The organism is Falsiroseomonas frigidaquae, assembly GCF_012163145.1.
In the GTDB taxonomy this organism is placed as follows: Bacteria; Pseudomonadota; Alphaproteobacteria; order Acetobacterales; family Acetobacteraceae; genus Falsiroseomonas; species Falsiroseomonas frigidaquae.
Genome location: NZ_JAAVTX010000002.1, coordinates 340396 through 449236, shown reverse-complemented (window position 1 = coordinate 449236; position 108841 = coordinate 340396). Strand labels below are relative to the sequence as shown.

Genomic DNA, 108841 nt, shown 5'->3' with positions numbered 1-108841 from the left:
CGTGATCAACGACTGATCACGCGGCGCGGCCGAGGACAGCATGATGGCAGGCAACCCAGGGCAGGAGATGGGGCAGGACGGGCGCATCGCGTCCGACCCGCGCCTGCTTGCCGCCCTGGCGGCCGGCCTCATCGCGTCGGTGCTCTGCCTCTGGGCCTTCCGGGGCCTGCCGGGCGGGGCCTTCGCGCTGTGGCTGGTTTCCCTGCCGCTGTTCATGGCGGGCATCGGCTTCGGCGGCTTCGCCGTGCTGGCGGCGGTCGGGCTGGCCAGCCTGGTGCTGCTGGTGCTGGGCAGCGGGGCGGGCCTCGGCCTGTTCCTGGCGCTGTTCGGCGTGCCGGCGGCCCTGCTTGTGCTGGCTGCCGGCCCTGGCCTGGGGCTGGCCTTCGTCCTGCTCGGGCTGATCCCGGCGGCCGGCGTGCTGCTGGCGGCCTTCCTGCTGGGCGACTCGCCCGGCGGGCTGGAAGGGGCGATGCGCGCGGCGGCCGAAACCGGCCTTCAGCGCATGGGCCTGCCGGCGCATGAGGGGCTGGTCGAGGAGCTGGTGCGGGTCAAGGCCGCGGCCATCGGCTTCTGGGTGGCGCTGGCGCTGCTGGTGAATGCCGCGGCCGCTGCCGCCCTGCTGGTCCGCGCCCAGGTGATCCCCACCGCGCCGGCCTGGCGGGAGGCGCGGCTGCCCGGCTGGTACCCGCTGCTGCCCGCGATCGCGGCCGGCTTCTGGCTGGCGGCGGAGGAGGGCGGCGATGCCGTGACCCTGTCGCTGCTGCTGGTGCTGCTGGTGCCGGTCTTCCTGCACGGCCTGGCCGGCCTGCATCGCGCCACGGCCGCCTTCAGCGGCCGCGCATTCCTGCTGGGCGGCGCCTATGCCGCGCTGCTGATCCTGTCCGTCCCGGTGGCGCTCGGCGTCGCGGGGTACGGGTTCTACGACATTCTCATTGGAACACGGGCCCGGCGCGTTGCGCCCCCCCGAAGCTGAACGGTGCAGCCATGATCGAAGTCATCCTGATGCAGCGGGTCGAAAAGCTCGGCCAGATGGGCGAGCTGGTGAAGGTCCGCCCAGGCTATGCGCGCAATTTCCTGCTGCCCGAGGGCAAGGCGATCCGCGCGAACAAGGACAACCTCGCGCGGTTCGAGCGTGAGCGCGCCCAGCTCGAGGCCCAGAACCTGAAGCGCCGTGGCGAGGCGGAGCGCGTGGCGGAACGGGTGCACGGCCTGACGGTCGTCATCATCCGCTCCGCCGGCGAGAGCGGTGGCCTGTACGGCTCCGTCTCCGGCCGCGACATCGCGGATGCCTGCAAGGGCAGCGGCCTGACGCTGGAGCGCAGCCAGATCCTGCTGGAGCAGCCGATCAAGCAGCTCGGCATGACGCCGGTGCGCGTGGCGCTGCACCCGGAAGTGGTGATCGAAGTCGGCGTGAACGTCGCCCGTTCGCCCGAGGAAGCCGAGAAGCAGGCTCGCGGCGAGGATCTGCGCGCCGCCGACCAGGCGGAAGAGGAAAGCCTGGAGGCCGAGCTGGCCGCCGAGCTGGCCGAGCTGGGCGCCGCCGCCGACCGCGACTGATTTCGCGACGCACCGGGCTTCGGCCCGGCTGCGCGCGAAAATGTGGCAGGGCTTCCGGCGGGCTTTGCTGGAATTCCTGTCTCCGGCTTGTCATATCGGACCCCGGTTGGGGTCCGGTGCAGGACATGCGTGACCCCGCAGGGGGTCGCACATGCTGCACGCGATGCTGTCCCGGGCCATCCGCCATGGCCGCCTGACCGTCCATTATCCTGACGGCCGCATCCGCCACTATGGCGATGGCGAGGGGCCGGAAGCCGGCTTCCGCATCCTGACCCGGCGTGCCGAATGGCGGCTGGTGACCAATCCCGGCCTGACCTTCGGCGAATCCTACATGGATGGCAGTATCCTGCCGCTGGAAGGCCGGCTGCTGGAATTGCTGGAACTGCTGATGGCCAACTGGGTGCATGGCAGCACGCATCCGGTGGAGCAGGTCCTGGCGCTGTGGCGCCGCGGGCGGCGGCGGATCGACCAGTTCAACCCGGCCCCCCGTGCCCGGCGCAACGTGGCGCACCACTACGACCTGAACGGACGGCTCTACGCCCTGTTCCTCGACCGGGACCGGCAATATTCCTGCGCCTACTACCCCACCGGCGCCGAGACGCTGGAGGAAGCCCAGGCCGCCAAGAAGCGCCATATCGCCGCCAAGCTGCGCCTGCAGCCGGGGCAGGAGGTGCTGGATATCGGCTGCGGCTGGGGCGGCCTGGCGCTGACCCTGGCGCGCGACCACGGCGCCCATGTCACCGGCATCACCCTGTCCGAGGAACAGCTGGCGGAGGCGCGGCGCCGGGCGGAGGAAGCCGGGCTGGCCGATCGCTGCCGCTTCGAGCTGATGGACTATCGCGACTGGACCCGGCCGGTGGACCGCATCGTCTCCGTCGGCATGTTCGAGCATGTCGGCATCACCAACTACCCGGCCTTCTTCCGCACCATCCATCGCGCGCTGAAGCCGGATGGCGTGGCGCTGGTGCATGCGATCGGCCGTTGCGACGGGCCGGGCAGCACCAACCCCTGGCTGGCCAAGTACATCTTCCCCGGCGGCTATTCCCCGGCGCTGTCCGAGGTGCTGCCGGCGGTGGAGCGCAGCGGGCTGTTCGCCACCGATATCGAGATCCTGCGCCTGCACTACGCCCTGACGCTGCGCGAGTGGCGCCGCCGCTTCGCCGCCAACCGGGACGCCATCCAATCCCTGTATGACGAGCGCTTCTGCCGCATGTTCGAATTCTACCTGGCCGCCAGCGAGGCCAGCTTCCGCCGGGGCGGATTGCTGAACTGGCAGTTGCAGCTGACCCGGCGGCTGGATGCCCTGCCGCTGACGCGCGACTACATGACGGAGGCGGAGCGGGCGCTGGCACCGGAGTTTTCGGATGGCCGCTGAAATCCACCCCCGTTATCCACAGTGATCCACAGGCAGGGTGGGGCGCGCGCGACTCGGGCGACGGGTTAGACTGGGGTGATGAACACCTTTGGTTCCAATTCCGCCTCCCCCCTCGCCGGCTTCGGCGGCGGCGACGGGCTGCTCGGCCTGTCCCAGCGCCTGCCTCCTGCCAATCTGGAAGCCGAGCAGGCGCTGCTCGGCGCGCTGCTGGCCAATAACAAGGCCTATGAGCGGGTCTCCGAGTTCCTGGCGGCCGACCACTTCGCCGATGTGGTGCATGGCCGCATCTTCGCCGCCATCCAGCGCCGCATCGAGGCCGGGCACCTGGCCGATGCGGTGACGCTGCGCGCGGAATTCGAACATTCCGGCCTGCTGGATGAGGTCGGCGGCTCCGCCTATCTCGGCCAGCTGCTGACCGCCATGGTTGGCGTGATCAACGCCGGCGAGTATGGCCGCGTCATCCATGACGCCTGGCTGCGCCGGCAGCTTGTGGACCTCGGCGAGGTGATGGTGAACCGCGCCTTCGGGGCGGAGCCGGAGCTGGACGGCAAGCTGCAGATGGAAAGCGCCGAACAGGCGCTGTTCGACCTGTCCCGCGCCGGCGAATCGGGCGGCGGCTTCGTGTCCTTCGAACGCGCGCTTTCCACCGCCGTGCAGCATGCCGAGAAGGCCTTCTCCAACCCCGGCGGCGTCGCCGGCCTGTCTACTGGGCTGCGCGACCTGGATGCGAAGCTGGGCGGCCTGCACCCGTCGGACCTGCTGATCATGGCGGGGCGACCCGGCATGGGTAAGACCGCGCTGGCGGTGAAGGTCGCCTTCGGCGGCGCGCGGGCGATCCTGCGCGAGGCGAAGGAGAAGGACCCGAACAGCGTGCCGCGCGGCGGCGTGGCGATCTTCTCGCTGGAAATGTCCTGCGACCAGTTGGCCACCCGCCTGCTGTCCGAGGAAAGCCGGATCTCGGGCGACCGCATCCGCCGCGGCGAAATCAGCCAGCGCGACTTCGACAAGTTCCTGGAAGTCAGCCGCGAATTGCAGCAGTTGCCGCTGTTCATCGACGACACGCCGGCCATCACCATCTCCGCGCTGCGGACCCGCTGTCGGCGGCTGCAGCGGACCAAGGGGCTGAACCTGATCATCGTCGACTACCTGCAGCTCATGCGGCCGGCGGCGGGCAGCAAGCCGGAGAACCGGGTGCAGGAAATCAGCCAGATCACCCAGGGGCTGAAGGCCATCGCCAAGGAGCTTTCGGTCCCCGTCATCGCCCTGTCGCAGCTTTCCCGCGCCGTCGAGCAGCGTGAGGACAAGCGGCCGCAGCTTTCGGACCTGCGCGAATCCGGCTCCATCGAGCAGGACGCCGACGTCGTGATGTTCATCTATCGCGACGAATATTACCTGCAGCAGCGCCAGCCGAAGGAACTGACCTTCGACAACCCGCAAAAGTTCAGCGAGGCGGTGGAGAAGTGGCAGAAGGACATGGAGGACGCCCACAACAAGGCGGAGCTCATCGTCTCCAAGCAGCGCCACGGCCCCACCGGCACCATCCGCCTGTTTTTCGAGGCCGAGTTCACCCGCTTCGGCGACCTCGATACCCAGCATGATGGCGGCTATGGGGATTGATACGGGGCAGGGGGTGCTGACCGTCGATCTCGGGGCGGTCGTCGCCAATTGGCGCGACCTTTCCGCGCGGCACGACGCGAGTTGCGCCGGGGTGGTGAAGGCGGATGGCTATGGGCTGGGTGCCGCACCGGTCGCCCGCGCCCTGCATGCGGCCGGCTGCCAGACCTTCTTCGTGGCGCATCTGACGGAGGGCGTGGCGCTGCGGGCCGCGCTCGGCGCCGGGCCGGCCATCATCGTGCTGAACGGCTTCGCACCGGGGGCGGATGAGGATGCCGGGCTCTGGCCCGTGCTCAACGGCCTGGGCGATGTCGAGGCGCATGCGGCGGCGGGCCGGGCGGCCGGCGTGCCGCAGCCGGCGCTGCTGCACCTGGATACCGGCATGTCCCGCCTCGGGCTGGATGCCGGGGAACAGGCGCGGCTGGGACAGGACCGGGCCCGGCTGGCCGGGCTCGACCTGCGCTTCGTGATGACCCACCTGGCCTGCGCCGATGAGCCGGCGCATCCGCTGAATGCGGCGCAGGCCGGGCGTTTCGCCGCGGCGGCTGCCATCATCGCCCCGGCCGTGCCGCGCAGCTTCGCCAATTCCTCCGGCCTGTTCCTGGGCGCGGCGTTCCGGTCCGATCTCGCCCGGCCGGGCTGCGCGCTATACGGCATCAACCCGACCCCCGCCGCGCCCAACCCGATGCGCCAGGTGGTTGAGCTGCAAGTCCCGGTGCTGCAGGTCCGCGACATCGCGGCCGGCGACACGGTGGGCTACGGGGCCGGTTACACGGCGCCACGGAACGTGCGGGTGGCTACCGTTGCGGCGGGCTATGCCGATGGCTACCTTCGCAGCCTGTCCGGCCGGTCCCTGGCGCTGTTCCAGGGCCGTGCCGTGCCGCTGATAGGCCGGGTCTCGATGGATTTGACAACGTTCGACGCGACGGATTTCCCTGAACTGCGCCCTGGCGACAGGATGATGCTGGTTGGCGGCGCGGGCAATACGCCGGACGACATCGCCGCCCGCTGCGGCACCATCGGCTATGAGGTGCTGACCTCGCTCGGCCACCGCTACCAGCGCCGATACATTGGCGGCGCCTGAGATCTTGGATCGCACCCTGGTGGATCGCATCCTGGACCCGGTCGCAGCGCTCGGCCGCCTCGTCATCGGCCTGCTGCGCGGCACCGGCGCCATCGCCCTGTTCGCGGCAGAGGCAATCAGCCATCTGGTGCGGCCACCCTTCTATGGAAGGCTGTTCCTCAAGGCCTTCATCGAGATCGCCTGGTTCAGCCTGCCGGTGGTGGCGCTGACGGCGGTGTTCACCGGCATGGTGCTCGCCCTGCAATCCTATACCGGCTTCGCCCGCTTCAACGCGGAAGGGGCGGTGGCGAATGTGGTGGTGCTGTCCATCACCCGCGAACTGGGCCCGGTGCTGGCCGGGTTGATGGTGGCCGGCCGAATCGGTGCCGCCTTCGCCGCCGAGATCGGTACCATGCGGGTGACCGACCAGATCGATGCGCTGTCCACGCTTTCCACCAACCCGATGAAATACCTGGTCGCACCACGGCTGCTGGCCGGCACGCTGGCGCTGCCGCTGCTGGTGATCGTCGCCGATACGCTGGGCGTGATGGGTGGCTGGCTGATCGGCACGCAGCAGTTGGGCTTCGGATCGGGCGCCTATCTCAAGGCGACCTTCGATTTCCTGCAGGTGGCGGATGTGGTTTCCGGCCTGATCAAGGCGGCGGTGTTCGGCTTCATCATCACGCTGATGGGCTGCTGGTCCGGCTACCGGTCCGGCGGCGGCGCGCAGGGCGTGGGCCGGGCGACGACCTCCGCCGTGGTGGCCTCCTCCATCCTGATCCTGGCAGTGGACTACGTGCTGACCGCAGTGCTGTTCAGCCGATGATATCCACGCGCCAGGGCACGATGAGCACACCGAAGATCAGGCTGGCCGGGCTGCGCAAGTCCTTCGGGTCGAAGGTGGTGCTCGACGGCGTCGACCTCGAGATCCGCCCGGGGCATTCCATGGTGATCCTGGGTGGCTCGGGCTCCGGCAAATCGGTCACGCTGAAATGCATCCTCGGCCTGATCCCGCCGGATGAGGGGCTGATCGAGATCGACGGCCGCGACGTGGCGACGCTGTCGCGGCGGGAGCGGGAAGAGGTGAACGACCGCATCGGCATGCTGTTCCAGAACGGCGCGCTGTTCGACAGCCTGCCGGTCTGGGAGAATGTGTGCTTCAAGCTGCTCGCCCAGGGCCGCATCAGCCGCCGCGCCGCCCGCGACAAGGCGGCGGAGGTGCTGGCCCAGGTGGGTCTTGCCGCCAGCGTCGGCGACCTTTCGCCCAGCGAGCTTTCGGGCGGCATGCAGAAGCGCGTCGGCCTGGCCCGGGCGATCGCGGCGGAGCCCGACATCATCTTCTTCGACGAACCGACCACGGGCCTCGACCCGATCATGGGCGCCGTGATCGACGGGCTGATCGTCGATGTGGTGAAGCGCCTGGGCGCCACGGCGGTGTCCATCACCCACGACATGGCGAGCGCCCGGCGCATCGGCGACGACGCGGCGATGATCCACAAGGGACGGATCATCTGGCGCGGCGAGGCGCGCAGCCTTGGCGATACGGGGAACGCCATGGTGGACCAGTTCGCGCGCGGCGAGCGCGAGGGGCCGATCCAGATGGAGCTGCGCAAGTAGCCTCTGCGAACAAAACTTGAACCGAACCCCATCTGGTGCCATCTTGTGCATCAGATGGAGATTGCGATGCAGGTCCAGACCCTTGTCCAGCCCGTGGCGCCGCCGCCCAGCTTTTCCAGCGAGGCCGAGCGGGGACGCTTCACCCCGGTCGCGCTGAAGGCGCTGCTGCGGTTGGCGGAAGCCTGGCAATTGACGGGGCAGGAGGCTGCTTCCCTGCTCGGCGTCTCCACCACCACCTGGGACCGCATGCGCGCCGGGCGCTGGGCCGGCACGCTGTCGCAGGACCAGTTGACCCGCGCCTCCGCCCTTATCGGCGTGTTCAAGGCGCTGCACCTGCTGTTCGCGGATGGCATGGCGGATCGCTGGCCGCGCCTGCCCAACCGCAACCCGCTATTCGGCGGCCTGTCGCCGGTGACGGCGATGATCGAGGGTGGCATCCCCCGCCTGATCGAGGCGCGGCGCCATGTGGATGCCATGCGCGGCGGCTTGTGAACGGTTTTCCGGTTCGCACGGAGGCGCTGCCGCGCACCATCCGCCTGGTCAGCACTGCCCGCCTGCGGGAGTCGGTGCTGCGCGCGCTGATCGACACGGATGAGGAGTTCGCCCTGCTGGCCGCGCTGGAGGGCGCCACGAGCGCGCGGCTGAACGCCGCCACGGGCCTGCTTCCCGGCCTGCCGCCGGAGGATCTGGTGGCGCGCGTGCCGCATGCCGCCTTCGTCAACGCAGCCTTCGCCTATGCCCGGCCGCGCGGCCTGAACCGCTTCAACGGCCCGGAGCGGGGTGCCTGGTACGCCGCGCTGGCGGTGCGTACCGCCATGGCGGAGGTCGCCTTCCACCTGACCGGGCACCTGGCCGATACGGGCGTCTATGAGGCGGAGGTGGATTATGTGGAGATGCATGCGGCCTTCGCCGGCGCCTTCCTCGACCTGCGCGAGGCGCAGCCGACGCCCGACTGCCTGCATCCGGATGCCGCGATCGGCTACCCGGCCGGCAATGCGCTGGCGGCGCAGGTGATGCAGGCCGGCCATAACGGCATCCTGTATCCCTCGGTCCGCGATCCGGGCGGCACCTGCCTGGTGGCGCTGTGGCCCCATGCGGTGCAATCCCCGGCGCAGGGGGCCATCTGGCGCCTGCGATGGTCGGGGCGTCCCGCCCCTCATATTGAACAGGTCAGCGCCTGAACCATGGCCAAGCCCACGACACGCTACGTCTGCCAGGCCTGCGGCGCCCCCCATACCAAGTGGCAGGGCCGCTGCGATGCCTGCGGCGAGTGGAACACGCTGTCCGAGGAGGTCGCCGAACAGCGCGGCCCCGGCCCTGCGGCCAAGGCGGCCGGTGGGCGGCGGGTGGAATTCGTCGGGCTGAAGGGGAAATCCGCACCGCCGGCCCGGATTCTCACCGGCATCGCGGAGCTGGACCGGGTGCTCGGCGGCGGCATGGTGCCGGCCTCTGCCGTGCTGGTGGGCGGCGATCCGGGCATCGGCAAATCCACCATCCTGCTGCAGGCGGCGGCGCGCATCGCGAGTTCCGGCCGCCGCAGCCTGTACATCTCGGGCGAGGAGGCGGTGGAGCAGGTGCGGCTGCGCGCCGCCCGGCTCGGCCTGACCGACAGCCCGATGGGCCTGGCCGCCGCCACCAGCCTGCGCGACATCGTCGCCAGCCTGGAAGGGGAGGGCGATGTGGCGCTGGTCATCATCGACTCCATCCAGACCGTCTGGCTCGACGCGCTGGATTCCGCGCCCGGCACCGTCAGCCAGGTGCGCGCCTGTGCGGCGGAGCTGATCCGGCTGGCCAAGGCGCGCGGCTTCGCCATCGTGCTGGTGGGCCACGTCACCAAGGAAGGCACGCTGGCCGGGCCGCGGGTGCTGGAGCACATGGTGGACGCCACGCTGTATTTCGAAGGCGACCGCGGCCACCAGTTCCGCATCCTGCGGGCTGTGAAGAATCGCTACGGCGCCACCGACGAGATCGGCGTCTTCGAGATGACCGAGCGCGGCCTGGTGGAAGTGGCGAATCCTTCCGCCCTGTTCCTGGCGGAGCGCCGCGGCAATGTCTCCGGCAGTGCGGTCTTCGCGGGCATCGAGGGCACGCGGCCGGTGCTGGTGGAGGTGCAGTGCCTGCTTTCCCCTTCCGCCGGCGGCAGCCCGCGGCGGCAGGTGGTGGGCTGGGATTCCGGGCGGCTGGCGATGCTGCTGGCGGTGCTGGAGACGCGCTGCGGCCTCGGCGTCGGCCAGAACGACGTCTACCTGAACGTCGCAGGCGGGCTGCGGATCGCGGAGCCGGCGGCGGACCTCGCCGTGGCGGCGGCGCTGATCTCGGCGGCGACCGACCGGCCGACCGATCCGGGCGCCGTCTATTTCGGCGAGGTCGGGCTGTCCGGCGAGGTGCGTCAGGTCAGCCAGGCGGAAACCCGGCTGCGGGAGGCGCAGAAGCTGGGCTTCACCGCCGCCACCCTGCCGCGCCGCGTGGCGCGCGGCAGCTCCACGCCGCCCGCCTTGCCGGGCCTGAAGCTGTCGGAGACCGGGCATCTGGCCGATCTCGTGGCCGTCTTCGCGGCCCAGACGGTCAAGCGGCGAGCGAATCTTGAACAGCCCGCGGCCGGCAAGGCTTGACGCGAAGGCCCTGGTGACGGCGGTACTGCGCTGCACCAGAGCCCGGCATCGCATTTCGCGATCCGGACAGCTTTTTTGACCTGACGTTCAGCTGGGTTTGAGGGAATGAGGACCGGATGGCGATTCTCGTCACGGGCGTTGCCGGGTTCGTCGGCTCGCATGTCGCCGCCGCGTTGCTGGCGCGTGGCGAACGCGTCGTCGGGCTCGACAACGTCAACAGCTACTATGACGTCTCCCTGAAGGAGGCCCGGCTGGCCCGGCTGAAGCCGCAGCCCGGCTTCACCTTCCTGCGCCTGGACCTGGCGGACCGCGACGCCGTCTTCGCCGGCCTGGCGCCGGAGATGGAGGAGATCACGGAGGTCATCCACCTCGCCGCCCAGGCTGGGGTTCGCTACTCGATGATCGACCCCTACGCCTATGTGGCGTCGAACGTCATGGGCCATGTGGTGATGCTGGAGGCGGCGCGACGCATGCCGAAGCTGCGGCACCTGGTCTACGCCTCCTCCTCCTCGGTCTATGGCGGCAATACCCGGCTGCCGTTCCGGGAGACGGATCCGGTGGAACTGCCCGTCTCGCTCTATGCCGCGACCAAGCGGGCGGATGAGCTGATCGGCCAGGCCTACAGCCACATCTACGGCCTGCCGCAGACCGGCCTGCGCTTCTTCACCGTCTATGGCCCCTGGGGCCGGCCCGACATGGCCTATTACAGCTTCGCCAAGGCGATCGCGGCCGGCGAGCCGATCACGCTGTATGAGGGCGGCGAGCTGAAGCGCGACTTCACCTATATCGACGACATCGTGCAGGGCGTGATCGGCTGCATGGCCCACCCGCCGGGCCCCGGAGAGCGCGCGCGGCTGCTGAACATCGGCAACAACCGGGCGGAGCGGGTGCTGACCCTGGTGCGGCTGCTGGAGGAAGGTCTCGGCCGCCGCGCGATCATCCAGGACGCGCCGAGGCCGGTGGCGGATGTGGAGGAGACCTTTGCCGACATCTCCGCCATCCAGAAGCTGGCCGGCTTCGCGCCGACCACCGCGCTGTCCGAGGGCATTCCGAAGTTCGTCGCCTGGTTCCGCGACTGGCATGGCGTGTGACCCGCGAGCGCGGGTGGCATGACACCCGCACCCCCGCCCGCTATAGGCTGCCGCAATGACCTGGGTTGATGCCGTCATCCTCGCGGTGTGCCTGCTTTCGGCAGGGCTCGCCTATTTCCGTGGCCTGGTGCGCGAGGTTCTGGGCGTCGGCGCCTGGGCGGGCGCCATCGTCGCGGCCATCCTGGCGGAGCCGGCGGTGACGCCGCTGGCCGGGCAATATGTGGAACCTCCCTGGCTGGCGACCGGCGTCGCGGTGGGCGTGGTATTCCTGCTGGTGCTGGTGGTGCTCAAGCTGCTGATCGCCTGGCTGGCGGGCCATGTGCAGCGCTCGGCCCTGGGTGGCGTGGATCGCGTGCTCGGGCTGCTCTTCGGACTGGCGCGGGGTGCTTTCATTGTCGTGATCGCCTATATCGTGGCCGGGCTGGTGCTGCCGGACAGCGATCGCTGGCCTGAACCGGTTCGCCAGGCGCGTTCCCTGCCATTCGCGGCACAGGGCGCGGCCTGGGTGGTGGAAAAGCTGCCGGATGATTTCCGCCCGCGCCTGCCGGATGGCACGGGCCGCCAGGAACCGAGCATGGACCAGCTGCTTCGCCCCCCCGCGCGCAGCCGGATCTGAAGGATTCGCATGACCCAGGCCAGCCAGTGGGATATCGGTGACGACGACCATCCGCATGAGGAATGCGGCGTGGTCGGCGTGTGGGGCAGCCCGGATGCGGCGGCCCTGACGGCGCTCGGCCTGCACGCGCTGCAGCACCGGGGGCAGGAGGCGGCGGGCATCGTCTCCCTGGCCGGCCAGGGGCAGTTCCACGCCCATAAGGGCCGCGGCCTGGTGGGCGACAATTTCAGCAACGCCGCCGTCATCGCCGGCCTGCCGGGCCATGCGGCACTCGGCCACAACCGCTACGCCACCACCGGCGAGACGGCGCTGCGCAACGTGCAGCCGCTGTATGCCGATTTCGAATTCGGCGGCTTCGCGGTGGCGCATAACGGCAACCTGACCAACGCGCATGTGCTGAAGCGCGCCTTGGTCCGCCGCGGCTGCCTGTTCCAGTCCACCACGGACAGCGAGGTGTTCATCCACCTCATCGCCATCTCGCTCTACTCGACGGTGATGGACCGGCTGATCGATGCGCTGAAGCAGGTACAGGGCGCCTACAGCTTGGTCGCGCTGCACAATGGCGCGCTGCTGGGTGCGCGGGATCCGCTGGGTGTGCGGCCGCTGGTGCTCGGCAAGCTGCCGGCCGGCGGCTTCGTGCTGTCGAGCGAGACCTGCGGCCTGGACATCGTCGGCGCCGATTTCGTGCGGGACGTGGAACCGGGCGAGATCGTGCTGATCGACGATTCCGGCGTGCGCTCCATCCGCCCCTTCGCGCGGCCGTCCAGCCCGCGCTTCTGCATCTTCGAATACATCTACTTCGCGCGCCCCGATTCCATCGTCGAGGGCACGCCGGTCTATGACACGCGCAAGCGCATCGGCGCCGAGTTGGCGCGTGAATCCGGCGTCAAGGCGGATGTCATCGTCCCTGTGCCGGATAGCGGCGTGCCGGCGGCGATGGGCTATGCGGCGGAAGCCGGCATACCCTTCGAACTCGGCATCATCCGCAACCACTATGTCGGCCGCACCTTCATCGAGCCGACCGACCAGATCCGCAACCTCGGCGTGAAGCTGAAGCACAGCGCCAACCGCAGCATGATCGAGGGCAAGCGCGTCGTTCTCGTGGACGATTCCATCGTCCGCGGCACCACCAGCCGCAAGATCGTGGAGATGGTGCGCCAGGCGGGCGCGACCGAGGTGCATATGCGCATCTCCTCCCCGCCCACCACGCATTCCTGCTTCTACGGCATCGACACGCCGGAACGCGCCAAGCTGCTGGCGGCGAACCACGACGTGGCGGAGATGGCGAACATCATCGGCGCCGACAGCCTGGCCTTCATCTCGCTGGACGGGCTGTACCGCGCGCTCGGCCGGGATGGGCGGGACCCGGCGGCGCCGGCCTATTGCGATGCCTGCTTCACCGGCGACTACGCCATTCCGCTGCTCGACCAGCAGGACAATTCCGAGCGCCCGCTGCCGCTGCTGCAGGTCGCCAACCGCTGACGCCTGCTCAGGATACGCAAGTGAGCCTTCCCCTCGAGAACCGTCCCCTTGAAGATCGGGTCGCGCTGGTCACCGGCGCCTCCCGCGGCATCGGCGCCGCGCTGGCGGTGGAGCTGGCGCGGATGGGCGCGCAGCTTGTCCTCATCGCCCGCACCCAGGGCGGTCTGGAGGAGACGGATGACGCGATCCGCGCCGTCTCCGGCCGTGGCGCCACGCTGCTGCCGCTCGACCTGCACAAGGATGCCGAGAAGCAGCTCGACCTGATCGGGCCGTCGATCATGGAGCGCTTCGGGCGGCTGGATATCCTGGTCCACAACGCCGCCGTGCTGAACAAGCTGACGCCGGTGGCGCATATCGACCCGAAGGATTGGGCGCAGACGGTGGGGGTGAACCTGACCGCGGCCTGGCGCCTGATCCGCACCTGCGACCCGCCGCTGCGTGCGGCGGAGGCCGGGCGCGCCGTCTTCGTCACCACCGGGCGGGTGCTGCGGCCCAAGGCCTATTGGGGCATGTACGGCGCGACCAAGGCGGGCATGGAGCATCTGGTGCAGAGCTGGGCGGAGGAAGTCGCCGGAACGAAGCTGCGGGTGAACCTGTTCGACCCGGATGTCGTCGCCACGCGGCTGCGCGCGCAGGCGATGCCGGGCGAGGACCCCGCCACGCTGACCCAGCCCGAGGAGGTGGCGCCGGCCATCGCCGCGCTGTGCCTGCCGGAGGAAACCCGGCACGGGCAGCGGGTGCTCTTTCGACAGGGGTGAGGTGTTGGTCAGGAGAATGACAAAATCTGTCTATTGTCATTCGTCATAAGCGGGCGTATCTCCTCGTCACACCAGTGACGGAGTGACGCATCATGCTGTTCCGCAATCTCGGCCCGCAGGGCCCCCGCATTTCCGCAATCGGCCTCGGCTGCATGGGCATGTCCGATTTCTACGGCCCGGCCGATGAGGCCACCTCCATCGCCACCATCCATGCCGCGCAGGATGCCGGGATCACCTGGCTCGACACCGGCGATTTCTACGGCATGGGCCACAATGAGATGCTGCTGCGGGAGGCGCTGCGGGGCGGCCGGCGAGACCGCGCCTTCCTCGCCGTGAAGTTCGGCGCGCAGCGCGACCCCTCCGGCGCCTTCATCGGTTTCGACACGCGCCCCGCCGCGGTGAAGACCGCGCTGGCTTATACGCTGAAGCGCCTCGGCACCGACCATATCGACCTGTACCAGCCCGCCCGCCTCGACCCCGCCGTGCCGATCGAGGAGACGGTGGGCGCGATCGCGGAGCTGGTGGCAGCCGGCCATGTGCGCCACATCGGCCTGTCCGAGATGGGCCCGGCCACCATCCGCCGCGCCCATGCCACCCACCCGATCGCGGCCTTGCAGATCGAATATTCGCTGATGTCGCGCGGGCCGGAGGCGGCGATCATGCCGCTGCTGGAGGAGCTGGGCATCGCCCTGAACCCCTATGGCGTGCTGTCCCGCGGCCTGCTGGGCGGCAGCCTGCCGGGCGGGCGCGGCGACTTCCGCGCCCATTCGCCCCGCTTCCAGGGCGCGAACCTGGCCCGCAACCAGGCCCTGGCCGCGGCGGTGGCCGCGCTGGCCGAGGAACGCGGCGCGACGCCGGCGCAGATGGCCATCGCCTGGGTGCTGGCGAAGGGGCCGCACATCATCCCCCTGGTCGGCGCCCGCCGCCCGGAACGCCTGGCCGAGGCGCTGGGCGCGCTGGAGCTGCGCCTGACCCCGGCGGAGGTCGCGGCGCTGGAGGCGGCGGTGCCGGCGGAGGCCGTGGCCGGCACCCGCTACGACGCGCATCAGATGGCCATGCTGGACAGCGAGCGCCCGGCCGCCTGACAAGGGCGCATGACCGACGACCCGAGTCCCGACCCCGCCGCCACCCGCATGCTGGACGCCGCGGAGGCGCTGATCCGCCGCCACGGCCCGGCCAAGGCGACGGTGGTTGATGTCGCCCGGGCGCTCGGCATGAGCCATGGCAATGTCTATCGCCACTTCCCCAGCAAGGCGGCGCTGCGGGAAGCGGTGGTGGCGCGCTGGCTGCATGCGGTGGTGGAACCGCTGGAGCCGATCGTCACCGGCGCGGCGCCGGCGCCGGAGCGGATTGCCCAGTACATCCGCACCCTGGCCGGGCTGAAGCGCCAGAAGGTGCTCGGCGACCCGGAGCTTTTCGCCGCCTATCACCTGCTGGCGGAGGAGCACCGGGACGCGGTGGCCGCCCATGTCGCGACCCTGCGCCGCCACCTGGCGACCATCCTGCGCCAGGGGCAGGCGCAGGGGGCCTGGAGTCTGGCCGACCCCGAGGCCACCGCGACGCTGCTGCTGGAGGCGACGCTGCGCTTCCACCACCCGCACCATGTCCGCGAACAGGCCGGTGATACGGGTGCCGAGGCGCGGCTGGATGCGCTGCTGGCGGTGCTGGTGCGCGGCCTGGGTTAAGCCAGCGCCGCCTGCAGCCAGGCGCCGAAGGCCAGCACGGTGGAGCGGCGAGAGGCCATCTCCGTCATCACCAGATGGTAGCCGGTGCCATCATCCAGCGTTTCGGGAAAAGGCCGCACCAGCCGCCCGGCGGCCAGCGCATCCGCCACCAATATGCCCCAGCCAACCGCCAGGCCCTGGCCGGCCTCGGCGGCGGCCAGCGCCAGGGCGGTCTCGTCGAAGCGCGGGCCGGGGGCAGCCAGCGCCGGGTCCAGCCCGGCGGCCAGCAGCCAGTCGCGCCAATGCGGGCGTTCGGCGTAGTGCAGCAGGGTGGCCTGGGCGATGGCCTCGGCCGGCGCCAGGTTCTGGGGCAGGTAGCCGGGGGCGCAGACGGGGAACAGCACCTCCCGCGTCAGCGGGCGCACCACATGGCCGGGCCAGTCGCCGGCACCGGCGCGGATCGCCACATCCACATCGGCGCCATGCAGCTGCGCGAAGTAGCGATGCGTCTCCAGCCGCAGCTCGATCCAGGGATGCTGCCGCGTGAAATCCGCGATGCGCGGCGCCAGGACACGCATGGCGAAGGTGCGGGCGGCGTTCACCACCAGGGTGGTGCGGGAGCGCGGTTGGCCGATGCGGAACAGCCCCGCCTCGAGTTGTTCCAAGCCGCGCCGGACGTAATCGGCCAGCAGGTCGCCGGCCTCGGTCAGCTTCAGGCCGCGCGGGCCGCGCAGGAACAGCGGCTCGGCGAGCTGGTCCTCCAGCGACTTCACCTGGCGGCTGATCGCGCCCTGCGTCACGCCCAGCTCCTCCGCCGCGCGGGCCATGTTCAGGTGGCGCGCGGCTGCGTCGAAGACGCGGAGCGCCTGGAGGGGAAGGCCGGAGACGCCTTGAGGTAGGCTCATGCCTCGGCACCTTAATGGGTTGCTACCGGGGGCGCCAAGCGGGGGGCAGACTGCGAGCGGACCGGCCGGAGCCTTTGGCAAAGATGCATTTCGACCCCGTCACGCTGCAGATCCTGTGGAGCCGGCTGATCTCGATCGCCGATGAGGCCGCGGCGGCGCTGCTGCGGACCTCCTTCTCCACCATCGTCCGCGAGTCGAACGACTTCGCCACGGTGCTGATGGATGCGGAGGGCAACAGCCTGGCGGAGAATTCCATCGGCATCCCGAGCTTCGTCGGCCTGCTGCCGCGCACCCTGCGCCACATGCTGGCCGAATATCCGCTGGAGGAGCTGCGGCCGGGGGATGTGCTGATGACCAACGATCCCTGGATGGGGACGGGGCATCTGCTGGACATCACCACGGCGATGCCGGTGTTCCATGGCGGCAAGCTGGTGGCCTTCGCCGGCGCCACCTCGCACATGCCGGATATCGGCGGCACGCTGTGGTCGGCCGATTGCACGGAGGTCTTCGAGGAAGGGCTGCGGATTCCGCCGACGAAGTTTCTCGTGGAAGGCCGCGAGAACCGGGAGGTGGTGCGCTTCATCCGCGGCAATGTGCGCGTGCCGGACCAGGTGATGGGCGACATCCAGGCGCAGATCACGGCGATTTCCGTCTGCGCCCGGCGGGTGGTGGAGTTCCTGGCGGATACCGGCCTGGCGGACCTCACCGCGCTCTCCGCCACGCTGCAGGCGCGTGCGGATGGCGCGATGCGCCAGGCCATCGCGGCGCTGCCGGATGGCACCTGGCACGGCACGGTCTTCGCGGATGGCTATGAGGAGGCGGAGACGCGCATCCAATGCGCGGTGACCATCGCGGGCGACAGCCTCAGCGTGGATTATGCCGGCACCTCGCCGCAGATCGCGCGCGGGCTGAACAGCGTGATGAACTACACCTACGCCTACACGGTCTATCCGCTGAAATGCGCGCTGGACCCGATGACCCCGCGCAACGAGGGCAGCTACCGCGCCATCGGCGTGACGGCGCCCGAGGGGTCCATCCTCAATCCGCGCTGGCCGGCGGCGGTGAATGCGCGGCATCTGACGGGGCTGTTCCTGTCGGGTGCGCTGTACAAGTGCCTGGCGCAGATCGCGCCGGGGCTGGTGGTGGCGGACAGCGCCTCCCCGGCGCCGCGGCCGGTCTATACGGGGCAGGATGACCGTGGCGACCGCTTCAGCCAGGTGCTGTTCGGCAGCGGCGGCATGGGGGCGACGCAGGGCAGGGACGGGCTGAACACCACGGCCTTCCCGACCAATTCCGGCTCCGGCTCCATCGAGGCCTTCGAGGCTTCCGCGCCGATCCTCGTCTGGGGCAAGGACCTGCTGCCGGACAGCGGCGGGCCGGGGCAGTTCCGTGGCGGGCTGGGCCAAAAGATCGAGCTGGAGGTGATGACCGACCAGCCGGTGCGCCTGTCGCTGATCTCGGACCGCATGAAGCATCCGGCCGGCGGGCTGGATGGCGCGCGGGCAGGTGCGCCGGCGCTGGTGCAGTTGCAGGACGGGCGCAAGCCGCATCCGAAATCCCGCACCATGCTGGCGCCGGGGGATCGGCTGACCATGCATCTCGGCGGGGGCGGCGGCTATGGCGACCCGGCGGCGCGCGACCCGGCGGCGGTGCAGCGCGACATCGCGGATGGCTACGTCACGCCCGAAGGGGCGCAACGCGACTATGGGAGGAAACAACAATGACAATAAAGCTCACCCGTCGTGCCCTGGCTGCCGCTTTTTCCGCAGTGCCCTTCGCGGCGCGGGCGCAGGCCAACTGGCCAACGCGGCCGCTTCGGATGATCGTGCCCTTCGCGCCCGGTGGCGGGTCCGACACGCTCGGCCGGCTGCTGGCCACGCCGCTGGCAGCGGAATTGGGCCAGCCCGTGGTGGTGGAGAACCGCGCCGGCGCCGGCAGTCAGATCGGCGCCGAGGCGGTGATGCGGAGCCCGCCCGATGGGCTGACCCTGCTGCTGGGCGACACGCCGCTGGCAACCATCCCGGCCGTGCAGGCGGCAACCGGCCAACCGGTGGCCTTCGACACCGGGCGCGACTTCACGCCGATCGCGACGCTCGGCGTGGCGCCGGCGCTGCTGGTGGTGGCGAGCAATTCCCCCTTCCGCACCACGCGCGACCTGCTGGAGGCAGCGCGGGCGCGGCCGGAGGCGGTGAACGTGGCCTCGGGCGGCACCGCCACCAGCACGCATCTGATGATCGAGCTGTTGCAGATGCGCAGCGGCGTGAAGGTGACGCATGTGCCCTATCGCGGCACCGGCGCGGCGCTGCCGGATGTGCTGAACGGCACGGTGCAGGCGATGATCCAGGCCATGGCCACCGCCGCGCCGCTGGTTGCTGCCGGGCAGATGCGCGTGATCGGCGTGGCGGCGGAACAGCGCCTGGCCTCGATGCCGGATGTGCCGACGCTGCGCGAGCAGGGCGTGGATCTGGTGGCCGGCTTCTGGTGGGGCGTGCTCGGCCCGGCCGGCATCCCGGCGCCCATCGTAGAGCGGCTGCAGCAGGCGATCGACAAGTCGATGGCGACGGAAGCGGTGCAGGCGCGGCTGCCGGCGCTGGGGCTGCAACGGCTGCAACTCGGCCCGGACGCCTTCCGGACGATGCTGGTGAATGAGACGGCGCGCTGGCGCGAGGTCGTGACGACGGCGGGGATCAAGCCTGAATGAGTGATGCTGCGCGCCCCTACCGCATCGGAGTCGATGTCGGCGGGACCTTCACCGATTTCGTGCTGGTGGATGACGCCACCGGCCGCGTGCTGACCGGCAAGCGGCTGACCACGCCGGATGATCCCGGCCGCGCCATCCTGGAGGGCATCACCCGCATCCTGTCCGAAGCGGGCGGTGCCATCGGCGATGTGCGCCAGGTGGTGCATGGCACGACGCTGGTGACCAACACCGTGATCGAGCGCAAGGGCGCGCGCATCGGCCTGATCACCACGCGCGGCTTCCGCGACAGCCTCGAGATGGGGCGGGAGATGCGCTACGACCTCTATGACCTGTTCCTCGACAAGCCGGAGCCCTTGGTGCCGCGGCCGCGCCGCCATGCGGTGACGCAGCGGCACGATGCGCGCGGGCGAGAACTGGTGGCGCTGGTGGAATCCGAGGTGCGCGACGCGGCACGCGCGCTGCGCGCCGATGCGGTGGAGGCGGTGGCGGTCTGCCTGCTGCACGCTTATCTCGACCCCGCGCATGAACGCCGCATCGGCGCGATCCTGGCGGAGGAATTGCCGGGCGTGCCCGTCACGCTCTCCTCCGACGTGGCGCCGGAGATTCGCGAATACGAACGTGCGAATACCGCCTGCGTGAATGCCTATGTGCTGCCGCTGATGGATCGCTACCTGGCGAGCCTGGAGGCGGAGCTGCGGCGGCGCGGCCTCGGCGGGAAGCTGCATCTGATGCTTTCCGCCGGCGGCATCGCCTCCGTGGGTTACGCGCGCGCCAACCCCGTGCAGTTGATCGAGAGCGGCCCGGCCGCAGGTGCCACCGCCGCGATGCATTACGGGCGCATCGCCGGTGTGTCGGACATGATCTCCTTCGACATGGGCGGCACGACCGCGAAGATGTGCCTGATCGAGAAGGGGGAGGCGGAGCATGCCTCGACCTTCGAGGCCGCCCGGGTGCGGCGCTTCCGCAAGGGGTCGGGGCTGCCGCTGAAGGTGCCGGTGATCGACCTGATCGAGATCGGCGCCGGCGGCGGGTCCATCGCGCATGTGAATGCGATGGGGCTGCTGAATGTCGGGCCGGAATCGGCGGGCTCCGTGCCCGGGCCGGTCTGCTACAAGCGCGGCGGCACGCGGCCCACGGTGACGGATGCCGACCTGCTGCTGGGCTATCTCTCGCCCGAGTATTTCCTCGGCGGCGAGATGGCGCTGGACCTGGCGGCGGTGGAAGGCGCGATGCAGGCGCATCTGGGCCAAAAACTGGGCATGACGGCGCTGCAGGTCGCCGCCGGCATCCACAGCATCGTCAATGAGAACATGGCCGCCGCGACGCGCATGTATGTGGCGGAGAAGGGCCGCGACCCACGCCGCTACGCCATGCTCGCTTTCGGCGGCGCCGGGCCGGTGCATGCCTATGGCCTCGCGAAGCTGCTGAAACTTTCCCGCATCATCGTGCCGCAGGGGGCGGGCGTCGCCTCGGCCCTGGGGTTCCTCGTCGCGGCCCCGGCCATCGACCTGGTGCGCTCCGGCGTGCAGCGGCTGACGGCGGTGGATTGGGACGAGGTCGCGCAGAAATTCGCGGCGATGGAGGCGGAGGCGCGGGCGATGCTGCTGGATGCCGGCGCGGCACCCGGCGACGTGCAGTTCCGCCGCAGCGCGGATATGCGCTACGCCGGCCAGGGTTTCGACATCAGCGTGCCGATCCCCGGCAGCGCCGATGCGGAGACCGTCGAGCACGCCTTCCGCGAAACCTATTTCGGCCTCTTCGACCGCCGCATCAGCGGCGTGCCGATGGAGGTGCTCTCCTGGCGCCTGCATGCCAGCGCCAGCCGGCCGGAGGTGCCGCACAGCTTTACCCCGCCGCCCGGCGAGGGTGCGGCGCTGAAGGGCCACCGCCAGGTGTGGTTCGCGGAGACGGGCCTCGCCCCCTGCGCCGTCTATGACCGCTACCGCCTGCCCGTGGGCCAGCGCATCGCCGGGCCCGCCGTGGTGGAGGAACGCGAATCCACCGTCGTCATCGGCCCCGACGCGCACATCACCCGCGACATCCACGGCAATCTGCTGATCGACATAACGGAGGAGACAACCCCATGAGCAAAGCGGCAGATTACGCCTGGCTCGACGGCAAGCTGGTGCCCTGGGCCAATGCCACCATGCATATCTCCACCGAATGCGTGTTGCGCGGGGAGAATGTGTTCGAGGGCATCCGTGCCTATTGGAACGAGGACCAGCAGGAGCTTTTCACCTTTCGCCACGCCGACCACATCGCCCGGCTGCGCCAGGGCGCGCGCATCATGCGCATGACGATCCCGTACTCCGATGCGGAGATCGAGGCGGCGAGCCTGGAGCTGATCCGCGCCTGCAACTACCGGGAGACGATCCACTACCGCCCCGTGGTCTATTTCGCCGAAGGCGAGCTGACGCATTACCTGCCGAGTGAAATCCGCACCGGCTTCTTCATCCTGGCCTTCTCCATGCCGTCGAAGAAGGTGCAGGAGACGGGCGTGAAAAGCGCCATCAGCACCTGGCGCCGCAACAGCGACCTGGCCTCCCCGTCGCGCATCAAATCCGGCGCGAATTATCATAACTCGCGGCTTGCCTATATCGAGGCGCGGATGAACGGCATGGGTCCGCCGGTGATGCTGAACGCGGCCGGCAAGGTCGCGGAAGGCCCCGGCGCCTGCGTGATGATCGTGCGCCATGGCAAGCTGATCACACCGCCGGTCACCGCCGACATCCTCGAATCCATCACGCGGGAAACGCTGATGGAACTGGCGCGCGAGGAACTCGGCATGGAGGTGGTGGAGCGCGATGTGGACCGCTCCGAACTCTACGTTACCGACGAAGCCTTCTTCTGCGGCAGCGGCGCGGAGGTGCTGCCGATGGTCTCGATCGACCACTACGACATCGGCGATGGCACGCCCGGCGAGGTCACCCGCAAGCTGCAGGGCCTTTACAACGATGCGGTGCGCGGGCGGCTGGAGAAGTACCGCCACTGGCTGACGCCGGTCTGGCGCGGCAACGCCACGAAGGCGGCCGCGGAATGACGCGCAGCGTTGGAAGGCTGGTCGCCGAAAGCCTCGCCGCACACGGTGTGGACCTGCTGTTCTGCGTGCCGGGCGAGAGTTTTCTCGGCCTGACGGATGCGCTGGTCGATGTGCCGGCGTTGAAGCTGGTGGTGTGCCGTCACGAAGGCGGCGCCGCCTATATGGCCGCCGCCGATGGCCGCATGCGGGCCGGGCGGGCAGGGGTGTGCATGGTCTCCCGCGGCCCGGGCGTCTCCAACGCCATGATCGGGCTGCACACGGCTTTTCATGACGCCATCCCGATGGTGCTGCTGATCGGCCAGGTGGAACGGCGTGACCGTGGCAGGGGTGCCCTGCAGGAGCAGAACTACGAAAAGTACCTGGCGGATACGGTGAAGGCCGTGATTCCGGTGGACCTGCCGATTCAGGCCAGCGAGGCGATCGCGCGCGCCTTCCACCTGGCCGAATCCGGCACCCCCGGCCCGGTGGCGGTGGTGCTGCCGGAGGATGTGCTGGACGAGCCGGCCAATGACATCCCGCTCGCAAAGCCGCGCATCCGCGCCACCCCCGGCCCGGCGCCGGCGCAGGTGGAGGAACTCGCGAAACGCCTGGCCACCGCGCAGCGCCCGGTGGTGCTGGTCGGCGGCGCGATGGATGGCCCGCCCGCGGCGCTGGCCGCGCTGAAGCGCCTGGCGGAGGAATGGTCGCTGCCCGTGGCGCCCACCCATCGCCGCCCGCATCTCTTCGACAGCCACCACCCCAACTACGCCGGCTATATCGGCAACCGCGTGCAGCCGCCGCTGATGGCCGCGTTGCGGGAGGCCGATCTGCTGGTGGCCCTCGGCGAACGGATGACCGATGTGGTCAGCCAGTCCTACACCTGGCCCACCGCGCCGGACCCGCAGATCCCGCTGGTGCATGTCTGGCCCGACCCCTCCGAGCTCAACCGCGTCTTCCGCGCCGATTTGCCCATGGCCTGCGATCCGGCCCTGCTGGTGGAGGCGCTGCTCGCCCGCAAAACCCCGCCGACGCCGCCCGGCCGCGCCGCCTGGATCGCCCGCCTGCACGGGCTGCATCGGGACCTGACGGCGCCGCGCTGGGACAAGGCGCCGGATGGCGTGAATTTCTCCGCCGTCTGCGTCGCGGTGGCGGAGCGCATGACGGCGGATGCGGTGCTCACCACCGATGCCGGCAATTTTACCAGTTTCGTGCATCGCCACATCCCGTTCCGGCCCGGCCAGATGTTTTTGGGGTCTGCCGTGGGTGGCATGGGGGCGGGGATGCCGATGGCTGTGGCCGCCAGCATCCGTCATCCCGGCCGGCAGGTCATCGCCGTGACCGGAGATGGCGGCGCGCTGATGACGGGCAACGAGATCGCCACCGCCATGCGCCACGGCGCGGCCCCGGTGCTGCTGGTGTCGGATAACGGCACCTATGGCTCGATCGGCATGCACCACGCCAACCGCTACCCCGGCCGCAACTACGCCGACGCGGCCGACCTGGTGAACCCGGATTTCGCCGCCTGGGGCCGCGCCTTCGGGGCGGAGGGCTTCACCATCGCCTCCGAGGCCGATATCGCCCCGGTGCTCGACGCCGCCCTGGCGCCGCGCACGAAGCCCGCGGTGGTGCATGTGCGGGCCTCGGCCCTGCAGGTCACGGCGTGGAAGCGGTTGAAGGGCTAGCCTCCTCCAGCGCGGGCTGGGCGGGCCGACGGGCCGCCCAGTCCAGCAGCGCATCCAGCACCGGGCACAGCGCCTCCCCCCACGGCGTCAGCCCGTACTCCACCCGCGGCGGCACCTGCGGGTGGAGCGTGCGGGTGACAATTCCGTCGCGCTCCAGCTCCCGCAGATGCTGGGCCAGCATCTTCTGGGAGACAGCGGGGATCGCCCGCTCCAGCTCCGAGAAGCGCAGCACGCCGCCGCCGAAAAGCTGGAACAGGATCTCCATCTTCCAGCGGCCATCCAGCAGGCGCAGCGCGTCCTGCACCCCGGCGGCGGCCATCCCGGGCGTCACATCCGCCAGCTTACCCGTGGGTGAGTAGCTGACCTTCCGGTCGGTTCTGGCCATGCGCCAGCCTACCGCGCATCTCTGGGGCCAGCCAATCACCGGATCGGACCGCCAGATGACCGCCATCCTGCCTGCCTCGCTCGCCACCTATTTTGCCGCGAAGAACCGCCACGACACGGCGGCGATGCTGGCCTGCTTCAGCGCCCATGCCACGGTGCGCGACGAGCGGCAGGAGATGACGGGCCTGCCCGCGCTCCGCGCCTGGATCGAATCGACCACCGCCCGCTACGCCGTGCAGTCCGAGCCGCTGGAATGTCATGAGGAAGCGGGACGCAGCATCGTCCGCGCCCGCGTCTCCGGCAGCTTCCCCGGCAGCCCGGCCGTGTTGACCTACCGCTTCGGCCTCGCCGCGGACGGGCGGATCGACGCGCTGGAGATCGGCTGAACCGTCTCCGTGCTGCCGGCGTCACGCCCACCCCCTCCCCGTCCGCGCCATTTTGCCATACCCATGGCCCAACAGGCCGGGGGAACAGCATGGACCAGGTGGATTGCGTGGTGGTGGGGGCAGGGGTCGTCGGCCTCGCCGTGGCCCGCGCCCTCGCCCAGGCGGGGCGGGAGGTGCTGGTGCTGGATGCGGCGGAAGGCATCGGCACCGAGACATCCTCCCGCAATTCGGAGGTGATCCACGCCGGCATCTACTACCGCGCCGGCAGCCTGATGGCGCAGACCTGCGTCGCCGGGAAATGGAAGCTGTACGACTACTGCGAAAGCCACGGCGTGCCCTACCGCCGCTGCGGCAAGCTGATCGTCGCCACCAGCGAGCAGGAGGCCGAGCAGCTGGAAGGCATCCGCCAGCGCGCCGCCGCCAATGGGGTGGATGACCTCCGCTTCATCTCGGGCGAGGAAGCGCGTGGGATCGAGCCTTCGCTGGCCTGCACCGCGGCGCTGGTCTCGCCCTCTACCGGCATCATCGACAGCCACGCCTACATGCTCGCTTTGCAGGGCGATGCGGAGGATGCGGGGGCCATGTTCGCCTTCCACGCGCCGGTGCTGCAGGGCCGCGTCGCCGGCGCGCAGATCGAGTTGGAGGTGGGCGGGGCGGAGCCGATGGCGCTGGCCTGCAACCTGCTGGTGAACTCCGCCGGGCTGCATGCGCCGGGCCTGGCGCGACGGATCGACGGGGTGCCGGAGGCGCATATCCCCGGCGCCTTCTACGCCAAGGGCAACTACTTCAGCCTGACCACGAAATCCCCCTTCAGCCGGCTGATCTACCCGGTGCCGGTGCCCGGCGGGCTGGGCACGCACCTGACCATCGACCTCGGCGGACAGGCGCGATTTGGCCCGGATGTCGAGTGGATCGACCACATCGACTACAATGTGGACCCGCGCCGCGGCGACCTGTTCTACGAATCGATCCGCCGCTGGTGGCCGAGCCTGCCGGATGGCGCGCTGGCGCCCGGCTATTCCGGCATTCGCCCGAAGACGGTGCCGAAGGGCGCGCCGGGCCAGGATTTCGTCATCCAGGGGCCGGCGGTGCATGGCGTGGCCGGGCTGGTGAACCTGTTCGGGATCGAAAGCCCGGGGCTGACAGCCTCCCTGGCGCTGGCGGAGGAGGTGATGGGGGTGGTCAGGGCCTGAACAGCGCCCACCAGCGCGCCTCCTGCTGCAACAGCTTCACCCGCTCCGCCTCCAGCGCCTTCAGCGTGGCCGCGACCTCCCTGTCGAAGGCCGCGGGAAACGGCAGGGCGGGGCAGAAATCGGAGCGGCTGCGCCCGGTCCGCTCATCGATGCCGCCGGCCTTCCAGTTCGCCACCGTGGCGCGGAAGGCCTGGGCATGCGCCAGGAAGGCGGCGAAGCTGGGCGGGATTTCCGACTGCACCGAAAGGTGGTGCAGCCGCAGGATGATGTCCTGCCGGCGCTCGTTCAGCGGCAGGAAGATCTCCTGCGTCCAGAGCATCCAGGCCTTTAGCTGCGCCTGATCCGGCAGCTTCGACGCATCGGCGAAGAAATCGGCCTGTGCAATGACCTTGCGGTCACTCTCCCGGTCGTCGAACAGGAAGCGGTTCTTGAAGGAGAGGAAGGCTTCCTCCCCCGCCGCGTTCAGCGCGTGCAGCGGGCCGTAATAGTCGCGGATCTGCGCCTCGATCCGCTCGCGGCTGTATTTGCGCGCGGCGTCCTTGCGCTGCCGCGCCAGGTTCCAGTTGACGCCGATACCGGCCAGCAGGGCTGCCACCCCGGTCCGGATGAAGAAGTCCAGGAACGCGTCCATGGCCGGAGGCTAATCCGCCCGGCGACGGCCCCGCAACGGCATCCCGCATCCTGCGCAGGATGCCGCGCGGCTCCCGGTGCCCTGGCCGGGCCGCTACAGCGTGAAGGCCACGCCCTTCTCCGGCACCAGCACGCGGGCCTTGGCGCCCGCCATCTCCCGCTCGAACAGGGATGCATCCGGCGCGATCATCGGGAAGGTGCCGAAATGGCAGGGGATGGCGGTGGTGACCGTCGGCAGGAAGCGCTTCACCGCGAGGGCGCCACGCTTGCCGTCCATGGTGAAGCGGTCGCCGACCGGCACCATGGCGACGGTCGGGCTGTGCAGCTCGCCGATCAGCGCCATGTCGCCGAACACCTCGGTGTCGCCCATGTGGTAGACCACCGGCTCGCCCTTCGCTTTCGGCGTGATCACCAGCCCGCCCGGCAGGCCGAGATCCTGGGTGATGCCGTTCTCGTCCATGACGGAGGAGGAGTGGAAGGCGATGGTCAGCGTCACCGAAAAATCGTCCTGCTGCGTGGTGCCGCCGGTGTTCATCGGGTCCATGGCCTTCAGCCCCTGGCGGGCCAGCCACATGCAGATCTCGAAATTCGCCACCACCTTGGCGCCCGTGCGCTGGTGAATCGCCATGGTGTCGCCGACATGGTCGCTATGGCCATGCGTCAGCAGGATGTGGGTGGCGCCGGCACTCGCCGCCTCGGCATCGCCCTGGAACACCGGGTTGCCGGTCAGGAAGGGGTCGATCATCACGACCGAGTTGGCGAATTCCAGGCGATAGGCCGAATGCCCGAACCAGGTGATTTTCATCGATCGTCTCCGTCTGTCGCGGGCGCCTTCTAACCCGGCGGCGCCTCCAGCGTCACCTTGGCGGGGCAAGCAGCTTCCAGATGCCGGTGGCGGCGATCACCGCCGTATCGCCGGCCCGCAGCGTGCCGCGCACGAAGACCACGCTGCGGGTCTGCCGGGTGATCTCGCCGGAGCCCACCAGGAACTGGCCGGGCATGGCCGCGGCCAGATAGTGCAGATCGAGCTGGATGGTCGCCAGGTTCATCCCGCCGCCGATCGCCTGGCGCACCGTCAGCCCAAGCGTATGGTCCATGAAGGTGGCGAGAATCCCGCCATGGATCACGCCGCGGCCATTGGCGTGCTCCGCCCGCGCCTGAAAACCGTATTCGGCGCCGCGCTGCCAGAGCTCATTGGCGGTCTCCGGCAGGCCGGAGGGCGTGACGATGTTCCAGCCTTCGGCGGCCGGGTCGAAATCAGGGTTCTGCATCGCCTCAGTCTTCCGCGGATTCGCGCCGCGCGCCATCCAGCAGCGCGTCCCGCCGCGCCTCCGCCTGCCGGTCGGCAAGCTTCTCGGCCTTGGTGCGGCCGTGCTTCACGCGATTGGCGGCGGCCTCCGCCTCCGCCTGCCGCTTCGCCTGCGCCTTGCGGTGATGGTTGAGGTTGACGAGCTTGCCCATCCGGGAACACTACAGCCCGGAACCTGCGCGGGAAAAGTCATGCAGATCGAGCTGAATGCGGCCGACGGCCATCGCCTCTCCGCCTATCGCGCCGGCCCTGCCGATGCGAAGCGCGCCCTGGTGGTGGTGCAGGAAATCTTCGGCGTGAACCGCCACATGCGCCATGTCTGCGACGCCTTCGCGGCGGAGGGCTACGCCGTGGTCTGCCCGGCGCTGTTCGACCGCGTCGAGCGCAATGTCGAGCTCGGCTACGCGGCGGAAGACGTGGCCCGTGGCCGCGACCTGCGCGCCAAGGTGGATGAGAAGGGCACGATGCTGGACATCGAGGCCGCCGCCGCCGCGCTGCCCGGCACCGCCTCGCATGGCATCGTCGGCTATTGCTGGGGCGGCACCATCGCCTGGTGGGGCGCGACCCGCAGCACCAGCTTCAAGGCGGCCTGCGGCTGGTATGGCGGCGGCATCGCCGGCACCCGGACGGAAGTGCCGAACTGCCCGGTGCAGCTGCATTTCGGCGAGGTCGATGCCTCCATCCCGATGTCCGACGTGGAACTGATCCGCCAGGCGCAGCCGGGCGTCGAGATCTTCGTCTACCAGGGCGCCGGCCACGGCTTCGGCTGCGAGGAACGCGGGTCCTACAAGCCGGCCGACGCCGATGTGGCGCAGGCCCGGACCCTCGCCTTCTTCGCCAAGCATCTGGGGAGCTGACGCCATGCTCGGCTACTACATCACGTCCGGCATCTGCCTGGCGCTGCTGGTGATGATCCCGATCTGGAGCCCGAACGGCGCGCAGCCGAGCTATCCGTTCTGGGTGATCCTGCTGCTGGCGCTGGTCGTCCTCATCGTGCCGATGGTGCTGAAGCGCCGCAAGCGCGAGGGTGCGGCGCAGGCCGGCGAGCTGGCGGTGCGGCTGGAGGAAGTGAAGGACTGATACCAGATCCCGGTGATCGTGACCGATCACCGCCTCGATCGCCGGTGCCGGCATCCGCCGGCCTGGCTACGCGCCACGTGACGCAGGCGGGCGCAGGTTTCCATCAATGGGATCTGGCATGAGCCCGCCGCGGCGCCGGATCAGCGCCGCCGCAACACCGCCGCGGCACCGATTCAGCGCCGCCGCAACACCGCCGCGGCGGCGGCCGGCGCCGTGCCGAGCAGGCCCAGCAGCAGCGCCAGCGGCAGCGCGGCAGCGGCGCCGATCTGGCTGAAGCCGAGCGCGCCGGCCACGCCGCCGCCGATGAAGGCGCCCAGCATCGTCGCCAGCAGCCGCAGCTTGGGGCGATCGGCCATCACCGGCGGCGCGTCGCGCCGGTTTTCCTCGGCCCGGTTGTTCTCGGCCCGGTTGCTCTCGGCCCGGTTCCAATAGGCCAGCTTGCCCAGCTCGATCCCGATATCCGTGACGATGCCGGTCACATGCGTGGTCCGCAGCCGCGCGCCCGAAACCTTGGTGATGGTGGCGTTTTGCAGCCCCATGATGAAGCACAGTAGCGGCACCGCCGCGGCCACCGCCACCGGGCCGCTCGCCAGCACCATCCCCGCCGCCCCCAGCCCGGCCAGCAGCACCCCCTCCAGCAGCAGCGGCAGCGCGTATTGCCGGCGGCTGTCGTTCCGCCGCCCCCAATTGATCAGCCAGGCGGAGGTCGCGGCACCGGCCATGAAGCAGCCCAGCGCCGCCAGCCCGGCCCCTGCCAGCGCCCAGGCGCCGAGCGCGGCATTGTCCGCGATGGAGGAGACGATGCCCGACATGTGGGAGGTGTAGTGCCCGACGGCGAAGAATCCGCCCGCATTGATGGCGCCCGCGATGAAGGCCAGCGCCAGTGCCAGATGGCGGTCGCCATCCTCGCTCCGCTGATGTGCCACCAGGCGATGCGCGAACAGGATGGCGGGCGCGATCGGGCTTAGCAGGCGGGTCCGCATCAGGCCTGCGCCGGCCTCATGCGGATCGGACGGGAGGCGGGGGACATGGGCGCTACGCCGTGCGGTTGAGGTGACGGGAAGGTAGCGCCGGCCGGGCCGGTGCCGCAACGGCACGTGCGCGCTCCGCAGAATGATCGCACGGGTCGGCGCGGGGTCCGCATGGAACCTTTGGCGCAACGGTGCGTCCTTCTGACCAGGGTTTCAGTCAGGAAGTGGTCAAGCCGGCATGCACAGGATCATTCCCCCCATTCTCGCCCTCGCCGTCGTGTCGCTCGGTGCCTTCGCCGCCACCTCGATCGATTGGAACGCCGGGTCGGCGGAGGCGCCGGAAGCGGCGCAGCGCCAGAATGCGGAGGACGCGGCGCGGAGCGGGGCCGTGGCGGCCGTGCGCGCGCATCTGCTGCGCCAGGGCACGGACAACCTGACGGCGATCGAGACCCACCCGCTGGATGAGGCCGGCGGCTATGCCGTCTGCGGCAAGCTGGGCGGGCGGGGCGGGCCGGATGTCGTGGCGCGGGTGATCCCGGCCTCGGGCTTCCTGGTCGGGCCGGAAGGGCGGCAGTCGGAACCGGATCTGGCCCGCGCCTCGCGCAGCATGGTTGTTATGGAGGATGGCCCTGGCCTCTGGCGCGGCGGCGCGCCTGGCATGCCGTGGCAGCGCTATTGCGGCACCAGCAACCGCGCGGCGCCGGACCTGACCGTCGCATCGGGCCAGGCCGGCCCGGCAGGCGGCCCGACGGCTGGCGCGCTGATCCGGGCCAGCCTGGAAGGCGCGCCGGCCCGGGAGGACCAGCAGCCGGAGATCGGCAGCACCGAGGTCGGCAGCACCGAGATCGGCGGGGGCGGTGGCGGCAGCGTGACGGTGCTCAGCCCGGTGCGGGTGCGGTCAGGCCCGAGCGGCCAGTCCGACATCCTGTGGGTGGCTGAACGCGGCCGCGCCTTCACCGTGCATGGCCATGCGCCCGGCGGCTGGGTCCAGATCGGCGACGCGACGGCGCCGGCCGGCTGGGCGCATTCCAGCCTGCTGGCGAGCACGATGTAGCGCCTCAGCCGCGCAGCACGCGGCCGGCCACCACATCCAGCTTCGCCAGCAGCGCCGGGTCGCGCATCTCCGGCGCGGTGATCAAGGCATGGTCCAGCGCCCGGTCGCAGCCGGCCGGGCAAAGGCCGCGCGGGGCGCCGAGGCCCGGCACCACATCGGCCACCAGGGCGCGGGCCTTGTCGGCATTGCCGAACAGCACTTTCACCACCTGGTCCACCGTCACATGGTCATGGTCCGGGTGCCAGCAGTCGAAATCCGTCACCATGGCGACGGTCGCGTAGCAAAGCTCCGCCTCCCGCGCCAATTTCGCCTCCGGCATGTTGGTCATGCCGATCACGGAGCAGCCCCAGCTCCGGTACAGCAAGCTTTCCGCCTTGGTGGAGAATTGCGGGCCTTCCATCACCAGGTAGGTGCCGCCGCGCGTCACCGGCAGGCCGAGCTTTTCCGCCGAGGCCTGCAGGGCATCGCCCAGCCGCGGGCAGACCGGATGGGCGACCGAGACATGGCCGACGCAGCCGGTCTCGAAGAAGGACTTCTGGCGCGCGAAGGTGCGGTCGATGAACTGGTCGACGATGACGAAATGGCCCGGCGGCAGTTCCTCCTTCAGCGACCCCACGGCCGAGAGGGAGATGATCTCGGTGCAGCCGGCGCGCTTCATCGCGTCGATATTGGCGCGGTAGTTCAGCGCGGAGGGCGGCGTCGGGTGGCCGCGGCCGTGGCGCGGCAGGAAGCGCACCGGCACGCCGGCCAGGGTGCCGTGCAGGATCTCGTCCGAGGGCTCGCCCCAGGGGCTGTCGACGCGCTTCCATTCGCGCCCTTCCAGGCCCGGAATGTCGTACAGGCCGGAGCCGCCGATCAGGCCGATGACGGGGGTGACGGTTTCGGACATGGCAAGGCTCCTGACTGCGCGGGGCTTCTACAATGGGAGAGGCGCGGCTTGAAGCGCCGCCCGGGACAAAGGCGCCGCCTGAAGCCGCAGGCCTGAAAGCAGAAAGGGCCGCCCCCCTGCGGGGACGGCCCTTCCGGAAACCGGCCGGGAGGCTGGCTTCAGTGCTTCACGTCAGCCCAGACCTTGCGCTTCACGGCGTAGGTCAGGCCGCCGAGGACGATCAGGAACAGGATCATCTTCACGCCCATGGCGCGGCGCTGCTCGGTCTCCGGCTCCGCCGCCCAGGCCAGGAAGGTGGCCACGTCGCGGGCCATCTGGTCCACGGTGGCCGCGGTGCCATCGGCGTAGGTCACCTGGTCGGGGTTCAGGATCGGCGGCATGGCGATCTGATGGCCCGGGTAGTAGGCATTGTAGTGCATGCCTTCCGCCACGGTGAAGCCGGCCGGCGGATCGACATAGCCGGTCAGCAGGGCGTGCAGGTAGTTCGCACCATTCGGCCGCGCCTTGGCGATCACCGACAGGTCCGGCGGATAGGCGCCGTTATTGGCCGCACGTGCCGCCAGTTCATTGGCGAAGGGCCGGCGGAAGCGGTCGGACAGGCGGGCCGGGCGGTCGAACATCTCGCCCATGTCGTTCGGGCCGTCACGCACCTCGACGCCGGCGGCGATCGCACGCGCCTGGTCCTCGCTCAGCCCGATCTCCACCAGGTTGCGGTAGGACAGGTGGTAAAGGCCGTGGCAGGCAGCGCAGACCTCGTTGTAGACCTGCAGGCCGCGCTGCGCGGAACCGCGGTCGAAGGTGCCGAAGAAGCCCGCGAAGCCGAAGCCGGCGTCGGGCAGGACGATCGCCTCGCCGGCCGCACGGGCCGGGGTCGGCGCCACGGCGCCGAGGCTGGCGGCGCCCAGTGCCAGGGCGCCGATCAGGTTGCGGAAGCCCCGCTTGAGGTCACGCATCAGGCCTTCTCCATCGGCTTCGCCGCGGCGCCCGCCATCACCGGTCCGCCACCGCGGAGGACAGGCATGGCGATGCTCTCGGGCAGCGACAACGGCCGTTCGAGGCGGCCAAGCAGGGGCAGGATCACCAGGAAGTAGCCGAAGTAATAGGCGGTCGCGATGCGGGAGACCGTCACATACGGCTCCTCCGCCGGCTTGCCGCCTGCCCACATCAGCACGAAGAAGGCGATCAGCCACAGGAACAGCGCCCACTTCGCGATCGGCCGGAAGCGCATGGACCGCACCGGGGAGGTATCGAGCCAGGGCAGGATGAACAGCACCGCGATGGAGCCGAACATCAGCAGCACGCCGCCCAGCTTGTCCGGCACCGCGCGCAGGATGGCGTAGAACGGCAGGAAGTACCATTCCGGCACGATATGCGCGGGCGTCACCAGCGGGTTCGCCGGGATGTAGTTGTCCGGGTGGCCGAGGTAGTTCGGCATGAAGAACACCAGGAAGGCGAAGACGATGAAGTAGACGATCAGGCCGACGCTGTCCTTCGCCGTGTAGTACGGGTGGAAGGGCAGGGTGTCCTGCGGGCCCTTCGGGTCGATGCCGAGCGGGTTGTTGGAGCCCGTGATGTGCAGCGCGGCGACATGCAGGAAGACCACGCCGGCGATCACGAAGGGCAGCAGGTAGTGCAGGCTGAAGAAGCGGTTCAGCGTCGGGTTGTCGACCGAGAAGCCGCCCCACAGCCAGGTCACGATGCTCTCGCCGACGATCGGGAAGGCGGAGAACAGGTTGGTGATGACCGTGGCGCCCCAGAAGGACATCTGGCCCCAGGGCAGCACGTAGCCCATGAAGGCCGTGGCCATCATCAGCAGGAAGATGACGACGCCGAGGATCCACAGCAGTTCGCGCGGCGCCTTGTAGGAGCCGTAGTACATGCCGCGCCAGATGTGGACGAAGACCACGATGAAGAACATCGAGGCGCCGTTCATGTGCACGTAGCGGATCAGCCAGCCATAGTTCACGTCGCGCATGATGCGCTCGACGCTGTCGAAGGCGTAGGCGGTGTGCGGCGTGTAGTTCATCGCCAGGAAGATGCCGGTCGCGATCATGATCATCAGCGTGACCATGGCGAGGGCGCCGAAATTCCAGAAGTAGTTGAAATTCCGGGGCGTCGGGAACGTCCCGTATTCCTTCTGCATCATGGTGAACACCGGCAGCCGCTGGTCTACCCAGCGGATGACGGGGTTCTGGATGGTGCTGTCGTGAAGGCCGATGGCCATCTTGCCTGGCTCCTCAGTGGAGGCCGAAGGGCGGGCGCGGAGGATACCGCGCCCAGGCGCCTTCAGCCGATCCGGATTTGCGTGTCGGAGGTGAAGCTGTAGCCGGGAACCGCAAGGTTCAGCGGCGCCGGACCCTGGCGAATGCGGCCCGACGTGTCGTAGTGGCTGCCATGGCAGGGGCAGAACCAGCCATTGTAGTCACCCTTCACATCCGTCGGCTTCTGGCCGAGCGGCACGCAACCGAGGTGGGTGCAGACGCCGACCACCACCAGCCATTCGGCCTTCTCGACGCGCGAGGCATCGGTCGCCGGATCCTTGAGCGCCGTGAGCGGCGTGTCGCGCGCGACCTGGATTTCCTCCGGCGTGCGGTGGCGCACGAAGACCGGCTTGCCGCGCCACACCACGGTGATCGCCTGGCCGACCGCGATCGGCGACAGGTCCACATCGGTGGAGGCCAGCGCCAGCACGTCGCGCGCCGGGTTCATCGAGCTGATGAAGGGCCACACCACGGCGCCGACACCGACAGCCGCGAAGGCCGCCGTGGTGAGGGTCAGGAAATCGCGCCGCGTCTCACCTGCCGGCGTCCCATGGGGCGCACCATGTGGCGCCCCGGCGGCGCCCCCGGGGGACGCCATTGTCTCGGCCATCTCGTCGTCCTTCTCCGCCTGCCGCTATCGGGGCCGACCGCCCGGCTGGACCCCGACCGGCCTGACCCGCTATCCGGGATCCCCTGCCGGCCCGTCACCGGACCCGCCAGGCGACCCGCATCGCCGCGAAACATCGGCACCAAACCGGGTTATGGATCAGCTCGACGCCTGCGCGATGTGCGCAAGGGAGCCTCCACTGCCGGAAATGGCGCTGCGGCGCATATAAAGGGTGGGTTGTGGCGGTGTCCATCCGCTGTTGCGCCTGAATTCTTGGCCGCAACCCCTCCGCGGGCATCCTATGCCGCGAAGGGTCGCCATCCGGTTAAGCCCCTGCCAATCTTGCGCCATGCGTGGCCTTCCAGGGCTGCCATCGAAGGAAGGTCCCGCCATGCCTGAATCGCCGCTGCCGCTCGCACATCCGATGGTCGAACCCGCCCGCACCTGGTTCGAGAGCCTGCGCGACCGGATCTGCGCGAGCTTCGAGGCGATCGAGGACGAACTCACCAGTGGCCCGCATGCCGGCCTGCCCGCGGGCCGCTTCCAGCGCACCCCCTGGGTGCGGCCGGAAGGCGGCGGCGGCGTCATGGCGGTGATGAAGGGCCGGGTGTTCGAGAAGGTGGGCGTCAATGTCTCCACCGTCTTCGGCGAATTCTCGCCGGAATTCCGCAAGCAGATCCCGGGGGCGGAGGAGGATCCGCGCTTCCTCGCCACCGGCATCAGCCTGGTGGCGCACCAGCGCAGCCCGCGCGTGCCGGCGGTGCACATGAACACGCGCTTCATCCTGACCACCAAGGCCTGGTTCGGCGGCGGCGGCGACATCACGCCGATGGACCACGCGGCGCCGCACAGCATCGAGGACGCGGCCCGTTTCCACGCCGCCTACAAGGCCGCCTGCGACCGCCACGACCCGACCTACTACCCGCGCTTCAAGCAATGGTGCGACGAGTACTTCTTCCTGCCGCACCGCAATGAACCGCGTGGCCTGGGCGGCATCTTCTACGACTGGCTGGGCGACCGCACGCCGGGCCATGGGGCGGAGGCCGATTTCGCCTTCACGAAGGATGTCGGCCTGGCCTTCCTCGAGGCCTATCCCGGCATCGTCCGCCACCGGATGCACGAGCCCTGGACCGAAGCCGAGCGCGCGCACCAGCTGATGCGCCGTGGCCGCTACGTGGAATTCAACCTGCTGTACGACCGCGGCACCATCTTCGGCCTGAAGACCGGCGGCAATGTCGAGGCCATCCTGATGTCGCTGCCGCCGGAAACTGGCTGGCCCTGATCCGGCCCGCCCTGATCCAGCCGGCAGCCGGCCCTGATCCAGCCGGCAGCGGGCCCTGATCCAGCGTGCGGCGCGGTTGCAAACCGTCGCTCGACTCCGGGCCCGGGGCGGCGGCAATCTGCCCGCCCGAAGGGTCATTCTGGGCCCCCATCCAGGAGGCGAAGATGGTCGAAATCACCGTGAATGGCGCGACCCGCCAGGTGGATGTCGAAGGTGACACGCCGCTGCTGTGGGTGCTGCGGGACACGCTGGGCCTGACCGGCACCAAATACGGCTGCGGCGTGGCCCAATGCGGCGCCTGCACCGTGCTGGTCGATGGCGCCGCCATGCGGTCCTGCCAGGTGCCGGTGGACAGTGTGGCGGGCCAGAAGATCACCACCATCGAGGCGGTGGAGGCCGATCCGGTCGGCGCCCGCCTGGTCGCCGCCTGGGTGGCGCTGGACGTGCCGCAATGCGGCTACTGCCAGTCCGGCCAGCTGATGGCGGCCACCGCCCTGCTGAAGGACACGCCGAAGCCGAGCGAGGCCGACATCGTGGCCGCGATGACCAATCTCTGCCGCTGCGGCACCTACAACATGATCGCCGCCGGCATCCGCCAGGCGGCGGATGCGGCGTGAGGGAGCGTGCGCCATGACCCGTCTCGACGATGCGCTCGCCGCACTCCAGGGCAATGAGCCGCTCAACCTCTCGCGCCGCGCCACGCTGCTGGCCGGATTCGGTGGCGGGCTGCTGCTCGCCCTCGGCATTCCGCAGCGCCCGGCGCGCGCCCAGGCCATGGGCGGGCTGGCGCATGCCCGCAAGGTGCCGTCCTACCTGACCATCAGGCCCGATGGCCGCATCCTGCTGCAGAACCCCTTCGCCGAGGGCGGGCAGGGCATCCACACCGCCGTCGCGCAGATCGTGGCGGAGGAGCTGGACGCCGACCTCGCGGCCTTCGAGGTACAGACCGCGGCGGCCGGCCCGGACTACCAGGTGCTGTTCAACGGCACCCGCCGCGTCACCGGCGGCAGCTTCTCCATCCGCAACAGCTTCGCGCATTTCCGCGTGCTCGGCGCCACCGCGCGGGCGATGCTGCTGGCGGCGGGCGCGCGGCGCCTCGGCGTGCCGGCGGCGGAACTCGGCACGGAGCCGGGCTTCGTTGTCCATGCCGCCAGCGGCCGCCGCATCCCCTATGGCGAATTGGCGGAGGAAGCGGCCGCGCTGCCGGTGCCGGGCGACGCGCAGCCCAAGGCGGGCGCCTGGCGCCTGATCGGCACGCCCGCCAGCCGGCTCGATACCCGCGCCAAAAGCACCGGCCAGGCGCAGTACGGCATCGACATGCGCGTCGACGGCATGCTGCAGGCCGCCGTGGTGCATGCCCCGCGCGCCGGCGCCGAGCCGGGCGAGGTGCTGAACGAGGCGGCGCTGAGGGAGATGCCGGGCGTGCATTCGGTGCACCGCCTGCCCGGCGCCGTGGCCGTGCTGGCCGACAGCTTCTGGCGCGCCCGCAAGGCCGTGGAGGCGGCGGAGGTGGCCTGGACCGCGCTGTCCGGTGAGCCGGTGGTGCCGGAGGATTTCTCCTCGGCCGGGATGCGGGATGCGCTGCGGACGCAGGCCGATGCGCCGGGCAATCCGGCCAGCGACATGCAGGGCGATGCCGCCACCGCGCTGCGCGACGCCGCCAAGGTGGTCACCGCGGATTACGATGCGCCCTACCTGGCGCATGCCCAGCTCGAACCGCCCTCCGCCACCGTGCGCTTCAACGCGGATGGCACGCTGGATGTCTGGACCCCGAACCAGGCGCCGGAAGCCTTCCAGGGCATCGCCGCACGGGAATCCGGGCTGGCGGCGGAGCAGGTCCGTATCCACACCCCGCTGCTCGGCGGCTTCTTCGGCCGGCACTTCACCTATGGCAGCATCCACCCGATGAACCAGGCGATCCGCCTGGCCCGCGCGGTGGGCAAGCCGGTGAAGGTGATCTGGACGCGGGAGGAGGAATTTTCCCGGGATGCCTACCGCCCGATGGGGTTCGCGCGGCTGCGTGCCGGGCTGGATGCGGCCGGCAGGATCATCGCCCTGCACGCCACGGTGCCGGGCGAGGGACCGGTGGCGAAGCACTTCGGCGCGGCGCGGATGGGCAACCCGCCGGTCGACAGTTCCGCGGTGGAGGGCGTCGCCTTCAAGCCCTACGCGATTCCGAACCGGCGGGTCGAGTGGGTGCATGTGGCGCACCCGGTGAATGTCGGCTTCTGGCGCTCCGTCGGCCATTCGATGAACGACTTCTTCTACGAAGCCTTCCTGGATGAGGTGGCCGACGCCGCCGGGGCCGACCCGCTGGCGTTCCGCCGCGCCCATCTGGCCGGGCAGCCGCGCCACCTGGCGCTGCTCGATGCCGTGGTGGACCTGTCCGGCGGCTGGCGGCGCGGGCCGTTCGAGGCGGCGGACGGCACCAGGCGCGCCCGCGGCCTGGCCATGGCCTCCCCCTTCGGGTCGGAGGTGGCGACGGTGGCGGAGGTTTCGCTGCGGGACGGGGAGGCGGTGGTGCACGACCTGTTCGTCGCCATCGACCCAGGCAGCATCGTGAACCCCGCCATCATCAAGGCGCAGGTGGAAAGCGCCGCCTGCATCGGCCTGTCCTCCGCCGCCTTCGAGGAGGTGGTCTTCGAGGGTGGCCGCCCGCAACAGCGCAACTTCGACACCTACCGCATCCTGATGCGCGGCGAGATGCCGAAGGTGCATGTGCGGATCGTCGAGAGCGGTGCACCGATGGGCGGGGTGGGGGAGCCGGGTACACCGGGGGTGCCGCCAGCGGTGGCCAATGCCATCGCGGTGCTCACCGGCCGGCGCATCCGCAGCCTGCCCTTCGCCCGGCACCGGCTCGGCCAGGCCTGACCGACCCGGGCTGCCGGATTACAGCCCGGCAGACTTGATCGGCCACCACAAGTTACCAATCTTCCATCTAACTGGAGGATTCACCCGCATGGCCATCACCCGCAAGGAAGAGCGGCGCCTTCTGTCGCATGACGAGGCGACCATGCTGGCGCCGACCCACCATCCGGAGCTTGCGCAGCTTTCGCCCGAGGACCTGCGCAACCTGGTGGAGCGCCTGCGCGCCCAGCAACGCCGCGCCCGCGACCTGGTGCGCGAAGCGACGCGCGCCCGCCGCGGCAAGGCGGAGGCGCGGGGTGCCAGCACCTCCGCCGAGCGGCTGTCCGAGAAGAAGCAGGTCTTCGCCGCGGCGCTGCGGCGGGTGAATGCCCAGTTCGCCCGGGCCGAGGATGCGCGCCGCCATGCGCGGGCGGCCGAGGGCCTGCGCCGGGCGCTGGAACGCCGTCGCGCCGCGCGGCCGCATCATCCGCAGCCGGGCCGGCATGCCGGCACGGGCATGCGGGATACCAGCAAGGATCGCGCTCATCCGGGTCCGGACCCGCGCGCCATCGGCAGCATTTCGCAGGCCACCCGGGACAACCAGGCACGTCGCGACGGGTGAGCGGTAGCGGCGGCGGCGTGCCGCCGGTATCCTGCGCATTGGCTACCACGTCCAGGAGACACAAAGAATGATCATCAGCCGCCGCGCCCTGCTGGGCACGACGCTCGGCGCGCCTTTCGCCGCCACCCTGCCGCCGCTGGCGAGCCCCGCCCTGGCGCAGGGGCAATGGCCCGCCCGGCCGGTCCGCGTGATCGTGCCCTGGCCGCCCGGCGGGTCCACCGATGTGCTGGCGCGCCTGGTGGCGGAACAGCTTTCGCAGACGCTCGGCCAGCCCTTCGTGGTGGAGAACCGCCCCGGCGCCGGCGGCAACATCGGCGCCGACGCGATCGCGAAGAGCACGCCGGATGGCTACACGATGGGGCCGGTGACGGTGGGTGGCTGGTCGATCAACCAGTACCTGTATGCCCGCCTGCCCTATGACCCGGAGAAGGACATCGCGCCGATCTCCATGCATTGGGAACTGCCGAATGTGCTGGCGGTCCCGGCGGCGCATGTGCCGGCGACCAACATGCGGGATTTCGTGGCCTGGGCCAAGGCGAAGCGGGGCGGGGTGAACTACGGCTCGCCGGGTGTCGGCACCACGCCGCATCTCTCCGGTTCCATGTTCACCAACCGGCTGGGGATCGAGGGCGTGCATGTGCCGTTCCGCGGCGCGGCGCAGACCATCCCGGCGCTGCTGGCGGGCGATGTGGATTTCGCGCTGGACAACCTGGCGTCCTACGTCCCGATCATCGCCAGCGGCCAGATGCGGGCGCTGGCGGTGACCAGCGCGGAACGCTGGCCGACCCTGCCGGACGTGCCGACCATGGCGGAAGCCGGCGTGCCGGATTTCGTGGTGACGTCCTGGTGCGCGATGGCCTTCCCGGCCGGCGTGCCGGCGGAAATCATGCGGCGCGCGGCGGCCGGCATCAAGGCGGTGTCGGAGACCCCGGCGATGCAGGACCGCTTCCTGCGCACCGGTGCCCGCGCGATCTGGAGCACGCCGGAGGAAGCTGCGGCACGCGCGGGGCGTGAGCGGCCGATGTGGCGCGAGGTGGTGCGCATTTCCGGCGCCCGCCTGGAATAGCAGCCGGGCCGGCTTCGGTCGCGCCGCCGGCAGGTGGCGCGCCTGAAGCCAGACGCCCTGAAGCCAGACGCCCTGAAGTTGGGCGCCCTGAAGTTGGGCGCCCCGACGCTGGGCACCCTGCGGCGCCACCCCGCGCGCAGGTGAACCGGAAGCCGGCCGGCCGGCGATGTTTTGCCTTTGCCCGGCCCTGTCCCTGTGTCACGCACCCCTCCTCCATTCCGTGCGGAAGCTGGCAGACATGGATGCGTTGACGGTGGCTGTGGTGGGGTGGGCGGAGGCGCATGCGGGCTGGGCGCCGCTGATCGCCTTTGCCGTCGCCTTCATCGAATCCGTGCCGCTGATCGGCATCTTCCTGCCGGGGTCGGCGCTGCTGCTGGGCCTCGGCCTGCTGATCGGCAGCGGGGTGCTACCCGCCTGGCCGGTGGTGCTCGCCACCATCATGGGCGCCGTGATCGGGGATGCACTGGGCTTCTGGCTGTCCCGCTGGCTCGGGCCGGGCTTCGTGCGGACCCATCTGCCGCGGCGGCACCGGCGGCTTTATGGCCGCGGTGTCCTGGCGTTTCGCAGATGGGGCGTCTGGACCGTGTTCATCGCCCGCTTCATCAGCCCGCTGCGCGCGGTGGCACCGGTGATTGCCGGGGTTTCCCGCATGCGGGAATGGCGGTTCCAGCTGGCGAACGTCACCTCCGCCCTTGTCTGGGCGCCGCTGCTGCTGCTGCCCGGCACCGTCGCCGGGCATCTGGCGACGGTGCTGGAGGATCGGGGCGACGCGCTGCTGCTCGGCGGGCTTGGCCTGGCCGGGCTGGCGGTCTGGTGGCTGCTGCGCGCCGCCTGGGCCCGGGCGACGCTGCCGCAATAGTTCAGCCACCGCCCTTGCGGGTGGTGTCGTGGGTATGGTGGCGGTCCCGTTCGCCGCCGCCACCGGAGACCCGGCTCTGCGTGGTATTGGTCGCCTCGCCCGGCTCAGGCCCGTGATCGTCGCGGTCGCGGGTGGTGTGGCCGTGGCTGCCGCCCTGGTGGGCGCTGCCGGGACCACCACCGGTGCGGTCGGTCTGCGGCTTATGGTCGGTGCTGCGCGGTCCGGCCATGCTCAGCGATCCTGCTGGTAGCCGACGTTGTGGGTGTTCTGCCAGGTATTGCCCTGGCGACCCTGCTGCTTGGTCTTGCGGTTCTGTGATTCGATGTTGGCCTTGGCCACATCCTCCTCGATCGGGCTGCCGCCCGGGCTCGACTGGCCTGCGGGGCTCTGGTTCTCGGGCGGCACGGGCGGGATCTTGGCGTTGGTCATGGTGCTGGGTTCCTCCTGCTACCGGGGATTCAACGCAGCCGCGCGGCGACCGTTCGTTGCCGAGGCTGGCCTTGCGCCCGTGCAGCCGCCATATCGGGGCGGTGAACCTTTCCTCCTCCGCCGGGCGCCGCGCCGCCTGGATCAACAGCCTGCTGGTGGACCACGCCGCGCTGCGCATTTCCTGGCGCAACTGGGGGGTGGTGGAGCCTGGGCGGCTGTACCGGTCCAACCACCCGCTGCCCTGGCAGCTCGATGCCGCCAAGCGGCGCTTCGGGCTGCGCTCCGTCATCAACCTGCGCGGCCACCGGCAGGATTGCGGCAGCGATGCGCTGGGCCGGGCGCGGGCCGGGGAGCTGGGGCTGGTGCATGCCGATGCGCCCTTCGAAAGCCGCGGCGCGCCGCACAAGGACCGCATCCTGCGCCTGGTCGACCTGCTGGCGGAGATGCCGGAGCCGGTGCTGATCCACTGCAAATCCGGCGCCGACCGCACCGGGCTGATCGCCGGCATCTGGCTGCTGCTGCAGGGCCGCCCGGTGGAGGCGGCGCTGGACCAGCTGCATTGGCGCTTCGGCCATGTTTCCGCGAGCCGCACGGGCATCCTCGATGCGTTTTTTCGCGACTACGCCGCCTTCCAGGCGGCGCATGGGCCGAAGCCGTTCCTCGACTGGCTGCGCCAGGATTATGACGAGGTGGCGCTCCGCGCCGCCTTCCAGAGCCGGGCCTGGGCGGACCGGCTGGTGGATGGGGTGCTGCGCCGGGAGTGAGGCGTAGGTCCGGCCCGGACCGCCCGTGGCATCCCGCTCGCCATGCCGTGACGTCGACCGCCTTCTTGCAGGCAACTCACCCGACTCGTCGCCGTTTCCCGCCTCGATCCCGCGGAAGGAAAAGACGATGCGGATATTCGGCGCCATGCTGCTCGGGGCTGGTTTGCTGGCGGGGTGTTCGACACCCCAGCAACGTATGGCGGATTGCGAGGCTCAGGGTATCAGCCGCGATACCTGCTATCTCTCCGAACAGAACCGGCGGAATGCGCTGCTCGGTGCGGCGGAACGGCAGGCGCTGGAGAATGCGCAGCGCCAAAGTCACCATCGCCGGTGAGGGAGGGCATGCCGATGCGTCGAGCCATTGTGGCCGGCCTCGCCCTGTGCCTGCTGGCAACCGTGCCGGATGCCGGGGCCCAGCAGCACACGAAGCAGGTCCAGTTCGCGCACGGGACGAGCGGGACGACCCTGCAGGACCGCGTGACCGGCGATGACGGGCTGGATTACCGGCTGTCCCTGCGCAGCGGCCAACCCCTGTCGGTGGTCCTGCACTCGCACAACAGCAGCCTCTACTTCAATGTCATCGCGCCCGCGGCGCAGGAGGCGATGTTCGTCGGCTCCCTCAGCGGGAACCGGTTCAGCGGCACCGTTCCGGCCAGTGGCGACTACACGATCCGCGTCTATCTGATGCGCAATGCCGCCCGGCGCGGCGAAACGGCGGCCTTCACCCTGGATGTCCGTGCCGATCCTGTGCATGGCGCCGCGGGTGCGACGCCTGCGCCGGACAGGCTGGCCCAGGGAATCGTGCCGGGCGACCTGGCCGATCTGGTCGGCGCGCGGGGTTCCTCCGGCGAAACCCAGCTTTCGGCACGCGGATACGCCTCGGCGCGGACGCAGGGGCTGACGCATTACTGGTGGCACGGCGCATCGCAAAGCTGCGTGCGGGTGGTCACCGCCGATGGCCGCTATGCCTCGATCCTCGCCGCACCGAATGCGGCCTGTGGCCACTAGGGCGTCGGACGGAGGACCAGGGGCGGACGCGGATTTTCCTTTCCGCGATGGAAGGCCGGTGGCGATCGGGGGAAGCGGCTGGGCGCTTCTCATGGCCAGCGTGGCCGTGGCCTTCGCCGCGCTGGCCCTGATTCCCCTGCGCAGCTTTCCGGGCAACCTGCTGCCGCCGCTGGTCTTCGCGGGCCTGCCGCTGCTGGTGCTGGGGGTGCTGGTCGGCCGGCACTGGACCGCGCTGTTCCGGCGCGTCGGGTGGCGCGAGGTCGGGGTGATGGCGCTTTTCGCCATCGCGACCATGGCGGCTTCCCTGCTGGCCGCGCTGGTGGTCCGCGCGCTGGACGGCGTCGCGCCAAATCCGGTGACGGCCGCGATGATGGAGATGTCGGCCGGGGCCTTCGTGCTCAGGCTGCTTCCCACGCTGCCGCAACTGCTGGGTGAGGAGATCCTCACCATCCTGCCCTTCCTGGCGCTACTCTGGTTCGCGACGCAGGTGCTGCGGCTCAGCCGGCGGGCCGGGATCCTGGTCGGGCTCATCGGCTCGTCGCTGATCTTCGCCGCGGTGCATCTGCCCACCTATGACTGGCACTGGGCGCAGTGCCTCGGTGTCATCGGCACGGCGCGCGTCATCCTGACCCTGGCCTATATCTGGACGCGCAACCTGTGGGTCAGCACGGGGGCCCATGTCCTGAACGACTGGACGGAGTTCAGCCTGGCCTTCGGCATGAGCCATGTGCCGATCGGGACGGACTGACCGCACCTCGCCTTCCGGGTCCGCAAGATCCTATGCTGGATCGCGGGGCTGCCTGGCGCGGCGGGGAACCCGCGCCGCGCCTGCGGCATTGTTGCAAGCCAGGGAGATCGCCGATGGACCGCATCCACTACCGCGTTGTCGAACATGATGGCGGCTGGGCCTACAAGCTGGGCGACGTCTTCTCCGAATCCTTCCCCACCCATGATGCGGCGCTGGCGCGTGCGCGGCAGGTGGCGCGGCAGCAGCATGTGCCGGGCAATGCGGGGGCGGTGATCGAGTACCAGGACGCCAAGGGCGAATGGCACACGGAATTCTCCGCCGCGGATGACCGGCCGGAGGCTGATGTGACCGGCTGAGCTACCGCTCCGACGCGGCGAAATCCTCCAGCGCCGCCACGCCGCCCTTGGCGAGGATCGGGATGGCGCGGGCCACCCGCGCCGCCGGCCAGTCCCACCAGGCCAGCGCCACCAGCCTTGCCGCGTCTTCCTCCGTCTGCCGGCGGCGCACCATGCGCGCCGGGTTGCCTGCGACCACGGCGTAATCCGGCACGTCCCGCGTCACCACCGCCCGCGCGCCGATCACGGCACCATGGCCGATGCGCACGCCGGGCATCACCAGCGCCTCCATCCCCACCCAGATGTCGTGGCCGAGGATAGTGTCGCCCGATTGCCGCCAGGGATACTCCGCCAGCGGCAGCGCACTCGCAAAAGCGCCGCCCAGGATGCCGAAGGGGTAGGTGCTGGGGCCGGCCATGGCGTGCATCGCATCCGGCATCATGAAGCGCACGCCAGTGGCCAGGGCGCAGTATCTGCCGATCTCCAGCCGGGCGCCGCTGGCCTGGAAATTGTAGATCACGTTGCGGCGGAAGAAGTCCTTCGCGTGCAGCGGGTCGTCGTAATAGGTGAAGTCGCCGACCGCACAGTTGGTGATGCCGGGCAGGGTGGCCAGCAGCGGTTTCAGGAACACGATGCGCGGCTTGTTCGGCACCGGATGCAGTGCATCCGGGTCCGGCAGCGCGGCGGCTTCGGCCTTGGATCTCATGCGACAAAAGATCCTTTGCAGGTTCTCAAGCGGCGAAGGCCTGGGTGCGGACCAGCCGGGCGTATAGCCCATCGGCCGCCATCAGTTCCGCATGCGTGCCCTGTTCCACCGCGCGCCCGGCCTCCATCACCACGATCAGATCGGCATCCCGCACGGTGGACAGGCGATGCGCGATCACCAGCGTGGTGCGGCCTTCCCGCAGCCGGGCGAGGGCCTGCTGCACCAGCGCCTCGTTCTCCGCATCCAGCGCGCTGGTCGCCTCATCCAGCAGCAGCACGCGGGGGTTCCGCAGCAGGGCGCGGGCGAGCGACACGCGCTGGCGCTGGCCGCCGGAAAGCCGCGAACCCTGCGTGCCGAGCGGCGTCGCATAGCCCTGCGGCAGCGCCGCCAGGAAATCATGCGCCGCCGCCGCTCGCGCCGCCTGCTCCACCTGTTCCGGCGTCGCGCCCGGGCGGCCGCAGGCGATGTTGGCGAAGGCCGTGTCGTCGAACAGCGTCGCGTCCTGGCCGACATAGGCGATGGCGTCGCGCAGGCTGGCCAGGGTCACGTCCCGGATATCGGCGCCATCGATGACGATGCGCCCCGCCGTCACCTCATACAGCCGAGGCACCAGCGCGAGCGCGGTGGATTTGCCGGCACCGGAGGGGCCGACCAGGGCCACGGTGCGGCCGGGCTGGGCGGCGAAGGAAAGCCCCGACAGCGCCGCATCCGGCACGCCGTCATAGGCGAAGCCCACATCCTCGAAGGCCACGCTGCCCTCGCCCGGCGGCAGCGGCGCGGCGCCGGGGCGGTCGGTGATGCGGGGCGCCTCGTCGATACTCGCAAAACTGCGGGACAGGCCGGCCAGGCCTTCCTGCAACGCCGCGTTCAGGCTGCCCAGCGCGCGCGCCGGCTGCGCCGCGATCAGCAGCGCCGCGACGAATCCCGTAAAATCGCCGATGGTGCCTAGGCCGGTGGAAACCCGCCAGCCAACGAAGCCGAGCACGGCGGCCACCGCGATGCCGCCCATCGCCTCCAGCACCGGGTCCAGCCGGGCACGGGACCGGGCGATGGAAAGCTGGCTGTCGCGCAGCCGCTCGAAAGCCTGGGCGGCGCGGGCTTCCTCCGAATCCTCCAGCCGATAGGCACGGACCACGCGGGCGGCGGCGAAGCTTTCCACCAGCAGGGCGGAGGTTTCGCCGACCCGATCCTGCATGCCCGAGGAGGCGCGGCGGATGCGCTTGCCAATCCGGAGAATCGGCACCGCGGCAATGGGGTAGAGAAGGGAGGCCAGCAGCGCCATCTGCCAGTCGATCCACAGCATCGACCCGACCAGCCCGACCACCGTCAGCACATCCGCGATGCCGCTGAGCGATTTCGACAGCGCCTCCCGGATCAGGGCTGCGTCGGTGGTGAAGCGGGCGGCGTGGCGGGCCGGGGCATCGCGGGCGACGGCCGCCAGGTCCGCCCGGGTCAGCGCGCCGAACAACTGGCGCTGCAGCCCGGCGATCACGCCCAGCACCACGGATTGGGTGGCCAGCGCCTTGCCATACATGGTCAGCGCCCGGGCCAGGGTGACCGCGATGATCAGCGGCGGCAGCGCCCAGACCACGCCGCCTTCGCCGGCCGCGAACAGGTCGAAGGCGCGCTGGATCACCAGCGGATACAGCGCCGTGGTGGCGGCGACCCCCACCGTGCAGCAGGCAGCCAGCGCCAGGGCGCGCGGATGGTGGCGCACATGCTCGCGCCACAGGCGGCGGATCAGCGGCAGGGAGGCAGCATCGAAGGCGGGGCGGGCCATCCGCGCCGTGTAGAGCAGCATCGGGTGCGAGGCGAGGGGCTTCCCGAATCGCCGAACGGATGATAGTTCTATTTTTGTTCCGGTCGCTTAGGGGAGTCAGGACCCCTCGGCATGCCTTGGGGCACCCCCTGGGGCGGCGGGCCCGTCCGCCGTCCCGGGTTTTCCGAGCAGCCGCCCCGCTTCCGCCAGCAGCGCGTCGCGGTCCGCGGTGCAGTCGCCCGCCAGCCACCAGGCCCGCAGCTTGCCGAGCAGGCTGCCCAGCGCCGGCCCGGGCGGCAGACCCAGCGCCATCAGGTCGCGGCCGAGCAGCGGGAAATCCGGCTCGGCATCGCCCGGTTCCACAAGCTGCCGCAGCATGTCCCAGCCCGACCCGCCCAGCCGCGCCTCGGCCACCCAGAGCGGCTCCGCCGGCCTTACATGGCGGCAGGCGGCGTGCAGCCGCGCGCGCCAGGCACGCAGCGGAAAGCCGGCGGCGGTGGCGGGGTTGGGCGGCTCCGGCGGGCGATGCAGCACGGCCAGGCGGGTACGTTCCTCACCGGACAGGCGCAGGCGGGTGGCAAGCGCGCCGGCATCCGCATCCTCCGCCAGCAGCACCGCCAGGCGCAGCAGCGGGTCCGCAGGCAGGCCAAGCCGGATCATCCGCCCCAGCCGGTCCGGCACGGCGCCCTCCGGCAGCACCGCCTGCAGCAGCCCAACCTCCGCCATCAGGGCCAGCGCATCGGAAGGATCGGGCGCCGGCAGCAGGCGCTTCAGCTCCATCCAGACCCGTTCCGGCGCGATGCGGGCGCGAAACCCGGGTACCGCATCCCGGATCGCCACCAGCGCCGCCGCATCCGGCGCGCCCTGGCCGTAGCGCGCCCAGAAGCGGAAGAAGCGCAGCGCGCGGAGGTAATCCTCCGCCAGCCGCGTTGCCGCATCGCCGACGAAGCGAACCCGGCCTGCCGCCAGGTCCTCCCGGCCGCCGAAATAGTCCCAGATGCGACCCTCGGCATCCATCGACATGGCATTGAACGAGAAATCGCGCCGGGCGGCATCCTCCCGCCAATCGGTGGTCCAGGCGACCTCCGCATGGCGGCCATCGGTCACCAGGTCGCGGCGCAGCGCGGTGACCTCCACCGGCACGCGGCGCAGCACGGCGGTGACGGTGCCATGCGCCAGCCCGGTCTCGAACACCTTCAGCCCGGCGGCGCGCAGGCGCTCGGCGATCGCCTCCGACGGCAGGGGGGCGGCCACGTCCACGTCATGCACCGGCCGGCCGGCCAGCGCATCCCGCACGCAGCCGCCCACCGCCCGCGCCCCGGGCAGCGCCGCCAGCACGGCGGCGGGTGCCGCCTCGCCCAGGAAGGCGGGCGGCGGGATGCGGTGCTGCGGCGGGTCGTTCACGGCACCGGCTCAAGCCGGCTCGGCAGCACGCGGCCATCCGGGCCGAGGCTGGGCGGCACATAGACGCCACGGGTGACGTTCTCCTCGCTCAGCCGCACCCATAGCGCGACGCCGGCGCCGAGCAGGACGGCCACGCCGATCGCCACCAGCACCGCCCGCGGCGGCTGGCGCCCGGTGGGTCCGAGCCAGAGCCAGAGCAGCCAGGCGACCAGCGGCAGCAACAGGAGAAGAATGGCCATGCATCCCCATACCCCGCGCGCGCGGCGCTGGGCAGGGTTTCAGCGCGCGGGTTCAGACTGGCGCAGCACCCGCGCCAGGTTCATCAGGATGGTGGCCGTCGCGCCCCAGATGAGGTGTTCCGCATGCGGCCACACCCAGTAATCCCGCATCCGGCCGCGCCACTGGGTACTGCGGCGGGTGGGGGCGGCCGGGTCGAACAGCAGCGCCAGCGGCAATTCGAAGACCAGTTGCACCTCGGACGGATCCGGCGTGAGGATCACCGGCGGGTCCAGGAAGGCGACCACGGGGGTGACGCGATAGCCGGTGCCGGTCATGTGATCGGGCAGGGTGGCGGCGATCACCGGCTGGCGCGGGTCGAGGCCGACTTCCTCCGCCGCCTCCCGCAGCGCGGCTTCCTCCGCCGTCTCGCCGGGCTCGATCCGGCCGCCGGGGAAGGCGACCTGGCCGGCATGCGCGGATAACCGGGCGGAGCGCAGCGTCAGCAGCACGCCGGGACCCGTCTCATGCCAGATGATCGGCACCAGCACGGCTGCCGGCACCGGGCCGCCGGGGCGCTGTGACCAATCCTCGGCATCGTCATGCGCGGTGGCACCGACGCGCGCAAGGTATTCGGGGTCGGACAGCCGCGCGGCGATGTCCTGACGTGATGGCAGCAGCAACGTCACTCGGCCGCCGGCATCCCTGCGTTGCGGGCCGCATTGCGCGGCGTACCGCGCGGGGGGGCACCGCGGCCACGGCGGGCGGGCGGCGGCTCCGCGCCGAGCACCGGCACGTCGTCGATCGGGAAGAAAACGCCCTGCGACCAGACGCCAAGCTTGGCGCGGCCATCCACCTCCTCCTGCTCCGCCAGCGCCACCAGTTCATAGAACACGGCGCGGTTGATGCGGGCCTCCAGGCCCGGGCGGACGGTGATGTAGGGGCGTGGCTCCCGCGTGCGCGGGTCGATGGCGACGCGGATGGGGTGGTCCGAATCGGCGGTGACCATCTCATCCAGGTTGGTGCGGAAGGTCAGGCACTGGCGTGGTTCGGCGGCGGGTACGCCGGCGGGCACGAAGGGGTCGGCGCAGTTGCGCCACCACATTTCCACCGCGACGAAGGGCGCGTCCTCCACCTCGATCCGGCCGCGTTCGACCGGGGTTTCCAGCCAGAAGCTGCCATCCTCCTCCCGCTTCAGGACGGAGGCGAACAGGCAGACCAGCTCCTTCCGGCCGATCGGACTGCCCTTGTAGAACCAGCTGCCGTCGCGGGCGATCCGCATGGAGAAATCGCCACATTCCGTCCGCAGCGGGGGCATCCGACCAGCTCCCGGCTTGGCCGTTCGGACGAGACGCGCGGGGGCCTGCCCCTGTGCCGTTCCCATCCCTTCGGATCGTGCTTCGCTCATAGTTAAATTCCGCACCTGTGACCGTGGGCAGTGGCCGCGGCCCCTGGGCCGACGAACGATCCGCCCCGGTTCCCCTCTCCGCCGCTCGCGTTTCACCGATCTCGCGATTGATGCACTGCGATGTGGCATCCGGCATGGGTGGAGTGGATACTCGCCCCATATCGGATGTGACGCATATAGGGAGCCTGACCCGCATGGTGGAAGTGGCGGACAGCGCCGAGGCGGAATCTCTGCTGAAGGAAGCCGATTCGCTGGCAGGGCGGCTGGCTCGGGTACGCGAAGGTGTCGGCCGTGTCATCTTCGGGCAGGAACAGGTGGTGGAGCGCACGCTCATCACCCTGCTCTCGGGCGGCCATCTGCTGCTGGTCGGCGTGCCGGGCCTCGGCAAGACCAAGCTGGTGGAGACGCTGGGCACCGTGCTCGGCCTGGATGCGCGGCGGGTGCAGTTCACGCCGGACCTCATGCCGTCGGACATCCTGGGCAGCGAGGTGCTGGAGGAGGATGCGCATGGCCGGCGGTCCTTCCGCTTCATCAAGGGGCCGGTCTTCTGCCAGTTGCTGATGGCGGACGAGATCAACCGCGCCAGCCCGCGCACGCAATCGGCGCTGCTGCAGGCGATGCAGGAACAGAAGGTCGCGATCGCCGGGGAGGTGCATTCGCTGCCGGCGCCCTTCCACGTGCTGGCGACGCAGAACCCGATCGAGCAGGAAGGCACCTACCCGCTGCCCGAGGCGCAGCTCGACCGCTTCCTGCTGGAGATCGACGTCACCTACCCCGACCTCGCCGCCGAACGCGCCATGCTGCTGGCGACCACCGGGGCGAAGGAGGCGAAGGCGGTGCCGGCGATGACCGGGGCCGAGCTTTCCGCGGCGCAATTGCTGATCCGCCGCCTGCCGGTCGGCGAGCAGGTGCTGGAAGCGATCCTGCGCCTGGTCCGCAGCGCCCGGCCGGAATCCACCGAGATCGAGGCGGTGCGCCGCCACCTCGCCTACGGCCCCGGTCCCCGCGCGGCACAGGCGCTGATGCTGGCCACCCGCGCGCGCGCGGTGCTGGAGGGAAGGCTCTCGCCGAGCATCGAGGATGTGCACGCGCTGGTGGAGCCGGTGCTGCGCCATCGCATGGCGCTGAATTTTGCCGCCCGCGCGGATGGGGTGCATCTGAATGAGGTGCTGGACGTGTTGAAGGCGCAGCTTGGTTAGCCCCGCCCGCCCCGCAACGGCGCGCCTGGTCGTTCCCTGGGCCGAACAGCTCGGCGCCCGACTGCCGCCGCTGCTGGTGCAGGCGGAACGCGTCGCCGCCACCGTGATGCCGGGCGTGCATGGCCGGCGGCGCTCCGGCCCCGGGGAGGCCTTCTGGCAGTTCCGGCCCTATGTCGCCGGCGACCAGGCCAGCCGCATCGACTGGCGGCAATCCGGCAAGTCGGACCGGCTGTTCATCCGCGAGACGGAATGGGAATCGGCGCAGACCGTGGCGCTGTGGCGCGCGGCGGATGCCGGCATGGCCTGGCGCAGCGGCCGCGAATTGCCGACCAAGGCGGATCGTGCGGAGTTGCTGCTGCTGGCGCTGGCCGCCCTGCTGCTGCGCGGCGGCGAAAGGGTTCGGCTGTTCGGCCAGCCGCGCCCCTATGCCGGCCGCGGCGCGCTGCCGCAGATCGCCGATGGCCTGGCCGGCATGGCGCCGAAGCCGGAGGATCCGCGCCTCGCCCGCCATGCGCGCGCCGTGCTGCTGGGCGATTTCTGGGATCCGCTGGAGGAAACCCGCCGCCTTATCGCGCGTCTGGCCGGCCAGGGCGTGCGCGGCCACCTGCTGCAGGTGATCGACCCTGCGGAGGAGACGCTGCCTTATGCCGGGCGGGTGCGGTTCGAACCGGTGGTGGCCGGCGCGCCCGGCACGCTGGTGCCGCGCGTGGAATCGGTGCGGGCCGTCTATGCCGAGCGCGTCGCCCGGCATCGCCAGGGTCTGGCCGCACTGGCTGCAGCGGCAGGCTGGACCATCGCCACCCACCGCACCGACCACCCGCCGGAAGCCGCGCTGCTGGCCCTGCATCAGCGTCTGGCCCCGGGATGAGGGCAACCTGATGCCGAGCGTCGGACCATGCTGAGCCTCGGACCCCTGACTTTCGCCGCCCCCTGGCTGCTGCTCGCCCTGCCGGCGCTGCCGGTGCTGTGGTGGCTGCTGCGCGTCACGCCCCCGGCGCCGAAGCGCCAGGATTTTCCCGCTCTGCGCCTGTTGCAGGAGATGCCGGCGCCGGAGGAGACCCCCGCCCGCACCCCCTGGTGGCTGCTGGCGCTGCGGCTGGCGGCGGCGGCGCTGATGATCCTGGGCCTGGCGCGACCGATCTGGGGGCCGGCGGCCGGCGCGGCCGGGCAGGGGCCGCTGCTGGTGGTGGTGGATGATGGCTGGGCGGCTGCCGCCGATTGGCCGGACCGCATGGCCGCCGCGGAGGCTGAGCTGGACGGCGCCGCCCGCGAGGGCCGCCGCACCGCCCTGCTGCTGACCGCGCCGCCCGCCCTGCCGGATGCGCCCCGCATCACCGGCCTGATGCCGGCGGAGGAGCTGCGCGGCCGGCTGGTGGCGCTGCGGCCGAAGCCCTGGGCGCCGGACCGCGCCGGGGCGCTGGCGGCGCTCAGCGGCTGGCGGACGCAGCATGGCGAGCGCTTCGCCGCGCTGTATGTCGCGGATGGCATCGAGCATGCGGCGGAGGGCGATGCCTTCACCCCGCTCGCCACCGCGCTGGCGGAGGGTGGAGCGTTGGTGCTGGCACGTAGCGAGGGCCGCCCGACCCGCCTGCTGCCGCCGCCCCGTGCCGAGGCCGACCAGCTTGCGCTGACCCTGCTGACCACGCCGCTGCCGGTGCCGAGCCAGGCTGCCGTGCTGGCCCGCACCGGCGACGGCCGTACTCTGGCCCGCACCGAAATCACCGTGCCGGCCGGCGCGACCCAGGCCGAGGCGGCGCTGCCGCTGCCGCTGGAAATCCGCAACCAGGTGGTGCGGCTGGACCTGGATGAGGTGGCCGGCGCCAATGCCACGGTGCTGCTGGATGAACGCTTCCGGCGCCGCCCGGTGGGCCTGATCGCGGGCGGCGAGGCCACCGCCGCCGATGTGCCGCTGATCGGGGAGCTGTTCTACCTCGATCGCGCCCTGGCCCCGCATGCCGAGCTGCGCCGTGGCAGCGTGCCGGAATTGCTGGCGCGGCGGCTTTCCGTGCTGGTGCTGGCTGACCGCCCGGTGGAGGCAGGCCGCGAACGCGATGAGCTGACCGCCTGGATCGAGGCCGGCGGCACGCTGGTGCGCTTCGCCGGGCCACGGCTGGCCGAGAATCCGGACGGGTTGCTGCCGGTGCCGCTGCGCGCCGGGGAACGGCAGCTGGGCGGCGCCCTGTCCTGGGAACGGCCACAGACCCTGGCACCCTTCCCGGAAGGCTCGCCCTTCCAGGGGCTGGAGCCGACGCCGGAAGTGACGGTGGAGCGCCAGGTGCTGGCCGAACCCTCCGCCCGGCTGTCCGGCCATACCTGGGCGCGGCTGGCCGATGGCACGCCGCTGGTCACCTGGGACAATCGCGGCGCCGGGCGGATCGTGATGTTCCACGTCACCGCCAATGCCGAATGGTCATCCCTGCCGCTGTCCGGCCTGTTCGTCGACATGCTGCGCCGGCTGGTGGCGCTGTCCGCCGGTGTCGGCGGCGCTGATGGGGAGGCGCCACTGGCACCGATGGAGACGCTGGACGGCTTCGGCCAGCTTGGCCCGCCCTCGCCGGGTGCACAGCCGATTTCCGGCGCGCGGGTGGAGAATGAGGCGCCCTCGCCGCGGCATCCGCCAGGCTGGTACGGCACCGGCACCAGTGGCGACGGCGCGCATCGCCGGGCGCTGAACCTTGGTGCCGGCGTGCCGGCCCCGCGGCTGGCGGCGGCGCCACCCACGGGCACGGTGCTGCGGGCGATCGGCGGGGTGCCGGCGGAACGGGATCTCGGCCCCTGGCTGCTGGCGGCGGCGATGCTGCTGCTGGTGGTGGATCTGCTGGTCTCGCTCGGCCTGCGTGGCGTGCTGGCGCGGCCGGGCCGGCGCGCGGTGGTGGCGGCGCTGCTGGCGCTCGGGATGATGGCAGGCCCGGCGCGGGCGCAGGATGGCGCGGCGGCGCTGGCGACGCGGCTGGCCTATGTGGTCACGGGCGACCCGCAGGTCGATGAGATCAGCCGCGCCGGCCTGGTCGGCCTTTCCGACTTCGTCAATCGCCGCACGGCGGCGGCGCTGGCGGAACCGGTGGCGGTGGAGCCTGGGCGGGACGACCTGTCCTTCTTCCCGCTGCTCTACTGGCCGGTCACCGCCGATTCGGCGCAGCCGGATGTGGCGGGCGTGGCGGCGCTGAACGGCTTCATGCGCAATGGCGGCATCATCCTGTTCGACACGCGGGACGAAGGCTCCGGCGCCGGCTACGCCCCCGGCGCCAGCACCGCACTGCGCCGACTGACGCGGGACCTGACGGTGCCGCCGCTGGCGCCGGTGCCGCAGGATCATGTGCTGAAGCGTGCTTTCTACCTGCTTCAGGACCTGCCTGGCCGCTTCGCCGGGGGCACGGTGTGGGTGGCGCGCGACCAGGACCGGGCGAATGACAGTGTCAGCCCCGTCATCATCGGCGGGCATGACTGGGCCTCCGCCTGGGCGATCGATGGGCGGGGCAACAACCCCTATGCCGCGATTCCGGGCGGCGCCCGGCAGCGCACCCTGGCCTATCGCTTCGGCACCAACCTCGTGATGTACGCGCTGACCGGCAACTACAAGGGCGACCAGGTGCATGTGCCGGCCATCCTCGAGCGGCTCGGGAACTGACCGATGAACCAGGCTCTCGCAGGGATCGATTTCGCCCCCGTCATCCCGCCCTGGCTGCTGGCGGGGCTGGCCGTGCTGGCGCTGCTGGCGCTGCTGCCGGCGCTGCTGCGGCTGCCGCGCGATGTCGACGGCACGCGCCGCTGGCAGCCGGCGCGCGGCGCCTGGCTGCGCGCGCTGGCCTTCGCCGCGCTGCTGCTGGCACTCGCCAATCCGCGACTGGTGGAGGAGACGCGGCAGACCCGCCCCGACATCGCGCTGCTGATGGTGGACCGCAGCGCCAGCACCGGCCTGAATGCCCGCCCCGAACAGATCACCGCCGCCCGCGACGAGATCGAGGCCCGCGCCCGCCGCCTGCCGGACCTGGAACTGCGCACGGTGGAGGTACCGGAGGGCGGCAACCAGGGCACGCGGCTGTTCACCGCCATGGAACGCGCTTTGGCCGACATCCCCCGCGCCCGGCTGGCCGGGGTGATGGCGCTGACCGACGGCCAGGTGCATGACGTTCCGGCCGCCCCGGCGCTGGATGCGCCCTTCCACCAGATCCTGCCCGGCCGGCCCGGCGAGGTGGATCGCCGCATCCGGGTGATCGAGGCGCCGGGCTTCGGCATCGTCGGCCGCCCGGTGGAACTGCGCGTGGTGGTGGAGGATCTCGGCGCGCGGCCGGATGCGGGCGGCGCCGCGCGGCTGACCATCCGCCGCGACGGCCAGCCGCCGCGCGTGGAATCCGTGCCGGTGGGGCGCGAGCACCGCATCGCCGTGCCGATCGAGCGTGGCGGCCAGACGGTGGTGGAACTGACGGCGGAAACCCGCGCCGGGCCAGAGGGGGGCGAGGTCTCCGACCTCAACAACCGCACCGTGGTCGCCATCAACGGCGTGCGCGACCGGCTGCGGGTGCTGCTGGTCTCGGGCGAGCCGCATGCCGGGCAGCGCACCTGGCGGCGGCTGCTGAAGGCGGATCCGAATGTGGACCTGGTCCACTTCACCATCCTGCGCCCGCCGGAGAAGGACGACCTGACCCCGCTGCATGAGCTGGCGCTGATCGCCTTCCCGGTGCGCGAGCTGTTCCAGGTGAAGCTGCGCGAATTCGACCTGATCGTCTTCGACCGCTTCGGCAATCGCGGATTGTTGCCGCCCGTGTATCTGCGCAACATCGCCGACTACGTGCGCGGCGGCGGCGCGTTGCTGCTGTCCGTCGGGCCGGAATTCGCCGGGCCTACCAGCCTCGCGGCCACGCCGCTAGGCCAGATCCTGCCGGCGCGGCCCCAGACCGGGATGGGCGCTGCGCAGGCGGCGCTGCTGGAACAGCCGTTCCGGCCTTTCGTGACGGAGCTCGGCGCGCGGCATCCGGTGACGGAGAACCTGCCGGGCGCCAACAGCTTCACGCCGGAAGGCGCCAATCTGGCCGAGGCGACCTGGGGCCGCTGGTATCGCGCGCTGCGCGCCGATGCGCGGGCCGGCAGCACCGTGATGCAGGGGCCGGGCGATGCGCCGCTGATGGTGCTGGACCGGGTCGGGGAAGGCCGCGTGGCACTGGTGCTGTCGGACCACATCTGGCTGTGGTCGCGCGGCCATGATGGCGGCGGCCCGCAGCAGGAATTGCTGCGCCGCATCGCGCACTGGACGATGAAGGAGCCGGAGCTGGAGGAGGAGGATCTGACGGCGCGGATCGATCACGGCAGGCTGACCGTGACGCGCCGCAGCCTGGAGCCCGCCGCCGCGCCCGAGATCACCGTCACCGCCCCCGATGGCACGATCAGCCGCCACATGCCGGAGACGCGCGGCGCCGGCCGGGCGGTGGTGGAGCGGCCGGCGATGCAGGCCGGCGTCTGGCAGGCCGGCGACGGCCGCCGCACCGCCTTCGCCGCCGCCGAGGCGCCGAACCCGATGGAGGTGGCCGATCTGCGCGCCGATGCCACGCCGCTTTCAGCCTTGGCCACCGCCACCGGCGGCGCCACGCGCTGGCTCGGCACCGGCGACTCGCCGCTGGTGCCGGAACTGCGCCGGGTGGCGATCGGGCGCGATGCCCAAGGGGGCGCAACGGGTGGCGGGCTGGAGGCGGGCTGGATCGGGCTGCGGCGCAATGGCGACCACAGCGTCACCGGCATCACCGCCCTGCCGCTGCTGCCGCCCTGGCTGGCGCTGCCGATGGTGCTGGGCTTGGCCTTGCTCGCCTGGCGGCGCGAAGGGCGCTGAGGCTCGCATGCTGCTGATTTGGTGGCACCACGCGGCGTCCCATATGCGCGGGATGAAACGTCTCGCCGCCCTGATGATGGTTCCCGCCCTGCTAGCCGGCTGTGCCCAGGGCCCGACGCTGGACCAGCGCCTTTCGACCTTCGTCGGACTCGGGGAGGCGGAGCTGGTCTCGGCGCTCGGCGTGCCGGTGCGGGTGCATGAGGCGGAGGGCCGCCGCTTCCTGCAGTTCGAGCAACGCCGCAACGTGGCGGTGGCACCCGCGCCGGGCTTCTACGGGCCGGCCTACGGCCCCTGGGGGCCGCGCTACGGCTACTGGCCCGCGCCGCCCGGCATCGCGGAACTGCGCTGCGAGCTGACCTTCACCCTGCGGGAGGGGCGGGTGGAGACATTCACCTATCGCGGCCAGGGCTGCGGCTGAGCCAAAAGCGGGTGAGATGGGCCGCATGCCCTTCCTCGCGGGGCTGAAACTGCCTAGTTTCCCCGTCATGCGCGCATCCCTCCGCCTTTCCCTGCTGGCCACGCTGCTGGCCTTCCCGACCCTGGCGCCCGTTGTGCAGGCGCAGGGCATCATCCGGCCGGCCGAGACGCAGCGCGCGCCAAGCGTCGCCGCGCCGGCGCTGCCCGGCCTGGCGGCGCGCCGCGCCCCGGCGCCGATCCCGGCGGATGCCGCGGCGGCAGGGCTTTCGCCGAATGCCGCATTGTTCGACGCCATCGCCCGCGGCGACCTGCCGGCGGCGCGGGATGCGGTTTCGCGCGGCGCGAATATCGAGTCGCGCAACGCGCTCGGCCTGTCGCCGCTGGATGCAGCGGTGGACCAGGGCCGCAACGAGATCGCCTTCTACCTGCTCTCGGCCCGCGACCGCACCCGCGGCTCCGCCCCGCCGCCGCCTTCCGTGCCGGGCCAGCCTTCCCCGGCCGCCGCGATCGCCGCCAGCCTGGCCGCGGCGCCGCCGCCCGCCGCCGCACGGAGCCGGGCGCCCATGAACACGCCGCCGACCCTGGCGGCGGAGCCGGTGGGGGCGCAGCTCTGGGCCGGCAATGGCGGCGCGGCGCGGCCGGAGCTGGGCTTCCTGGGCTTCGATGCCGGCCGCCCCGCCGGCGCATCGCCGCCGGAGACGGCGCCCCGGACCACCCGCCGCTCGCGGCCCTGATCGGTGCGGCGGGCCGCTCCGTTAGTCCTGCTCGCGTCACTGTTGGCGCATCCGGCCCTGGCGCAGCGCAATGCGCCGCCGCCCCTGCCGCCGCCGCCTGCCCCGCCGGTCCAATCCGGCGAAGCGCCCGCCGAGGCGCCGGTGCCGAGCTGGCGCATGGCCTGTGCCGCGGCGACGCCGGAGGCACCCCGCACCTGCCGCGTTTCCACCACCGTGGTGCTGCGGCCGCAGAACACGCCGCTGGCGCAGATCCTGCTGACCCGGCAGCGCGAGTCGCGGTCCCTGGCGCTGATCTTCCAATTGCCGCACGGCACTTGGCTGCAGGGCGGCATCGCCTGGCAGATGGATGCGGCGCCGCCGCAGCGCCTGCCATTCCAGAGCAGCGACACCGCCGGCATCTATGCCGCCACGGTGGTGACCGATGAAGTGCTGGTGACGCTGCGGGCGGCCACGACCCTGCGGCTGAGCTTCGTCGCCGCGGCCCAGCGGCAGACGGTGGCGGTGCCGATCCCGATGGAAGGCTTTGGCGAGGCGGTGGCGGAGATGTTCACCGCGGAGGCGGCGCCGGCCCCCTGAGCCTAAAGCGGTTTCCCTGAGACTTCAGCGCCCGCGCGTCATGTGGGTGCCGAGATTTTCGATCCATTCCACCGGCAGCCCGTCCCAGCTCGCCAGCTGCTTGCCCGGCCATTTGCGGCGCAGGAAGACCTGGAAGCCATCGGCGGTGGCCTCGACATAGCCGGTCTTGCCGTCCGTCAGCCGCAGATGCTGCGCCAGCGCCTCGGCCTGTTCGCGCATGTAGCTGTCGCCCATTGCCGCCCCCTCCAGTTGCCCTACCCACCCGCACGGCGCGCGCCGCGCAGGGCCATCAGGCACGCCACCCCGGTCGCCGCCATGGTGAGGGAGGTGCCGATGCCGCTGCCGAACTCCACCAAGCCGACGATGAAGGTCATCAGCGCACCGAAGCCCATCTGCAAGGCGCCGACCAGGGCGGAGGCGGTGCCGGCCAGTTGCGGGCGGGCGCTGAGCGCACCGGCGATGGCATTCGGCTGGGTCATGCCGTTGCCCACCGCCACCGCGGCCATCGGCACGAAGAACACCAGGATATGCGGCGGGAACACCACCATGGCGATCGCCGCGCCCACCGCGCCGAGCGTGGTGATGACGGTGCCCATGCCGAGCATCCGCAGCACGCCCATCCGCCTTGAAAGCCGCCCGGCCAGCCAATTGCCGGCGGCGAAAAAGACGGAAATGGCGGCGAAGGCCAGCGCGAACTGCACCGGCGAATAGCCCATGCCCTGCACCACCACATAGGGGGCGCCGCCCAGGAAGGCGAAGAAGATGCCGGTGGCGCAGGCCGTCAGCGCCGCATAGGCACGGAAGGCCGGAATGGCCCATAGGCTGCGATAGGCGCGCAGGATGGCACCCAGCCCGGGCAGCGGCTGCGGCGCCGGCAGCGTTTCCTCCAGCCGCAGCCAGGCGACCAGCGCCAGCGGCAGGCCGAAGCCGAGGCAGGCCACCATGCTGGCGCGCCAGCCGAAGCTCTGTTCCAGCAGGCTGCCGAGGATCGGCGCGACCATCGGCGCGATGGTCATGCCCATGGTGACGTAGCCGAGCACGCTCGCGGCCTCGTCCCGCGCCCAGACGTCGCGGATCACGGCGCGCACCAGCACCACCCCGGCACAGGCGCCGACCGCCTGGGCCACCCGCGCGACCAGCAGCTCCCCGATACCCGGTGCCAGCGCGGCCGCCAGGCTGGCCACCGCATACAGCGCCAGCCCGCCCATCAGCAGCGGCCGCCGGCCGAAGCGGTCCGACAGCGGCCCATAGATCAACTGCCCGGCGCCAACGCCCAGCAGGTATAGCGTGACGGTGAGCTGGACGGTGGAGGTGCTGGCGCCAAGGTCCCGCCCCATCGCGGGCAGGGAGGGCACCAGCACCTGCATGGTGAAGGGCCCGATGCCAATGATCGCGACCAGCAGCCAGATCGGCGGGCGGGGGAGGGCGGCAGCCTGGGGAGGGTTCACAGTGCGGGAGTGTAGGCCCGCCCGCCGCGCCGGCCCACACCCGCCCGGCGCAACCCACCCCTGCGGTCCGGCAGGCCTACCAGCGCAGCCCCAGCAGGGCGGCGACGGGGCGAACGCCCTCGGTCGCCGCGACCTGCGCCAGCACCTCCGGGTCCGGCTTCGCGCCATGCGCATGGGCGGCGAGGCCGGTCAGCGCCCAGACGGCATCGATGCCGGCGGATTGCGCGCCGGCGAGATCCGTATGCGGGCTGTCGCCGATGGCGACCACGCGGGCGCGGTCCGTGATGCCGAGCAGGTCCAGCACCGGCGGGTAGCAGGCCGGGTCCGGCTTGCCGATCTCGATCGCCGGCGGCCCGCCGAGTTCGCTGTACAGATCGGCCAGCGCCCCGGCGCAGATCACCCGTTCATCGCCCACCATCACATGCCGGTCCGGGTTCACGCAGACCATCGGCAGCCGGCGGGCGGCGCAGGCGGCCAGCGCGGCGCGATAGGGTTCGATGTCGTGGTTGCCGAGGGCCGGCTCCGGGCCGGTGTTCAGCACGAAATCGGCTTCCTCGGCCGATCCCACCAGCTCCACTCCGGTATCGGCCGGCACCGACAGGTCCCGCTCCGGCCCGATATGCAGCGCCTTCACGCCCAGCGCCGCGAAATCCGCGCGGTCGCGGTGCTTCAGATGCCGCCAGGCCAGCTCGCCGGAGGTCATGGTGCCGTCCCACAGCGCGCGGTCCAGGCCCATGCCGGTGAGCAGCGCATCCACCACGAAGGACCGGCGCGGCGCGTTGGACAGGAAGGCGATGCGCTTGCCGCGGGCCTTCAGCCTGCCGAGCGCCTCGGCCACGCCCGGATAGGGCTTTCGGCCGTCATGCACCACGCCCCAGAGGTCCAGGATGAAGCCATCATAGCGGTCCGCCAAAGCGGCGACCCCGTCCAGCATGATCATCGTGCATCCACCCCGATGGCCTCGGCCACGTTCTTGAATCCGTCCCGCCGCAACGCCGCCGCGAGTTCCCGCTTCAGGCGCGGGATCAGCGCCGGGCCGTCATAGGCGAAGGCGGCATAGAGCTGCACCAGCGCGGCGCCGGCCCGGATCTTCTCCAACGCTTCCGCGCCGTTGGAAACCCCGCCGCAGCCGATCAGCGTGAGGCCCCGCCCGGCGGACAGCTTCGCCACGCGGCGCAGCATCTCCGTCGCCGCGGCGCGCAGCGGCGGGCCGGACAGGCCGCCGGCCTGGGATTTCAGCGCGGAACGGAGCGGCGCCGGGCGGGCGATGGTGGTGTTGGAGACGATGAGGCCGGCGATGCCCTGCGCCACCGCCGCCTCGACAATCGGCTCCACCGCCGCCGGGGCCAGGTCGGGCGCGATCTTCACCAGGATGGGCGGGCGCGGGCCGGCCAGCGCGTCCCGCGCCGCGACCACCGCAGCCAGGATGTCCCGCAGCATCGCCTCCCCCTGCAGATCGCGCAGGCCGGGCGTGTTGGGGGAGGAGACGTTGATGGCGACGTAGCCGGCATGCGGCGCGACGGCGGAATACAGCGCCGGATAATCCCGCAGCGGCGCGGCGCCATCCTTGTTGATGGCGATGTTCACGCCGAGCACCGCTGGCCGATTGCCGGTACCAGCGGGGGGCAGATGCGCCAGCCGGGCCAGGAAGGCGGGCAGGCCGGCATTGTTCATGCCCATGCGGTTGATCACGGCCCGGTCCTCCGTCAGGCGGAACAGGCGCGGCTTCGGGTTGCCGATCTGCGGCTTCGGGGTGACCGACCCGGCCTCCACGAAGCCGAAGCCCAGCCGCATCAGCGGCGCGATGGCGATGGCGGATTTGTCGAAGCCGGCGGCGAGGCCGATCGGGTTGCGGAAATCCAGCCCCAGCGCGTGCGTCGCCAGCACCGGGTCATCCGCGCTGCGATCCGCCCCGGCGAGGCCAAAGCGCAGGGCCCGCAGGGCCAGGTCATGCGCGCGTTCAGGGTCCATGCCACGCATCAGCGGCATCAGGACGGAGGCGAGTTGGGGGGTCATGGCGCCGCGGCTTGTGCCCTGTCTCGGCGGCGGTGGGAAGGTGGCATGCGCCGGCGCGGTGCAGCCCTGCCATGCGCGGGGCCTGCCATGGACTTGCGGCCCGCGCCGCGGGCATACCCGCGCATCATCCTGGGGGAGAAGGCGGTGCGCGGTCCGGTGCTGATGCTGGCAGGCATCGGGCTGTTCGGGTTGCTCGATGCCAATAGCAAGCTGCTGTCCTCGGCCGGGCATGAGGTTTGGCAGGTGCTGCTGGTGCGCTTCGCCGCGCTGCTGCTGGTGGTGCTGTGCGCCCGCGCGCTGATCCCCGGCTGGGGCGGTGCGCTGGGCACGCGCTTTCCGCGCCTGCATGCGGCGCGGTCCCTGGTGATGCTGGGCAGCGCCATCTGCTTCTTCCAGGCCTTCAGCCTGCTGCCGCTGGCGGAGGGCTACCTGGTGTTCTTCACCTCCCCCTTCCTGGTGCTGGCGCTATCCGCCTGGTTTCTGCGGGAAAGGCCGCCGGCGGTGGCCTGGGCCTGGTGCGCGGTGGGGTTCGCGGGCGTTGCGATCGGGCTGGCGCCGGGGCTGGTGGGGGATGCGGGGCCGGCCGGCGGAACCGCGTCTCCGCCGCTTCTGGGCTACCTGTATGCGCTGGGCGGCACCTGCTGCTATTCGGCGGTGTTCGTGCTGAACCGGCAATTGCGGACGGAGCCGGGGATCGGCCGGGTGCTGTTCTGGCCATCGCTGCTCGGCTTCGCGGTGATGCTGCCGCTGGGGCTGAGCCAATGGTCCACCCCCACCGCGCTGAGCCTGGCGCAGATGGTGGGCAACGGGCTGATCGTCGGCGCCGCCACGGTGTGCCTGGCGGAGGCCTTCCGCCACGCCACGGCCAGCCGCCTGGCGCCCTTCGGCTATTCCGGCCTGGTCTGGAGCCTGACCTGGGATTTCGCCTTCTGGGGCCGCATTCCCCTGCCGGCGATGCTGGCCGGCGCGGCCGTGGTGGTATTCGCCTGCATCATGAGCGAACGCGCCGCCGCCCGTCGGTAACTGGCTAAGCCCTCCCCTGCTCTTCGCGGGGGGTTGCGGCACTGCCGCAACGCCGAAGGCTGGTTGGGTGGGGGCCTTAGCTGCGCCCCTCTACCGCGGCAAAAACGGATTGGTCCGCCGTTCATCGCCGAAGGTGGAGCCCGGCCCATGCCCACACAGGAACCGCATCTCATCCCCCAGCGGCAGCAGCTTGGTGACGATGGCGTGGATCAGCGCCTCATGGTCGCCATAGGGGAAATCCGTGCGGCCGATGGAGCCGCGGAACAGCACATCCCCCACCACCGCGAGGCCGAGCGCCTGGTTGACGAAGACCACATGCCCCGGCGCATGGCCCGGGCAATGCAGCACGCCGAATTCCTGGCCGGCGATGCGGATGGTCTCGCCTTCCTCCAGGAACCGGTCCGGCGTGGCGTTCTGCAGGCCGGGGATGCCGTATTGTTGGGATTGGGCGGCGATGCCCGAGAGCAGGAAGGCATCATCCCGGTGCGGCCCCTCCACCGGCACCGGGGCGCCCTGGCTTTCCGTGAGAGCCGTCCGCAGCGCATCCGCGCCGCCGGCATGGTCCAGATGGCCATGGGTGAGCAGGATATTGTCGATGGTCACGCCCGCCTTGGCGATGGCGGCCAGGATGCGCGGCACATCGCCGCCCGGGTCGATGACCGTGCCGCGCTGGGTCTCGGCATCCCAGATCAGGGCGCAGTTCTGCTGGAAGGGGGTGACGGGGATCTGGGCGGCTTGGAGCTTGGGCATGGGGGAAGTGGTGGAGGGGGAGGGGTGGGAAGTCAATCGGGCCGAGTGGGGGGCCAACAGCACACTCCGTCGCTGACTTTACTCATCTGTTGCCTTTTTGAGGACAGCCAGACAGAATTATTGCCGAGTAGCCGCGTGTAGGATGGGCGATAGAATCGCGCCTCGTCTTGAATGCGGGCATTTTTTTGTGCGACATTTCAAAGGTCCATAGAGCCATGAGTAAGCCGTCAGCTACAGCCTTAAAGTCGGCGGCAAACGCGCTACACATCAGGAATTTCGCGCATCTTCAGGACGTAAAGCTAAATTTCGGAGATCTGACGGTAGTGGTTGGCCCGCAAGGCGCAGGCAAAAGTCTGGCGCTACAGTGGCTAAAGATTGCCTTGGACGGACGTCAAGTTGCGGATGCGCTACGAGCAGCTGGTCATCCCGCCGATCGCCCAGACGCCATCATCGATCTGATATTTGGTAGCGGCATGTCCGCTGCGTGGAGGCCGGGTTCAACATCGGTCGCATTTGGTCGGTCAGAAATATCACTTAAAGGGGTCGCGCGGCGAGGTTCGGGAAGTGAGAATTTGTTTTTCGTTCCGGCCCACAGATCTATTTTGATCCATGATGGATGGGCGTCGCCATTTCAAAAATTGACATCTGAAACGCCCGCGGTTGCGCGGCTCTTCAGTCAAAATTTATTTAACCGATTTAGCGGTAATGAAGCAAAGACACTGTTTCCGGTAGAGAAAAGATTAAAGAAGGAAATTCGAGAAAAGATTAATGATGCTGTCTTTCATGGCGGTACAGTCGGGATCGAGGAGGATCAGCAGCATGCGCAGAGGTTAAAGCTTGTTCACGGCAACATGCATCTACCATTTATGACTTGGACGGCAGGACAGCGAGAATTCACCCCCTTGCTGCTGGGATTGTATCATTTGCTTCCGCCCACACAGCTGAGGAAACGCAAAGATATAGACTGGGTCGTTATTGAAGAGCCTGAAATGGGCCTTCATCCCCAGGCAATTACCGCAGTAATGTTGCTGGTTCTTGATCTTCTTTGGCGAGGGTACCGAGTGGTTCTCTCGACCCATTCGCCTCATGTGCTAGCTATGATGTGGATGATGCAGATCTTAAAGAAAAATCGTGCAAGGTGGCAGTTGATATGTCAAGCATTTGACGTTCAAGCGCGCCCTATGCAAGCTGTTGCCGAAGCAGCGCTAACTAAAGATTACCGTTCCTTTCTTCTAGAGTTTGATGATCTGGGTCAAGTCAAATCGGTTGATATTTCAGATCTTGACCCATCATCTGACGATGATCGTGTGGCGGGTTGGGGAGGACTAACAGGATATTCATCTAAGTTTGCGGATACAGTCCGTACCGCAGTAAATGAGTCCAACAAGTGAAAAATCGCCGCACACCAAGCGCTGCGTCCAAGCCCAGCACGCCGGTCAAATTAGCGTTGCAACCCAATTCGCCGCTGCTATCTCAAGTTAAAGATGGGCTCGGCGCCATCCAATCGACACATCGCCGGCACATTGATCAAGAACTGCGGGAGCATTTCGTTGACAGTATTGACACAGACCGCGCTCTCCAAAAGGGCAGGGAACAGGAGCATCGCTGGGACTACCTAATTGGTCATGGACCCACAAAAAAGGTTTTCGGCCTTGAACCGCACTCAGCCGAAAATAGTGAAATAAGCACGGTAATCAGCAAGCTTGCGGCAGCTCGCATCCAGCTTCGAGAGCATCTCCGTGATGGAGTAAACGTGGCTGAATGGTTTTGGGTGGCGTCAGGGGAAGTGCAATTTGCGCCACTGGAAAAAGCCACCTTGAGATTGAATCAGAGCGGGATAAAATTCGTTGGTCGGAAGGTCATGGCAAAACACATTAAATAAAGCCCGCTCCTAACCCACCTCCTCCGCCACCCGATCAAACACCGCCCGCGCCTCCGCCGCCGAGGCCCGCACCATCGCCCCCGCCCGCACATCCTCCCGGCTCCACATCCAGCTCCGCGCCGGGTCGTCCAGCATGTCCCATTCCCCGAACAGCCGTGCCGGCGCGTCGCCGGACCACACCAGGGACACTTCCAGGTGCCGGTCATCCCGCAGGATGCGGCCGAAGGTGGCGGTCACCTTGTCGCGCGGGCCTTCCAGCATCTGCAGGAACAGGTCGGCGCGGCAGATCAGCGCGCCGGTCAGCCCGTCCCGCTTATTGTTGCGGCGCGCCGCCATCAGGATGTCGTCCAGTATCTCGCCCGAGAAGCCGAAGGGGCGGGAGGCATAGATCAGCTGCATCAGCGGTGCGGCCTGGCTCCCAGCAGCGGTCCCAGAGGATGGCCCAGAGGATGGCCCAGCGGATGGCATCGGCGCGTCTCCCGTATTCGTTGCGCCGATCATGCAGGGTTCAGCGGCGGCCGAACAGCTTCTCCAGCTCCGCCTTGCCGAAGCGCAGCACGGTGGGGCGGCCGTGCGAACAGGTGGCGGCGCGCGGCGTCGCCTCCATCTGGCGCAGCAGCGCCGCCATCTCCGCGCCCCCCAGCCGCCGCCCGGCGCGGATGGATCCGTGGCAGGCCAGCCGCGCCACCGCCGCATCCAGCCGCGCCTCCAGCGCCAGCGCCTCATCCATCTCGGCCAGTTCCTCGGCCAGGTCGCGCAGCAGCGGCGCCGGGTCGGGCGCGCCGAGCAGCGCCGGCATGGCGCGCACCAGCAGCGCGCCGGGGCCGCCGAAACCCTCGATCTCCAGGCCGAGCCGCGCCAACTCGCCCGCCCGGTCCAGCAGCCGCGCGGCGTCCGCGGCGGGCAGTTCCACCACCGCGGGCAGCAGCAGCGGCTGGGCGCGCACGCCGCCTTCCACCAGCTGCGCGCGCAGCGCCTCATGCGTCAGCCGTTCATGCGCCGCGTGCTGGTCCACCAGCACCAGGGACCCGTCCGGCGCCTCGGCCAGCACATAGGTCTCCATGATCTGCGCCAGCGGCCGGCCGAGCGGGCCTTCCGCACCGAAATCCCCGCCGGAAGCGGCGACGGCGGGCGGCGGCTGGGCGGCGGCGAAGCCGAGCGGCAGGCTGGCCGTGCGCGGGCGCTGCGGCTGGGGGAGCCGCGATTGCGGGCCCTGCCATGAGGAACCGGCGGGGGGCTGCCAGCCGGGGAAGCGGCCGAGGCCGGGCGGCGCGGCCTCCGCGAAGCCGGGCGCGGCGCCGGCATCGCGGGGCGGCGCATCCCCGGCTTGCCGGTCCCCGGTCCGTGCCTCTCCGGTCCGTGCCTCTCCGGTCTGGGCATGCCGCATCCGCGCATCCGGGCCGCTGGCGTCCCAGCTTCCTGCGTCCCAGGCCGGCACCGCCACATCCTCCGGCGCCGCGCCGGCCGCGCCCACCGCCAGCGCCCGGCCGAGCGCCGAGATCAGCAGGCCGCGCACCGCCGCCGGGTCGCGGAAGCGCAGCTCCGTCTTCATCGGGTGGACGTTCACATCCACCGATTCCGGCGGCACCTCCAGGAACAGCGCGGCGACCGGAAACCGCTTGGCCGGCACCATGTCCCGGTAGGCCACGCGCAGCGCGGTGCGCAGCAGCGGGTCGCGCACCGGGCGGCGGTTCACCACCAGATGCTGCGCGGCGCCCGTCGCGGTGTGGTGCGTCGGCAGGCCGGCGAGGCCGGACAGGTGCAGGCCCTGGCGGTCCGCCTCCACCGGCACGGCGGCGGCGGCGAAATCCGCGCCGAGCAGCGCGGCGATGCGGCCGGTGCGGTCCGCCGGTGGCAGGGTCAAAGCGAGCCGCCCCTCCACCTCCACCCGGAAGGCCACCTCCGGCCAGGCCATCGCCAGGCGGCGCACCGCCTCCACCGCCTGTTCGGCCTCATGCCGCGGGGTGCGGAGGAAGGCGCGGCGGGCCGGGGTGGCGAAGAACAGGTCGCGCACCTCCACCCGTGTGCCCGGCGGCCCGGCGGCCGGCCCGACGGCGGATTTGCGGCCGCCCTCGACGCTGATGGCATGCGCCGCGCCGTCGATCAGGCGGGAGGTGAGGGTGAGGCGGGAGACGGCGCCGATCGAGGGCAAAGCCTCCCCCCTGAAGCCCAGCGTGGCGATGCGGAACAGCATCGCCTCCTCCGCCAGTTTCGAGGTGGCGTGGCGTTCGAGGGCCATGGCGAGGTCGTCCGCGCCCATGCCGTGGCCGTCATCCTCCACCAGGATGCGGCCGATGCCGCCTTCCTCCAGCGAGACCAGGATGCGGCGGGCGCCGGCGTCGAGGGCGTTCTCGACCAGTTCCTTCACCGCGGCAGCCGGGCGTTCGACCACCTCGCCGGCCGCGATGCGGTTGGCGGTGGTCTCGGGCAGCAGGCGAATCCGGGGCGCGGGAGCCATGCCGCAGGTGTGCGTCGGGATGCGGGGCGGTGCAAGCGCGGAGGCACGGCCAAGGTTGCGGAGATGAGGCGAAACCTGGGCGGAATAAGGCGAAATTCGGGCGAACTTGCCGGGACAAGCCCCGTTGCTTCGCCAGCGCCGCCCCGGTGGCGCCCAGACAAACGGAGGAATTTGCTCATGAAGGCCAATTGGATCAGCACCACCGCCGCCGCCGCCCTCATCGCGGTTTCCGGCGCCGCCCTCGCCCAGTCGGGCGGGTCCAACCAGTCCAGCCAGAACCGCCAGGGGCAGAACGCGACGTCCCAGCAGTCGGGCAGCCAGTCTGGCAGCCAGTCGGGTGCCCAGTCGGGTGCCCAGTCGGGCGCGAACTACAACCGGGCGGATTCCCGCGGCAACCCGGCGGTGCCGGGCGGTGATGCGGAATACGGCCAGGCGATGCAGCGCCTGTTCCAGGCGGCGCAGCGGCTGCGGGAATCGGTGCAGGCCATGGCCAATATGCCGGCCGGCGAGCAGCGCAACCGCGCCATGGAGGTGGCGAACCAGGCGCTGCGGGAGACCCAGCAGGCGATGGTCAGCGCCAATGCCGCCAACATGGCACAGTCCGGCAGCAGCAGCTCCGGCCGCCAGGCCAGCCAGGGTTCGGGGAACCAGGGCTCGGGTTCGGGTAGCCAGGCCAGCGGCAGCAAGGCCAGTGGCAGCGAGTCCGGCGGCGATCAGGCTACCGGCAGCTCCGGCAGCCAGTCGGGCAGCCAGGGCGGTGGCCAGGGTGGCAGCCAGTCGGGCGGCTCCTCCAGCGGCAACCGTTCCAGCAACTGATCACGCGGCATAAAGGCCGGGCGGGCGCGTTGCCCGTCCGGCCTACGCACGTAACCGGAGCTAGGCGTGGCCGGCGCTGCCCGACAGGGCGGAGGGGTCGATGCCGAGCCGGCTCATCGCCACGCGCCACAGCTGGTCCGGCTGTTCGGCGAATAGCAGCGCCTCGTCCGCCGGCACGTTCAGCCAGGCATTGCCCTGGATCTCGTCATCCAGCTGCCCCGGGCCCCAGCCGGCATAGCCGAGCGCCAGCACGCCCTGGCGCGGCCCGCCGCCTTCGGCGATCGCCTTCAGGATCTCGATGCTGGCGGTCAGCGCGAGGCCGGTCGTCACCTTCAGGCTGCCCTCGGTTTCCCAATCCGCCGTGTGCAGCACGAAGCCGCGGCCGCCCTCCACCGGGCCGCCCTGGGTCAGGCGGATGCGCCGCGCCGGCGGCACCGGGTCCAGCTTGAGCTGGGCCAGCAGGTCATCGAAGGTCAGGCTGGGCAAGGGCTGGTTCAGCACGATGCCCATCGCACCCTCCGCCGAATGGGCGCAGAGGCAGATGACGCTGCGGGCGAAGCGAGGGTCGGACATGCCGGGCATGGCGACCAGCAGCTGGCCGGTGAGGTAGCCCTCCTCGGCCGCATCCGCTGCGCCCTCCGCGCTGGCGGGGGAATCTTTCGGGGGGGATGGATCGCGACGTGCCATGATGCCGTTCAACATGGCGGTGCCCCCGTGCCCCCGCAAGCAGTGTAGTTCCCGCAGGGCACGCTGTTGCATGGACGGATCGGGCCGATCTGCACTAAGCAGCCAGTATTGGCTGAGGAGAAATTCGGTATGACGATCCAGGTTGGCGATGCGATCCCCTCCGTGAAGGTCACCCAGGCCGGCGCCGAGGGACCGAAGGAGGTCGGCACGGAGGAGCTGTTCAAGGGCAAGACCGTGGTGCTGTTCGGCGTCCCCGGCGCCTTCACCCCCACCTGCTCCGCCAAGCATCTGCCTGGCTTCGTCACCAATGCGGATGCGCTGCGCGCCAAGGGCGTGGACACCATCGCCTGCATGTCGGTGAACGATGCCTTCGTCATGGGCGCCTGGGCCAAGGACCAGGGCATCACCGACCAGGTGGTGATGCTGGCCGATGGCTCCGCCGTGCTGACCAGGGCGCTGGGGCTGGAGCTGGACCTGACGGCGCGCGGCCTCGGCGTGCGCTGCCAGCGCTTCGTGCTGGTGGCGAAGGACGGCAAGGTGACGCATGTGGCCGTCGAGGCGCCGGGCGCCTTCGAGGTCTCCAAGGCCGAAGCGGTCCTGGCCGCCCTGTGACAAACCCCGCCGCCTATGCGCTGTTCGCCTGGCAGTCCGGCTGGGTGTTCGCGCTGCGCAGCATGCAGCTGACCACCGACCCCGTCGGCGCCAGCGCGGCGCTGGCGGAGATGGTGGCGGAAAAGCAGAAGGCGTTCACCGATGGCGCCTTCGCCGCCGGCCGCGCCGTGATGCAGGGCGCCCGGCTGGATGTGGTGGCAGAGGCCGCGCTGCGCCCGTCGCGGCGCCGCGTCTCCGCGAATATGCGGGCCCTGCACCGCAAGGGGTAGGAACTTGCAAGGTCGGGCGCCCTGGCTGGCGCCCGACCCCTCTCCGGGCCATGACGCTGTCGGAACCCATTGACGGAATGCTGCGTTGACCGATATTTCAGAAATTCCTGAAATGTCGGATCGCCATGAAACTCCCACCCCTCGTCCAGGCCTTCGTGCTGCACTTCGGTGAGATGGGCAGCCGCTGGGGCATCAACCGCACCGTCGGGCAGATCTACGCGCTGCTGTATGTCTCGCCGGACCCGCTGAACGCCGAGCAGATCGTCGAGGCGCTCGGCGTCTCCCGCTCCAACGTCTCGATGGGGCTGAAGGAGCTGCAGGCCTGGAACCTGGCGATCCCGAAGCACATCCCGGACGACCGGCGGGACCATTTCACCACGCCCGACGACGTCTGGCAGATCCTGCGCACCCTGGCGGAGGAGCGGAAGAAGCGGGAGGTGGACCCTACGTTGTCGGTGCTACGGGAACTGCTGATGCAGACCCCCGGCAGCGTCGAGGAACGCCACGCGCAGCAGCGCATGGCCGAGATGCACGGCCTGATCGAGCAACTCACCACCTGGTACGACGACGTGAAGAAGCTGGAGACGGAGCGCCTGGCCTCCCTCCTCGCGCTCGGCGCGCGCGTGACGCGGCTGCTGGAGGCGAAGGACAAGGTGGTGGGCCTGGTGCGCGGCCGGCCGGGCAAGGAGGGTTGAGGCGATGGACCCCGTCCTGCTGGCGCGGATCCAGTTCGCCGCCAATATCTCCTTCCACATCCTGTTTCCCACGATCACCATCGCGCTCGGCTGGGTGCTCCTGTTCTTCAAGCTGCGCTTCGTGGCGACGAAGAACGAAGCCTGGATGGATGCCTACCGCTTCTGGGTGAAGGTTTTCGCCCTGTCCTTCGCGCTCGGCGTCGTCTCCGGCATCACCATGTCCTTCCAGTTCGGCACCAACTGGCCGGGCTTCATGGAGCGCGTGGGCAATATCGCCGGCCCGCTGCTGGCCTATGAGGTGCTGACCGCCTTCTTCCTGGAGGCGACCTTCCTCGGCATCATGCTGTTCGGCTTCCGCCGTGTGCCCGGCTGGGTGCATACCGGCGCCACCTTCCTGGTCGCCTTCGGCACCACGATGTCCGCCTTCTGGATCATCGCGTTGAATTCCTGGATGCACACCCCGGTGGGCTTCGAGATGCGCGACGGCGTGGCGCATGCGACGGACTGGTTCGCCATCGTCTTCAACCCCTCCATGCCCTACCGGCTGAGCCATATGCTGACGGCCAGCGGCCTGACCGTGGCCTTCCTGCTGGCCGGGCTGTCCGCCTGGCGCTGGCTGCGCGGCGACCGGGCGGAGGGCGTGCGCCTGGCGCTGCGCACCGGCATCTTCACCGCGGCGCTGCTGGCGCCGCTGCAGATCGTGCTGGGCGACATGCACGGGCTGAACACGCTGGAACACCAGCCCGCCAAGGTCGCCGCCATGGAGGCGAATTGGGAAACCGGCGGCAACGTGCCCCTGGTGCTCTTCGCCATCCCCGACCAGCAGGCGCGGGAGAACCGCTTCGAGATCGCCATCCCCGACGGCGCCAGCTGGATCCTGCGGCATGAGGCGGCGGGCGTGGTGCCCGGGCTGAACCAGTTCGAGGGCAACCACCCGCCCGTCGCCCCGGTGTTCTTCGCCTTCCGCATCATGGTCGGCATCGGCGTGGCGATGCTGGCCATGGGTTGGGCCGGCGCCTGGTACCTGTGGCGCCGCGGCCAATTGCCGAAGCTGCTGCTGCGCGGCTTCGTGGCGATGAGCTTCGCGGGTTGGCTGGCGACGCTCGCCGGCTGGTACGTGACGGAGATCGGCCGCCAGCCCTGGCTTGTCACCGGGGTGCTGAACACGGCGCAGGCCGCCGGCCCGCTGCCGGCGTCTTCCATCGGCACCACGCTGGCGATGTACCTGGTGCTCTATGGGCTGCTGCTGCTGGCCTACATCGCCACCGTGTTCCGCCTGGCCGCCGCCGGCCGTGCGGCGGAGAAGGTGGACGGCGCCATGATGAAGCCGGGCAGCGTGCCCGGCGACGCGACACGCGACAAGATGGCCGAGGAGCTGACCGCATGACCCCCTTCCTGCCCGGCGAATGGCTGCCGCTGATCTTTGCCGGCCTGATGGCGGTGGCGATCCTCGCCTATGTGGTGCTGGATGGCTTCGACCTCGGCGTCGGCATCCTGCTGGAGACGGTGGCGGAGGAGCATGAGCGGGACCGCATGATCGCCGCCATCGGCCCCTTCTGGGACGCCAACGAGACCTGGCTGGTGCTCGGCGTCGGCCTGCTGCTGGTGGCCTTCCCGGTGGCGCATGGCGTGATCCTGACGGCGCTGTACATGCCCGTCGCCATCATGCTGGTCGCGCTGACCCTGCGCGGCGTGGCCTTCGAATTCCGCGCCAAGGCCCGCGACACCGCGCAGAAGCGGCGCTGGGACCGCTGGTTCTTCGCCGGCTCCCTGGTCTCCGCGCTGGCGCAGGGCTGGATGCTGGGGCGCTACGTGCTCGGCTTCGCGGAGGGCTGGGCCGCGACGGGCTTCGCGCTGATGGCGGCCATCGGGCTCGCCATCGCCTATGCCTTCATCGGCGCCTGCTGGCTGATCTGGCGCACGGAAGGCGCGCTGCAGGCGCATGCCATCACCTGGGCACGGCATGCGCTGTGGCCGGTGGCGATCGGCATCCTGCTGGTCTCCGCCGTCACGCCGCTGGTCTCGGCCCGCATCGCCGCGCGCTGGTTCGACTGGCCGGGGATGCTGATGCTGGCACCGCTGCCGATCCTGACGGCCTTGCTGCTGTTCGGCCTGGCGCGGCTGCTGGCCCGCATGCCGCTGGCCGACGACGCCTGGCACAACATTCCCTTCTGGGGCGCGACGGGCCTGTTCGTGCTGTTCTTCGCCGGCCTCGCCTGGTCGTTCTTCCCCTATGTGGTGCCGGAACGCCTGACCATCTGGGAAAGCGCCAGCGCGCCGGAGAGTCTTTCGATCATCCTCGCCGGCGCCTTGTTCGTGCTGCCGGTGATCGTGCTCTACACGGTCTTCGCGTGGCGGGTGTTCGGCGGAAAGGCGCGCGACTTGAATTATTACTGACCCTCAGGCGCCGGGCGGGCGCTCCGCGCCCTTGGCTCGCCGCATGGGCGGCGGGCCGCGTTCGCGGCCTCGGACCGGCGTGGAGCCGGTCCGCCTTCGGGGGCGCTGGTCTGCCGGCTCAGCGTGGCGCCAGCGTGTCCCGCCCGCCGATCAGCTTGCGGCGGATGCGCGAGGAGACCTGGTCGATGATCGCGACCGTGATCAGCATCAGGATGATGATGAAGGCCACCTCGTCCCAGGCGCGGATCTTGATGCGCTCGGCGATCGCCAGCCCGATGCCGCCGGCGCCGACGATGCCGAGCACGCTGGCCGACCGCGTGTTGCTCTCCAGGAAATACAGCGCCTGGGCGATCATCACCGGCAGCACCTGCGGCAGCAGGCCGAAGCGGGTGCGCAGCAGCTTGTTGCCGCCGACCGCATCGATGCCCTCCGCCTGCCGCCGCTCCGCCGTCTCGATCGCCTCGGCATAGAGCTTCGCCAGCACGGCGATATCGGCGGTGGCGATCGCCAGCACGCCGGCCAGCGGCCCGAGCCCGACGGCCCGCACATAGGCCAGCGCCCAGATCAGCTGGTCGACGCCCCGGAACCCGTCGAAGACGCGGCGGATGGAGAAATGCGCCAGCGTGTTCACCACCACATTGCCGGCGCCAAGAAAGCCCAGCGGCACCGCGATCAGCGCGGCGATGAAGGTGCCGAGGAAGGCCATCGCGACGCTCTCGGCGATACCCTTGAGGATATCCAGCCACAGCGCGCCGGGGGAGGGCGGGATCATCAGCACGACGATGGTACCGAGGCCGGATAGCCCGTTCCACAGCCGCAGCGGCGTGATCTGGAACCACCACAGCAGGAAGATGAGCCAGCCGAGCGCCGCCAGCCCCGCCGCCCAGCGCAGCGCGCGTGTCCTCGGGCTGACACCGAAGGCGGCCGGCATGCGTGTGCGCCACTGCTTGATCTGCCCCGGCGTGGGCTGTGCGAGGGCCATGCGCGTCAGCCCTGCGCCATGCCGGCGGAAAGCCCGCGGCGCAGCCTCTCGGAGATCATGTCGATGCTCGCCACGCTGAGGATGATCAGCACGATGATGGCGCTGATCTCCTCGTAATAGTTGAAGGAGATCACGTGGTAGAGTTCCTCCCCGATGCCGCCGGCGCCGACGAAGCCCAGCACGCTGGCGCCGCGCACATTGATCTCGAAGCGCAGCAGCGCGTAGCTGAGAAAGTTGGGCGCGACCTGCGGCAGCACGCCGAAGCGCACGCGGTGGAACCAGTTGCCGCCGGCGGCGCGCACGCCCTCCATCGCGGAAGTATCGGCATTCTCCACCACCTCGGCGAACAGCTTCCCGTTCGCGCCGGCGGTGTGGATGATGATGGCCAGAATGCCGGCCATCGGCCCGATGCCGAAGGCCCAGACGAAGATCAGCGCGAAGACGATCTCCGGCACCGTGCGGCAGAATTCCAGGAAGCGCCGCGCCAGCTGGAAGGCCCAGGGCGTGGGCGCCAGGTTGCGCGATGCGACGAAGCACAGCGCGAAGCCGATCAGCGTGCCGAAGAAGGTGCCCAGCAGCGCCATCTGGCTGGTCTCGAAGATCAGCCAGGCCCATTTGTCGAGGCGGTAGAACCAGCCGGCCAGGCTGCCCTCCGTCTCCCAGTCCGCAAACAGCGTCTCCCACCGCAGGGTAGGCAGGATGCGCCAGAAATACTCGCCGATGCGCGGCAGGCCATCGGCCAGCGCCTGCGGCGTCATCTCCGACAGCCGCGCGGCGACCAGCAGGCAGACCAGCAACAGCGCGCCATAGGCGAGGGTGGCGCGCCGCCGCTGCCGCCGCGCCGCCTGGAAAGCCGCCTCCCCCCGTGAAATGGCCGTATGGGCGGAGGCGGTCAGCGGCAGCGCGGCGTCCATGGAAGTGGCTTAGGACCGGCGGCGGCGTTCGGCCGCTTCCTCGCGGCGCAGGCGCACGATCGGCTCGAACATCTCATGCGTCACCGGGGCATAGCCCTGGCCGCCGCCGCGCTCGACCTGGGCGTAGATCTGCGGATGGGCGGTGGCGAGCGCCAGGTGGAAATCGGTGAAGTCCTTCTTGAAGGCCGCCGGCAGGTCCTTCCGGACCGTCATCGGGCCGTTCAGGATCGGCGCCGAGGTCCAGATGATGCGCAGGTCGGCCATGTTCAGCATGCCCTTTTCCACCATGGCGCGCAGGTTGCCGCGGGTGAAGCCCTGGCTGACCTCGCCCTGGCCCGAGGCCCAGGTGACCGCCGCATCGTACTGGCGCTGCAGCACCGCGACCACCGCCTGCTCATGCCCGCCGCCGAAGCCGGTGCGGGAGAAGTACTGGCCGGATTCGGTGCCGATGCCGGCCGCGCGCAGCTCGGAGCGCGGCACCAGGTAGCCGGAGGTGGAGTTGGCGTCCGCCCAGGCGAGCGACTTGCCGCGCAGCTGTTCCAGGCTCGTGACGCCGCTATCGGCGCGCACAACCATGACGGAGACGTAGGAGATGCCGCCATCGGCCTCCCGCGCCACCCACAGCGGCTCCACGCCGCCGTTGGTGTCGAGCCAGGCGCCGGCATAGGCGGAGGCGCCCATCGCTGCGCCCTCGATCTGCCGGGCGCTGAAGGCCTGCATCACGCCGGCATAGTCGGCGGCCGGGAACAGGCGCACGGGGATGCCGAAGGTGGTCTCCAGCAGGGCGCGATAGGCCTCGTAGCGGCCCAGGCGGTCCTGCTCATTCTCCCCGCCCAGCAGGCCGAGGCGCAGCTGCGGCACCTGCTGCGCCCAGGCGCGGCGGCCGGAGGCCGGCATGGCGGGAGCGGCGGCCGGGGCGCTGCCCTGGGCGCGCGCGGCGAAGGGCGCCAGCGTGGCGCCGGCAACCAGAAGGCGACGGGTGATCATGCGGGTTTCTCCAGGGGAGGCTTGCCAGGGGAGGCTGGGTTGATTCCGCCGACCACGCCGCCCCGTCAGGCGACGGCGAGGCCGGGCTGCGTGCGGAGGCCCGGGCGCGCGGCGGGGCTCACCGCCTCCTGCGCCTGGTCCTCGAACTCGTCCTCGGTGACGCCGTAGATCTCCTGCACCCGCGCGGCGGTCAGCTCCGCCGGGGTGCCGTCGAACATCACGCGGCCGGCCTGCATGGCGACGATGCGGTCACAATACTGCCGCGCGGTGGTCAGGTGGTGCAGGTTGGTCAGCACGGTGATGCCGTCTTCCCGGTTCACCTGGCGCAGCGCATCCATCACGGTCTTGGCGTTGCGCGGGTCCAGGCTGGCGATCGGCTCATCCGCCAGCATCAGGCGGGGTTCCTGCAACAGGGCACGGCAGATGGCGACGCGCTGCTGCTGGCCGCCGGAGAGTGTGTCCGCGCGCTGCAGCGCGACTTCCGCCAGGTCGAAGCGGTCCAGCGCGGCCAGCGCCATGGCGCGCTCCCGCGCGGTGAACATCTTCAGCAGGCTGGTCACGGTGCCCATCAGGCCGGGGCGGTGGTTCAGCCTTCCGACCAGGACATTGGTCAGCACGTCCAGCCGTTGCACCAGGTTGAACTGCTGGAAGATCATGGCGCAGTCGGTGCGCCAGCGGCGCAGCTCCGCACCGCGCAGCGCGGTGATGTCCCGCCCGCCATAGATCACCTGGCCGGCGGAAGGCTCCGTCAGGCGGTTGATCATGCGGAGCAGGGTCGACTTGCCGGCGCCGGAGCGGCCGATCACGCCGACCATCTGGCCGTCCGGTATGAAAAGCTTCACATCGTTGACGGCCGTGACGGCGCCGAAGCGCCGCGTAAGGCCCCGCAGTTCCAGCATGGAATGCCCCTTCTCAAGCCGGGCTATACAAGCACCGCATGACGTCGCCGTGACAGCAGCATGATGAACGGATTGCAGCGGATTTGCCGCGCCGGGCCGCCCGCCCCGGCTGGGCGCGGCCGCCGCGGCGCGCCATGCTGGCGGCGGAAAGACCGCGCCATGCCGGCGCCAGAAGGAGGGGACCAGGGATGATCGTCGACCTGCGGATCTACACCACGCTGCCGAACAAGCTGCCGGAGTTCGTCGCGCTGTATGAGGCAAAGGCCTGGCCGTTGCAGCTGAAGTACCTGGAGAATTGCCTCGGCTGGTACACCACGGTGGAGGGCGCGCTGAACACCGTGGTGCATATGTGGGGCTATGCCGACCAGGGCGACCGCGAGCGCCGCCGCACCGCGATGGCGGCCGACCCGGCCTGGGGCGAATACCTGACCGAGGCCGGCGCGCGCGGCCTGCTGGTGAAGATGGAAAACCGCATCATCAAGCCGACCGGCTTCTTCAGCGCCTTCCAGGCCAAGAAGTAGATAGGGCAGGGCGGGGCGCGCGCCGCCCCGCCCGCCCGGACCTTCCGCGTCAGACCCGCAGCGTGCCGGCCTTGGCCGCGGCGTAGCGCGAGCCGATCTTCTGCCAGTCCAGCACGTTCCACCAATTGCCGGTGTATTCGGCGCGGCGGTTCTGGTAGCGCAGGTAATAGGCGTGTTCCCAGACGTCGTTGCCCATCAGCACCCGCTGGCCATCCATCAGCGGCGTGTCCTGGCCACCCTTGGTGACCAGGGCCAGGCGACCCTCGCGGTTCACCGTGACGAAGGCCCAGCCGCTGCCGAACACGCCGTTGGCGGCGCCGTTGAAGCGATTGCGGAAGCTGGCGAAGTCGGTGAAGTCGCGGGTGATCGCCTCGGCGAGCTCGCCCTGCGGTTCGCCCCCCTGGCCGCCCATGATCTCCCAGAACATGGTATGGTTGGCGTGGCCGCCGCCATTGTTGCGGACCGCGCTGCGGACCGCCTCCGGCACCTCGTTCAGCTTGCCCAGCAATTCATCCAGCGGCAGGGCCGAAAGCTGGCCGTGCTCGCGCAGCGCCCGGTTCAGCCCGGCGACCTGGCCGCCATGGTGGAAGCGGTAATGCAGCTCCATGGTCCGCGCATCGATCGCCGCCTCATTGGCGCCGAAGGCGTATGGCATGGCGGCCTGGGTATAGGGGCCGGAGGGCGCCTCCCCCGCCGCGGCCTGGGCCCAGGCGTGGCCGGGCAGGAGGGTGGCCAGGGCAACCGGAAGTGTGGCTTGCAGCAGGCGGCGGCGCGGCATGAATATCATCTGGGGCTTCCTCCTGGCCGGGTGCGGCCGATGGGTCTCGGGCAGGTTGGAGCGGGGCGGCCGTGCGCCAAGGGCCGCTCACACGGCCGACTTGCCCAGGCCCGCCGCCACCCTTAGGCTCACGTGATGGTGAGCGGGCGGCAGATCCGCCCGCCAGTAATCGTGGATGGGCAGGCGCCTCGCCAGAAGGGCGCCCAGCCGCGAAGGACAGGGTGGAACTTTCATGCCGCGCCGCCAATGCCTTCGCTGACTGCTCCCGAGGCCTCGCCGGCCATGGCGCTGCCCGCCCCCACCTCCGCATCCGCCAGCCTGGTGCTGCGGCGGGTGATGGCGCTGGTGGCGGTATGCGGCGGAGCGCTGGCGGCGCTGGCGACGCTCGGGCCGCGCATCCTGGACATCAACGACCTTGGCTGGCTGCTGCACGGCACGCTGGGGCCCGATCCCGTCGCCTATCTCTCGGCCTGGACCTACTACGCCCGCTCGCCCTGGTCCTGGCCGCCGACGCTGAACCCGGATTACGGGCTGGAGCTGTCCAGCGCCATCTTCTACGTCGATGCGGTACCGCTGGGGGCGATGCTGGCTAAGGCGCTGCGGCCCTGGGTGGAGATCGCGCAATACTGGGGCCCCTGGATGGTGCTGAGCGCGGCGCTGCAGGCCGGGCTGGCCTGGCGCCTGCTGGGGCTGGCGGTGCCCGACCCGGTGGCGCGGGCGTTGGGGGCGCTGCTGTTCGCCTGGCAGCCGCTGCTGCTGAACCGGATGGGCGGCCATTTCGCGCTGGTCTCGCAATGGGCGCTGCTCTGGGCGCTGTGGCTGTGCCTGCGGCCGGACCCGCGCCGCCAGGCGCTGCAATGGGCCGCCTGCCTCGGCATCGTGGCGATGCTCAACCCCTATGTCATGGCGATGTGCGGCGGGCTGTGGGCGGCGGATGCGCTAGGCCGGGCGCTGCGGGCGGCCTCGCCGCGGCCGCTGCTGGCGCAATGGCCGGTGCCGCCGGTGGTGGCGGGCGCGCTGTGGCTGGCGGGCTACTTCACCCTGGGCGGGGATGTGCTGCCGATGGGCGTGCATTACGGCCATTCCCAGTTCGACCTGACGGCGCCCTTCGATGCGGTGGAATGGGGCTGGCTGCTGCCCGCCCTGCCCGGCCTGCGGCATTGGGAGGCCGGCGGGTCCTATCTCGGCGCCGGCACGCTGCTGCTGCTGGTCCTGGCGCTGGTGCTGGCGCCGCGCGGCACGCTGCGGCCGCTGTTGCGGCGGCATGCGGTGCTGGTGCTGGCGCTGGCCGGGATGCTCGCCTTCGCCATCTCGAACCATGTCGCGATCGGTGGCCGCATCGTCCTGGAGTTCGACCTGCCGGCGCCGATCCTGCGGCTGGCGGACATGCTGCGCGCCTCCGAGCGGTTCTTCTGGCCGCTGGCCTATGCCGCGATCTTCGCCGCCATTGCCGGGCTGTCGCACCGGATGGGCAGCCACCGGCCGGGCATCATCAGGCTACGCTGGGTGATGGCGGGGCTGCTGGCCTTGCAGGTGGTGGATATCCAGGCCGGCATGGGCCGCTTCCGTGCCCTGGTGGCCGCCGCGCCCGCGGTGGCGGCGGAACGGCTGCCGGACCCGTTCTGGGCCGAGGCCGGGCGCCGCTACCGGCGCATCCGCGCCGTGCCGGCGGAGAATTTCGGCACCTATTGGGAACCGATCGCCCGCTTTGCCGCGCCGCGCGGCCTGCCGACCGATGCCGCCTACCACTCCCGCGTCGATCCCGCGGCCATCGCCGCCCTGCGCCGCCGCACTTTGGCCGATTTCACCACGGGGCGGTGGGAGCCGGGCACGCTGTATGTGTTGCGGGACGCGGTGACGCGGCGGCTGGCCGAAGCCCGCATCGATCCGGCGCGGGACCTGCTCGGCCAGCGCGACGGGCTTTGGGTGCTCGCGCCAGGCTGGTACGGCCGGTAGGCCGACGGCCCGGCCCGATTCAGCTGTCGCCGCGCTCGGCCTGGGATTGCGCCGCCAGGGCGCGGGCCATCTGGCTCAACGCTTCCTGGTGCTTCTCATTGTCGATCAGCGCGAAGTTGCGGGCCAGCTCCAGGCACATGCGCTGGCGCGGGGTGACATCCGGCTCCGGGCTGTCGCGGGTCAGTCCCTCGAAGAACCAGGAAACCGGAACGCCCAGCACCTGGCCGATCTCGAACAACCGCCCGGCCGAGATGCGGTTCAAGCCGCGCTCATACTTATGCGCCTGCTGGTAGGTCACGCCGATCAGCTTGGCCAGTTGCTGCTGCGACAGGCCCATCATCACGCGCCGTTCGCGGATACGCGCACCCACATGCCGGTCCGCCGCGCTGGCGCGCTGGCCGGGCCGTTCCCCGGCCAGTTCCTGGCCGGCCTCATCCTCAGTTTCCATCATCGACCTGACCCCTGGTGCCGGTGGCGTGGTGCACCGCCACATCTGGTGGGACAATGCTCACGCGTTCGCCTCTCGCGCGCATGACAAGGCCGTGATTGTCGCCTCGGGGCGCGCGGGCGCAACCGGGAAGCACGGTTCAACGCCAGGATATCGGGTAATTTTTCGTCAGCGCTTGTCGTCGTGCACGGCGGCCGCCGCTGCCTTGAAATGCTCGATCTGCTGGCGCAGCACTTCGAGTTCCTGTTGCAGGGCGGCGAGCCTGGCGGCTTCCGGGGTCTGCTCGGGCTGCTCGGCGGTGGGGCGGAACGGGGCGAACAGGCTCATCGCCCGCTCCATCATCGCCAAGTTCTGCTTGCCGATCTCGTCCAGGTTCGGGAACGGCATGAAGCCGCCCATGGTCGTCTCCACCGTCTTGCGCACCTGGTCATGCTGGCGGGAGAAGGCGCCCATCATGGATTCCAGGTAGCGCGGCACCAGCGACTGCATGCTGTCGCCGTAGAAGCCGATGATCTGCCGCAGGAAGGACGTCGGCAGCAGGTTGCGGCCCTTCGACTCCTCCTCGACGATGATCTGGGTCAGCACGCCGCGGGTGATGTCCTCCCCGGATTTCGCGTCATAGACCACGAAATGCCGGCCGTGGCGGACCATCACGGCAAGATCCTCCAGCGTGACGTAGGAGGAGGATTCTGTGTTGTAGAGGCGTCGGTTGGCGTATTTCTTCACCACAACCGGCGGCTGGGCCGGGGCGTCGTGACCGTCGGCCGGTCCCGCCTGGGGCCCTGCTTGGCCCGCACCTGCCTGGATCGTATCCTGCGCCATGCGTCTTGTTTCCCCTGGCGGCCCTGCCGCTGCCATAATCCTATCACGCGCTGCATTGCGGTGCGAAACACCTGTTTCTGAAAATCGTACTGCGCTGCAACCAGGCGGCCTGCCTGCCGCGTTTCACCTGCGCGGCCCATTGGCCGCGTTGTATCCGCGCGGCCCTTCGGCCGCGGGGCAGCGGAGATGGGCTTCTGCCCTTGAGGATGGATGATGCAAGGCGACGACCCGCGCGACCGCGAAGCGGGCAAGAAGGGCCGGGACGATCCGGCCGCGGAACTGGAGGCCCTGGCCGAGGATTGGATCGCGTTGTGGCAGAGCGAGATCGCCGGCCTGGCGGCGGACCGGGAGGCGGCGGAAGGCTGGGCGGCGATGACGGCGACCTGGTCGGCGCTCGGCGCCGCCTGGCTGCGCGCCGCCACCGCGCCCCCCTTCGGACGCCCGCCGCCGGGCGCCGGGCCGAACCCCTTCGGCACGCCCGACGCCTTCGGCTATCCCTTCTCTGGCGGCCATCCCTTCTCCGGCGGCCCGCCCGGCTGGTCGCCCGGCTGGTCGCCCGGCTGGTCGCCCGACTGGTTCAACCCGGCGCATGACCGCCCCGCTGCGCCGCCGCGGCCCGCGCCCACTGCCGCTGCACCTGATCCTGGCGGCGAGCCGCGGGATGGCGGCGATCGCGAGCGCGGGGATGCTGCCCTCGTCGCCCGGCTCGCCGAACTCGAACGCCGGCTGGCCCGGCTGGAGCCTGCCGGCGGGCATGTCCCGGGCGGGGATGGCACGAATGTCCCTGGCGGGGCAGGCGGAGATGCAAAGGATCGCCGGCGCCGTCGCCGCCGCAAACCAGCCGGCTGAGGCCTTCCAGGCCGCGGTGATCCGCCGGCTGCTGCGCGCCGACCGGGCGCTGCTGGCCGGCCTCGCCGCCTATCGCCGCCACCCCTACAGCCGGACACTGCCCGATCCGCCGGTCATCTGGGCGGAAGGCGGGTCCCGGTTGCTGGACTATGCGACAAGCGAGGCGGGGCCCCTGGTGCTGTTCGTGCCGTCCCTGGTCAACCGCGCGCAGGTGCTGGACCTGATGCCGGGGCGGTCCCTGCTGCGCTTCCTGGCCGGGCAGGGGGTGCGGCCGCTGCTGCTCGACTGGGGCTGGCCGGGGGAGGCGGAGCGCCGCTTCAGCCTGACGGACTACATCGCCGGCCGGCTGGAACGCGCGCTGGCGGCACTGCCTGGGCCGGTGGTGCTGGTGGGCTATTGCATGGGCGGGCTGCTGGCCCTGGCCGCGGCGCTGCGGCGGCCGGACCGCGTCTCGGCCCTGGGCCTGCTGGCGACACCCTGGGACTTCCACGCCGATGCCGCGGAGGCCACCCGCGCCCGCGCCGCCGCCGCCCTGTTGCCGGGGCTGGAGCCGATGCTGAATGCCACGGGAACCCTGCCGGTGGATGCCATCCAGACCCTGTTCGCCGGGCTCGACCCCTTCGGCATCCCGCAGAAATTCCGCGCCTTCGCCCGGCTCGACCCGGCTTCCGAGCGCGCCGCGCAATTCGTCGCGCTGGAGGATTGGCTGAATGACGGCGTGCCGCTCGCCGCGCCCGTGGCGCGGGAGGCGCTGGGCGGCTGGTACGGCGCCAATACGCCGCACCGCCTGGCCTGGCGGGTGGCCGGCGCGGCGGTGGACCCGGCTGCATTGGCGATGCCGGCCTTCGTCGCGGTGCCGGCGCGGGACCGCATCGTGCCGCCGGCCTCCGCCCAGGCGCTGGCCGCCCGCCTGCCGCGCGCCGCCATCCACCCCGCGGCGGCCGGGCATATCGGCATGGCGGCCGGCAGCAACGCCGAGGCCGCGTTGTGGCGGCCGATGCTGGCATGGCTGCGCGGCCTGTAGCTGCCGCTTCGCGAGGGCGGCGCTTGTTCATCATGCCGCGCCGCACCACACTCGCGTTCAACCAGTCCCCGAGCCAAGGAGCCCCAGGGCCCATGTCCGCCAGCGCATCCGATATCGTCATCGCCTCCGCCGCCCGCACGCCCGTGGGCTCCTTCAACGGCGTCTTCTCCAGCCTGCCGGCGCATGTGCTGGGCACGGTTGCCATCCGGGCCGCGCTGGAACGCGCCGGCGTGGCGCCGGAGGAGGTGGATGAGGTCATCCTCGGCCAGATCCTGACCGCGGGCGCCGGCCAGAACCCGGCCCGCCAGGCGGCGATCGCCGCCGGCATCCCGGTCGAGCGCACCGCCTTCGGCATCAACCAGCTCTGCGGCTCCGGCCTGCGGGCGGTGGCGCTGGCGGCGCAGCAGATTTCCTGTGGCGACGCCAGCATCGTGGTGGCCGGCGGGCAGGAGAGCATGACCCAGGCGCCGCACTGCGCGAATCTCCGCGCCGGGCAGAAGATGGGCGACCTCGCCATGGTCGACACCATGATCAAGGACGGGCTGTGGGATGCCTTCCACGGCTACCACATGGGCAGCACGGCCGAGAACGTGGCGCAGAAGTTCCAGCTGACGCGCCAGGAACAGGATGAATTCGCCGCCGCCAGCCAGCGCAAGGCCGGCGAGGCGATGAAGGCGGGCCGCTTCAAGGACGAGATCACCCCGGTCACCGTGAAGGGCCGCAAGGGCGACACCGTGGTGACGGAGGACGAGTATCCGCGCCCGGAGACCACCATCGACGTGCTGGCCAAGCTGCGCCCGGCCTTCAGCAAGGAGGGCACGGTGACCGCCGGCAATGCGTCGGGCATCAATGACGGTGCGGCCGCCGTGGTGGTGATGTCCGCCGCCGAGGCGCAGAAGCGCGGCGTGACGCCGATGGCGCGCATCGTGTCCTGGGCGACGGCGGGCGTCGACCCCTCCATCATGGGCACCGGGCCGATCCCGGCCAGCCGCAAGGCGCTGAAGAAGGCCGGGTGGGACATCGCCTCCCTCGACCTGATCGAGGCGAATGAGGCCTTCGCGGCGCAGGCCTGCGCGGTGAACAAGGACCTCGGCTGGGATCCGGCGAAGGTCAATGTGAATGGCGGCGCGATTGCGCTGGGCCATCCGATCGGCGCGTCCGGCGCGCGGGTGCTGAACACGCTGCTGTTCGAGATGGCGCGGCGGGATGCGAAGCGCGGCCTGGTGACGCTGTGCATCGGCGGCGGCATGGGCGTCGCGATGTGCGTCGAGCGCGACTAGCGTCGCGATGTGCGTCGAGCGCGACTGGCGTCGCGATGTGCGTCGAGCGCGACTGGCGTCGCGATGTGTGTCGAACGCGACTGGCGTCGCGATGTGCGTCGAACGCGACTGAGCATTTCAGGCCGCGTCGACGCCCCCGCGTTGCGGGTGACGCCAATGGCCCGAGGTAACAGCCGCGACATCGTGTTTCGCGGCCGCAACTAGTCGCTTTACCGGCCTTACGGCGCGGTTAATCTTCCCCGCTCCGGCGCAATGGCGGCCGTGGCGGGGGAAACACATCATGGCGCTGTTCCGGATCAACCCGCTGACGGGCGGGCCGCTGCTGCTGGATGGCAGCGAGGCGGCGGACATCTTCGTCACCTTCGGCACCGATGGGCTGCTGGCGCCCGGGCTGGCGGTGCAGGCGGGTGCCGGCACCGATACGCTGCGCATCCTGGCCCCCGGCCTGCTGGCGGTGGCCGATGCCGCCTTCGCCGCGCTGCGCGGCTTCGAGACGGTGGTGCTGCGCGCCTCCGACAGCGCCAGCCTGACGCTGGGCGCCATGGCCGAGGCCGCGCTGGGCCCCACCGCCACCGTCACCCTGGCGCGCATCGCCACCGCGGACCTGACGGTGCAGGCGGGCGGCATCACCACCGCGCTGCGGCTGGTGGGGCGCGGCGGCGACGACCTGCTGGCCGGCGGCCTGGGCAGTGACACCATCGTCGGCGGGGCGGGCGCCGATACCCTGTCCGGCGGCGGCGGCTTCGACCGGCTGACCGGCGGCAGCGGCGCGGATTTGTTCCGCTTCGATCCTCGCCTCTCCGGCCAGGAGGCAGGCGAGGTGGTGGTGGTGGATTTCACCGCCGGCGAGGACCTGCTGGACTTCACCGCCTTCGAGGGCCTGACCGCCGCCGGGCTGCTGGACGCCGCGCGGCAGATCGGCCGCGTGCTGCGGATCGACCTCGATGGCCTGCGCCTGACGCTGCGCGAGACGACGCTGTCCGATCTGGCGGGCGGCGCCCTGCTGTTCGGCCCGGCCGGTCAGCCGCTGCTGGTGGAGGAGGAGCGGGTGCGCCTCGGCGTGGAGGGCGCCGCCGGCGCCGCGGGCGAATCGATCGACGCCCTGCTGTTCGGCGCCGCGGACCTGCTGACCGGCAGCCTGGGCAGCGACCGCCTGGAGCGTAGCGGCGTGGTGGAAGCCGGCGCGGGTGGCGCGGGGGCGGATGGCACGGCCGGCCTGGATGCCGAGCCCACCCTGCTGTTCCGGGAGCCGCAGAACGTCCGCACCACCCCACGCGGCGGGGATGGCGCGGCTGGCGAGGCGGGGGGCGCCGGTGGCGACGCCGCGGCGCGGTCCGAGGCGGCCGGCGCGCGGCTGCTCGGCGCGGTGGTGGGGCTGGATGATTCGCTGCTCGAACTCGATGCGACCGGCGGCGATGGCGGCCAGGGCGGGGCGGGCGGCAGCGGCGGCGATTCCGCGGCGCAGGCCAGCAGCGTGGTGCTGGATCTGGAGGGCCAGCCGGTTTCCGGCCTGATCGACACGGCCAGTCCGGGTGGCTCCGGCGGTGCTGGCGGGGCCGGCGGCGATGCTGGCGATGCGCTGGCCAGCCTCCTCGATTTCGTCGCCGATCGCGCGCCGGGGGCGGTGATGTGGCTGGGCACCTTCGCCCTGGGCGGTGCGGGTGGCAGCGGCGGCGCGGGCGGTGCCGGTGGCGATGGCATCTTCGATCCGGATCTGGCGGATGGGCCGGATGGCGGCGAAGGCGGCGCGGGCGGCGTGGGCGGTGCCGGCGGCGACGCGGCCGCGCGGATCAGATTCCTTGTCGCAACCTCCGAGATCGCCGAGCTCGACCTGGCGGCCGAGGCGATCGGCGGCGATGGCGGGGTGGGCGGCGATGGCGGCGCAGCCGGCTTCGGCAGCACCGGCAACGCCGAGGAATTCGACGGCATGCTGAGCGGCTTTCGTGATGAGCGCTGGGATATCGGGGGTGCTGGCGGGGCCGGTGGCGCCGGTGGCGACGCGGTGGCGGAGCTCAGCGGCAACCGGGTCGAAGCGGCGGGGCTGGCGGTGACCACCGTGCGGCTGGAGGCATCGGCCTTTGCCGGAGCGGGCGGCCGCGGCGGCGCCGGTGGCCCGGCCGGGGTGGATGTGGAGACCGGCCAGTTCGAGGAGACCGGCATCCTCCTCACCGTGCATCCCGGCCAGGATGGCGCGGCGGGGGCGGATGGCGCGGGCGGCACTGCGCGGATCATCCTGCGCGACAATCTGATCGCCCTGGGCGGGGGTGACGACCTGCTGGAGCTTTCGCTCGAGATGGAAGGGGCCGCGACCGAGCTGGATTTCGCCGGCAACCGCTTCGATGGCGAGGCGGGGCAGGACACGCTGGACCTGGCCGGCGTGGCGCTGTCAGGGGTGCCGATGTCCGGCGCGGTGGTGGATGTGGCGGCCGGGCTGCTGAGCCTGGCCGGCCAGGCGGGCGCCACCATCGCGCGCTTCGAGAGCTTCGTCGGCACCAGCCAGGGCGACATGTTCATCGATGGGGCGGCGGAGCAGGTCTATGCCGGCGCGGGCGGCGGGGACATCTTCGTCTTCGCCCCCGGCCACGGCCAGGACAGCATCCAGGATTTCCAGCAGGGCGAGGACCTGATCGACCTCAGCGCCTTCGGCTATGCCGATTTCGCCGCACTCGACATCGCCAGCAGCCCGCCGGGCTACGAATACCCCTATGTGGTGGTCACCACCTCCGGCGGCACCGGCATCAGCCTGAACTTCGCCGCGCCGACAGTGCTGACGGCGGACGACTTCATCCTGTAGCGCGGCTCAGAAATCGTCGAGCAGGGCGTCGATCGCGGCTTGGCCAAGGTCGCCGCCGGTGGGGGTTTCGACGGTGCGGATGGCGGTCTTCACCTCCACCTGCTGGCGCGGCACTTCCGGGCGGGTGCCGTCCGGGATCATCGTCTCCAGCATGTTCTCCACCTGTTGCAGGTGCTGGATGGCCCGGCGGATGCGCTGGCCGGTCACGTCCTGAAAGCTGCAGGCCTCGAAGATGGAATTCACCCGGGCGGCGATGGCGGCCACCGCATCCTTGTCCTGGGCCCCGCCGGCCACCCAGACCTGGATCGCCTCCGCCGCTTCCATGATGGTGTTGGCGGCGGCTTCCGTGGCCTGCACCACCGCCTCCAGCTCCAGCCCGCTGTTGCGGGTGGCTGCGGCCGGCATGGCGACGAGCTGGCCGATCTGGTCGTGGATCCGCGCCAGCTCCGTCTTCATCTGCTCCTCGCCCATGTCGGCGATCTCGACGCTGGCATGCAGCTCGGCGCTGAGTTCGGCGATGCGGCGATCCATGAAGCGCTGCAGGTCGGCCAGCGCCGGGTGCAGTTCGGCCCGCACCGCGTCGCGAAACTGCTCAGTCGATTCGGTCGTCACTGACATGTGCTGGCATCTCCGTGGCGGCCCGTGGCCGGGGCTACCGCGTGCAATCTGGTCGCCGCGCGGGGAGGTGCAGTGTGGCAGTGGTGGGTGAAGAATGCGTTTCCGCGGGCGCGGCGGGCCGATCCCGGTCAGGCCGGCGAGGCCTGGGCCGGCATCACCACGCGCCGCCGCTTGGCCGGGGCGCCGGCCGGCATCGCCGCCAGCAGGTCCTTCTCCGCCTCCAGCAGCACCACGCCGGCCAGCCGCGGCAGGATGGCGCGGCCGAAGACCTCGCAGGGGGTGGCGATGGGGGACAGGATGCGCAGGCCGATCGGCGGCAGGAACAGCGCCGCCTCCCGCTGCCGTTCCCGGAACAGGTGCCGGGCCAGCAGGCGGGACAGCTGGCCGGCCGAATAGGGTTGGCCATGGCCGAAGGGAGTGCGTTCCAGCTGCGCCCAGATGCCGAGGCGGTTGGGCACCACCACGATCAGCCGGCCGTCGTCACGCAATACGCGCCAGACCTCCCGCAGCATGCGCCGGGCGTGCTCCGCGGCTTCCAGCCCGTGCACCAGCAGCACGCGGTCGAAGCTGGAATCGGCGAAGGGCAATGCCTCCTCCTCCGCCAGCAGGCTGGCGCTGCGGGCCTGTCCCTCAGCCGTGGCGGGCGGCCATGGGGCGAGGGTGCCATGCGCGGGGGTCAGGGCGATGCAGCGCTCCGCCTCCCGCTGCCACAAATCCAGGTAGGGGGCGGCATGGCCGATGCCGAGCAGCGCCTGGCCCGGCAGCATCGGCCACAGCGCCGCCAGCCGGTCCCGCACCAGCCTGGCCGCCACCGCGCCGCCCGGGGATCGGTAGAACCCCAGCAAACCATGGACCTCGGTCGTCATGCCGGGGATATAGGAGGGAATGGTCCCTGTTTGGACCGGGGCAGCATGGGAAGGTGAGCGCGATGGCGGTAAAGGTGGAGGCGGTTCCCTGCCTCGAGGACAATTACCTGTGGCTGCTGCGGGACGGACCCACCGGCGCGGTGGCGATCTGCGACCCCGGCGAGGCGGCGCCTGCCATCGCGGCGGTTGAGGCCGCCGGCGGCAAGCTGGATGCCATCCTGCTGACGCACCACCATGGCGACCACATCGATGGCGTGGCGGAGCTGAAGGCGCGCTTCCCGGAGGCCCGCATCATTGGCGGCAAGCCGGACGCGCACCGGCTGCCGAAGCTGGACCTGGCGGTGGATGAGGGCGACACGGTGCATTTCGGCGCCGCGGAGGCCAAGGTGATGCACCTGCCCGGCCACACCACCGGCCACATCGCCTTCCACTTCGCCGCCGACCACTTCCTGCTGTGCGGCGACGTGGTCTTCGCGCTGGGCTGCGGCCGGCCGCTGGAGCCGGGCGGCATGGAGGCGCTGTTCAAATCCTTCCAGCGCCTGGCCAAGCTGCCGCCGGATACGCGCTTCTGCTGCGGCCATGAATACACCGAGGCGAATGCCCGCTTCGCCCTGACCATCGAGCCCGGCAACAAGGCGCTGCGCGCGGAAGCCGAGGCGGCCAGCGCGCTGCGTGCCGCGGGCCGCCCGACGGTGCCGACCACGCTGGCGCAGGAATTGGTGGCCAACCCCTATTTCCGCGCCCGCGACCTGGCCGAGTTCACCGCGCGGCGGGAGGCGAAGAACCACTTCCGGGGCTGATTCCGCGGGCCTATTCCGGGGGGCTGGGCCGCCGCGAAGCTTTCATTCCGCTGGGCGCCGATCCTTGGCATGCTGCACCGCAAGCAGCGGGCCAAGGATCGGTCCGGTGCGCCGTCACCAGGGATTGCCCGATGAAACTGCATCACGCCCATGCCAGCCCCTTCGCCCGAAAGGTCATGGCCTGCGCCATCCTGCGCGGGATCGAGGGGCGCATCGAGATCATGGTCACCGACCCGCACGCCTCCCCGGACAGCCTGCTGCAGGACAATCCGCTGTCGAAGGTGCCGGCGCTGGTGACGGATGACGGCCGCGCGGTCTTCGACAGCCGGGTGATCTGCGAATACCTCGACAATCTGGGCGAGGCCCCGCCGCTGTTCCCGCCGACCGGCAGCGAGGCGCGGATCGGCGCGCAGGTACGGCACGCGCTGGCGGATGGCATCATGGATGCGGCGGTGGCGCGGCGGATGCGCTTCGGCAAGCCGATGGACGACACCCGACTGGCCTTCATCGCCCGCCAGAAGGCGGCGGTGCAACGCGGCCTGGCGGTGCTGGAGCAGGACCCGCCGACCGGTTTCGCCGAGAAAGGGGGGCTCGCCGATATCGGCGAGGTCGCGGCGGCCTGCGCCCTCGGCTACCTGGATTTCCGCTTCGCCGACGAGCCCTGGCGCGCCCAGCATCCGCGGCTGGCCGACTGGTTCGCCGAGGTTTCCCGCCTGCCGGCGCTGGCGCGCACGGCGCCGCCAGGCTGAAGGGCGCCCGCTGATGCGACTTGATGATCCGGAACTGGGCGCGGCGGAGGTGGTGGCCGCGCTGCGCCTGGCGCCGCATCCGGAGGGCGGCCATTACCGCGAGGTCTGGCGCGACCAGCCCGAAGGCGACGGGCGTGGCGCCGGTACGGCGATCCATTTCCTGCTGGAGGCCGGCGCGCGCAGCCATTGGCACCGTGTGGACGCCGCCGAATGCTGGCTCTGGCAGGGCGGCGGGCCGTTGCTGCTGGCGCTGTCGCGGGACGGCACGGCGGTGGACCGGGAGATTCTGCTCGGACCGGGGTTGGGGGCGGGGCACGAACTGATGGGCGTGGTGCCACCGGGCTGGTGGCAGGCCGCCTGGCCGGTCGCGGATCGCTGGAGCCTGGTCTCCTGCACCGTCTCCCCGGCCTTCCACTTCGCCGGCTTCGAGCTGGCGCCGCCAGGTTGGGAACCGGGTTCATGAGCACCTCCCTCGCCTGGGATGAACGCTACCAGGGCGGCGGCTTCCAGTTCGGGGAGGCGCCGAACCGCTACCTGGAGAGCCTGCGCCCCTGGCTGCGGCCGGGGATGCGGGCGCTGGCGCTGGGCGATGGGGAAGGGCGCAACGGCGTCTGGCTGGCGGGACAGGGGCTGGCGACGACCTCGCTGGACTGGTCGCCGGTCGGCTCCACCAAGGCGGCCGCGCTGGCCGTGTCGCGGGGCGTGGCGCTGGCGACGGTGACGGCGGATGCCGCCGCCTGGGATTATCCCGAAGCCGGCTTCGATCTGGTGGCCTGGATCTACCTGCACCTGCCGCCGGCGGACCGCGCGGCGGCGGCGGCGGGGGCCTTGCGCGCCCTGGCGCCGGGCGGGCTGCTGGCGCTGGAGTGCTTCACCCCGGCGCAGCAGGGCCGCCGCAGCGGCGGGCCGAAGATGCCGGAGCTGCTCTGGTCCCGCGCCATCGTCGAGGAACTGTTCGGCGGGCTGGAGGTGCTGGAGCTGCTGGAAGGTACCGTGGCGCTGGATGAAGGCCCACGCCACCAGGGCCACGCCGAGGTGGTGCGGGCGCTGCTGCGGAAGCCGGGCTGAACCGGCACGCCTTAGCCAGGACTAGCGCGCCTTCGCCGCGACGGTGATTAGCGCGCCTTCGCCGCGACGAAGCCCCCGCCCGTGACCATCAGCGTCGCCAGCACCACCTTGGCACTGAACTCGCCGTGCCCGGCCAGGATCAGCAGCAGCGTGGAGGCGACAGGCACCGCATAGGCCAGCGTGCCGAGCAGCCGCGGGTCGCCGCGCTTCATGCCGATGTCCCACAGGAAGAAGGACGCCCCGACCGGGCCGAGGCCGAGCCCCAGTACTGCCAGCGCCTCCCCGGCATTCGGCAGCACCGTCGTCTCGAAGGCCAGATGCGCCGCCGTGGCCAGCACCGCCGTACCGAGGCAGAAGCCGGCGACCGCCTCGGTTGGCACCCGCACCAGGCGCGGCGTGCCGGCGGTGACAGAATAGACCGACCACACGACCGCCGCGCCCACGGCCGCGAGCAGGCCCGGCGCCGCGCCGGGCGGGAAGGACGCCCCGGTACCGACCAGCAGGGCGCAGCCCGCGAAGCCCAGTGCCACCCCGGACAGCCGGGCCGGGCCGAGCCGCAGCCCGCGAAGCGGTGCCGAGAGCAGCACGATCAGCAGCGGCCAGAGGTAGTTGAGCAGGTTCGCCTCGACCGCCGGCGCCAGCGCCAGGGCCAGGAAGTACAGGGCGTGGTAGCCGAACAGCCCGCCAACGCCGTGCAGCCAAGCGAGCGGCGGCTGGCGCAGCAGGCCAAGCCGCCCGGTGGCGGCCACCACCGCAAGCCCCACCGTCCCGCCCACCGCGAAACCCATCGCGGTGAGCTGCAGCGGCGGGATGCCGGCGGCGAGCCTGCTGAACAGGGCGAGGAAGGCCCAAAGCGCCAGCGCGCCGCAGCCGGCCATGGTGGCAGGGGACATGGGGCGCTTCTACAGCATCCCCCGCCACAGCCTAGATGTGCCTCAGCGGTTGGTGCGGCCCTGCCGGCTGGGCGGGACGGCGCCGGTGCTGCTGGTGTCGTTCATCACGTCACCCTCGAAGGTGGTCTCGCCGCGGATCGCCTCCGGGTTGGTGCCGCGGCCGTAGATGCCCTTGGACTGGCCGATGCCCGGATTGTCGGAGAGGTCGGAGGGCGGCCGCGGCACGTCCTTGCCGGGGCCCTTGGCCCATTCCGCGTCGTTCTTCGGATGCTTGCTGCTGGTCATGCGCTGGTCTCCCTTCTGCCAGGACAGACTCAACGATTGGCGGCGCGCCCTGTTCCCCGGCGGCCTGCGACCGCACGTCAGCGTGGCAGGGGCGGGTAGGGCAGGGCGCGGAAGGCGGTGGCGTAGAGGCTGATGTCGCGCCAGACATCACCGGTCGAATAGGGGTCTTCCGCCAGCCAGGCGCGCGCCGCGGCGTGGCTGGTGTGGCAGGTCGCGGCCAGCGACCCGGTCATGCGCCCGGCCTCGTCCAGCAGCGCGCCGCCGAACAGCAGCGTGCCATCCTCGGCCATCGGCCGGACCCGGGCGAAATGCGCCGGACGGGCGGCCATCCGGCGATCCGCCGCCCCGGCATCGGTACCGTCCCAGCCGACCAGCACCGTGTGGGTGCGGCCGGTGGGGGGTGGCTGGTCCGGCGCCGGCCAGGGCTGGTAGGGCAGGGCGGCAATGCGGAAGGGGTGCGGCTCGACGCGCTGCCAGACGCCGTTGGTGGCGAAGGGCTCGGCCGCCAGATAGGCGTCGCGCTCCGCCGCCTCGCCCGCCACCAGCATCAGCGAACCCAGGCTGCGCCCGGATTCGTCATGCAGCGGCAGGCCGAGCAGCAGGCGGCCGGCGGCCGCCTCCGCCGAGATGAAGGCGACATGCGCGTCCCGCGCCGCCGCCCGGCGCGCCGGGGCGTCCGGGTCGGTGCCGTCGAAGGCGATGATCGCGGTGGTCATGTCGCCCGTTCCTCCTGCTTCCGATCCCGTCAGTACATATGCTGGCCGCCATTGATGGACAGCGTCGAGCCGGTGACGAAATCCGCATCATCGGCGGTGAGGAAGGCGACGCCGCGGGCGATGTCCTGTGCGGTGCCGAGGCGGCCGCGCGGAATGCGGGCGATGATCTTCTCCAGCACGTCCGGCGGCACGGCGCGCACCATCTCCGTGTCCACATAGCCGGGCGCTACCGCATTCACCGTGATCTGGTTGCGGGCGCCTTCCAGCGCCAGGGCCTTGGTGAAGCCGTGGATGCCGGATTTGGCGGCGGCGTAATTCACCTGGCCAAGCTGCCCAGCCTGGCCGTTGATCGAGCCGATATTGACGATGCGGCCGAACTTCCGGGCCGACATGCCGTCCCAGACCGCCTTGCACATGTTGTAGCAGGAGCCGAGGTTGGTATCGATCACCTCGTCCCACATCTGCCGCGTCAGCTTCCGCATCATGGCGTCGCGGGTGATGCCGGCATTGTTCACCAGGATCTCGATCGGGCCGACATCCGCCTCGATCTTCGCGATCGAGGCGACGCAGGCCTCGAAATCGCCGACGTCGAATTTGTAGCAGGCGATGCCGGTCCGTTCCGTGAAGGCCTGCGCCGCGGCGTCGTTGCCTGCGTAGGAGGCGACGACCTTCCGGCCCGCCGCCTGCAAGGCCTCGCTGATCGCCGCGCCGATGCCGCGCTGCCCACCCGTCACCAAAGCCACCCGTGCCATGCCGGACTCCTTCCTGTTCGCCGCGCCGGAATCATGCGCCCGGCCGCTTGCCGCACCGGCTGAATCCGGACCGAACGGGGAGACCGCGCGGGCCGCGCACAGCCCGGCGCGGACCTCATCCTCGCCCGCCGGGCGAGGCTGTGCAATTCCCGTCGCTGGCCGGTGCGCGGGGTGGCCGGCCATTACCTTGGGTTGAACTACAAGGTGCTTTTTTCAGACTTCACGCACCCGTGATCCTAAGGCATACCCGCCACTGGATGCCTGGCCAGAAGATCTGCCCGCCGGAGGACCCATGTTCACCCCAATGCCCGACACGACGCAAAAGCCTGCCGATGCCGAAGCAACGGACCGCAGCGCCCTGGTACTGATCCTGGAATATGTCGAGGCCGAATGTCGCCGCCTGGGTGCGGATGCGGCGGCCCGCCATGCCGCGCTGGCCGCGGCGATGATGCCGGGTAGCTGCGCGCCCGCGGGCACGCGCCTGAACTGACGCGTGGGCCGCGCGCCGGAATACTGCGCAAACGCCGCCGGGTAAGGCGGCCTCAGCGCCGGCGAAGCAGGAACAGCGCCTGTTCGCCGAACAGATTGGCCAGCCAGGGCGAGCGCTTCCAGGGCGAGCGCAGCCCCTTCTCATCCACCGCAAGCCACCGTTCCACCACATACCCCTCCATCCGGCACAACTCGAAGAAGTCCCGGATGGTGCAGGGGTGGATGTTCGGTGTCTCGTACCAGGGGCGGTCCCAGGTCTCGTTGTCCGGCATCCGGCCGGACAGCAGCAGGCGCATGCGCAGCTGCCAATGGCCGAAATTGGGGAAGGAGACGATGGCGCGTCCGCCGATCCGCAGCATCTGGCGCAGCACTTCGCGCGGCCGCTCCACGGCCTGCAGGGTGCGCGACAGCACCACGTAGTCGAAGGCGCCGTCCGGGTAGAATTCCAGGTCGCTGTCGGCGTCGCCATGAATCACGGGCAGGCCGGCGGCCACCGCCTCCGTCGCCTCGGCCATGTCGATCTCGATGCCGCGCGCATCGGCGCGCTTCTCGCGCGTCAGGTAATCGATCAGCAGGCCGTCGCCGCAGCCGATATCGAGCACCCGGGCGCCCGGCTGCACCATCTCCGCGATCAGGCGGAGGTCGAGCCGCATGTTCTTGGCGACGAAGCGCACTTCCACCGCGTCCGGCACGCGCACCCCCATCGGTTGGCTGGCGGCGGCGGTCTAGCCGCCGGGCGCCGCCACGTCCAGCATGTGCTGCCCCGGGGTCTCCGCGACATCACGCAATGCTGCGCCGCAGCAGGGTTTGATCAAGGGGGGAGCACCGGGTAAACGACACTTCCCCAACGCAACGGAGTGGCGCGTGCGGATTGCGATGATCGGGGCCGGCTATGTCGGCCTGGTGTCTGGCGCCTGCTTCGCCGAATTCGGCATGCAGGTTCATGTGGTCGATGCCGAGCCGAGCAAGATCACGGCATTGAAGGAAGGCCGGATCCCGATCTACGAGCCGGGGCTGGATGCGCTGGTGGCGGATAATGTCCGCGACGGCCGCCTGGAATTCGGCACCAGCCTGGATGCCGCGATGGAGGGCGCCGATGCGGTGTTCCTCGCCGTTGGCACCCCCTCCCGCCGCGGCGACGGGCATGCGGACCTGTCCTACGTCTTTGCCGCCGCGGAGCAGGTGGCGCGTGCGGCCAAGGCGCCGATCGTGCTGGTGACCAAATCCACCGTGCCGGTCGGCACCGGCCGCAAGATCAAGGAGATCGTCTCCCGCATCCGTCCGGACCTGGAGATCTCGGTCGCCTCGAACCCGGAATTCCTGCGCGAGGGCAATGCCATCGGCGACTTCATGCGGCCGGACCGCGTCGTCGTCGGCACCGAGGACGGCCCGGTGGGGGAACGCGCGCGGGAGCTGCTGCGCCGGATCTACCGCCCGCTGTTCCTGATGGAGACGCCGATCGTCAACACCTCGCTGGAGACGGCGGAGCTGACGAAGTATGCGGCGAACGCCTTCCTGGCGATGAAGATCTCCTTCATCAACGAGATCGCGGATCTCTGTGAGCGGGTCGGCGCCGATGTGCATGACGTGGCCCGCGGCGTCGGGCTGGATGGCCGCATCGGCCGCAAGTTCCTGCACCCCGGCCCAGGCTATGGCGGGTCCTGCTTCCCGAAGGACACCCTGGCGGTGGCCCGCACGGCGCGCGACTACGACAGCCCGCTGACGCTGATCGAGACGACCATCGCCATCAACGATGCCCGCAAGGGCCAGATGGCGGACCGCATCATCGCGGCCTGTGGCGGCAGCATCGCCGGCAAGACCATCGCCGTGCTCGGCCTGGCCTTCAAGCCGGAGACCGACGACATGCGCGATGCGCCGTCGCTGGTGGTGGTGCCGCGGCTGGTGGAGGCCGGCGCCACGGTGCGCGCCTATGACCCGGTGGCGATGGACCACGCCAAGGCCATGCTGCCGGAGGGCGTGATCTATGCCACCGGCGCGCTGGATGCGGCCGCCGGCGCCGATGCGCTGGTGGTGCTGACGGAGTGGAACGAGTTCCGCGCCCTGTCGCCGCAGACCCTGAAGAAGGCGATGCGCGGCACGGTGCTGGAGGATCTCCGCAACGTCTATGAGCCGCAGACGATGCGCGAGGCCGGGTTCAGCTACCGGTCCATCGGCCGGCCATAGTCGAGGCCGGCCGCGGGCTATCCATCAGGCGGCGCGCCGGTCCAGCGCGCCGCTCACCAGCGTCAGCCCCAGCGCGCCGGCGACGAAGATGGAGCCGACCCAGGGCGTGGCGCCCAGGCCGAGCGCGGAGGCCACCACCTGCCCGCCGGCCCAGGCGCCGATGGCGATCCCCAGGTTGAAGGCCGCGATGTTGAGCGCGGAGGCGACATCCACCGCCCCCGGCGCATGGCGCTGCGCCAGCTGCACCACGTAGAGCTGCAGCCCCGGCACATTGGCGAAGGCCAGCGCGCCCATGCCGGCCAGCGTCACCAGCGCCGGCACCTGGAACGGCGCGGTGAAGGCGAAGGCCAGCAGCACCAGCGCCTGCAGCCCGAACAGCCAGGCCAGCGTGACGATCGGGTTGCGGTTCGCCATGCGCCCGCCGACCACATTGCCCACCGCGATGGCCAGCCCGTACAGCACCAGGATCAGGCTGACCGCGCCTTCCCCGAAGCCGGTGATGTCCTGCAGGATCGGCGACAGGAAGGTGAAGGCGACGAAGGTGCCGCCATAGCCCAGCGCGGTGATGGCGAAGGCCAGCAGCAGCCGCGGCTGCGCCAGCACCTTGGCCTGGTCCCAGAGCCCCGCCGCCGGCTTCGTCGCGATGTTGCGCGGCAGCAGCAGCGCGATGCCCGCCGCGCCGACCACGCCGAGTAGCGCCACCGCCAGGAAGGTCGCCCGCCAGCCGAAATGCTGGCCGATCCAGGTGCCCAGCGGCACGCCGGTGACCAGCGCGATGGTCAGCCCCGAGAACATCATGGCGATTGCCGAGGCCCGCCGGTCCGGCGCCACCAGATCCGCCGCGATGATCGCGCCGACCGAGAAGAACACGCCATGCGCGAAGGCGGACAGCACGCGGGCGACCAGCAGGGCCTCGTAGGTCGGGCTCAGCCCGGCGGCCAGGTTGCCGGCGACGAACAGCCCCATCAGCCCGAGCAGCAGCGCCTTGCGCGGCAGCCGCCCGGCCAGCGCGGTCAGTACCGGCGCGCCGAAGGTGACGCCCAGCGCATAGACGCTGACGATCAGACCGGCCGCCGGCAGGCTCACGGCGAGGTCCGCGGCCACGGTGGGAAGCAGCCCGACGATGACGAATTCGGTGGTGCCGATGGCATAAGCGCTGATCGCCAGCGCCCAGAGCGCCAAGGGCATGGCTTGCCACGCCGGCAACACGGAAGAGGAGGACGACATGGGTGGAAGCTCCGCGAAAAAAGGTTGCGCGGCAGATGCGCCCCTCGTCGGACTTCCGGAATACGCCGGCCGGTCGCATCATCCTGTCCCTGAATGACAAGGTACGGCGGATGAGCGACAACCGGGCCTGGGAAATGCGGGTCTTCCTGCGCGTCGCCGCCACCGGCAGCTTCAGCGCTGCGGGGCGCGAGCTGAGCCTCACCGCCTCCTCCACCGCCAAGCTGATCACCCGCATCGAGCAGCGGCTCGGCATCCGCCTGGTCGAACGCTCAACCCGCCGGTTGCGGCTGACGCCGGAGGGCGAATTATACCGGGAGCGGGCGGAAGCGCTGGTGGGGGAGCTGGAGGCGCTGGATGCGGAACTCGCCGGCGGTGCGGCGGCGCCGAGCGGCAGCATCCGCATCAATGTCTCGGTTCCCTTCGGCCGGCACCTGCTGTTGCCGCTGCTGCCGGATTTCACCCGGGCCTTCCCGCGCATCCGGCTCGACCTGACGCTGACGGATGAGGTCGTGGACCTTTATGCCGCGCAGGCCGACATCGCTTTCCGCGCCGGGGCGCTGGGGGATTCGAGCCTGCTGGCGGTGAAGCTGGGCGATGTCCGCCGTCGCATCGTCGCCTCCCCCGCCTACCTGGCGGCGCGCGGCGTGCCGCTGGCGGCGGGCGACCTGGCGCGGCATGACTGCCTCGGCTTCAACTTCCGCCGCGCTGCCGCCGTCTGGCCGCTGCGCTCCGGTGGCCGGTTGACGGACCGGGAGGTGCAGGGACCGATCCTCGCCAATAATGGCGAGACGGTCCGGCACCTCGCCTTGCTGGGCCTCGGCCTGGCAAGGCTTGCCGAGTATCACGTGCGGGCCGATGTCCGTGCCGGGCGGCTGGTTACCGTGCTGGACGAGGCGGTGGTGGACAGCGAGGCCTTCCACGCCCTTTATCTCGGCCGTCAGCGCACGCCGCGCCGCATCGCCGCCTTCCTGGATTTCTGCACGCCGCGGCTGCGGGCGCTGCTGGCAGAGGGGCTGTGAGCCACTCGTCCCGCCGAGCTCAGCTCGAGATTGCGGTCGGGCGCTTCCGTGTCATCCTCAGCGATAGAGGATGGCTCATGGTCCAGCCAGCCAGCAAGCCATGTGCCGGCACCGGGGGAGATCCCGGGCCGGCGGCATGGCCCTCAGCGTTTCGGCCGCGCGAGGGGGTCGCCCCCGCCGCGCGGCCGATGCCTCAGCCTTCGGACTCGTCCGGCTCGGCGGCCGTGCAGACCATGGCTTCGGTCGTCATCAGCAGGCCCGCGACGGAAGCCGCGTGCTGCAGGGCGGCGCGTACCACCTTGGTCGGGTCGATGATGCCGGCTGCGACCAGGTCCTTGTGCTCGCCGGCCTGGGCGTCGTAGCCCCAGTTCGGGTCCGGGTTGCGCAGCACGTCACCGGCCACCACGGCACCATCCTCGCCGGCATTGGTGGCGATCTGCCGCAGGGGTGCGGACACCGCGCGGCGGACGATCTCGATACCGAACTTCTGGTCGGCATCCTCGGCGTTCAGGCTCGCCAGGATCAGGCTGGCGCGCAGCAGCGCGACGCCGCCACCGGGGACGATGCCTTCCTCGACCGCGGCGCGGGTCGCATGCAGCGCGTCCTCGACGCGGTCCTTGCGTTCCTTCACCTCGACCTCGGTGTTGCCGCCGACCTTGATGACAGCGACGCCGCCGGCCAGCTTCGCCAGCCGTTCCTGCAGCTTCTCCTTGTCGTAGTCCGAGGTGGTATCATCGATCTGCGCCTTGATCTGGGCGATGCGCGCCTGGATCGCATCCTTCTCGCCGGCACCATCGACGATGGTGGTGGTTTCCTTCTCGATCCGCACGCGCTTGGCGGTGCCGAGCATCTCGAGCGTCACGTTCTCCAGCTTCATGCCGAGATCCTCGGAGATCACCTGCGCGCCGGTCAGCGCCGCGATGTCCTCGAGCATCGCCTTGCGACGGTCACCGAAGCCCGGCGCCTTCACGGCGGCGACCTTCAGCCCGCCACGCAGCTTGTTCACCACCAGCGTCGCCAGCGTCTCGCCCTCGATATCCTCGGCGATGATCAGCAGCGGGCGGGAGGATTGCGCGACGGCTTCCAGCAGCGGCAGGAAGGTCTGCAGCGCGGAGAGCTTCTTCTCGCAGATCAGGATGTAGGGGGCTTCCAGCTCGACCGCCATCTTCTCCGCATTGGTGACGAAGTAGGGCGAGAGATAGCCGCGGTCGAACTGCATGCCATCGACGATCTCCAGCTCGGTGGCGGCGATCTTGCCTTCCTCGATGCTGATGACGCCTTCCTTGCCGACCTTGGTCATCGCTTCCGCGATCATCCGGCCGATCTCGGCCTCGCCATTGGCGGAGACGGTGCCGACCTGGGCGATCTCGGCCTCGCTGGAAATCGGGCGGCTGCGCGCGGCAAGCTCCGCCACCAGCGCGACCACGGCGGCATCGACGCCGCGCTTGAGGCCCATCGGGCTCATGCCGGCGGCAACCGCCTGCATGCCTTCGCGGGCGATGGCCTGCGCCAGGACGATGGCGGTGGTGGTGCCGTCACCGGCGATGTCCTTGGTCTTGGACGCCACTTCCCGCACCAGCTGCGCGCCCATGTTCTCCATGCGGTCGGGCAGCTCGATCTCCATGGCGACGGAGACGCCGTCCTTGGTGATGCGCGGCGCGCCCCAGCTCTTGGCCAGCAGCACGTTGCGGCCCTTGGGGCCGAGCGTGACCTTCACGGCCTGGGCGAGGGTATCCACGCCGCGCAGCATCCGCTTGCGGGCATCGGCGCCGAAGCGCACGTCTTTGGCTGGCATTTTTCGAATTCCTTGTCGGGCGCATGGCCCAGGCATGAGAGGCACGGCTTGGCGGCCCTGCGGCCGCCGCGGGCATCCAGGCGGCCCTGCGGCCGCTCGTATCCAGGCGGCCCTGCGGCCGCGGGCATCCAGGCGGCCCTGCGGCCGCGGGCATCACGCCTTCAGGACGCCCAGCAGGTCTGATTCCTTCAGGATCAACAGGTCTTCCCCGTCGATCTTGACCTCGGTGCCGGACCATTTGCCGAACAGCACGCGGTCGCCGGCCTTCACGTCGAGCGGCACCAGGTGGCCATTGGCGTGGATCGCGCCCGGGCCGGCGGCGACGATCTCGCCTTCCTGCGGCTTCTCCTGGGCGGTGTCGGGAATGATGATCCCGCCGGCGGTCTTTTCCTCGGCCGCGACGCGGCGCAGCAGGACGCGGTCCTGCAGGAGGCGGAAGCTCATGATGGGGCTCTTTCGGGGGATGTCGCGCCCCGTATCGGGGCAGCCGCGCGGGCTGGCACTCGGCCCCGAGGAGTGCCAGTGATATCGGCCCGCCGGAGGTTTGGTGCAAGGCCAAACCGTCCGGGCGGACGGTTTCAGCCGATCGCGGCGTCCAGGATGGGCGCCAGGCGCCGCGCCCAGGCCTCGATCCCGGCCGGATCGGCCAGCAGGTCCTGCCGTACCTCAAGCAATGCGGCCGGGATGCCGCGGGCATCGCCATGCACCGGCACGGTGTAGTCCTCGGCCAGCTCGATCCTGTAGGGCTCGTTGTCGCCCACCGTCAGCGCCGGGTCCTGGCGCAGGCCCGCGATCAGCGCGGCGCCGAAGCCGGTGGCCTCGCCATACAGCACGCCGGCCTGCCAGGGGCGCGGCACGCCGCGGAAGACCGGGGTGAAGCTGTGCACGCCGAGCAGGAAGCGTGTCGGGCGCGCATCCAGGAAACGCGCGATGCGATGCTGGAAGGGCCAGAAATAGTCATCCTGGCGCTGCGCCACCTCTGCCGCGGTCAGGCCGTGGTTGCCCGGGATGTCCGTCGCCTCGCTGCGGAGCGGGATGCTGCTGGGCACGCCGGGCGGGCGGTTGCAGTCGATCAGAAGTCGCGAATAGCCGGACAGGAACAGCGGCGCATCCAGCAGCGCCGCAAGACGCCCGGCCAGCGCCGCCGCGCCGATGTCCCAGGCGATGTGGCGACGCAATTCCTCGGGTGGCAGGCCCAGCGCGTTGTACCGCGCCGGGATGTGGTTGCTGGCGTGCTCGCACACCAGCACCAGGGGGGACGTGCCGCCGTCGTTCACGACGCTGACGGCGGGCGGGTCACTCAAGCCGGCACCTCATCCGTGAAGACCTGGAAGTCGGTCATGGTGCATTGGCCGAAGGTGGTGGTGATGGCGACATCCGTCGCATCCCGGCCGCGCGCCATCAGGATGCGGCCGATGCGCGGGGTGTTGTTGCGCGCATCGAAGGTGTGCCACGCGCCGTCCAGATACACCTCGAACCAGGCGGCGAAATCCATCGGGCCATAGGGCGGCGGCATGCCGATGTCGCCGAGATAGCCGGTGCAGTAGCGCGCCGGAATATTGACGCAGCGGCACAGCGTGACGGCCAGATGCGCGAAGTCCCGGCAGACGCCGACCTGTTCGCGATGTGCGTCATGCGCGCTGCGGGTGGCGCTGGCCTTCATGTAGTCGAATTTGATGTGGTTGTGCGCGTAGTCGCAGATGGCCTGCACCCGCGCCCAGCCTTCCGGTCCCTGGCCGAACTGCGCCCAGGCGAAATCGCCCAGCTTGTCCGTGTCGCAGTAGCGGCTGCCCAGCAGGTAGACCAGCGCGTCATCCGGCAGGTCCTCCACCTTGTGCTGGCGCGCATAGGGCAGCAGCGGGTCCGGCCGCCCGGTGTCCTGCACCAGCAGCTTGGTCGAGATCACCAGCCGCCCGGTGGGGGCGACGATGCGCGTGCAGGTGTTCCCGAAGCCGTCCCGGTAATGCCGGGCCGGGATCGCCGGCTCGAAGTTGACCTGATGCGGCCCGATCAGGTCCGGGGTGCGGGAGGGATGGGGGCTGATCATCAGCAGCATCGGGGTCGGCTGTGGGCATTCGTAGGTGATCTGGCAGCCGGCGCTGATGCGCATGGCGAACTCCTTATCTGAAAGGCTGGATCTGAAAGGCTGGATCTGAAAGGCTGGATCTGAAAGGCCGGGTCTGGAAGGCGGGTGGCTTCAAGGGCGGGGACTCGAAGCCGCGAGGGTCGAGACGCAATGACGTGAACGGAATGAATTCGTGCGGGTTCCCGGGTTTCGGGCGCAGCCGTTGGTGGACACGGAAAGGGCGGGCCGCCACCATGGCGTGTCCCGATGACAAGCACGCCAACCAGCCGCTTCCCCACCTCCGGACCGCCAGACCCACGCGGGCCGGTGGCGCGTGACGGTCTGGGATTGCGGCCCGCCGCGGCACCGCTGCGGATCGGCTTCGTCCTGATAGCCGGATTTCCGATGCTGACCTATGCCTGTTCGGTTGAGCCCTTCCGGGCCGCCAACGACCTGGCCGGGGTGACGCTTTACCGCTGGGTGCACATCTCGCCCGATGGCCTGCCGGTGCGGGCTTCCAACGGCGTGTCGATCGTGGCGGAACAGGGCACGGACCGGCCCGGCGAGGTGGACGCCCTGTTCATCTGCGCCGGCGGCAACCCGGCTGCCTTCGAGGATCCCGCCACCCTCGCCTGGCTGCGCGCCGAGGCGGCGCGCGGCATCCGCGTCGGCGGTGTCTCCGGCGGTCCCTACATCCTGGCTCGCGCCGGGCTGCTGGCCGGGTATCGCTGCACCGCGCACTGGGAATACATTCCGGCGATGGCGGAACGCTTCCCCAGCCTGACCCTGACCCGGTCGCTGTATGAGGTGGACCGGGACCGCTGCACCTCCTCCGGCGGCACCGCGGCGCTCGATATGATGGTGGCGCTGATCGAGGCCGCGCATGGCCGTGCCCTGGCCCGCGCGGTCGCCGACTGGTTCCTGCACACCAGGCCGCGCGCGGGGGATGAGCCGCAGCGGATGAGCCTGCGGGAGCGCTACGACACCGGCCACCCCAGCCTGCTGGCGGTGCTGGAGCAGATGGAGCGCGCCATCGAGGACCCGCTGCCGCGCGACGCGCTGGCGGAACGCGCCGGGCTTTCGGTGCGGCAGCTGGAACGGCTGTTCCGCAGCCATCTCGGTCGAACCATCGGGGCGCATTACCTCGGCCTGCGGCTGGACCATGCCAGGCGGCTGCTGCAACAGACTGCGCTTTCGGTGCTGGAGGTGGCGATGGCCAGCGGCTTCGTCAGCGCGGCGCATTTCTCCCGCGCCTATGCCGCGCGCTTCGGCCGCCCGCCACGCCTGGACCGGGGCGGGGCGGGACGCGCGGCGCGGGCGGGGAAAGGCCCCTGAACCGGGCATCGCGCCTATAGCGGCTTCAGCCCGCGCTCGATCTCGGCGCGGCGCGGCTCCAGGAAGGGCGGCAGGGCCAGGCGCTCGCCCAGGCTCTCCATCGGCTCATCGGTCGCGAAGCCGGGGCCATCGGTGGCGATCTCGTAGAGGATGCCGTTCGGCTCCCGCGTGTAGAGGCTGCGGAAGTAGAAGCGATCGACCGGGCCGGAGGAGGGGATGCGCAGGCGCTGCAGCCGCTCCACCCAGCCCTCATACTCCTCATCCCGCACCCGGAAGGCGACATGGTGCACGCCGCCGGCGCCCGGCTGGGCCTGCGGCAGGTGGGGTTCGACCCGCACATGCAGCTCCGCCGCCGGGCCGCCCTCGCCCATCTCGAAGATGTGGATGCGGCTGCGTGCATCATCCGGCGCGGCGTGCTCGCCGGCCGGGCGCATCGCCATCACATGCGTCAGGAACAGTGCGGTGGGGCCGAGGTCCGGCACGCTGATGGTGATGGGGCCGAGGCCGCGGATCTGCCGCTCGGCCGGCACCGTGCTGCGGTCCCAGGGGTGGAAGGGGCCGGTGCCGCCATCATCCAGCAGGGTCAGGCGCTGGCCCTCCGGATCCTCGAAATCCAGCACCTGGCGGCCCGCCAGTTCATGCACCTGGCCGTGCTTCACGCCATGTTCCGCGAAGCGCGCCGCCCACCAGGCGAGCGTCCCGTCCCCCGCGACGCGCAGCGCCGTGCCGGTGATGGCATGCGTGCCGCGCTGTTCCGGCCCCACCGGCCAGTCGAAGAAGGTGAGGTCGGTGCCCGGGCTGGCGGCGCCATCGGCGTAGAACAGGTGATAGGCGCTGACGTCGTCCTGATTCACCGTCTTCTTCACCAGCCGCATGCCGAGGATGCGGGTGTAGAAATCATGGTTGCCCGGCGCATCGGCCGAGACCGCGGTCAGGTGGTGGATTCCGTGGAGTTGCATCGTCAATTCCTTCGCCTGGACCCTGCTGATCCACATTCTGCCACGAATGACGCGGCATGCGGGGGCGGGTTGCCTCTCAGCGCTGCCCGTCCCAGGCGCTGATCGCATCCTGCACCAGCCCGCCGACGCGGGCATGCGGGCGGCCGCCGGTGGTCATCGCCAGCGCGAACAGGATTTCGTCCGGCCGCGGCGCGTCCGGCACGGTTGCGGTGATGCCGTCGAAATGGCTGCGGACATAGGCGGCGTTGCGGTGGTGGATCGGCAGGTCCAGCACGGCGCCCATCGGCCCGACCTTGGTCATCGACGGCACGATGGACAGCGCCTGGCCCAGCAGCCCCCGCATCGCATAGCCGCCGGCGACATGCCACAGCGCGCCATGCTCCAACTCCCCGGCCGCACCGACCAGGCCGCCCTTGCCGTAGGCCTCGATCCTGGCGGAGTCGCCGCCGAGGCCGGCGAGCAGCTTCTCCGCCACCATCAGGCCGATCGGCTTCATCGCCTCCATCATCCACATCAGCTCCGGCTCGTGGCGCCCGGCGAAGGGGTTGCGGAGGATCACGGCGCACCAGCCCTTGAGCAGAGGGGTGGCGAGGCGTGGGCCGCCATCGTGGTTGATCTCCTCCACGCAGAGCACGGTCTTCCGGATGTCGAGCGTCTGGGTCATGGGCTTGGGGCCTTCAGCAGAAGGGAGGAGGCGCCGGCGAGGCGGATGCCGCCGCCGAGGCGCAGCGCGGCGGCACGGATCAGCCCGGCCTGGCAGCAGGTGTTCGCGAAGGCCGTGCCGGAGTCCAGCGCGGTCTCGACCTCCGCCTGGGTCAGCGGGCCGACCGCCACCGTCACCAGGCGCTCGCCCAGGTCGCTGTCGGGATCGAGCGCGGAGGCGGGGCGACGGGTGATGGCGGGGCTCGCCACATCCACCGCATTGGCGATCAGCGTCGCCGCCACATCCGCCGCGGCCGCCGTGCCGGCCAGCACGGTGACGGCATCGGCGATGCCGAGGGAGAAGGACCGGCCATGCCGGCCGGAGGTGGCGATGCCTCCGATGCCATCCGCCGCGCGCAGATGCAGCGCGCCATCGAAGCCGCCGCGCGGGTCCACCGCCAGGCCGATATCCAGCCCGTCGCCGGGCAGCACGGCGATATCCCCGCCATCATTGACGAAGGCGCGCGCCAGGTCCGGCGCGGCGGCGCGCATGGCCGCCAGCAGCGCATCCGCCACCGCGCCGGCGACGGCCGCCATCGGCGTGACGAAAAACCCGCGCGCGGCATAGGGCAGGCAGGCGGCATGCATCGCCCGCGCGATCTCGCCCTGCGGTGGCGCGGCGGGATCGGCCGCGCGGCGCAGCAGCGGCAATTCGGCGACGAGGTCGGGCAGCACGCGATCGAACCGCGCGACCGCCGCCGCCTCCGCCGCGGCGACGGAGGCGGGCGGCCCCCAGGCGCGCAGCACCACATCGATGGGGCCGTGCTGCAGATGCAGCCGGTCCTGCGTCAGGCGCTGCACCTGCGGCATCTCAGCCGGCGAAGGGCCAGGGATTGCCCGCCTGCCAGTCTTCGATGCGCAAGGCGGGGCCGAGATCGCGCAGCAGATCCTGCACCGGCACGATTTCCGAAACATGCCCGCCGAGGCGCTCATACAGCGCACGCGGCAGGGTGAATTCGATGGGCGCGACCAGGGCCGGCGTCGGCACATAGCCGAACGCGTTCTTCGGCAAGCGCAGCACATCCGCCATCACCGTGATGCCGCCGCCGGGCCAGAGATAGACGGGCGCGCCGCCCATCGTCACGCGCGTCTCGCCGGAGGCCACGCTGCGCGTCAGCAGCACGGGATTCTCCGTGACGCCCGCGCGCAGCGACCCACCGGCGCCCGCCATGAAGATGACGCTGCAGAGCGAGGGTTCGCAATTCTCCCCGATCCGCTCCACCACCTTGGCGACGCCGGGCGGCATCTCTGCCGGCACCGGGCGCAGCGCATCATCCAGCACGCACCACAGCGCATCCTCGCCGGTGGTGGAGGTCAGCAGCAGGCGCAGGCCGGGCCAGGCGGTCTTGGGGTCGATGCTCTCGATGATGGAAAGCGGGTCGCTGATATCCGTCCCGCCCCAGCCGAGGCCCGGATTCGCCACCTGGAAATAGCGCCCGGGCGTGGAGCGCCGCCCGCGCAGGCGGATGCCGGTGGGCTGCATGCCCAGCACCTTGCCCGCCTGGTGTTCGGAGAGCAGGCCGGTGATGTGGTCATCCACCACGATCACCTCATCCACCTGCCCAAGCCATTGCTGCGCGAAGATGCCGATGGTGGCGCTGCCGCAGCCGACGCGCATGCGCGCCTCCGCCTTGCCATCCACCAACGGCGCCTGGCCGGCCTGCACGCGCACGGCGTGGCCGCCATCGATGGTGAGCTCCACCGCCTCGCCGGCACACAGCTTCAGCAGCGTGTCGCAGGTGGTGGTGCCTTCCTTCTTGCTGCCGCCGGTAAGATGCCGCACGCCCCCGAGGGAGAGCATCTGGCTGCCATATTCGGCCGTGGTCACATGGCCCACCTGCTCGCCATTCGCGCGCACGGCGGCGGCTTCGGCGCCCAGGTGCCGGTCCGTGTCGATCTTCACCTTCACGCCGCAATAGCTGAAGATTCCCTCCGTCACGATGGTGACGGTATCCACCCCCGCATGCTGCGCGCCGACGATGAAGGGGGCGGGCTTGTAGTCCGGATAGGTGGTGCCGGCGCCGATGCCGGTGACGAAGGCGCGCGACGGATCGAGCAGCTGCCCGTCCCATCCACCCTCGGCGAAAGCGACGACAGGCCCACCCGCTTCGACGGCGCGCGCCAGCGTCACCGCCGGATCGGTGCGGACAAGCTGCCCATTGTCATTGGCATAGCGCGAACAGGCGCCGCTGCGGCCGGGGCGGATGCGGCAGAGCACGGGGCAGGCATCGCAGCGCACGATGCCCTGGTCGCCCTCCGCCGCGCCGAATTTCTGGGAACGTGCGGCGAGGC

At 70.7% G+C, this 108841-nt stretch carries 118 protein-coding genes (2 of these 118 running past the window's edge); 68 read left to right on the top strand and 50 right to left on the bottom strand.

What is annotated here, in order from left to right; genetic code table 11:
* From rpsR to HB662_RS06465, 17 genes are all read left to right on the top strand, one after another.
* A protein-coding gene (gene rpsR / locus HB662_RS06545) for a 30S ribosomal protein S18 (protein ID WP_168048423.1) crosses the window boundary here: on the top strand, positions 1 to 16 show its 3' end. 272 nt of this gene lie to the left of the window's left edge; only the last 16 of its 288 coding nucleotides appear in the window; the start codon falls outside the window, past its left edge; it ends in the stop codon at positions 14 to 16.
* Positions 17 to 43: 27 nt separating this feature from the next.
* On the top strand, positions 44 to 973 hold the full coding sequence (locus tag HB662_RS06540; protein WP_168048421.1) for a hypothetical protein: 930 nt from the start codon (positions 44 to 46) through the stop codon (positions 971 to 973).
* 11 nt (positions 974 to 984) lie between these two features.
* The gene (rplI, locus tag HB662_RS06535; RefSeq protein WP_168048419.1) at positions 985 to 1557 is read left to right on the top strand and encodes a 50S ribosomal protein L9; all 573 of its coding nucleotides are present in this window, start codon (positions 985 to 987) and stop codon (positions 1555 to 1557) included.
* 151 nt (positions 1558 to 1708) lie between these two features.
* Positions 1709 to 2932, top strand: coding sequence for an SAM-dependent methyltransferase (locus HB662_RS06530; protein WP_168048417.1), 1224 nt, complete (start codon positions 1709 to 1711; stop codon positions 2930 to 2932).
* A gap of 78 nt (positions 2933 to 3010) precedes the next feature.
* Complete coding sequence (locus HB662_RS06525; RefSeq protein WP_168048415.1) at positions 3011 to 4549, top strand: replicative DNA helicase; 1539 nt, start codon at positions 3011 to 3013, stop codon at positions 4547 to 4549.
* The gene (gene alr, locus HB662_RS06520) at positions 4539 to 5630 is read left to right on the top strand and encodes an alanine racemase (RefSeq protein ID WP_245185477.1); all 1092 of its coding nucleotides are present in this window, start codon (positions 4539 to 4541) and stop codon (positions 5628 to 5630) included. Before HB662_RS06525 ends, alr begins: the two co-directional genes overlap by 11 nt.
* Before the next feature lie 19 nt (positions 5631 to 5649).
* Positions 5650 to 6435 carry an MlaE family lipid ABC transporter permease subunit gene (locus HB662_RS06515; RefSeq protein WP_168049380.1) on the top strand — a complete coding sequence of 262 codons (786 nt, stop codon included), beginning with the start codon at positions 5650 to 5652 and terminating at the stop codon, positions 6433 to 6435.
* Positions 6432 to 7226, top strand: coding sequence for an ABC transporter ATP-binding protein (locus HB662_RS06510; RefSeq protein WP_168048409.1), 795 nt, complete (start codon positions 6432 to 6434; stop codon positions 7224 to 7226). Before HB662_RS06515 ends, HB662_RS06510 begins: the two co-directional genes overlap by 4 nt.
* Positions 7227 to 7292: 66 nt before the next feature.
* On the top strand, positions 7293 to 7718 hold the full coding sequence (locus tag HB662_RS06505) for an antitoxin Xre-like helix-turn-helix domain-containing protein (RefSeq protein WP_168048406.1): 426 nt from the start codon (positions 7293 to 7295) through the stop codon (positions 7716 to 7718).
* On the top strand, positions 7715 to 8407 hold the full coding sequence (locus HB662_RS06500) for an RES domain-containing protein (protein WP_168048404.1): 693 nt from the start codon (positions 7715 to 7717) through the stop codon (positions 8405 to 8407). The genes HB662_RS06505 and HB662_RS06500 overlap by 4 nt, the downstream gene beginning before the upstream one ends.
* A gap of 3 nt (positions 8408 to 8410) precedes the next feature.
* Positions 8411 to 9838, top strand: coding sequence for a DNA repair protein RadA (radA, locus tag HB662_RS06495; protein WP_168048402.1), 1428 nt, complete (start codon positions 8411 to 8413; stop codon positions 9836 to 9838).
* 116 nt (positions 9839 to 9954) lie between these two features.
* Entirely contained in the window at positions 9955 to 10929 is a 975-nt protein-coding gene (locus HB662_RS06490) for an NAD-dependent epimerase/dehydratase family protein (RefSeq protein WP_168048400.1), read from the top strand.
* Positions 10930 to 10984: 55 nt separating this feature from the next.
* A complete protein-coding gene (locus tag HB662_RS06485) occupies positions 10985 to 11545 on the top strand; it encodes a CvpA family protein (RefSeq protein WP_168048396.1) in 561 nt (186 codons plus the stop codon).
* 9 nt (positions 11546 to 11554) lie between these two features.
* On the top strand, positions 11555 to 13027 hold the full coding sequence (purF, locus tag HB662_RS06480) for an amidophosphoribosyltransferase (protein ID WP_168048394.1): 1473 nt from the start codon (positions 11555 to 11557) through the stop codon (positions 13025 to 13027).
* A 20-nt stretch (positions 13028 to 13047) separates the two neighbouring features.
* Complete coding sequence (locus tag HB662_RS06475; protein ID WP_168048392.1) at positions 13048 to 13785, top strand: SDR family NAD(P)-dependent oxidoreductase; 738 nt, start codon at positions 13048 to 13050, stop codon at positions 13783 to 13785.
* A gap of 92 nt (positions 13786 to 13877) precedes the next feature.
* Entirely contained in the window at positions 13878 to 14870 is a 993-nt protein-coding gene (locus tag HB662_RS06470; RefSeq protein ID WP_168048390.1) for an aldo/keto reductase, read from the top strand.
* 9 nt (positions 14871 to 14879) lie between these two features.
* Complete coding sequence (locus HB662_RS06465) at positions 14880 to 15470, top strand: TetR family transcriptional regulator (RefSeq protein WP_168048388.1); 591 nt, start codon at positions 14880 to 14882, stop codon at positions 15468 to 15470.
* On the opposite strand, the gene HB662_RS06460 is transcribed toward HB662_RS06465, so the two are convergent.
* The gene (locus tag HB662_RS06460) at positions 15467 to 16354 is read right to left on the bottom strand and encodes a LysR substrate-binding domain-containing protein (RefSeq protein WP_168048386.1); all 888 of its coding nucleotides are present in this window, start codon (positions 16352 to 16354) and stop codon (positions 15467 to 15469) included. The two genes, HB662_RS06465 and HB662_RS06460, sit on opposite strands and share 4 nt — an antisense overlap.
* 83 nt (positions 16355 to 16437) lie before the next feature.
* Between HB662_RS06460 and HB662_RS06455 the strand changes: the two genes are divergently transcribed.
* Genes HB662_RS06455 through HB662_RS06435 form a run of 5 tightly spaced genes read left to right on the top strand, consistent with a single transcriptional unit; the run spans position 16438 to position 23756 of the window.
* Positions 16438 to 18078: a hydantoinase B/oxoprolinase family protein gene (locus HB662_RS06455; RefSeq protein ID WP_209443140.1), complete on the top strand. Its 1641-nt coding sequence runs from the start codon at positions 16438 to 16440 to the stop codon at positions 18076 to 18078.
* On the top strand, positions 18075 to 19055 hold the full coding sequence (locus HB662_RS06450) for a Bug family tripartite tricarboxylate transporter substrate binding protein (RefSeq protein ID WP_168048382.1): 981 nt from the start codon (positions 18075 to 18077) through the stop codon (positions 19053 to 19055). The genes HB662_RS06455 and HB662_RS06450 overlap by 4 nt, the downstream gene beginning before the upstream one ends.
* Complete coding sequence (locus HB662_RS06445) at positions 19052 to 21142, top strand: hydantoinase/oxoprolinase family protein (RefSeq protein WP_168048380.1); 2091 nt, start codon at positions 19052 to 19054, stop codon at positions 21140 to 21142. Before HB662_RS06450 ends, HB662_RS06445 begins: the two co-directional genes overlap by 4 nt.
* The gene (locus tag HB662_RS06440) at positions 21139 to 22095 is read left to right on the top strand and encodes a branched-chain amino acid transaminase (protein WP_168048378.1); all 957 of its coding nucleotides are present in this window, start codon (positions 21139 to 21141) and stop codon (positions 22093 to 22095) included. The genes HB662_RS06445 and HB662_RS06440 overlap by 4 nt, the downstream gene beginning before the upstream one ends.
* A complete protein-coding gene (locus HB662_RS06435; RefSeq protein ID WP_168048376.1) occupies positions 22092 to 23756 on the top strand; it encodes a thiamine pyrophosphate-dependent enzyme in 1665 nt (554 codons plus the stop codon). Before HB662_RS06440 ends, HB662_RS06435 begins: the two co-directional genes overlap by 4 nt.
* Here the strand turns inward: HB662_RS06435 and HB662_RS06430 are convergent.
* Positions 23728 to 24075 (bottom strand): winged helix-turn-helix transcriptional regulator, encoded by a 348-nt coding sequence (locus HB662_RS06430; protein WP_245185516.1) that lies wholly within the window; start codon positions 24073 to 24075, stop codon positions 23728 to 23730. The two genes, HB662_RS06435 and HB662_RS06430, sit on opposite strands and share 29 nt — an antisense overlap.
* A 64-nt stretch (positions 24076 to 24139) precedes the next feature.
* On the opposite strand from HB662_RS06430, the gene HB662_RS06425 reads away from it, so the two are divergent.
* Positions 24140 to 24526 carry a nuclear transport factor 2 family protein gene (locus tag HB662_RS06425; protein ID WP_209443139.1) on the top strand — a complete coding sequence of 129 codons (387 nt, stop codon included), beginning with the start codon at positions 24140 to 24142 and terminating at the stop codon, positions 24524 to 24526.
* Positions 24527 to 24615: 89 nt separating this feature from the next.
* Positions 24616 to 25719 (top strand): NAD(P)/FAD-dependent oxidoreductase, encoded by a 1104-nt coding sequence (locus tag HB662_RS06420; RefSeq protein ID WP_168048372.1) that lies wholly within the window; start codon positions 24616 to 24618, stop codon positions 25717 to 25719.
* Here the strand turns inward: HB662_RS06420 and HB662_RS06415 are convergent.
* From HB662_RS06415 to HB662_RS06400, 4 genes are all read right to left on the bottom strand, one after another.
* Positions 25709 to 26350 carry a hypothetical protein gene (locus HB662_RS06415; protein WP_168048370.1) on the bottom strand — a complete coding sequence of 214 codons (642 nt, stop codon included), beginning with the start codon at positions 26348 to 26350 and terminating at the stop codon, positions 25709 to 25711. The genes HB662_RS06420 and HB662_RS06415 overlap by 11 nt on opposite strands.
* 93 nt (positions 26351 to 26443) lie before the next feature.
* A complete protein-coding gene (locus HB662_RS06410; RefSeq protein ID WP_168048368.1) occupies positions 26444 to 27154 on the bottom strand; it encodes a metal-dependent hydrolase in 711 nt (236 codons plus the stop codon).
* 52 nt (positions 27155 to 27206) lie between these two features.
* Positions 27207 to 27620: a PaaI family thioesterase gene (locus tag HB662_RS06405; RefSeq protein ID WP_168048366.1), complete on the bottom strand. Its 414-nt coding sequence runs from the start codon at positions 27618 to 27620 to the stop codon at positions 27207 to 27209.
* 4 nt (positions 27621 to 27624) lie between these two features.
* Entirely contained in the window at positions 27625 to 27810 is a 186-nt protein-coding gene (locus HB662_RS06400; protein ID WP_168048364.1) for a DUF4169 family protein, read from the bottom strand.
* A 39-nt stretch (positions 27811 to 27849) separates the two neighbouring features.
* Here HB662_RS06400 and HB662_RS06395 point away from each other — a divergent pair, with 39 nt between their 5' ends.
* Together HB662_RS06395 and HB662_RS06390 are read left to right on the top strand one after the other, a co-directional pair.
* A complete protein-coding gene (locus tag HB662_RS06395) occupies positions 27850 to 28515 on the top strand; it encodes a dienelactone hydrolase family protein (protein ID WP_168048361.1) in 666 nt (221 codons plus the stop codon).
* A 4-nt stretch (positions 28516 to 28519) separates the two neighbouring features.
* Complete coding sequence (locus tag HB662_RS06390) at positions 28520 to 28738, top strand: hypothetical protein (RefSeq protein ID WP_168048359.1); 219 nt, start codon at positions 28520 to 28522, stop codon at positions 28736 to 28738.
* A 173-nt stretch (positions 28739 to 28911) separates the two neighbouring features.
* On the opposite strand, the gene HB662_RS06385 is transcribed toward HB662_RS06390, so the two are convergent.
* Positions 28912 to 29721, bottom strand: coding sequence for a YoaK family protein (locus HB662_RS06385; RefSeq protein WP_168048357.1), 810 nt, complete (start codon positions 29719 to 29721; stop codon positions 28912 to 28914).
* Positions 29722 to 29947: 226 nt separating this feature from the next.
* On the opposite strand from HB662_RS06385, the gene HB662_RS06380 reads away from it, so the two are divergent.
* Positions 29948 to 30763, top strand: a complete 816-nt coding sequence (locus HB662_RS06380; protein ID WP_168048355.1) for an SH3 domain-containing protein — start codon at positions 29948 to 29950, stop codon at positions 30761 to 30763.
* A 4-nt stretch (positions 30764 to 30767) separates the two neighbouring features.
* Here HB662_RS06380 and HB662_RS06375 read toward each other — a convergent pair whose 3' ends face one another.
* From HB662_RS06375 to petA, 4 genes are all read right to left on the bottom strand, one after another.
* Positions 30768 to 31652 carry an S-methyl-5'-thioadenosine phosphorylase gene (locus HB662_RS06375; protein WP_168048352.1) on the bottom strand — a complete coding sequence of 295 codons (885 nt, stop codon included), beginning with the start codon at positions 31650 to 31652 and terminating at the stop codon, positions 30768 to 30770.
* Between the two features lie 158 nt (positions 31653 to 31810).
* A complete protein-coding gene (locus tag HB662_RS06370) occupies positions 31811 to 32605 on the bottom strand; it encodes a cytochrome c1 (RefSeq protein ID WP_168048350.1) in 795 nt (264 codons plus the stop codon).
* Positions 32605 to 33876, bottom strand: a complete 1272-nt coding sequence (locus tag HB662_RS06365; RefSeq protein WP_168048348.1) for a cytochrome b — start codon at positions 33874 to 33876, stop codon at positions 32605 to 32607. Before HB662_RS06365 ends, HB662_RS06370 begins: the two co-directional genes overlap by 1 nt.
* 62 nt (positions 33877 to 33938) lie before the next feature.
* Complete coding sequence (gene petA, locus HB662_RS06360) at positions 33939 to 34523, bottom strand: ubiquinol-cytochrome c reductase iron-sulfur subunit (RefSeq protein WP_168048346.1); 585 nt, start codon at positions 34521 to 34523, stop codon at positions 33939 to 33941.
* Between the two features lie 388 nt (positions 34524 to 34911).
* Between petA and hemF the strand changes: the two genes are divergently transcribed.
* From hemF to HB662_RS06330, 6 genes are all read left to right on the top strand, one after another.
* A complete protein-coding gene (gene hemF, locus HB662_RS06355; RefSeq protein WP_168048344.1) occupies positions 34912 to 35802 on the top strand; it encodes an oxygen-dependent coproporphyrinogen oxidase in 891 nt (296 codons plus the stop codon).
* A 164-nt stretch (positions 35803 to 35966) separates the two neighbouring features.
* Entirely contained in the window at positions 35967 to 36419 is a 453-nt protein-coding gene (locus tag HB662_RS06350) for a (2Fe-2S)-binding protein (protein ID WP_168048342.1), read from the top strand.
* 13 nt (positions 36420 to 36432) lie between these two features.
* Entirely contained in the window at positions 36433 to 38673 is a 2241-nt protein-coding gene (locus tag HB662_RS06345; RefSeq protein ID WP_168048340.1) for a xanthine dehydrogenase family protein molybdopterin-binding subunit, read from the top strand.
* An 88-nt stretch (positions 38674 to 38761) separates the two neighbouring features.
* Entirely contained in the window at positions 38762 to 39271 is a 510-nt protein-coding gene (locus tag HB662_RS06340) for a hypothetical protein (protein WP_168048338.1), read from the top strand.
* Positions 39272 to 39338: 67 nt separating this feature from the next.
* Positions 39339 to 40337, top strand: a complete 999-nt coding sequence (locus HB662_RS06335) for a Bug family tripartite tricarboxylate transporter substrate binding protein (RefSeq protein ID WP_168048336.1) — start codon at positions 39339 to 39341, stop codon at positions 40335 to 40337.
* Between the two features lie 238 nt (positions 40338 to 40575).
* Positions 40576 to 41196 (top strand): DedA family protein, encoded by a 621-nt coding sequence (locus HB662_RS06330; protein ID WP_168048334.1) that lies wholly within the window; start codon positions 40576 to 40578, stop codon positions 41194 to 41196.
* 1 nt (position 41197) lies between these two features.
* Here HB662_RS06330 and HB662_RS06325 read toward each other — a convergent pair whose 3' ends face one another.
* Both HB662_RS06325 and HB662_RS06320 read right to left on the bottom strand, forming a co-directional pair.
* A complete protein-coding gene (locus HB662_RS06325) occupies positions 41198 to 41425 on the bottom strand; it encodes a hypothetical protein (RefSeq protein WP_168048332.1) in 228 nt (75 codons plus the stop codon).
* A gap of 2 nt (positions 41426 to 41427) precedes the next feature.
* Positions 41428 to 41625, bottom strand: a complete 198-nt coding sequence (locus HB662_RS06320) for a hypothetical protein (protein ID WP_168048330.1) — start codon at positions 41623 to 41625, stop codon at positions 41428 to 41430.
* A 71-nt stretch (positions 41626 to 41696) separates the two neighbouring features.
* On the opposite strand from HB662_RS06320, the gene HB662_RS06315 reads away from it, so the two are divergent.
* The 5 genes from HB662_RS06315 (at position 41697) to HB662_RS06295 (ending at position 44501) form a co-directional block, all read left to right on the top strand.
* The gene (locus tag HB662_RS06315; protein WP_209443138.1) at positions 41697 to 42389 is read left to right on the top strand and encodes a tyrosine-protein phosphatase; all 693 of its coding nucleotides are present in this window, start codon (positions 41697 to 41699) and stop codon (positions 42387 to 42389) included.
* Between the two features lie 127 nt (positions 42390 to 42516).
* Positions 42517 to 42723, top strand: a complete 207-nt coding sequence (locus HB662_RS06310; RefSeq protein ID WP_168048328.1) for a hypothetical protein — start codon at positions 42517 to 42519, stop codon at positions 42721 to 42723.
* A 14-nt stretch (positions 42724 to 42737) separates the two neighbouring features.
* The gene (locus HB662_RS06305) at positions 42738 to 43397 is read left to right on the top strand and encodes a hypothetical protein (protein ID WP_168048326.1); all 660 of its coding nucleotides are present in this window, start codon (positions 42738 to 42740) and stop codon (positions 43395 to 43397) included.
* Between the two features lie 91 nt (positions 43398 to 43488).
* On the top strand, positions 43489 to 44145 hold the full coding sequence (locus HB662_RS06300; RefSeq protein WP_209443137.1) for a CPBP family intramembrane glutamic endopeptidase: 657 nt from the start codon (positions 43489 to 43491) through the stop codon (positions 44143 to 44145).
* 113 nt (positions 44146 to 44258) lie between these two features.
* Positions 44259 to 44501: a DUF2188 domain-containing protein gene (locus HB662_RS06295; protein ID WP_168048322.1), complete on the top strand. Its 243-nt coding sequence runs from the start codon at positions 44259 to 44261 to the stop codon at positions 44499 to 44501.
* A 1-nt stretch (position 44502) separates the two neighbouring features.
* Here HB662_RS06295 and HB662_RS06290 read toward each other — a convergent pair whose 3' ends face one another.
* The 6 genes from HB662_RS06290 to HB662_RS06265 all read right to left on the bottom strand — a co-directional run bounded on the left by HB662_RS06290 (position 44503) and on the right by HB662_RS06265 (position 49883).
* The gene (locus tag HB662_RS06290) at positions 44503 to 45186 is read right to left on the bottom strand and encodes a CatB-related O-acetyltransferase (RefSeq protein WP_168048320.1); all 684 of its coding nucleotides are present in this window, start codon (positions 45184 to 45186) and stop codon (positions 44503 to 44505) included.
* Between the two features lie 25 nt (positions 45187 to 45211).
* Positions 45212 to 46987, bottom strand: a complete 1776-nt coding sequence (locus HB662_RS06285; protein WP_171970221.1) for an ABC transporter ATP-binding protein — start codon at positions 46985 to 46987, stop codon at positions 45212 to 45214.
* A 75-nt stretch (positions 46988 to 47062) separates the two neighbouring features.
* Positions 47063 to 48349 carry a CCA tRNA nucleotidyltransferase gene (locus tag HB662_RS06280; RefSeq protein WP_171970220.1) on the bottom strand — a complete coding sequence of 429 codons (1287 nt, stop codon included), beginning with the start codon at positions 48347 to 48349 and terminating at the stop codon, positions 47063 to 47065.
* Positions 48346 to 48588, bottom strand: a complete 243-nt coding sequence (locus HB662_RS06275) for a hypothetical protein (RefSeq protein WP_168048318.1) — start codon at positions 48586 to 48588, stop codon at positions 48346 to 48348. Before HB662_RS06275 ends, HB662_RS06280 begins: the two co-directional genes overlap by 4 nt.
* Positions 48589 to 48627: 39 nt before the next feature.
* Entirely contained in the window at positions 48628 to 49254 is a 627-nt protein-coding gene (locus HB662_RS06270; protein ID WP_168048316.1) for an NUDIX domain-containing protein, read from the bottom strand.
* A complete protein-coding gene (locus HB662_RS06265; RefSeq protein WP_245185475.1) occupies positions 49251 to 49883 on the bottom strand; it encodes a DUF1285 domain-containing protein in 633 nt (210 codons plus the stop codon). Before HB662_RS06265 ends, HB662_RS06270 begins: the two co-directional genes overlap by 4 nt.
* Positions 49884 to 50167: 284 nt before the next feature.
* Here HB662_RS06265 and HB662_RS06260 point away from each other — a divergent pair, with 284 nt between their 5' ends.
* From HB662_RS06260 to HB662_RS06230, 7 genes are read left to right on the top strand one after another with little or no spacing between them, the layout of a single operon-like run.
* The gene (locus tag HB662_RS06260) at positions 50168 to 51172 is read left to right on the top strand and encodes an AAA family ATPase (RefSeq protein ID WP_168048314.1); all 1005 of its coding nucleotides are present in this window, start codon (positions 50168 to 50170) and stop codon (positions 51170 to 51172) included.
* Positions 51165 to 52040: a DUF58 domain-containing protein gene (locus HB662_RS06255; protein ID WP_245185474.1), complete on the top strand. Its 876-nt coding sequence runs from the start codon at positions 51165 to 51167 to the stop codon at positions 52038 to 52040. Before HB662_RS06260 ends, HB662_RS06255 begins: the two co-directional genes overlap by 8 nt.
* A 27-nt stretch (positions 52041 to 52067) precedes the next feature.
* Positions 52068 to 54800, top strand: a complete 2733-nt coding sequence (locus tag HB662_RS06250; protein WP_171970219.1) for a DUF4159 domain-containing protein — start codon at positions 52068 to 52070, stop codon at positions 54798 to 54800.
* Between the two features lie 3 nt (positions 54801 to 54803).
* Entirely contained in the window at positions 54804 to 56993 is a 2190-nt protein-coding gene (locus tag HB662_RS06245; protein WP_168048312.1) for a hypothetical protein, read from the top strand.
* Positions 56994 to 57000: 7 nt separating this feature from the next.
* On the top strand, positions 57001 to 57411 hold the full coding sequence (locus tag HB662_RS06240) for a hypothetical protein (RefSeq protein WP_168048310.1): 411 nt from the start codon (positions 57001 to 57003) through the stop codon (positions 57409 to 57411).
* Between the two features lie 25 nt (positions 57412 to 57436).
* Positions 57437 to 58144 carry an ankyrin repeat domain-containing protein gene (locus HB662_RS06235; protein ID WP_168048308.1) on the top strand — a complete coding sequence of 236 codons (708 nt, stop codon included), beginning with the start codon at positions 57437 to 57439 and terminating at the stop codon, positions 58142 to 58144.
* Between the two features lie 42 nt (positions 58145 to 58186).
* Positions 58187 to 58720, top strand: a complete 534-nt coding sequence (locus HB662_RS06230) for an invasion associated locus B family protein (RefSeq protein ID WP_168048306.1) — start codon at positions 58187 to 58189, stop codon at positions 58718 to 58720.
* A gap of 24 nt (positions 58721 to 58744) precedes the next feature.
* Here HB662_RS06230 and HB662_RS06225 read toward each other — a convergent pair whose 3' ends face one another.
* The 4 genes from HB662_RS06225 to HB662_RS06210 form a co-directional block, all read right to left on the bottom strand.
* The gene (locus tag HB662_RS06225) at positions 58745 to 58954 is read right to left on the bottom strand and encodes a hypothetical protein (protein ID WP_168048304.1); all 210 of its coding nucleotides are present in this window, start codon (positions 58952 to 58954) and stop codon (positions 58745 to 58747) included.
* A gap of 20 nt (positions 58955 to 58974) precedes the next feature.
* Positions 58975 to 60168 (bottom strand): multidrug effflux MFS transporter, encoded by a 1194-nt coding sequence (locus tag HB662_RS06220; RefSeq protein ID WP_342449455.1) that lies wholly within the window; start codon positions 60166 to 60168, stop codon positions 58975 to 58977.
* 76 nt (positions 60169 to 60244) lie between these two features.
* Positions 60245 to 61108, bottom strand: a complete 864-nt coding sequence (locus HB662_RS06215) for a TIGR01459 family HAD-type hydrolase (protein WP_168048300.1) — start codon at positions 61106 to 61108, stop codon at positions 60245 to 60247.
* Positions 61105 to 62184, bottom strand: a complete 1080-nt coding sequence (locus tag HB662_RS06210; RefSeq protein WP_168048298.1) for a quinone-dependent dihydroorotate dehydrogenase — start codon at positions 62182 to 62184, stop codon at positions 61105 to 61107. The genes HB662_RS06215 and HB662_RS06210 overlap by 4 nt, the downstream gene beginning before the upstream one ends.
* A gap of 87 nt (positions 62185 to 62271) precedes the next feature.
* Between HB662_RS06210 and HB662_RS06205 the strand changes: the two genes are divergently transcribed.
* Positions 62272 to 63207 carry a DMT family transporter gene (locus HB662_RS06205; protein ID WP_245185473.1) on the top strand — a complete coding sequence of 312 codons (936 nt, stop codon included), beginning with the start codon at positions 62272 to 62274 and terminating at the stop codon, positions 63205 to 63207.
* Positions 63208 to 63297: 90 nt separating this feature from the next.
* Here HB662_RS06205 and HB662_RS06200 read toward each other — a convergent pair whose 3' ends face one another.
* Positions 63298 to 63957, bottom strand: coding sequence for an MBL fold metallo-hydrolase (locus HB662_RS06200; RefSeq protein ID WP_168048296.1), 660 nt, complete (start codon positions 63955 to 63957; stop codon positions 63298 to 63300).
* 215 nt (positions 63958 to 64172) lie between these two features.
* On the opposite strand from HB662_RS06200, the gene HB662_RS06195 reads away from it, so the two are divergent.
* Both HB662_RS06195 and HB662_RS06190 read left to right on the top strand, forming a co-directional pair.
* Entirely contained in the window at positions 64173 to 65348 is a 1176-nt protein-coding gene (locus HB662_RS06195; RefSeq protein WP_168048294.1) for an AAA family ATPase, read from the top strand.
* Complete coding sequence (locus HB662_RS06190; RefSeq protein WP_168048292.1) at positions 65345 to 65839, top strand: hypothetical protein; 495 nt, start codon at positions 65345 to 65347, stop codon at positions 65837 to 65839. The genes HB662_RS06195 and HB662_RS06190 overlap by 4 nt, the downstream gene beginning before the upstream one ends.
* A 9-nt stretch (positions 65840 to 65848) precedes the next feature.
* Here HB662_RS06190 and HB662_RS06185 read toward each other — a convergent pair whose 3' ends face one another.
* Both HB662_RS06185 and mutL read right to left on the bottom strand, forming a co-directional pair.
* Entirely contained in the window at positions 65849 to 66238 is a 390-nt protein-coding gene (locus tag HB662_RS06185; RefSeq protein ID WP_209443136.1) for a BLUF domain-containing protein, read from the bottom strand.
* A gap of 109 nt (positions 66239 to 66347) precedes the next feature.
* Positions 66348 to 68297: a DNA mismatch repair endonuclease MutL gene (gene mutL / locus HB662_RS06180; protein ID WP_168048288.1), complete on the bottom strand. Its 1950-nt coding sequence runs from the start codon at positions 68295 to 68297 to the stop codon at positions 66348 to 66350.
* Positions 68298 to 68474: 177 nt separating this feature from the next.
* On the opposite strand from mutL, the gene HB662_RS06175 reads away from it, so the two are divergent.
* Complete coding sequence (locus tag HB662_RS06175) at positions 68475 to 69113, top strand: hypothetical protein (RefSeq protein ID WP_168048286.1); 639 nt, start codon at positions 68475 to 68477, stop codon at positions 69111 to 69113.
* A 60-nt stretch (positions 69114 to 69173) separates the two neighbouring features.
* On the opposite strand, the gene HB662_RS06170 is transcribed toward HB662_RS06175, so the two are convergent.
* Positions 69174 to 69800: a YqgE/AlgH family protein gene (locus HB662_RS06170; protein ID WP_168048284.1), complete on the bottom strand. Its 627-nt coding sequence runs from the start codon at positions 69798 to 69800 to the stop codon at positions 69174 to 69176.
* A gap of 129 nt (positions 69801 to 69929) precedes the next feature.
* On the opposite strand from HB662_RS06170, the gene HB662_RS06165 reads away from it, so the two are divergent.
* The 5 genes from HB662_RS06165 to HB662_RS06145 all read left to right on the top strand — a co-directional run bounded on the left by HB662_RS06165 (position 69930) and on the right by HB662_RS06145 (position 73773).
* Positions 69930 to 70412, top strand: a complete 483-nt coding sequence (locus HB662_RS06165; RefSeq protein WP_168048282.1) for a peroxiredoxin — start codon at positions 69930 to 69932, stop codon at positions 70410 to 70412.
* The gene (locus HB662_RS06160; protein ID WP_168048280.1) at positions 70409 to 70681 is read left to right on the top strand and encodes a hypothetical protein; all 273 of its coding nucleotides are present in this window, start codon (positions 70409 to 70411) and stop codon (positions 70679 to 70681) included. Before HB662_RS06165 ends, HB662_RS06160 begins: the two co-directional genes overlap by 4 nt.
* Before the next feature lie 125 nt (positions 70682 to 70806).
* Positions 70807 to 71376 carry a GbsR/MarR family transcriptional regulator gene (locus tag HB662_RS06155; RefSeq protein ID WP_168048278.1) on the top strand — a complete coding sequence of 190 codons (570 nt, stop codon included), beginning with the start codon at positions 70807 to 70809 and terminating at the stop codon, positions 71374 to 71376.
* Positions 71377 to 71380: 4 nt separating this feature from the next.
* Positions 71381 to 72763, top strand: a complete 1383-nt coding sequence (locus HB662_RS06150; protein WP_168048276.1) for a cytochrome ubiquinol oxidase subunit I — start codon at positions 71381 to 71383, stop codon at positions 72761 to 72763.
* A complete protein-coding gene (locus HB662_RS06145; protein ID WP_168048274.1) occupies positions 72760 to 73773 on the top strand; it encodes a cytochrome d ubiquinol oxidase subunit II in 1014 nt (337 codons plus the stop codon). The genes HB662_RS06150 and HB662_RS06145 overlap by 4 nt, the downstream gene beginning before the upstream one ends.
* Before the next feature lie 118 nt (positions 73774 to 73891).
* On the opposite strand, the gene phnE (HB662_RS06140) is transcribed toward HB662_RS06145, so the two are convergent.
* The 4 genes from phnE (HB662_RS06140) to phnC form a co-directional block, all read right to left on the bottom strand.
* Positions 73892 to 74755, bottom strand: coding sequence for a phosphonate ABC transporter, permease protein PhnE (gene phnE, locus HB662_RS06140; RefSeq protein WP_168048272.1), 864 nt, complete (start codon positions 74753 to 74755; stop codon positions 73892 to 73894).
* Between the two features lie 5 nt (positions 74756 to 74760).
* Positions 74761 to 75669: a phosphonate ABC transporter, permease protein PhnE gene (gene phnE / locus HB662_RS06135; RefSeq protein ID WP_168048270.1), complete on the bottom strand. Its 909-nt coding sequence runs from the start codon at positions 75667 to 75669 to the stop codon at positions 74761 to 74763.
* A 9-nt stretch (positions 75670 to 75678) separates the two neighbouring features.
* Entirely contained in the window at positions 75679 to 76656 is a 978-nt protein-coding gene (gene phnD / locus HB662_RS06130) for a phosphate/phosphite/phosphonate ABC transporter substrate-binding protein (protein ID WP_168048268.1), read from the bottom strand.
* 65 nt (positions 76657 to 76721) lie between these two features.
* Positions 76722 to 77555, bottom strand: a complete 834-nt coding sequence (gene phnC / locus HB662_RS06125) for a phosphonate ABC transporter ATP-binding protein (RefSeq protein WP_168048267.1) — start codon at positions 77553 to 77555, stop codon at positions 76722 to 76724.
* A gap of 188 nt (positions 77556 to 77743) precedes the next feature.
* On the opposite strand from phnC, the gene HB662_RS06120 reads away from it, so the two are divergent.
* Positions 77744 to 78076 carry an NIPSNAP family protein gene (locus HB662_RS06120; RefSeq protein ID WP_168048266.1) on the top strand — a complete coding sequence of 111 codons (333 nt, stop codon included), beginning with the start codon at positions 77744 to 77746 and terminating at the stop codon, positions 78074 to 78076.
* A 49-nt stretch (positions 78077 to 78125) separates the two neighbouring features.
* On the opposite strand, the gene HB662_RS06115 is transcribed toward HB662_RS06120, so the two are convergent.
* Entirely contained in the window at positions 78126 to 78863 is a 738-nt protein-coding gene (locus HB662_RS06115) for a superoxide dismutase (protein WP_168048265.1), read from the bottom strand.
* 273 nt (positions 78864 to 79136) lie between these two features.
* Between HB662_RS06115 and HB662_RS06110 the strand changes: the two genes are divergently transcribed.
* Complete coding sequence (locus HB662_RS06110) at positions 79137 to 80810, top strand: DUF6311 domain-containing protein (protein ID WP_168048264.1); 1674 nt, start codon at positions 79137 to 79139, stop codon at positions 80808 to 80810.
* Between the two features lie 19 nt (positions 80811 to 80829).
* Here the strand turns inward: HB662_RS06110 and HB662_RS06105 are convergent, their stop codons facing one another.
* Positions 80830 to 81261: a helix-turn-helix domain-containing protein gene (locus tag HB662_RS06105; protein ID WP_168048263.1), complete on the bottom strand. Its 432-nt coding sequence runs from the start codon at positions 81259 to 81261 to the stop codon at positions 80830 to 80832.
* A 165-nt stretch (positions 81262 to 81426) separates the two neighbouring features.
* Positions 81427 to 82080 carry a polyhydroxyalkanoate synthesis repressor PhaR gene (gene phaR / locus HB662_RS06100; protein WP_168048262.1) on the bottom strand — a complete coding sequence of 218 codons (654 nt, stop codon included), beginning with the start codon at positions 82078 to 82080 and terminating at the stop codon, positions 81427 to 81429.
* 210 nt (positions 82081 to 82290) lie between these two features.
* On the opposite strand from phaR, the gene HB662_RS29050 reads away from it, so the two are divergent.
* The 4 genes from HB662_RS29050 to HB662_RS29635 all read left to right on the top strand — a co-directional run bounded on the left by HB662_RS29050 (position 82291) and on the right by HB662_RS29635 (position 88027).
* Positions 82291 to 82929 (top strand): hypothetical protein, encoded by a 639-nt coding sequence (locus HB662_RS29050; protein ID WP_245185472.1) that lies wholly within the window; start codon positions 82291 to 82293, stop codon positions 82927 to 82929.
* Complete coding sequence (locus HB662_RS06095; RefSeq protein WP_245185471.1) at positions 82883 to 83953, top strand: alpha/beta fold hydrolase; 1071 nt, start codon at positions 82883 to 82885, stop codon at positions 83951 to 83953. The genes HB662_RS29050 and HB662_RS06095 overlap by 47 nt, the downstream gene beginning before the upstream one ends.
* A 92-nt stretch (positions 83954 to 84045) precedes the next feature.
* On the top strand, positions 84046 to 85233 hold the full coding sequence (locus tag HB662_RS06090; protein WP_168048259.1) for an acetyl-CoA C-acetyltransferase: 1188 nt from the start codon (positions 84046 to 84048) through the stop codon (positions 85231 to 85233).
* 280 nt (positions 85234 to 85513) lie between these two features.
* On the top strand, positions 85514 to 88027 hold the full coding sequence (locus HB662_RS29635; protein ID WP_168048257.1) for a calcium-binding protein: 2514 nt from the start codon (positions 85514 to 85516) through the stop codon (positions 88025 to 88027).
* 6 nt (positions 88028 to 88033) lie between these two features.
* On the opposite strand, the gene HB662_RS06080 is transcribed toward HB662_RS29635, so the two are convergent.
* Together HB662_RS06080 and HB662_RS06075 are read right to left on the bottom strand one after the other, a co-directional pair.
* The gene (locus HB662_RS06080; protein ID WP_168048255.1) at positions 88034 to 88645 is read right to left on the bottom strand and encodes a hypothetical protein; all 612 of its coding nucleotides are present in this window, start codon (positions 88643 to 88645) and stop codon (positions 88034 to 88036) included.
* 128 nt (positions 88646 to 88773) lie between these two features.
* The gene (locus tag HB662_RS06075; RefSeq protein WP_168048253.1) at positions 88774 to 89511 is read right to left on the bottom strand and encodes a class I SAM-dependent methyltransferase; all 738 of its coding nucleotides are present in this window, start codon (positions 89509 to 89511) and stop codon (positions 88774 to 88776) included.
* A 62-nt stretch (positions 89512 to 89573) separates the two neighbouring features.
* Between HB662_RS06075 and gloB the strand changes: the two genes are divergently transcribed.
* The 4 genes from gloB to HB662_RS06055 all read left to right on the top strand — a co-directional run bounded on the left by gloB (position 89574) and on the right by HB662_RS06055 (position 92128).
* Positions 89574 to 90311 carry a hydroxyacylglutathione hydrolase gene (gene gloB, locus HB662_RS06070; RefSeq protein WP_168048251.1) on the top strand — a complete coding sequence of 246 codons (738 nt, stop codon included), beginning with the start codon at positions 89574 to 89576 and terminating at the stop codon, positions 90309 to 90311.
* A gap of 131 nt (positions 90312 to 90442) precedes the next feature.
* Complete coding sequence (locus HB662_RS06065; RefSeq protein WP_168048249.1) at positions 90443 to 91060, top strand: glutathione S-transferase N-terminal domain-containing protein; 618 nt, start codon at positions 90443 to 90445, stop codon at positions 91058 to 91060.
* Between the two features lie 13 nt (positions 91061 to 91073).
* Positions 91074 to 91523, top strand: a complete 450-nt coding sequence (locus HB662_RS06060) for a cupin domain-containing protein (RefSeq protein WP_168048247.1) — start codon at positions 91074 to 91076, stop codon at positions 91521 to 91523.
* A complete protein-coding gene (locus HB662_RS06055) occupies positions 91520 to 92128 on the top strand; it encodes a class I SAM-dependent methyltransferase (RefSeq protein ID WP_168048245.1) in 609 nt (202 codons plus the stop codon). Before HB662_RS06060 ends, HB662_RS06055 begins: the two co-directional genes overlap by 4 nt.
* A gap of 47 nt (positions 92129 to 92175) precedes the next feature.
* Here HB662_RS06055 and yddG read toward each other — a convergent pair whose 3' ends face one another.
* From yddG to phbB, 4 genes are all read right to left on the bottom strand, one after another.
* Positions 92176 to 93021, bottom strand: coding sequence for an aromatic amino acid exporter YddG (gene yddG / locus HB662_RS06050; protein WP_168048243.1), 846 nt, complete (start codon positions 93019 to 93021; stop codon positions 92176 to 92178).
* Between the two features lie 42 nt (positions 93022 to 93063).
* A complete protein-coding gene (locus HB662_RS06045) occupies positions 93064 to 93306 on the bottom strand; it encodes a hypothetical protein (protein WP_209443135.1) in 243 nt (80 codons plus the stop codon).
* 77 nt (positions 93307 to 93383) lie between these two features.
* Positions 93384 to 94022 (bottom strand): YciI family protein, encoded by a 639-nt coding sequence (locus tag HB662_RS29035; protein WP_245185470.1) that lies wholly within the window; start codon positions 94020 to 94022, stop codon positions 93384 to 93386.
* Between the two features lie 29 nt (positions 94023 to 94051).
* Entirely contained in the window at positions 94052 to 94774 is a 723-nt protein-coding gene (gene phbB, locus HB662_RS06030) for an acetoacetyl-CoA reductase (protein ID WP_168048241.1), read from the bottom strand.
* Positions 94775 to 95066: 292 nt separating this feature from the next.
* Between phbB and HB662_RS06025 the strand changes: the two genes are divergently transcribed.
* Positions 95067 to 95264, top strand: coding sequence for a hypothetical protein (locus HB662_RS06025; protein ID WP_168048238.1), 198 nt, complete (start codon positions 95067 to 95069; stop codon positions 95262 to 95264).
* Between the two features lie 52 nt (positions 95265 to 95316).
* Here the strand turns inward: HB662_RS06025 and metW are convergent, their stop codons facing one another.
* A complete protein-coding gene (gene metW, locus HB662_RS06020; protein ID WP_168049369.1) occupies positions 95317 to 95916 on the bottom strand; it encodes a methionine biosynthesis protein MetW in 600 nt (199 codons plus the stop codon).
* A gap of 211 nt (positions 95917 to 96127) precedes the next feature.
* On the opposite strand from metW, the gene HB662_RS06015 reads away from it, so the two are divergent.
* On the top strand, positions 96128 to 97447 hold the full coding sequence (locus tag HB662_RS06015) for a nucleotide sugar dehydrogenase (RefSeq protein ID WP_168048236.1): 1320 nt from the start codon (positions 96128 to 96130) through the stop codon (positions 97445 to 97447).
* A 24-nt stretch (positions 97448 to 97471) separates the two neighbouring features.
* On the opposite strand, the gene HB662_RS06010 is transcribed toward HB662_RS06015, so the two are convergent.
* Complete coding sequence (locus HB662_RS06010; RefSeq protein ID WP_168048234.1) at positions 97472 to 98635, bottom strand: MFS transporter; 1164 nt, start codon at positions 98633 to 98635, stop codon at positions 97472 to 97474.
* Positions 98636 to 98784: 149 nt separating this feature from the next.
* Here HB662_RS06010 and HB662_RS06005 point away from each other — a divergent pair, with 149 nt between their 5' ends.
* The gene (locus HB662_RS06005; RefSeq protein WP_168049368.1) at positions 98785 to 99693 is read left to right on the top strand and encodes a LysR substrate-binding domain-containing protein; all 909 of its coding nucleotides are present in this window, start codon (positions 98785 to 98787) and stop codon (positions 99691 to 99693) included.
* Between the two features lie 193 nt (positions 99694 to 99886).
* On the opposite strand, the gene groL is transcribed toward HB662_RS06005, so the two are convergent.
* From groL to HB662_RS05985, 4 genes are all read right to left on the bottom strand, one after another.
* Entirely contained in the window at positions 99887 to 101488 is a 1602-nt protein-coding gene (gene groL / locus HB662_RS06000; RefSeq protein ID WP_168048231.1) for a chaperonin GroEL, read from the bottom strand.
* A 153-nt stretch (positions 101489 to 101641) separates the two neighbouring features.
* On the bottom strand, positions 101642 to 101932 hold the full coding sequence (locus HB662_RS05995) for a co-chaperone GroES (protein ID WP_168048229.1): 291 nt from the start codon (positions 101930 to 101932) through the stop codon (positions 101642 to 101644).
* Between the two features lie 134 nt (positions 101933 to 102066).
* Entirely contained in the window at positions 102067 to 102792 is a 726-nt protein-coding gene (locus HB662_RS05990; RefSeq protein WP_168048227.1) for an N-formylglutamate amidohydrolase, read from the bottom strand.
* A complete protein-coding gene (locus HB662_RS05985; RefSeq protein WP_168048225.1) occupies positions 102789 to 103598 on the bottom strand; it encodes a transglutaminase domain-containing protein in 810 nt (269 codons plus the stop codon). Before HB662_RS05985 ends, HB662_RS05990 begins: the two co-directional genes overlap by 4 nt.
* Positions 103599 to 103820: 222 nt before the next feature.
* On the opposite strand from HB662_RS05985, the gene HB662_RS05980 reads away from it, so the two are divergent.
* Positions 103821 to 104888 carry a GlxA family transcriptional regulator gene (locus tag HB662_RS05980; RefSeq protein ID WP_168048223.1) on the top strand — a complete coding sequence of 356 codons (1068 nt, stop codon included), beginning with the start codon at positions 103821 to 103823 and terminating at the stop codon, positions 104886 to 104888.
* A gap of 14 nt (positions 104889 to 104902) precedes the next feature.
* On the opposite strand, the gene HB662_RS05975 is transcribed toward HB662_RS05980, so the two are convergent.
* The 4 genes from HB662_RS05975 to HB662_RS05960 form a co-directional block, all read right to left on the bottom strand.
* Positions 104903 to 105847 carry a ring-cleaving dioxygenase gene (locus tag HB662_RS05975; protein WP_171970218.1) on the bottom strand — a complete coding sequence of 315 codons (945 nt, stop codon included), beginning with the start codon at positions 105845 to 105847 and terminating at the stop codon, positions 104903 to 104905.
* 76 nt (positions 105848 to 105923) lie between these two features.
* The gene (locus HB662_RS05970; protein WP_168048219.1) at positions 105924 to 106511 is read right to left on the bottom strand and encodes an amino acid synthesis family protein; all 588 of its coding nucleotides are present in this window, start codon (positions 106509 to 106511) and stop codon (positions 105924 to 105926) included.
* Complete coding sequence (locus HB662_RS05965; RefSeq protein WP_342449454.1) at positions 106508 to 107350, bottom strand: UPF0280 family protein; 843 nt, start codon at positions 107348 to 107350, stop codon at positions 106508 to 106510. The genes HB662_RS05970 and HB662_RS05965 overlap by 4 nt, the downstream gene beginning before the upstream one ends.
* 10 nt (positions 107351 to 107360) lie before the next feature.
* Positions 107361 to 108841 carry the 3' portion of a 6-hydroxynicotinate reductase gene (locus tag HB662_RS05960; protein WP_168048215.1) on the bottom strand. The gene runs 16 nt beyond the window's last position, so the window shows 1481 of its 1497 coding nt (coding positions 17-1497); the start codon falls outside the window, past its right edge — the gene reads right to left on this strand; its stop codon occupies positions 107361 to 107363.

Excerpts from the sequence above, each read along its gene's own strand:
- HB662_RS06345 (WP_168048340.1), top strand. The coding sequence starts at position 36,433 with ATGACCCGTCTCGACGATGCGCTCGCCGCACTCCAGGGCAATGAGCCG.
- HB662_RS06365 (WP_168048348.1), bottom strand. The coding sequence starts at position 33,876 with ATGGCCATCGGCCTTCACGACAGCACCATCCAGAACCCCGTCATCCGC.
- groL (WP_168048231.1), bottom strand. The coding sequence starts at position 101,488 with ATGCCAGCCAAAGACGTGCGCTTCGGCGCCGATGCCCGCAAGCGGATG.
- HB662_RS06195 (WP_168048294.1), top strand. The coding sequence starts at position 64,173 with ATGAGTAAGCCGTCAGCTACAGCCTTAAAGTCGGCGGCAAACGCGCTA.
- HB662_RS06540 (WP_168048421.1), top strand. The coding sequence starts at position 44 with ATGGCAGGCAACCCAGGGCAGGAGATGGGGCAGGACGGGCGCATCGCG.
- HB662_RS05970 (WP_168048219.1), bottom strand. The coding sequence starts at position 106,511 with ATGACCCAGACGCTCGACATCCGGAAGACCGTGCTCTGCGTGGAGGAG.
- radA (WP_168048402.1), top strand. The coding sequence starts at position 8,411 with ATGGCCAAGCCCACGACACGCTACGTCTGCCAGGCCTGCGGCGCCCCC.
- HB662_RS06415 (WP_168048370.1), bottom strand. The coding sequence starts at position 26,350 with ATGGACGCGTTCCTGGACTTCTTCATCCGGACCGGGGTGGCAGCCCTG.
- HB662_RS06155 (WP_168048278.1), top strand. The coding sequence starts at position 70,807 with ATGAAACTCCCACCCCTCGTCCAGGCCTTCGTGCTGCACTTCGGTGAG.
- HB662_RS06260 (WP_168048314.1), top strand. The coding sequence starts at position 50,168 with ATGGTGGAAGTGGCGGACAGCGCCGAGGCGGAATCTCTGCTGAAGGAA.
- HB662_RS06375 (WP_168048352.1), bottom strand. The coding sequence starts at position 31,652 with ATGTCCGAAACCGTCACCCCCGTCATCGGCCTGATCGGCGGCTCCGGC.
- HB662_RS06210 (WP_168048298.1), bottom strand. The coding sequence starts at position 62,184 with ATGACCCCCCAACTCGCCTCCGTCCTGATGCCGCTGATGCGTGGCATG.
- HB662_RS06245 (WP_168048312.1), top strand. The coding sequence starts at position 54,804 with ATGAACCAGGCTCTCGCAGGGATCGATTTCGCCCCCGTCATCCCGCCC.
- HB662_RS06430 (WP_245185516.1), bottom strand. The coding sequence starts at position 24,075 with ATGGCCGCCGCCGGGGTGCAGGACGCGCTGCGCCTGCTGGATGGCCGC.
- phnD (WP_168048268.1), bottom strand. The coding sequence starts at position 76,656 with ATGATCACCCGTCGCCTTCTGGTTGCCGGCGCCACGCTGGCGCCCTTC.
- HB662_RS06410 (WP_168048368.1), bottom strand. The coding sequence starts at position 27,154 with ATGAAAATCACCTGGTTCGGGCATTCGGCCTATCGCCTGGAATTCGCC.
- HB662_RS06395 (WP_168048361.1), top strand. The coding sequence starts at position 27,850 with ATGCAGATCGAGCTGAATGCGGCCGACGGCCATCGCCTCTCCGCCTAT.
- HB662_RS29035 (WP_245185470.1), bottom strand. The coding sequence starts at position 94,022 with ATGACCACCGCGATCATCGCCTTCGACGGCACCGACCCGGACGCCCCG.
- HB662_RS06405 (WP_168048366.1), bottom strand. The coding sequence starts at position 27,620 with ATGCAGAACCCTGATTTCGACCCGGCCGCCGAAGGCTGGAACATCGTC.
- HB662_RS06010 (WP_168048234.1), bottom strand. The coding sequence starts at position 98,635 with ATGCCCTTGGCGCTCTGGGCGCTGGCGATCAGCGCTTATGCCATCGGC.
- HB662_RS06115 (WP_168048265.1), bottom strand. The coding sequence starts at position 78,863 with ATGATATTCATGCCGCGCCGCCGCCTGCTGCAAGCCACACTTCCGGTT.
- HB662_RS06170 (WP_168048284.1), bottom strand. The coding sequence starts at position 69,800 with ATGGCACGTCGCGATCCATCCCCCCCGAAAGATTCCCCCGCCAGCGCG.
- purF (WP_168048394.1), top strand. The coding sequence starts at position 11,555 with ATGACCCAGGCCAGCCAGTGGGATATCGGTGACGACGACCATCCGCAT.
- HB662_RS06235 (WP_168048308.1), top strand. The coding sequence starts at position 57,437 with ATGCCCTTCCTCGCGGGGCTGAAACTGCCTAGTTTCCCCGTCATGCGC.
- HB662_RS05985 (WP_168048225.1), bottom strand. The coding sequence starts at position 103,598 with ATGCGCATCAGCGCCGGCTGCCAGATCACCTACGAATGCCCACAGCCG.
- HB662_RS06485 (WP_168048396.1), top strand. The coding sequence starts at position 10,985 with ATGACCTGGGTTGATGCCGTCATCCTCGCGGTGTGCCTGCTTTCGGCA.
- HB662_RS06215 (WP_168048300.1), bottom strand. The coding sequence starts at position 61,108 with ATGATCATGCTGGACGGGGTCGCCGCTTTGGCGGACCGCTATGATGGC.
- HB662_RS06530 (WP_168048417.1), top strand. The coding sequence starts at position 1,709 with ATGCTGCACGCGATGCTGTCCCGGGCCATCCGCCATGGCCGCCTGACC.
- HB662_RS06440 (WP_168048378.1), top strand. The coding sequence starts at position 21,139 with ATGAGCAAAGCGGCAGATTACGCCTGGCTCGACGGCAAGCTGGTGCCC.
- petA (WP_168048346.1), bottom strand. The coding sequence starts at position 34,523 with ATGGCCGAGACAATGGCGTCCCCCGGGGGCGCCGCCGGGGCGCCACAT.
- HB662_RS06490 (WP_168048400.1), top strand. The coding sequence starts at position 9,955 with ATGGCGATTCTCGTCACGGGCGTTGCCGGGTTCGTCGGCTCGCATGTC.
- HB662_RS06320 (WP_168048330.1), bottom strand. The coding sequence starts at position 41,625 with ATGACCAACGCCAAGATCCCGCCCGTGCCGCCCGAGAACCAGAGCCCC.
- HB662_RS06450 (WP_168048382.1), top strand. The coding sequence starts at position 18,075 with ATGACAATAAAGCTCACCCGTCGTGCCCTGGCTGCCGCTTTTTCCGCA.
- HB662_RS06420 (WP_168048372.1), top strand. The coding sequence starts at position 24,616 with ATGGACCAGGTGGATTGCGTGGTGGTGGGGGCAGGGGTCGTCGGCCTC.
- HB662_RS06525 (WP_168048415.1), top strand. The coding sequence starts at position 3,011 with ATGAACACCTTTGGTTCCAATTCCGCCTCCCCCCTCGCCGGCTTCGGC.
- gloB (WP_168048251.1), top strand. The coding sequence starts at position 89,574 with ATGGCGGTAAAGGTGGAGGCGGTTCCCTGCCTCGAGGACAATTACCTG.
- HB662_RS06185 (WP_209443136.1), bottom strand. The coding sequence starts at position 66,238 with ATGCAGCTGATCTATGCCTCCCGCCCCTTCGGCTTCTCGGGCGAGATA.
- metW (WP_168049369.1), bottom strand. The coding sequence starts at position 95,916 with ATGCGGCTCGACCTCCGCCTGATCGCGGAGATGGTGCAGCCGGGCGCC.
- HB662_RS05995 (WP_168048229.1), bottom strand. The coding sequence starts at position 101,932 with ATGAGCTTCCGCCTCCTGCAGGACCGCGTCCTGCTGCGCCGCGTCGCG.
- HB662_RS06445 (WP_168048380.1), top strand. The coding sequence starts at position 19,052 with ATGAGTGATGCTGCGCGCCCCTACCGCATCGGAGTCGATGTCGGCGGG.
- HB662_RS06065 (WP_168048249.1), top strand. The coding sequence starts at position 90,443 with ATGAAACTGCATCACGCCCATGCCAGCCCCTTCGCCCGAAAGGTCATG.
- HB662_RS06460 (WP_168048386.1), bottom strand. The coding sequence starts at position 16,354 with ATGAGCCTACCTCAAGGCGTCTCCGGCCTTCCCCTCCAGGCGCTCCGC.
- HB662_RS06110 (WP_168048264.1), top strand. The coding sequence starts at position 79,137 with ATGGCGCTGCCCGCCCCCACCTCCGCATCCGCCAGCCTGGTGCTGCGG.
- HB662_RS06465 (WP_168048388.1), top strand. The coding sequence starts at position 14,880 with ATGACCGACGACCCGAGTCCCGACCCCGCCGCCACCCGCATGCTGGAC.
- HB662_RS06340 (WP_168048338.1), top strand. The coding sequence starts at position 38,762 with ATGGCCATCACCCGCAAGGAAGAGCGGCGCCTTCTGTCGCATGACGAG.
- HB662_RS06305 (WP_168048326.1), top strand. The coding sequence starts at position 42,738 with ATGCGTCGAGCCATTGTGGCCGGCCTCGCCCTGTGCCTGCTGGCAACC.
- HB662_RS06090 (WP_168048259.1), top strand. The coding sequence starts at position 84,046 with ATGTCCGCCAGCGCATCCGATATCGTCATCGCCTCCGCCGCCCGCACG.
- HB662_RS06380 (WP_168048355.1), top strand. The coding sequence starts at position 29,948 with ATGCACAGGATCATTCCCCCCATTCTCGCCCTCGCCGTCGTGTCGCTC.
- HB662_RS06425 (WP_209443139.1), top strand. The coding sequence starts at position 24,140 with ATGCGCCAGCCTACCGCGCATCTCTGGGGCCAGCCAATCACCGGATCG.
- phbB (WP_168048241.1), bottom strand. The coding sequence starts at position 94,774 with ATGGCACGGGTGGCTTTGGTGACGGGTGGGCAGCGCGGCATCGGCGCG.
- phnC (WP_168048267.1), bottom strand. The coding sequence starts at position 77,555 with ATGCTGGAACTGCGGGGCCTTACGCGGCGCTTCGGCGCCGTCACGGCC.
- alr (WP_245185477.1), top strand. The coding sequence starts at position 4,539 with ATGGGGATTGATACGGGGCAGGGGGTGCTGACCGTCGATCTCGGGGCG.
- HB662_RS06250 (WP_171970219.1), top strand. The coding sequence starts at position 52,068 with ATGCTGAGCCTCGGACCCCTGACTTTCGCCGCCCCCTGGCTGCTGCTC.
- HB662_RS06025 (WP_168048238.1), top strand. The coding sequence starts at position 95,067 with ATGTTCACCCCAATGCCCGACACGACGCAAAAGCCTGCCGATGCCGAA.
- HB662_RS06310 (WP_168048328.1), top strand. The coding sequence starts at position 42,517 with ATGCGGATATTCGGCGCCATGCTGCTCGGGGCTGGTTTGCTGGCGGGG.
- rplI (WP_168048419.1), top strand. The coding sequence starts at position 985 with ATGATCGAAGTCATCCTGATGCAGCGGGTCGAAAAGCTCGGCCAGATG.
- HB662_RS06175 (WP_168048286.1), top strand. The coding sequence starts at position 68,475 with ATGAAGGCCAATTGGATCAGCACCACCGCCGCCGCCGCCCTCATCGCG.
- HB662_RS06205 (WP_245185473.1), top strand. The coding sequence starts at position 62,272 with ATGGACTTGCGGCCCGCGCCGCGGGCATACCCGCGCATCATCCTGGGG.
- HB662_RS06060 (WP_168048247.1), top strand. The coding sequence starts at position 91,074 with ATGCGACTTGATGATCCGGAACTGGGCGCGGCGGAGGTGGTGGCCGCG.
- HB662_RS06390 (WP_168048359.1), top strand. The coding sequence starts at position 28,520 with ATGCTCGGCTACTACATCACGTCCGGCATCTGCCTGGCGCTGCTGGTG.
- HB662_RS06150 (WP_168048276.1), top strand. The coding sequence starts at position 71,381 with ATGGACCCCGTCCTGCTGGCGCGGATCCAGTTCGCCGCCAATATCTCC.
- HB662_RS06455 (WP_209443140.1), top strand. The coding sequence starts at position 16,438 with ATGCATTTCGACCCCGTCACGCTGCAGATCCTGTGGAGCCGGCTGATC.
- HB662_RS06435 (WP_168048376.1), top strand. The coding sequence starts at position 22,092 with ATGACGCGCAGCGTTGGAAGGCTGGTCGCCGAAAGCCTCGCCGCACAC.
- hemF (WP_168048344.1), top strand. The coding sequence starts at position 34,912 with ATGCCTGAATCGCCGCTGCCGCTCGCACATCCGATGGTCGAACCCGCC.
- HB662_RS06240 (WP_168048310.1), top strand. The coding sequence starts at position 57,001 with ATGCTGCTGATTTGGTGGCACCACGCGGCGTCCCATATGCGCGGGATG.
- HB662_RS06055 (WP_168048245.1), top strand. The coding sequence starts at position 91,520 with ATGAGCACCTCCCTCGCCTGGGATGAACGCTACCAGGGCGGCGGCTTC.
- HB662_RS06200 (WP_168048296.1), bottom strand. The coding sequence starts at position 63,957 with ATGCCCAAGCTCCAAGCCGCCCAGATCCCCGTCACCCCCTTCCAGCAG.
- HB662_RS06505 (WP_168048406.1), top strand. The coding sequence starts at position 7,293 with ATGCAGGTCCAGACCCTTGTCCAGCCCGTGGCGCCGCCGCCCAGCTTT.
- HB662_RS06265 (WP_245185475.1), bottom strand. The coding sequence starts at position 49,883 with ATGCCCCCGCTGCGGACGGAATGTGGCGATTTCTCCATGCGGATCGCC.
- HB662_RS29635 (WP_168048257.1), top strand. The coding sequence starts at position 85,514 with ATGGCGCTGTTCCGGATCAACCCGCTGACGGGCGGGCCGCTGCTGCTG.
- HB662_RS06295 (WP_168048322.1), top strand. The coding sequence starts at position 44,259 with ATGGACCGCATCCACTACCGCGTTGTCGAACATGATGGCGGCTGGGCC.
- HB662_RS06075 (WP_168048253.1), bottom strand. The coding sequence starts at position 89,511 with ATGACGACCGAGGTCCATGGTTTGCTGGGGTTCTACCGATCCCCGGGC.
- HB662_RS06400 (WP_168048364.1), bottom strand. The coding sequence starts at position 27,810 with ATGGGCAAGCTCGTCAACCTCAACCATCACCGCAAGGCGCAGGCGAAG.
- HB662_RS29050 (WP_245185472.1), top strand. The coding sequence starts at position 82,291 with ATGATGCAAGGCGACGACCCGCGCGACCGCGAAGCGGGCAAGAAGGGC.
- HB662_RS05975 (WP_171970218.1), bottom strand. The coding sequence starts at position 105,847 with ATGCAACTCCACGGAATCCACCACCTGACCGCGGTCTCGGCCGATGCG.
- HB662_RS06080 (WP_168048255.1), bottom strand. The coding sequence starts at position 88,645 with ATGTCAGTGACGACCGAATCGACTGAGCAGTTTCGCGACGCGGTGCGG.
- yddG (WP_168048243.1), bottom strand. The coding sequence starts at position 93,021 with ATGTCCCCTGCCACCATGGCCGGCTGCGGCGCGCTGGCGCTTTGGGCC.
- HB662_RS06145 (WP_168048274.1), top strand. The coding sequence starts at position 72,760 with ATGACCCCCTTCCTGCCCGGCGAATGGCTGCCGCTGATCTTTGCCGGC.
- HB662_RS05980 (WP_168048223.1), top strand. The coding sequence starts at position 103,821 with ATGACAAGCACGCCAACCAGCCGCTTCCCCACCTCCGGACCGCCAGAC.
- HB662_RS06330 (WP_168048334.1), top strand. The coding sequence starts at position 40,576 with ATGGATGCGTTGACGGTGGCTGTGGTGGGGTGGGCGGAGGCGCATGCG.
- HB662_RS06005 (WP_168049368.1), top strand. The coding sequence starts at position 98,785 with ATGAGCGACAACCGGGCCTGGGAAATGCGGGTCTTCCTGCGCGTCGCC.
- phnE (WP_168048270.1), bottom strand. The coding sequence starts at position 75,669 with ATGGACGCCGCGCTGCCGCTGACCGCCTCCGCCCATACGGCCATTTCA.
- HB662_RS06165 (WP_168048282.1), top strand. The coding sequence starts at position 69,930 with ATGACGATCCAGGTTGGCGATGCGATCCCCTCCGTGAAGGTCACCCAG.
- HB662_RS06300 (WP_209443137.1), top strand. The coding sequence starts at position 43,489 with ATGGCCAGCGTGGCCGTGGCCTTCGCCGCGCTGGCCCTGATTCCCCTG.
- HB662_RS06370 (WP_168048350.1), bottom strand. The coding sequence starts at position 32,605 with ATGCGTGACCTCAAGCGGGGCTTCCGCAACCTGATCGGCGCCCTGGCA.
- phnE (WP_168048272.1), bottom strand. The coding sequence starts at position 74,755 with ATGGCCCTCGCACAGCCCACGCCGGGGCAGATCAAGCAGTGGCGCACA.
- HB662_RS06325 (WP_168048332.1), bottom strand. The coding sequence starts at position 41,425 with ATGGCCGGACCGCGCAGCACCGACCATAAGCCGCAGACCGACCGCACC.
- HB662_RS06470 (WP_168048390.1), top strand. The coding sequence starts at position 13,878 with ATGCTGTTCCGCAATCTCGGCCCGCAGGGCCCCCGCATTTCCGCAATC.
- HB662_RS06350 (WP_168048342.1), top strand. The coding sequence starts at position 35,967 with ATGGTCGAAATCACCGTGAATGGCGCGACCCGCCAGGTGGATGTCGAA.
- HB662_RS06285 (WP_171970221.1), bottom strand. The coding sequence starts at position 46,987 with ATGCTGCTCTACACGGCGCGGATGGCCCGCCCCGCCTTCGATGCTGCC.
- HB662_RS06120 (WP_168048266.1), top strand. The coding sequence starts at position 77,744 with ATGATCGTCGACCTGCGGATCTACACCACGCTGCCGAACAAGCTGCCG.
- HB662_RS06275 (WP_168048318.1), bottom strand. The coding sequence starts at position 48,588 with ATGGCCATTCTTCTCCTGTTGCTGCCGCTGGTCGCCTGGCTGCTCTGG.
- HB662_RS06335 (WP_168048336.1), top strand. The coding sequence starts at position 39,339 with ATGATCATCAGCCGCCGCGCCCTGCTGGGCACGACGCTCGGCGCGCCT.
- HB662_RS06105 (WP_168048263.1), bottom strand. The coding sequence starts at position 81,261 with ATGATGGAAACTGAGGATGAGGCCGGCCAGGAACTGGCCGGGGAACGG.
- HB662_RS06290 (WP_168048320.1), bottom strand. The coding sequence starts at position 45,186 with ATGAGATCCAAGGCCGAAGCCGCCGCGCTGCCGGACCCGGATGCACTG.
- phaR (WP_168048262.1), bottom strand. The coding sequence starts at position 82,080 with ATGGCGCAGGATACGATCCAGGCAGGTGCGGGCCAAGCAGGGCCCCAG.
- HB662_RS06045 (WP_209443135.1), bottom strand. The coding sequence starts at position 93,306 with ATGACCAGCAGCAAGCATCCGAAGAACGACGCGGAATGGGCCAAGGGC.
- mutL (WP_168048288.1), bottom strand. The coding sequence starts at position 68,297 with ATGGCTCCCGCGCCCCGGATTCGCCTGCTGCCCGAGACCACCGCCAAC.
- HB662_RS06510 (WP_168048409.1), top strand. The coding sequence starts at position 6,432 with ATGATATCCACGCGCCAGGGCACGATGAGCACACCGAAGATCAGGCTG.
- HB662_RS06225 (WP_168048304.1), bottom strand. The coding sequence starts at position 58,954 with ATGGGCGACAGCTACATGCGCGAACAGGCCGAGGCGCTGGCGCAGCAT.
- HB662_RS06095 (WP_245185471.1), top strand. The coding sequence starts at position 82,883 with ATGCAAAGGATCGCCGGCGCCGTCGCCGCCGCAAACCAGCCGGCTGAG.
- HB662_RS06385 (WP_168048357.1), bottom strand. The coding sequence starts at position 29,721 with ATGCGGACCCGCCTGCTAAGCCCGATCGCGCCCGCCATCCTGTTCGCG.